The sequence below is a fragment of the Corynebacterium tuberculostearicum genome, from assembly GCF_013408445.1.
GTDB classification, from domain to species: domain Bacteria; phylum Actinomycetota; class Actinomycetes; order Mycobacteriales; family Mycobacteriaceae; genus Corynebacterium; species Corynebacterium tuberculostearicum.
On record NZ_JACBZL010000001.1, the window covers coordinates 687,060 to 801,224 of the forward strand.

The following is a 114,165-nucleotide window of genomic DNA, read 5'->3' on the forward strand; positions in this document are numbered from 1 at the left end:
CCATTTCGAGTGGCCTGACATGTAGTCCCTTTCTAATCGGGTGCTGAAACTGGTGGCAATTATACGTGTGCTGCACGAATGCGTGAAAGCCACCCCCTTATAAGCGGGACATTCTTATACGTTGTGCCAATTGCCATGGGCAGAGCCGCTGCCCAAAATTTCATCTAAGTAACGCGTAAGCCCCTCTTGGTTCACCAACGCCACCAATTCACCCTGCTCGGTAAAAATCTTGCCACGCGCAACCGCCGTAGCATTCGACGCCGAGGGTGATACCTGCTCGTACAGCAACCACTCATCCACGCGGAAGGGGCGCAGGAACCATATCGCATGGTCAAGGCTGGCCAATTGCACCTTTTCTCCCTGATGCGGAATAAGCGCGGAGCGAATCAGCGTCATATCAGACATATAGGTCAGCGCGGCACGGTGAAAGGCTGAATCCGCTGGGAGATGACCTGTGTTGCGGAACCAGATATGCCGATAGCCTGCACCGGTGCGCTCTGCAGCCACCGGATCGCGTCCTTCTTCTGGCACGAGGCGAATATCCCATTCCTCCCACTCCTTGAGGATAATCCTGGTGGAGTACGGGGCCCCGCCGCCAATCCGAGCTACTTCCTCCGGCCCTGGCACCTTCGGCGCGGCGTCCTGATGCTGCGGACCATAGTCGCCGTCGCGGTGAAAACTAGCCATGAGAGTAAAAAGGAGCACGTCACCCTGGTAGACACGCACCTGCCGGTTGGCGAATGATTTCCCCTCCCGAATGCGTTCGACCCGGATCTCAATTGGTTGGCTCGCATCGCCAGGGCCTACAAAGTAGCCATGCAGGGAGTGGATGTCTTTGCCGGACACAGTGCACTGGGCTGCGGCCACTGCTTGAGCAGCAATCTGTCCGCCGAAGGTACGCTCAATCCGCGACTCCACAGCAGGGCCTCTAAACACATCGGCCAAATTCGTTTCCTCGACGGCCAGAATCTCGCGAATGGATGCCATCTGCACGCTCCCTATGCTCTACGTCACTTCTCCCAGCGTTTGCTGTCCACACTACTCACTGGACGAGCCGACAGTTTGTTTTTCCAATTCGTCCCCCACTTCTGGGCGCAAAAGTAGAGGAATTTTCTAGAAGAAACTATGTCCGCTACCGAAGTAAGCGCGCATTGAATAAAGTCTTTCGAGTGAAACGCATCGCTTCTGTTCCAGCAGTATGGATTGGGTGGGTCATCGCCCGCCTTGTCCTTATTTACCTACTCAAGATTAACCACAATCCCAGGGGCGATGTCGCATATTATTTTGCTGGACGCTTTGGCGATGACCCGACAAAGATGACCGAATACCCTCACGCGGGCACGTGGCCCACGGTGCTTTTGGGGTGGCTCACCGGCGAGAATATCAACGCATTCTATATCGGCTTCACCATCATGACCCTGCTTGTTGACGCCGCCTTTTTAGCCCTCCTCCTGCGCCACCACCCGACTCAACCGCGCAGTTTCCAGGCCGCCTGGTTCTGGGTTCTTTTCGGCACCGCAGCTGGCCACACCTTTGTGTGGCGTCTCGATATATTTCCCGCCCTAGCCGTGGCCGGGGCAGCTGCCCTTTTAGCTACCCGCCCGCTCATCGCCTCGGCGGTACTGGGTTTTGCCACCACGATGAAGCTATGGCCAGGAGTCCTCGCTGCCGGCCTGGTGGGCCGCTTCAACAGATCCGCAACCTGGCAGCGCCTACTCGCGTTTTTCTGCACCATCGTAGCGGTCTGCACCGTCACGATTGCTGCCTCTGGTACCGAGCGCCTGCTTTCACCGCTGAACTATCAGGGCGTGCGCGGTCTCCAGTTGGAGTCCATCCCGGCGACGTTCCTGCTGCTGCAGGCACATCGCACTCCAGGGCGCTGGCACCTGGGCTACGCCCCGTCCAAGAGCTTTGAGATTTCCGGGCCTGGCGTAGATACCGCAATGACCTGGAGCACGATTGCCACCATTGCCATGCTCGTCTTCGCAGTGGGCTGGGCGCTGTACCGGCTGTGCGCCGGCGGATGGACCACCCGCACGACCATGGCGTTTTTTACCGTTATGGTCCTGCTTCTTATCGCGACGAATAAGGTTTTCTCCCCGCAATACATCGTCTGGCTGGGCCCCTTGCTTGCCGTGGTGATCCGCCAGCGCCTGCCGCAAGGATTCGCCTCCTTGCGGGTATGCCAAGCGTTGTTAGCAGGGTGTACCATCATCGCCGCTGTGCTGGGCACCTTGGTCTACCCGTTCAACTATGACTACATCTGGAACCACGTGGGCGAGAACATGTTCGCCGTCTACCTATTGGTAGCCCGCAATATCCTCATCGTTGTCATGGCCATCATCGGACTTGTCTGGTTTGCAGTCGAGGTGGCTCTGGCTTCGAAGATCGAGCAGGCGCAGATGCAGCAGCAAGCGCCTAACGCCCCGGAGGAAGACCCGGCCGCTAGCACCGAGGCGAAGCCGGTATTCCGCCGCCGACGCGGCCGGCACGCACTTGCGTCCTAAATCTTGAGGTAGATCTGCTGGCTACTCGGCCAACATATAGTCAAAATATTCCGGTAATTTTGCGGTGCCGCCCAGATGAAAGAGCCGTACCGCAGGGCGCAGGCGCAGCGCGCGAGTGTCACTGACCGCCTCGTTGTAGAAGCGGTGGGCAAGTTGGATGCGGCCCTCGGCGTCGGCAAGCGCGGCAGGGCGACGGTCCGCGGGAAACTCCCGCACGATGGCGGCAGATAGTTCCCGCTCGGCCATCGTGCGCGGTTCAAAGTGGCCTTGATAGAGCTCGGTAGATTCCGCCCGCTGAGCTAGCGCCGCAAGCGATGGTGCGACCGCCGCTGTTACCGCTGCCCTGCGGTCTAGTGCCGCCTGTAGCTGGGCCAGCGAGGCATCAGTGCGGATGTGCAGCGAGTTAAGCCGCTGGGCGGTAAAAAGTGCCCACAAACCTACGATGATAAGTAGGAAGAGGACTAGGGCGATTTCAATGGTCATCAACGCTTTACCCTCACCTTGGTGCCGTCTTGGACAGTCTCGTAGACCTGCATCACGGCCGCCGCCACATGGTCCCAGTCATAGGTGCTGGCGCGTTGGACGCCATTGCGCACCAACTGGGCCCGATACTCGGCGTCATCAAGCACCTCGTTGAGGACGCGTGCCAGATCCTCGCTGTCTTTATTGCGAAAGAGTGCGCCGGCAACCTCGTCGGAATCGGCATTGCACACCGCACGGAAAGCCTCGAGGTCAGAAGCAACAACAGCCGCGCCGGCCGCCATAGCCTCTACGAGCACGATTCCGAAGCTTTCGCCACCAGTATTTGGGGCCACGTAGACATCGGCACGGCCCAGGATTTCTGCCTTTTCGGCGTCACTGACCCGGCCGACAAAATCCACGCCCTCAACCTCGCGGGCGCGGCCGCCGCCCATGATGGTCACGCGGATATCGTGGTGTACTTGGCGCAGCGCGCTCAGCAGGATATCGAGGCCCTTGCGCGGTTCATCCAACCGTCCCAAGAAGACAACTTCCAAGGGATCGCCGGGGGCTTTGGCCGGGCTGCGGCGCCGAGCCTGCGCGTAGACCGATGTATCCACGCCGTTGGGAATGAGCACCGGGTCGCCGCCCAATTGCTCCACCTGCCACCGCCGCGCCATATCGGATACCGCGATGCCGCCGCGGATCTTTTCCAAGAAGGGAACGAGGAATGGTTTGGCCAGAGTCAGCACCAGGGAGCTCGATGCAGAGGCGTGATAGGTCGCCACCAGTGGGCCTTGGGCCACGGCCAGCGCGGTCATGGAAAAGCTCGGGGAGTTAGGCTCATGGATGTGCAAGACATCGAAGTCGCCCTCCTTGATGAATTGCTTTACCTTGCGTGTTACGTGGGGTCCCACGGACAGGCGCGCCACCGAACCGTTATACGCGATGGGGAAAGCCGGCCCTCCCTTGACTACGAAATCCGGCAGCTGGGTGGATTCCGCAGCGGGGCCAATGACCTGTACATCGTGCCCTTGTTCAATGAAGACAGTTGCTAGGTCAAGAATATGGACTTGAACTCCGCCTGGTTCATCGAAGGAGTAGGGGCATACGATTCCTATGCGCACTAGCTCCCCCCTTCCTGCGATGGCCCAGTGTGGCGGGCATTGCGGGCATTTTTGGCCGCCCGCGCTTGCCGACGCCTCTCTATGTCCACATTCCACTGCGGCTGCAGCATATGCCAATCCTCCGGGTGGCGGCGGATATTGGCGGCGAAGCCATCGGCCATGCGCTGAGTTGTCTCCTGCAGGTCCGTTACCTCGAGCTCAGGAGACACAGAGAGCCCCCAGCCCTCGCCCTCAAACCACGAGTGCACCACGTGCAGGGCGGCGCCGGTCTCTATAGCAAGCTGTGCGGGACCGGCGGCCATATTGGCCTTTTCCCCCATGAAATCCACGGTAACGCCGCTTCGGGTCAGGTCGCGCTCAGCCAGCAGGCAGACCACGCCACCGGCTTCCAGCACCTCTTTGAGGCGGGCAAAAGGCGAGGCTTCGCCGCCGGTGAGGGGAAGAACCTCAAAACCAAGGGTTTCGCGGTAATCCACAAAGGCGTCGAAAAGCACTGCGGGCTTAAGGCGCTCCGCAACGGTGGTGAACTGCCCATAATGGCCAACGAGGAAGACGCCCGCCATATCCCAATTCCCGGAATGCGGCAACGCCAAAATGGTGCCGCGCCCGGATTGAGCCGAAGCATCAAAATGCTCGAGGCCTTCCAAGCCACTGAGCAAGCGCTCATGCAGCCCGGCATCACCGTGGATGGCTGGCAGGCGGAAGGCCTCCATCCAATAGCGCATATAGGAGCGCACGGAATCGCGCACCAACGCGCGGGTAACGTTTTCTGGGCCTACCACGCGCGCCAGGTTGCGGCGCAAGCCCTCCATTCCGCGACCGTTGCCGCTTGCGTAGTCCGCACCCCAGCGAAAAAGCGTGCGCGCGATGGGCTCGGGCAGACGGCGCACCACCTTCCACCCCGCGAGGTAACCCGCCGCGGAGAGGTCTTCTTTGTCCCACATGGTGTTACAACCTCCTGGTTTTAGGTGGTGCAGTATGAGCTACTGCTGCTCCTGGCGGGCGGCGATAACCATACGTTGGCACACGGTAAAGACGGAGCCCACGGCCAAGATCCACAGCGCAACCTCAATGGCATGCGGTACTCCTAGGCCTTCGAGGCCGATGCCGCCCAGGGCCAAAATAAGCCGCTCGGGACGCTCGATAAGGCCGCCGACCATCTTGAATCCGGACGCTTCTCCCCTAGCCTTGATATAGGAAATGACCTGGGAACATACCAAGGTGACAAAGCAGGCAATGACCGTGATGCGGGAAGAATCCGCAGAATAAATCAGCCACCATGCAATAGCACTGAACAATGCGCCATCGGTGATGCGATCACAGGACGCATCCAAGGTCGCACCAAAGGCAGTAGCCTTGCCGCTCAGGCGCGCCATGGTGCCGTCGAGCATGTCGAAAGCGGCGAAGAGACCGGACAGGACCGCAGCGAAAAAGAGGTGGCCGGTAGGAATAAGGATCACCGAAATCGCAATGGTGACGATGGTGCCCACAACCGTGACCACATTCGGGGTCAGGCCCAGCTTCAAAAAGGCCTTCGCTATAGGTTCCACCACCACGGCGGCGGGCTTTCGCCCATGCACGCTAAGCACGCGAATCCTCCTCTTCCATCTCGCGCCATCCTTCTGCCAGCACGCGGCGCGTATCCTGCAGAAGCTGCGGTAATACCTTAGTCCCATCGAGGACAGTCATAAAGTTACTATCCCCGGGCCACCTTGGCACCACATGCAGGTGCAGGTGGTCTCCTACCGAGCCGCCCGAAGCGCGACCCAGGTTCAGGCCCACATTGATGGCTTCTGGGTGCGAAACCCGTTTGAGCACCCGGACGGCCTTTTGCGCGAAGGCCATCAACTCCTGAGATTCCTCTTGCGTGAGGTTCTCCAGCTGCGATTCCTTGCGATACGGCACAACCATGAGGTGCCCGGCGTTGTACGGAAACAGGTTTAGCAATGCATAGACGGACTTGCCTCGAGCAATGATGAGCCCGTCTTCGTCGCTCCCCTGTGGGGCTTCTACGAAGGGGTCTTTAGAACGCTTGGCAATATAGGCCATGCGATAAGGAGCCCATAACCGCTCTAGGCGGTCCGGCTCGCCAGCGCCTGAGTCAACGAAGGTCTCCTCCGCAGCTTGGTTTTCAGCGACGGCGGAGCTGTCGGTTTCGTGTGTCTCTTTAGCGTCGGGCACTGATGAGCTCTTCGGTCGGCTGCTCGTTGTTGCGCTCTGCTACCCATGCGGCGATGAGCTCCACAGCTTCCTTTACCGGCACACCATTGACCTGGGTGCCGTCGAGGAAGCGGAAGGACACGGCATCTGCTTCTACGTCGCGCGCGCCAGCCACCAGCATGAACGGAACCTTACCGGTGGTGTGGTTGCGAATCTTCTTCTGCATGCGGTCATCAGAGGTATCCACATCGGCGCGGATACCCTTCTGGCGCAGCTGGGCGGCAACCTCTTCGAGGTGCGGGGAGAATTCATCGGCCACCGGAATGCCCACCACTTGGTGCGGTGCCAGCCATGCTGGGAAGGCACCGGCGTAGTGCTCCAGCAGGACGCCAAAGAATCGCTCGATGGAGCCGAAGAGCGCACGGTGAATCATGATTGGGCGCTTCTTGGTGCCGTCCGACGCGGTGTATTCCAGCTCGAAGCGCTCCGGCAGGTTGAAGTCCAACTGCACGGTAGACATCTGCCAGGTACGGCCGATGGCGTCGCGAGCCTGCACAGAAATCTTTGGGCCGTAGAAGGCTGCACCTGCGGGATCCGGAACCAGCTCCAAGCCGGACTTTTCTGCGACCGACTGCAGGATAGACGTAGAGCGCTCCCAGATCTCATCGGAACCGACGAACTTATTCGGGTCCTTGGTAGAAAGTTCCAGGTAGAAGTCAGACAGTCCGTAATCCTTCAGCAAGGAAATGATGAAGTCGAGGACCTTGGTCAGCTCTTCTTCCAGCTGCTCTTCGGTGCAGTAGATGTGGGCATCGTCCTGGGTAAAGCCGCGGGCACGGGTCAGGCCGTGGACCACGCCAGACTTTTCGTAGCGGTAGACGGTACCGAACTCAAATAGACGCAGCGGGAGCTCGCGGTAGGAACGGCCACGGGATGCAAAAATTAGGTTGTGCATCGGGCAGTTCATGGGCTTGGCGTAGTAGTCCTGCGGCTCCTTGACGGTATTGCCCTCTTCGTCATACTCGCCATCGAGCTGCATCGGCGGGAACATGCCGTCGGCGTAGAAGTCCAGGTGGCCAGACTTCTTGAATAGGTCGCCCTTGGTGATATGCGGGGTATTAACAAAGGAGTACCCAGCCTGTACGTGGCGGTTGCGAGAGTGGTTTTCCATCTCCATGCGCACGGTCGCGCCATTCGGGTGGAATACCGGGAAGCCGGAGCCAATCTCATCCGGGAAGGAGAAGAGATCTAGTTCCTGACCCAGGCGGCGGTGGTCGCGCTTTTCAGCCTCTTCCACCATGGTCTGGTAGGCCTCCAACGCCTCCTTGGACTCAAAAGCGGTGCCGTAAATGCGCTGCAGGCCAGCCTTGGACTGGTCGCCGCGCCAATAGGCGGCAGAAGAACGGGTCAGCGTGAAGGCCGGGATGTACTTGGTGGTTGGCACGTGCGGGCCGCGGCAGAGGTCGAACCACTCTACCTCCCCGGTGCGCGGGTTGATGTTGTCATAGTGGGTGAGATCGCCGGACCCGACCTCTGCGGCCTCGTCGGAGTCAGGGTCAACATTGCCCTTGTCCTGGACCAGCTCGAGCTTGAAAGGCTCCTCGGCGAGGGCCTTTTCCGCTTCCTCAGCAGATTCGTAGACGTGGCGCTCAAAGCGCTGGCCGCCCTTAATGATCTTCTTCATGCGCTTTTCAATCGCCTTGAGATCTTCCGGCGTGAAAGGCTCGGCGGTCTGGAAATCGAAGTAGAAGCCATTCTCAATGGCCGGGCCGATGCCCAGCTTGGTGCCGGGGAATTCGGCCTGCACGGCCTGGGCCATAACGTGACCGCAGGAGTGGCGGATGACGGCGCGGCCGTCTTCCTCGCTGGCGGCAACCGGGGTGAAGGTGGACTCCGTGTCTGGGGTGTGCGACAAATCAAAGAGAGTGCCGTCCTCACCGCGAACGACTACGACAGCCTCAGGGCCCTTATTGGGAAGGTTGAGCTCTCGCATTGCTGCACCCACGGCCTGGCCGGCGGGCACGGTGAAGGAATCGTAATTGACCGGTACTGCGGGGATGAGTTCCGCCATAATCGCGCTCCTTTATGCGCTCGTGCGTCGGCGGCATACCTGGCCGCGTCCGCTATTTAAATTTACGGATAGCTATTCTACAACCCCGCATGCTCGCAGAGCGATTTTGCCCACCATGATTCACGCCCATCGGCAGCAAGGGTGCCCGGCGGACAGAAATACATAGCGGAGCCGATATGGGTTAGCCATTCATTCATTAGGTCGGATTCATCCAATCGGGCCTGGATAGGCTCAAATTGCTGGGTGGGATCCTGCTGGTAGCAGATAAAAACCTGCCCAATATTGGATAGCTGCCTGTCCTTGCCATCGGGAGCTAACTCATAGTTATACGGGCGGCGTAGGATGCGCTGCTCCGGGTGGTCAGCGGGCGGGGCGGCAACGGCCATGTGCGAGTTTTTATCGATAACCGGCAGTCCATAGTCATCTACCGCATCGAAATCCGCAGCGTTGAATTCGTCCTTGCCGGTAAGTGGGGCGCCGGTATCGAGCTTGCGGCCGATAGCGTTCTCGCGGGAAGAGCGATCCAGCTTTTCCCATGTATCAACGTTCATGCGGATGCGGCGTACCACCATCGCCGTTCCCCCATTGGCCCACTGCGGGCCCTTATCAATCCACACCTGGGCCGCGAAGTCCTCCTCGCTGCGTGGGTTAACAGTGCCGTCCTTTTGTCCGAACATATTGCGCGCGGTGGCGCCCTTTTCCTGGCTGCCGTAGGCGTTAATAAAGCCCTGCTGCAACCACTTCACGCTGGCATAGTGCTCGCCTGCGCGCACCATGTGCCGCAGGGCGTAGGTATTCATCAGTGGGTCATCGCAGCAGATCTGCAGGACGAGATCGCTTTGGCCCCACTTATCCTCCAGCTCATCGCGCTCAAAGGGTCGTACGTCTCCCAGCCACTGGGGCTTGTCCACTCCGAGCAGGTTAAAAACCTTCTCGCCTAGGCCGCAGGTGATAGTCAGGTTGGCAGGCTGTTGCACCATTTCCGGCTCTAGCGTGCCCAGCGGCGCCTCCCCCGTACACAGCGCGCGGGCGTCCTCGGTCCACAGCTTCATAAGGCTGGCGAACCCCCGCTTGTCGACGCCCCTTTTAAGGTCAAACCCCACCAAATTCAGGTGGGCCTGCGCTGCGGTAGCGATACCCGCTTGATGGTCGCCATCGAAGGCCACGAGGGCGTCGGCAAGCGCGGGCCTATCCTGCGCCTGAGCATCCGGGGAAGAGCCCTGATCAGCGCAGCCAGCCAACGCGAAGGCGCTGGTCGATGCCGCAGCGCCGGTGAGAAATCCCCTTCTGCTGAATCCAGACATAACTAGTGGTCGTGGCCTTCCTTATTGTGGGACATATCTCCGTGCTCCATGTGGGACATATCGTGGCCTTCCATATCGCCGTAGTCCTCATCCCCAGCAGGCATGCTACGCGTTTGGATCTCGCCCAGATCGAGCTCTTCGCCGCCCTCTAGTTCCACTTTGAGGTCAAGGGATTCGCCGGGAGCGATGTCGTTTTCCATCTCCATGAGCATGAAGTGGTCACCACCAGGTGCCAGCTCGTGGGACTCGCCGGCCTTGACTACCAATGGGCTCGACATTTCCTGCATCTTGCCATCGACAGTCTCATGCATCTGGTTCACCTTGGCATTGAGGCTGGTGGAAAATCCAGTGATGGTGATGTCCTTATCGGAATGGTTGACCAGGGTGCCAAAGATGGCGGTCATGTCCTTGTCCTCATTGGCGCGCACGACAGCATCCTCAAAGGTCAGTTCCTTAGATTCCGCAGCGGAGGTTGTTTCCCCTGTGCTAGTGGCAGCATCCGTCTTCGACTCGGTGGAATCATTTTGGTTTTGCGGTGAGCAACCCGCCAGGGCGAGGCCGGCCGCAGTCAAGCCCACAAGGGCGATGCTAGAAATCTTGGACATTATTTGTCACCTTTCGAATCAATGCGACGATACTTGGCAATAAATAGGGCAACTACTGCGGCAATTGCCAAGACGCCGCCCACACCCAGGATGATTTTCAGCGCGGTCGGTAGGCCCTCATCCCCATCCTCGGACGCAGAATCAGCTTCAGCCGCCTCGGTTCCCTCGGTCGCGTCACCCTTGACGGAGAATTCCACTCCCCCGCGGGTAGCGTGTCCATCCGAAGACGTGATCTGGAAACCCACCTGGTAATTACCCGGCCCAGGATGGATATCCGCTGGGGTTTCAATGGTGAGATCCCGCTCATGGAGCTTTGGTTCCTGGCTAAAGAGTTTCTCACCAGTATCCGCGTTGGTCACGGCAAAGGTATTGAAGTCTTCTTTGGGGATACCAGAAAACTCGAGGGTGATTTCCTTCGGAAACTCGTCGAGTTGGTCGCCGTCTTTGACCGAACCGCCAATAACGGAATCGTGCGCGAAGGCGGCCGGCATCGACCCGCCCAAAACCAGTGATGCAGTGCCGACTGCTGCCGCCGTGCGGCGCAGCCAAGGTACGCGGTAGCCCATAGATAGCTCCTTTTGTGTTGAAAATGCACAAGTTGAATTGTCAGACATACTAGCCGCGCGGTTTGCCGGAGCGGCAATCGCGATAAGCAGCGCGTCGAGTCATATGTCGGGCTGTAGTGCGCACAAGTTCCCTGCCTTGAATAAAAAGAGGCATTTATCACTATTTAAGGAATGTCAACTCAATGATTGGAGCTGGCTCCCTCAGCATTCCCCAGCCGCCTGCTTTCAAATGCAGGACCAGTCAGCATCAAGGCAGTGACTATCGAAACCGTACCTGCAACGATGAGAGCGCAGGGCCAAATCGCGTTACCGGAATTGCCACCGATATCCGCCTCCGATAGCCCCACAGCAAATAGTGCGCTTCCTACCAAGAGTGACAGGCAGCCTGAGGCACCCACCAGTAGCGGAACTAAAACATTGCGTGACATCGCTACCCCTTCCACTGTGGCTACTGCAACTAACAGCTGGTCACCCTGCGATCCTAGCTAGACATGCGAAAAGCCACCCTATTTCTAGGGCGGCTCACCTGAGCGGATGACGAGACTCGAACTCGCGACCCTCACCTTGGCAAGGTGATGCGCTACCAACTGCGCTACATCCGCATAACAAACCGGAGTTTGTTGCAGAGTCCCAAAGAGGACTCTCGTGCGCGATACTGGGATTGAACCAGTGACCTCTTCCGTGTCAGGGAAGCGCTCTCCCACTGAGCTAATCGCGCTTAATGCCCGAAGGCATTAAGAAGTTGAGGTGGAAACGGGAATCGAACCCGTGTGCACGGTTTTGCAGACCGTTGCCTCACCACTCGGCCATTCCACCGTGGCGATACCGCCTCACACAATACAGTGCTGGAGCGGATGACGAGACTCGAACTCGCGACCCTCACCTTGGCAAGGTGATGCGCTACCAACTGCGCTACATCCGCATGCGAAACCAGGCCCGGTTTCTAGGACAAAGTCCTTGTGCGCGATACTGGGATTGAACCAGTGACCTCTTCCGTGTCAGGGAAGCGCTCTCCCACTGAGCTAATCGCGCGCTATTCATTTAGAATCACTCTTCACAGGCGAACCCTTAGAAAAGCGTGGAGCGGATGACGAGACTCGAACTCGCGACCCTCACCTTGGCAAGGTGATGCGCTACCAACTGCGCTACATCCGCATTGCCCCGCGAACTTTGTACCGTTGCGGTGCGAGAAGAAACATTATCGTGCTCCGCGCCAGTTTCCAAATCCCCAGCCCAGCGGCATTCTTTCCGGCACCGATTTTTCACATTTGGGCCATCCCAAAACACACTGGTGTGATTCTCCCAAGACACTGGACCGCAGGCCGCCTCCCCTTGATGCGCACTCCTGCCCAGCCAATTAGGTGTTTGAATTTGGTGCGGTGTAGATTTAGCCACCGCAAGGTCCTATAGCTCAGTGGGAGAGCGTTCCGTTCACACCGGAAAGGTCACTGGTTCAATCCCAGTTAGGACCACAATTTCCCGCCCACCGCTCCACTCCAAAGGGGCTTGGGCGGGTTTCTTTATATGCCTGTAAAGTGTCCCGACGTGTTGTGGATTCTCTTAGGCATTTTCGCCGGACTCGTTCTACCCGTTCAGACCCTGGTTAATACGCGCCTTCGCGCATCTACTGGCACGCCGTTTTCCTCGTCGCTCATCTCGTTTGCCGTGGGCACGTTGACGTTGCTTGTCATTGCAACAGCCGTCACCGGCGGCGAGTTTGGCATTTCCCGTGCCTTTGGGGAACCGCTGTGGGTTTGGTTCGGTGGCCTGCTCGGCGTGGTTGCGCTTACTGGAAATATCCTGTTGTTTCCTCATCTGGGCGCGGTCCAGACCGTAGTCCTTCCCATCGCGGGCCAAATCATGATGGGCCTTGTCATCGATCACTTTGGGCTGTTTGACTCCCCCACTTCCCCACTGTCCCTGATTCGCACTCTAGGGGCACTAGTTGTTCTCGGTGGAGTGATTTCTATTGTCGCCAGCCCCGGCGCGCCAACGAAGCAAGAAGACAGCGCTATGGCGTTGTGGCTGTGGCGCCTCGCAGGCTTTGTCTTTGGTTGCTTTACCGCAAGCCAATCCGCCATTAACGGCCACCTGGGCCAGATTACCGGGTCGCCCGTTAGTGCGGCTTTGGTGTCTTTTAGCATTGGCGTTTCCGCGCTCGTAATGCTCAATATTGTTTTGCGCTGGCGCCCTCGCATTGAGCGTCCCGAGGGAAAGGCTAACCCGTGGTGGATGTGGGCAGGCGGCGCCTTGGGAGCCTTGTTTGTCTTTGGCAACGCGGCCTTAGTACCGCAGATTGGCACTGGGCTTACTGTGGTGGCAACCCTTCTTGGTTCCATGTTGGGCTCCGTGCTCATTGATCGGATGCGGGGTGCCCGCGTCGCCATGCGCCAGGTAGCCGGCATTGCAGTGATCTTGGTTGGCGTAATACTCATCCGCCTGGTGTAAGCCCCTCTCCTGTAGCTATGCCCGGTACTTTGCCGTGCTGGGTATCTGGTGCCTTGACTAGGCTGGGAAGGCATGGATATCTCTTCGCTATTGGGCCCCGATTCCGGTGATGTATTCACCGTCCGCACGAATATGGTCAGCACGCTAACAGGATCGGCAACCATGAACCATGTATCCGAAGACATGGGAAATGACACTGATGGGCAGCTTTTTGCTGCGCTACGTAATTGGGCAGACGTCGTGCTGGTGGGCGCGCAAACGGTGCGCGCGGAGGACTACTCCGGAGTAAAACCTAACGGGGATGGTTCGCGGCCGGCTCCTATTGCCGTGCCTTCCCGCAGCCTTGATTTCGATATCACCTCGGACTTCTTCACGGATTTTACTACACCGCCCATCATCCTGATCCCCCATAGCAGCCGGGACAATCAAGAGCTCGCAAAGCGCATCGCGACCATCGAATCCACAGGCGCGGAAGTCTGCGATGCTGGCGAAGGAACCGTGCAGGACTACATTTCCGTCTTAAAGGACCGCGGGTTTAAGCGCGTGCTCTGCGAGGGCGGGCCAGGAATGATTGGGCAGTTGGTAGATGTCGATGCCATCGACCAGATGTATCTGACCCTGGACCCACATCTATCCACCGGTGTGGAAACTCCCATGGCGACGTTTAAGGGCGAGCATTCCCATCGCCGCATGCAGTTAGAAAATGTCGCGGCCGATCACGATGGCACGGTGTTTCTGCGGTATTCCCGCGCCCGCTAGGCCGTAGACTAAGGGGCCGTGAATTCCCGAATCAATGCCGCTGCCTGGCCCGTGGCCATCCTGCTTGTTGTGCATCGCGTGTTCATCATCGCGCGCAATGGCACGCCGACGGATGATTTCACCACCGTGTATAACGCTGTGGCACGCATGTCCACTGGCCAGCCGGTCTATGAGCAGGCTTATAACCACGTGGACCCACTGTACCTGTATACCCCGGGGGCCACGCTGCTGCTCGCACCGCTAGCTCATATTGATTTTTCGTTGGCACGGGGACTATTCATCGTCGCCAACGCGGCTGCAATCGTGGCAGCGCTAGCGGTGCTCACCCTTACGGTGGGCCGCACACTTACTTCGGCAGTGTGGCCAGTATCCATCGCTTTGGCCTTTGTCACCGAATCGGTGACCAATACACTCGCATTTACCAATATCAACGGCATTCTCTTGCTATGCATGGCCGTGTTCTTGTGGGCTTTCGTGCGCGCCGAGCGCACCCCATGGCTGGGCTGGGTGGCAGGCGTGGTCATTGGCTTGGCCATCGTCATTAAGCCGCAATTTGCGCCATTGCTCTTCCTGCCCTTGGTCAAGCTGCAATGGCGCAGTCTTGCTACCGGCATTGGCGTACCGGTAGTTCTCAACCTCCTAGCGTGGCCGCTCGTGCCGGGCGCTAGCGGCTTTGTGGATAAGCTCCTGCCCTACCTCTCAGAAACCCGTGACTATGCCAATTCCTCCTGGGCAGGCTTCCACGCCTACGTTGACTTTGGTGCGGGACTGTATTGGACCGTGTGGTTGATATTTGCCGCGCTTTCGGCTGCAGCGATTCTCGGGCTTTTGCGCTGGCGCAACTCCGACACGACCTTGTGGGCACTGACGACCAGCGGGGCAATCATGGTGGGTATCTTCTTCCTGTCTTCCCTTGGCCAGCAGTATTACTCCATGTGGCTATTCCCATTGATGTTTACTGTGGTGCTCAAGCGTTCGGTTTTCCATTCCGCGGGCGCGTGGTTTGCGGCCTTCCTCTATTTGGCTCCCGTTTCCTGGGCGTCTACAGCGCACCCGGATGCTGGTCGGTGGATGAATTTTTTCACGGCCACAGCGGGATGGGCGCTGCTTATCGTCGCAATTTTCGCTACGGTCGCCGGCTGGTGGCGTGCCGCGCGCAGCACGGTTTAGACTCGGCCCATGACCGATTTCAAGCTCATTGCCGATACCGAATGGCGCCAGCGCTTAAGCCCCGAGGAATACTACGTCCTGCGCGAAGCCGGCACCGAGCCGCCCCACGTAGGCGAGTACACCAATACCACCACCGAGGGGGTCTATTCTTGCCGCGCGTGTGGAACGGAGCTTTTCCGCTCTACAGAGAAGTTTGAGTCCCACTGCGGCTGGCCTTCCTTTTTCTCCCCACTCGCAGGGGACAAAATCATTGAGCGCGAAGACAATTCGCTCGGCATGCGCCGCGTAGAGGTTCTGTGTGCCAACTGCGAATCTCACCTGGGGCACGTCTTTGAGGGTGAGGGCTACGATACCCCCACCGACTTGCGCTATTGCATCAACTCCATCTGCCTGGACTTGGAGGAAAAGCCGGTAGAAGATGGCACCGCCTAAGGAGGCATGCACAAGAAAGCGCGCCCCGTCAGCAGCCTAACGTGCAGGCTAGTGACGGGGCGCGGCTAAGTGGGGACGTCGCCAAGCAGGGCTACTGCTGGGCGGCGTTACTTTTAGGGCAGAACTGCGATGAGCTCTGCTACGTCCTTGACGCGGCGGCCGGTGTGGAAGGGAATCTCCTCGCGCACGTGGTGGCGGGCCTCGGTGTAGCGCATCAGGTACATCAGGTCGACGATGCGGTGGAGCTCATCCGCCTCGAAGGCCAAAATCCACTCATAGTCACCCAGGGCAAAGGCTGGGACGGTATTTGCACGCACATCGGGGTAGTCGCGCGCCTGCATACCGTGCTCCATGAGGATGCGGCGGCGCTTTTCATCATCCATGGTGTACCAGTCATAAGAGCGCACGAAGGGGTACACCGAGATCCACTCCTTGGGCTCCTCACCCATGATGAAGGAGGGCAGGTGGGACTTATTGAACTCTGCTGGACGGTGCAAGGCATTGCCCACCCAGGTCACTTCGCTTACCTGGCCCAGGGTGGTCTCGCGGCGGAAGTCCCCGAAGACCTTTTGTAGGTCAGAGAATTCCTCGGCGTGCCACCAGATCATGAAGTCGGCGGAATCGCGCATAGCCGTGAGGTCGTAAATGCCGCGCACGGTTACCTTTGCGGCTTTTTCCACGCCGGCAAAGAACTCCTGCGCTTGGGCGATGATCTCCGCTCGCTCGGTGCCGAGCGCGCCCAGAATCACCTTAAAAACTGCGTGCTGGGAATATTGCTGAACCGCGTTGAGTTCCTTGTAATCAAGCTTCGCCATTGCGTTCTCCTTTGCAGAAGCCTTTGGGTTAACGAACATATCCATCATAAGTTGGATATGAAACCTTGTCACTTCTCGACCATAAGGAGGACGACACGCCTCCGCATCGGCGCGCCTCCCCCAGCTAGAGGACGCGAAACTATAGCTTGAACGTCGTGAGCAATTCCGAATCGACCACCCCACGCAGCGCCGAGGCCTCCGCCCCCACCCCTTTGCACGGGCAGGCGGAAAGCCACGAGCCAGCTACCCCCGCCGCTTTCACCCAAGCAGTGGAGTCCATGCACGCGGCCGACCTGCGCCCTGAGATAACCCTAGGCTCCATTCGCCCACCGCAACGCCTTGCGCCGTTTAGCCACGCAATCGGCCTCGAGGTGGGAAACGAAGATAACCCAGATATCGTGCCCACCGATGCAGAGGGTGACGCCTTTGGTCGCCTCATCCTGCTCCACGATCCAGGCGCCGAGGAAGCTTGGGAGGGCGCCATGCGCCTTGTGGCCTATATCCAGGCGGATATGGATGATGCCGTAGCCGGCGATCCACTCTTGCCCGATGTGGCGTGGCAGTGGCTCAACGAGGGCTTAGAAAAGGAAGGGGCCGGCCACACGAATTTGGGCGGCACCGTCACTTCCACCGCGTCCGTGCGTTTTGGCGAGATTGGCGGGCCACCGCGCGCCTACCAGATCGAAATGCGCGCTTCGTGGACTGCCGAAGGCCTCGATCTCGCACCCCACGTGCAGGCCTTTGCCCAGGTATTGGCCAACGTTGCCGGACTACCCCCTGAGGGCGTCACCGAGCTCGGCCGCTAATATGCCAGAATTGCGCAGCCGGCCGCTCGAGGGCATCCCGCCGGTTCTTGCCACCCCGGAGGAATTCACCGCTGCCGCAGCCCGCCTCGCCGCGGGTACGGGCCCCTTTGCCATCGATACCGAGCGCGCCTCCGGCTATCGCTACGATGATCGCGCCTTCGTAGTGCAAATTCGCCGCCGCGGCGCGGGCACGATGCTTTTTGCCCCTGAGGGCCACCGCGAGGAGCTCACGACCGCCCTTGCCCCAGTGCTCAACGGCACGGAGTGGATTATTCACGCCGCCCATTCGGATTTGCCTTGCCTCGGGTGGCTCGGTCTATTTCCTGGCTCTATCTTTGACACGGAACTAGCGGCGCGGCTCGCGGGATTTGAACGGCCCAATCTGGGCACTATGGTCGCAAAGCTTTTTGACGTCGAATTGGAAAAGGGCTACGGCGACGCCGACTGGTCCACCCCGCAGCTCAGCGAGGAACTCAAGGCATACGCCGCGCTCGATGTGGAACTGCTCCTCGAGCTGGCCGAATCTCTGCGCGATATCTTGGCCGAACAAGACAAGATGGACTGGGCTTTAGAGGAATTTTCCACCATAGTCCAAGAACATTCCGGAGACTTCGCTCCCCAGCCGCACACGTGGCGCGATCTGAAGGGCATCTCCAGTTTGCGCAGCAGCCGTCAGCTCGCCGCTGCTCGGGCGCTGTGGCTCAAGCGTGACGCTATCGCTCGGCGCACAGATACTGCGCCCGGCCGGGTATTAGCGAATAAGACGCTGGTAGAAATTGCGCGCACCCTTCCCACCACCGCCGGCGAACTTACCCGCGTCAAGGGATTTCCTCGTCGGCGCAAGGGCGCGACTGCCCGGTGGATGGCTGTACTTAATCAAGCGCGCACCGTTCCCCCGCAGCAACGGCCTCGCGTCCATCGCGCCCCACAACCGGTTCCTTCCAAGACCGTCTGGACCAAGGACTACCCGGACCTATGGGAGATATACCAAACTATCCGCGCGGACATCGCCGATCTCGCGACCGAACTCGGGATGCCATCCGAACTTCTTATCCGCCCTGCCGCTGTGCGTGCAGCGGTATGGGCGAAGGTAGGTGTGCGCGCCAATAAGCGCCACCGCGGATCTGATTCTGTCGCCGGCGCCATTCGCCAGCCAGGCGACGTCGCTGCCTTCCTCCGCGCGGAGGGCGCGCGCGAATGGCAAATAGAAATGACCGCCCCGATTATCGTGGACGGTCTTTTCTAGGAATATTTAGCAGGCTAGATTTAGTTCTCTTCTCCTCGCGCGTTGGCATCAGCGGTGAGGTTTGCTAGCCACTCGCGTATCGACGCCGCCATAAGCTCAGGCGTCAACCCGAACTCTTCCAAAACCTCGCCGCGGGAGCCGTGCTTAGGGAAATACCCCGGAACGCCGAGTCGGCGCACAGGAGTATCGACCTCGGCTGCGCTGAGGGCCTCCGAAATCATGGAGCCAATACCGCCGCGTACAAGGCCGTCTTCTGCCGTTACCACCAAGTCGTGGTCAGCGGCGAGAGCCACCACAGAGCTTGCCACCGGCGCTACCCAACGCGGGTCAACAACGGTAACGTTCACGCCCTGTTCGCCCAGCTGCTTCGCAGCCTCGATGCTGCGGGCGGACATGGCACCGATGGAAACGATGAGCACCTCGGGGGTGTCCTCGCCGGCATCGGCTTCGCCATAGTGCAGGATGTCTACGCCATCGCCCAACGTATCCACCGCTTCCATATCCGGCAGCAGGTTGCCCTTAGGGAAGCGGACCACGGACGGGCCAGATTCAATCTCTAGCGACTCACGGAAGAGCTCCCGCAGGCGCGCGCCATCGCGCGGGGCGGCAATGTGCATTCCTGGCACGATGCTCATGAGCGCCATATCCCACACGCCATTGTGCGAAGCGCCATCGGAACCGGTAACTCCGGAACGGTCAAGCACGATGGTTACCGGCAGCTTTAGCAGCGCAATATCCATAATGACCTGATCTACGGCGCGGTTTAAGAAGGTGGAATATACCGCCACGACGGGGTGCATCCCGCCAAGCGCCAAACCAGAGGCAGAGGTCATTGCGTGCTGCTCGGCAATTCCCACATCAAAGAATCGCTCTGGGAAGCGCTCTTGGAAGGGAGCGAGCCCAGTAGGACCGGCCATGGCAGCGGTAATGGCCACGATGTCATCGCGCTTTTCGGCAGCGGCCACTAGCTCTTCGGAAAAGGCAGCCGTCCAACCAGGTTGCTTGGTGCCCTTAGCCACGCCGGTGACCGGATCGATAGCACCGGTGGAGTGCATCTGGTCCTTCGGCTCATTGACAGCCGGGGCAAAACCGTGGCCCTTTTCTGTTACCACGTGCACGATGATGGGCCCGTCATAATCGCGGGCATAAGTCAGGGCATGTACCAAGCTATCGATATCGTGGCCATTGATGGGGCCGATGTACTTCATGCCCAGTTCCGGGAACATCTCGGTAGGCAAGACGGTGGACTTGACGCCTTCCTTCATGGCGTGCAAGGCATCAAAGGCACGCTCGCCTACCCATCCCATTTGCTTCAAGCGGCGCTTGCCCTGTTCCATGAGCTCGTCATACCCATGCTGGGAGCGGATGCGGCCAAGGTTTTCGGAAATGCCACCGATGGTGGGCGAATAGCTACGGCCGTTGTCATTGACCACGATGACCGCATTGCGGCCCTTGTCCTCCGAGATATTATTTAACGCCTCCCAGCACATGCCGCCGGTCAGGGCGCCATCGCCGACAACACCGATGACATTGCGGTGACCGTCGCCGCGAATCTTGAAGGCCTTAGACAAGCCATCAACCGTAGACAGCGACGCCGAAGCGTGGGAGGACTCGGTCCAGTCATGCTCGGACTCGCCGCGGTCCGTATACCCCGAAAGGCCGTCCTTTTGCCGCAAGGTATCGAATTGATCCGTGCGCCCAGTCAGCATCTTATGCACATAGGACTGGTGCGAAGTGTCAAAAATAATGGGCTCACGCGGAGAGTCAAATACACGGTGCAACGCAATGGTCAATTCCACCACGCCCAAGTTAGGCCCCAGATGTCCGCCCGTGACGGAGACCTTGTCAATGAGGCGCTGCCTAATCTCTGCCGCCAGCTCCTCAAGCTTGTCTGCAGACAGCGCCTTGAGGTCCTGCGGCGAGTTAATGGTATCCAAGATAGTCATGGAGCGGCCTTCAACTCCTTCTGTGCTTAGTTCTTCTTTTCTACCGTACCCGCGGCGGGCGGTGAATATTATATCGGTCAATGTTCCGAGAACAGCGCGGCAACGTGCCGCACCCCGCCCCGGAGCCCTTTTAGCTCATTAGGCAGGGGTGATAAGCGCAATCGTTTCAAAGTGGTGTGTTCCGGGGAACGCGTTAATCAGCGCCATCTTTTCTATTCCGTATCCGTGCTGGTTCCAGTATCCCAAGTCGCGCGCGAAGGTGGCGGGGTCACATCCCACGTGAACGACCGTCTGGGGTGCAGCGGCCGCCACGGAACGAATCACATCCTCCCCTGCTCCGGTGCGCGGCGGATCAAGGACTACAGCGCCAGGCTTGGGAAGCTGTGCGGCGACTTGCTCGACCTTCGCGGACTTTACTTCCACATCGCAGTCCGCCAGGCCGGCCTGTTCCCCGGCCGTAGCCGCTGGTGAGTAATCCACGGAGATAACCTTGCCCTGCACGGCGTGGGCCAATACTGGAACGAAGAGGCCAACGCCACCGTAGAGATCCCAGGCGGTGTGCTCTTGGTACTCGCGGCCCCCGAGCCACTCCGCTATCAGATCGGTATACGCGGCCGGTGCGTGACTGTGGGCCTGCCAAAAGGCCGTAGCAGGAAAGCTAAACGTCCGCCCGTCGACATGCTCGTGCACCTTGCCGCTGCCTTCTACCACCTCACGGATGGTCTCCACGCGGCGCCCGCGCGGGGCCTTGCGGGTTTCTACCACGTGGCGGTTGCCATCGCCATCGAGAACGGCAATGACCTCGGCGCCTGGGGTAAACCGGCGCGCGCCCTCTCCAACGAGCCCCTCTGCCAATCCCGGAGCGAGCTGCGTACAAGCAGCGCCCGTAACAAGCTCATTGGACCGACGCTGACGGGTTCCGGCGCGCCCTTGCTTGTCGACGCCCCACCTCACCCGCGTGCGCCATCCCCGAACCGGCTCTAGGGTGTGCTGCTCAATGTTCAGTTCCTCGCCAGTGACAACGCCGGTGCGGCGCAGCTGCTCCGACAAGCTCTCTGCCTTGATTCCGGTTTCGGCCGCGGGATCCAGCTCGGCGAAATCACAGCAGCCAGCTCCTTGCGCGGCCGCAGGACAAGACGAGGGAACGCGCAACGCCCCAGGGCTTAGTACGCTTTCCAGCTCTGCCTTAATGAACGACTTCTTTACACGGCCGGCCGTAGCTTTTACAACGTCGCCGGGAAAAGCGCGAGGAACGAATACCACTCGCCCATCCGACGCCTGGCCAATTCCTTCCCCGCCGTGCGCCATGCGGTCAATGGTGACCTCAAGACTATCGCCACGGCTCATCGTTGATTCAGTCATTTTCTGCCTCAGACTTTTGTTCTCGTTCTGCGTTAGTGTGCTCACCTGTGCCCGCCGCTGCGTCAACGGCTGCATCCGCGCGGCGCACCATCCACACGGTCAGCGCCGTAACTAGAAGCGTCAATGGCCATCCCATCAGGATTCGGGTCACCCCTAAGGCAGTGGTTGCATCCGCATCATAAATGGCGCGCTGAACAACAAAGCGGGCCAGGAAGATGACCGCCCACCCACCGGTAGCGATGGCATAAGCCCGGCGCGCCTGAGCAATCTTTTGCCACTGCATTTCCTCGCCATTAATCCCCTTCCAGATGACACCCACAGCGGGCCACCGGAAAAGGATTGATAGAACCGCGGCAATGCACAGCGCCAACGACATCCAGATGCCGTACAAGAAATACCCTTTGGCATCACCGGTAAACCAGGCGATGGCTGCGCAAAGAGCCACTCCCAGCAGACCCGATATGGCTGGCTGCAGGGTCTCTTTCCGGATTACCCTCCAGAGTGCGATAACAACGGCCACGCCGAGCGCCGCAGCCAAGGCGGGCCCCAGCCCAAAGAAGTTATTGATGGGAATCAGCACAATGACTGGCAAGGTGGCCGACACGAGCCCTGATAAGCCACCCATCTGCTCCAGCAGGGTGGGTTCGGCAGCAGACTCCTCAGAGTCCAGGTTCTTAGCGTCCGGGGAAGGTTGCGGCGAGGAAGAATGTGTCACGTGGTTTACTGCTTTGCCTAGTTCTTGGAATTAGGTGCAGAGCCCTCATCGGGATTCTGCGGGGACGATCCATTCTCACCCTGGTGTGGGGTACCGCCCAAATCGCGCAGGTGTTGCTCCGCCTCTGTTTCTGCCGCAGGGTCAGGGCCGCCCACGCCGTTTTCAGGGTGGTGTTGAGCATTAGCGGCTGCCTGCTGTTCTTGCTGGCGCTGGTCCATGGCCTGCTTGACCTGCTCTACGAGCTGCTCGGGCATGATGACCGGCAAAGCATTTCCTGCCAAGATGGGGTCTTCCCCGCGGTAGACGAAGGTACGGGCGGCCACCTCGCGAGCCATGTCTGCGAGGTCTGCTTCCATGCCGGCCGGCGCGGCCAGGGTCATGCGCAGCATCCAGCGCGGACCGTCTGCACCGATGACGCGGACCTGACCGTTGTCGTTCTTGCCCACGACCTCAGCACCCCAAGGGCCTGGCTCGGTAGTAACGGTAAGTCCGTCGCGGCTCATGCCCTCCTTGATTTCCTCCACGGATTCTGCCCACTGGCCTGGCTTACGTGGGGCGGCAAAGGCTACGGGAGTAATTCGGCCTACCTTGGTCACGATGTGCAGCATTCGTGGGCCCTGTTCGCCCATTTCCACCTGTACCTGGGATTCCTTTGGCAGTGGAATGCGCAGGGACCCCAGATCTAATACGCCGATGGAAAAGTCACTGAAATCGAAGGTCTCGATATCGACGGAGTCGCCGTCAAAGGGGCCGGTCTGGCCATTGATGGCATCATGGGCGAATTCGCGGGGTTCATTGCCAGAAGCCGCCGCGGCATCTGCTGCGGTGTCGCCTACTGGAGCATAAGTTTCCTGCGCTTCTGTATCCGCGGACTTGGGGTCCGCCGGCTTTTCGCTTTGGGCTGCAGGCTTTTCCTGAGCCTTCTTTTCTTCGTCGTTCTTCTTGCCAAAGGGCCAGATTCCCATGGGTGCTATGTCCTTTCTAAAAGTTTCGTTGATTCTCTACTGCTTTAACTACACACCGGTAGAGCCATAGCCGCCGGCTCCGCGGACGGTGTCATCCAATTCTTCAACCTCAGCAAACCCCACCAGCTCTACGCGCTGGACCACGAGCTGAGCGATGCGCATGCCGCGTTCGATCTCAATAGGAGTGTGCCGGTCGTGGTTGATGAGGCAGACCTTGATCTCCCCGCGGTAATCGGCATCCACCGTGCCCGGGGTATTGACAATGGAAAGCCCTTGCTTGGCGGCTAGTCCGGAGCGCGGGTGAATTAAACCGACCGTTCCTAGTGGCAGCGCAATGGCAATCCCGGTGCCGACGAGGGCGCGCTCGCCGGGTTGCAGGGTAAGAGATTCAGCTGCATAGAGGTCCGCACCGGCGTCACCACGGTGTGCGCGGTGCGGCAGCGGAAGCTCCTTATCCAGGCGCTTGACCTTAACGTCCCCAAAGGGGCTTTCTGGTTGAGAATGCGGAATCGAGTCAGTCACTTGGCCAATCCTACCTGCCTTGGGAGGTTCATTCTGCGGCGCGTGTGGTCTAGACTGACTAGACGTGTCTGATACATCTGCTACTTCCGCAACTCCGGCACCGTCAAGCGCCGCTTCGGCACAGGGCACGGTGGCCCCTCAGGTGCTCTACCGCGAACGCCAATGGGTCCCTTGGTACTTTTGGCTTTTTGCAGCCGCCATCGTGGGGCTTACTTCCGCTACCGCTGGCCTTAACCGCTCCATGTGGTGGACCATTATTCCCGCGATCCTCCTTGGCGCTATCGCCGTGTGGGTACTTATTACTTGGTCCAATACAGTCATCAAGGTTGAGCGTGACCCGGATGGAACGCGTTGGCTCACGGTCAAAGATGCCCAATTGCCTAACGACGTCGTGTCGCGGTCTATCACCGTTCCTAAATCTGCGCGGCGCAATGCGCTGGGTCCGCAGTTCGATCCCGCAGCGTTTTTGGTTTCCCACGCTTGGGTGGATGAGCACGCCATGATGGTGCTCGATGATCCAGAAGATGATACTCCTTATTGGCTCATCGCCTCGAAGGATCCGGAGGCTTTGCTCCACGCTTTTGTTCCGGAACAGCACTAGTCCTTATTGACTTCGCACACCACAGAAAATGTGGTGGCTGCTACAACAAACCCCGCACTCGGCAGGTAAAAGTTGCCGAGTGCGGGGTTTCGTTTCTGCTGCGTATTCCTTTAGGCGCAATCCTTGCAGATTGGCTGGCCGTCCTCTTCGTGGGAGTAACGCTTATTTGACTGCACTAGGAAACACGAACCGCAGGTAAACTCATTTTCCTGACGTGGAACTACCTCAACATTAAGCTCCTCGCCCGTGAGGTCTACTGATGGCGGCTGGAAGGCTTCGACGATTTCTCCGTCATCGTCCATGCCGTTGTTATCGCTCTCAGCGGCTTTGAGTCCTTCTAGGGAGTCAGTTTCGAGTTCATCTTCCGCGCGCCGGCGCGGTGCGTCATAATCGGTGGCCATAATGCACGCCCCTAATGGTCAAGTTGCTTTAAGGAATGGGTATTTATCGATCGCGCATAGTAAAGCACAAATGGCTCGATGTCATCTCACCGCTCGCCGGCGTGGGAAACTATTACCCCCGCAGCGATTCCGTGGCCCTGTGCGCTGCTAAAAGCTTTTCGAATGCGGGGGCCAAATCTGCCCCCGCGGCCCAGGTAAGTTCACCGTCAGCGGAGCCTTTATCAAAGCCTGGATGGCGCACCACCGCACCTGCCTCGCGAGCAATGATTGCCCCGGCAGCGAAGTCCCACGCATTGATGCCGTGCTCAAAGTAGGCATCAACGGTTCCCTCTGCCACCCTGCATAGGTCGAGCGCAGCAGCGCCGATGCGGCGAATATCACGCACATTAGGCAGAAGCTTGGTAAGAAGCTCGGCTTGGGCTGCACGACGGTCAGCTCCGTAACCAAAGCCGGTGGCCACCAAGGCCAACGCAGGGTCTTGCGTCTGTCCACACCGCAGTGCGTGCTCAATTCCGTCTGGGCCGGTGACCGTGGCGCCCTGGCCGGCAGCGGCAGCATAGGTACGCCCACGCGCCACGTTGACCACCGCGCCAGCTACGAGGTGCCCTTGGTACTCTGCACCAATGGATACGGCGTAGTCCGGCACCCCGTAGAGGAAATTCACGGTGCCGTCAATCGGATCGACAATCCAGGTAACGCCACTGGTCGATTCCACATTGGCGCCTTCTTCGCCAAAAATTCCATCCCCGGGGCGTTGGGTGCGGATGGTGGTGGCAATGAACTCCTCTGTCGCGGTATCGACCTCCGTTACGGGATCTACGTCGCTGGACTTGGTGTGGGTATGCGCCGCGATGCCGTCACCTGCGACTAGTTCTGCGCGGCGCGCAGTAATTAATTCCGCAGCGCGCGTGGCGGTAGAAACGGCAAAATCCCGCAATTGGAGAAAATCGATCTGCTCAGTCATGCCAACTATTGTGCCTTCTTCTAGACTGTCGGGCATGACTACTCTTTCTGGCCATTCCTTTGGCATCGATATCGGAGGCTCCGGCATTAAAGGCGCTGAGGTGGACCTTGCCACCGGCGAATTCGTGGGCGAGCGTTTGAAGATCGCCACCCCACAGCCATCTACGCCGCATGAAGTTGCCAAGGTAGTAGCCCAAATCGTGCAGGAAAAGCAGTGGGACGGCCCCGTTGGCATCACCCTGCCTTCCGTGGTTCGCAACCAGGAAGTCGAGACTGCGGCAAATATTTCCAAGGATTGGATTGGGGTCAACGCCACAGAGCTCTTCGCGGACTACCTGGATGCGGATTTTGCCGTGCTTAACGACGCCGACGCGGCGGGACTAGCCGAGGTTGCCTACGGAGAGGACATCGCCAAGCAGGGCTCCGTAATCTTCCTAACCTTGGGCACCGGTATCGGTTCGGCCTTCTTCCTAGACGGCCAGCTATTCCCTAATACCGAACTGGGACACCTCACGGTGGGCGATGACGAGGCTGAGAAAATTGCGTCCTCGGCCGTAAAGGACCGCGAGGGACTCAAGTACAAGCAGTGGACTAAACGACTCAACAAGGTCCTCGCGGAATATGAAAAGCTCTTTAACCCGCAGGCCTTCCTCATTGGGGGTGGGATTTCCCGCAAGTTTGAAAAGTGGGGCCCACACCTTGATATTGAAACCCCCGTCATGCCTGCACAACTGCGCAATCGCGCGGGAATTGTCGGAGCTGCGATGGCGGCGGTAGACGGTTTGAAACCGTAGTATTTACGCACTGCAGGTGACCCTATCCACCGGCAGATTGGAAAGATCCTCTATACTGGGCGGTCGATCCTAAGTTAAATAGCTCTAGGGCGTGTCTGGCCTGCTTAAGGCCACAACGCGTTAACATCACACTGATGCACGAGCGCCCCACTAGGGCGCACTGAGCTGTTTCAATCAAGAAGTTAGTCGAAAGGGCGTACGTGGCAGCCACTGAATCTTCAGACCAGGCACTCGGCGAGGGCGAAAACGCCGCTGAGGCATCTACTCCTGCAAAGAAGACCGCCAAGAAGACGGCAAAGAAAACCGCGAAAAAGACGGCTAAGAAGACGGCCAAAAAGACCGCTAAGAAAACAGCCAAGAAGACTGCGAAGAAGACCGCCAAAAAGTCGGCCAAGAAGACCACTAAGAAGTCTGCCAAAAAGGCCACTAAGAAGACGGTCCCCAAATCCGCGGCAAAGAAGCAGGAATCCCCAGCCGAGTCCGAAAAGCAGGCACAGCCGGAAGCAGAAGAGGAGCTCGAGGAGGACGAGCACGACGAAGACGTCGACTTCGATCCCACCAATGCGGACATCGAAGACGATGATGACTTCGACGCTGGCGAAGACCTCGAGGACGATGACCTCGAAGAGGATTTGGACGACGACGATGAGGAAGAAGAGGAAGACTCCTCTTCCGTCTGGGACGAGGAAGAGTCCGCTGCGCTGCGTCAGGCACGCAAGGATGCGCAGCTGACCGCCTCTGCTGACTCCGTCCGCGCCTACCTCAAGCAGATTGGTAAGGTCGCCCTGCTCAACGCCGAGCAAGAGGTTTCCTTGGCCAAGCGCATCGAGGCCGGCCTGTACGCACAGCACCGCATGGACGAGATGGAAAAGGCCCGCGCCGAAGGCGATAAGGCCGCCAAGCTCTCTCCCATGGAAAAGCGCGACCTGCGCAGTATCGCCCGCGATGGCCGCAAGGCCAAGAACCACCTGCTGGAGGCAAACCTGCGCCTGGTGGTTTCCTTGGCCAAGCGCTACACCGGCCGTGGCATGGCTTTCTTGGATCTCATTCAGGAAGGCAACTTGGGCCTTATCCGTGCGGTAGAGAAGTTCGATTACACCAAGGGCTATAAGTTCTCCACTTACGCCACTTGGTGGATCCGCCAGGCCATTACCCGCGCCATGGCTGACCAGGCTCGCACCATCCGCATCCCAGTGCACATGGTGGAAGTCATCAACAAGCTGGGCCGCATCCAGCGCGAGCTGCTGCAGGACTTGGGCCGCGAGCCTACCCCGCAGGAGCTGGCGAAGGAGATGGACATCACCGAGGAAAAGGTGCTCGAAATCCAGCAGTATGCCCGCGAGCCCATTTCCTTGGACCAGACCATCGGTGACGAAGGCGATTCCCAGTTGGGTGACTTCATCGAGGACTCCGAGGCCGTCATTGCGGTCGACGCAGTTTCCTTCACCTTGCTGCAGGATCAGCTACAAGACGTGCTGACTACCCTGTCCGAGCGCGAAGCCGGCGTGGTTCGCCTCCGCTTTGGCTTGACCGACGGCATGCCGCGCACTTTAGACGAGATTGGCCAAGTCTACGGAGTTACCCGCGAGCGCATTCGCCAGATCGAGTCCAAGACGATGTCGAAGCTGCGCCACCCCTCTCGCTCGCAGGTTCTGCGCGACTACCTCGACTAATCGCTGCAGCTGCAGGAGCGCAGAAAGCCCGCACCAATTTCGGTGCGGGCTTTCTGCGTAACTACTCTCTAGCCACCGTGGGCCGTTCTACCACTTGCGCAGGTATTCGATGCGCTCGCGCAGCTGCTCGGCATTGCACAGCGCGGTGGGCGGGCCGCCACAGGCCTTGCGCACCTCAGTATGGATAGCACCGTGCGGGCGGCCTGAGCGCTGGGCAGCGATGGACACGACCGTATTGAGCTCCTTGCGCAGCTGGCCTAGCTCATCGACGACTCCGGCGGTGTCGCTGGACTCAGATTCCATAGACTTCTTCCGTGAGGCCGGTGCATAATCCATGCCGTAGAGCTTGCGGCGGTGAGCTTCCTCCGCCTCGGCGGCGCGCCGCGCCTTTTCCTCCGCTTCGCGGCGGTCCATTTCCTCGGATTGCTTCTTGCGCAGCAAATCTTTGACTTGGTCTGCATCAAGTAGCCCGGGAATGCCAAGGAAGTCCGCTTCCTCATCGGTGGTCATATCCCCGGTATTGAACTGGGAACCGTTGTAGAGCAGTCCCGAAAACTCTGCCTCGGCACCAAGCGACTCATAAGACTTCTCCAGCATGTCTGGTTCGGTCTTTTTCTGATTCGCCTGCTCTAGCAGATCGTCGTCCCAGCCTTCCTTGTCGGGCTTTTCTTCACCCAAGACGTGATCGCGGGACTTTTCCATATTTTCGGCCAAGCCCAGCAGGACAGGAACCGAAGGAAGGAAAACGGACGCCGTCTCACCCGGCATGCGCGAGCGCACAAAGCGGCCGATGGCCTGGGCGAAAAAGAGCGGGGTCGATGCCGAGGTAGCATAAACGCCCACCGCTAGGCGCGGGACGTCGACGCCCTCGGACACCATGCGGACTGCCACCATCCACTCATCGGTGGACTCAGAAAACTCCTGAATGCGGTCCGAGGAGCCGGGATCATCAGACAAAATCACCGACACTGGCGTATTAGAAAGCTGTTTGAGGATCTTGGCATACGCGCGTGCGGTCGTCGTATCCGAAGCCAGCACCAGGCCGCCGGCATCCGGCATATTGCGCCGCATTTGCATCAGGCGGGTATGCGCCGCCTGCAGCACAGCAGGGATCCACTCACCCTTGGGGTCCAAGGCGGTGCGCCACGCTCGGGCGGTTTGCTCCGCATTCATAATGTCGCCCAAACGGGCTGCATGTTCCTCGCCGGCCGAGTCGCGCCAGCGGGCTTCGCCAGAGTAAGAAAGAAAGACAACGGGGCGCACGACGCCGTCGGCAAGCGCATCGCCATAGCCATAGGTATGGTCCGAGCGGGATACCTTGTGCCCCTCCCCATCGTCCACGTATTGGACGAATGGAATGGGCGAGTCATCGGAGCGGAAAGGCGTACCGGTCAAAGCCAGGCGGTGGTTCACATCGTCATAGGCTTCCTTGACGCCATCGCCCCAGCTCTTGGCGTCGCCTGCATGGTGAATCTCATCCAGGATCACCAAAGTGCGCCGGGCAGAAGCCACCGCGCGGTGCTTAAAGGGGTGCATACCCACCTGCGCATAAGTCACCACGATGCCGTCCATCGAAGGATTAACGGCGGAGGAATTGCTAAACGCGGGATCTAGAGCCAGACCTACGCGCGCGGCAGCGCTAGACCACTGGGTCTTGAGGTGTTCGGTAGGCACCACCACGATTACGCGCTCGACCGTACGGTCTTCCATGAGCTCGGTGGCAATGCGCAGCGCGAAGGTAGTCTTTCCGGCGCCCGGGGTCGCCACCGCCATGAAGTCCTGCGGCTTAGTGGCGAGGAATTTATCGAGGGCGGATTGCTGCCAGGCGCGAAGGTTAGTCTTTTTAAAAGTCCTCACTTGCGGCGCAGACCCTTATACACACGCTCACAATCGGGGCACACCGGAGAACCCGGCTTTGCCTGCTTGGTCACCGGGAAAGTTTCGCCGCACAGCGCAACGACGTACTTGCCGTTCACTGCGGAATCGAGGATGTGATCCTTTTTGACGTAGTGGAAGAACTTCGGCGTGTCATTATCCGTCGTCGAAGTGTCTTCACGAATATCTGGCCGTTCAATTGTCTTCGTAGTCGTAGTCACGCACTCCATTTTGCCGCATCGGCATCGAACTTTGCGAGTCAGGCGGCTACCCTTGGAGAACATGTACACGTCATGCACGCCAGCCACTGCGCCCCTCTCCCCTTATCGAGGGAACGCCGACGCGCACGAGGGGAGCCGAGTCTAGGTTGTTTGGCAAAAAAGAGCGCTACCTCATCACAGATGCCAAGCTCTCGCCTGGCCAGGACCGCAAGCGCCGCGAAATTCGGTACGGAATCTTTCAGTTTTTGCGCGTTCCTTCCCTGCTCATCGCCGGCTTCTTCCTTTATATGCATTGGTGGCTTTTAGCCGCCATCATTGTCGGCGTGACATTTCCCCTCCCCTGGATAGCCGTGGTGATTGGCAACGGCCGGGGAGAAAAGAAGGATAAGCGCGAGAAAAACGTGTACAAGCCAGCCATGAACCGGCAGCTTTATAGCCAGACCCACGCCCCACAGGTATCCGGCGGCACCGCCCGGCCTATTGAGGCACACCACGACATCATTGATCACGAAGAAGAGTAAAGGATTCCTGCTTATATGACGACCGCTTTTGGCCCCGACTTTGATGCCTCCGCGCTAGCCACGCTGGCCGCAGAGCTTTCCGACGTCTTTACCGCCGCCGGTTTTACTACCGATGGCGTAGCCGGGCACCTAGGTCCGGAAGTTACCGAGGCCCTCTTCCGCGGCGAACCCGCACCAGTTGCGCTCGCCGCGCACAGCGAATCTCAATTGGATCTTTTGATCCGCTTCTTCCTCCTTCATGAGCACCTGCCGGCCACGCTTTTGGGCGAGGCGGTAGGCGCGCGCCTGGCTACCCAGTTGCTCGATGCCAATGTTGCGCTTGCTGACGCCCATGGCAAGGCCTACATCGCCCTCGATATCCGCCCGCACACCATCGTTGGCGCCAACCGTCTCATCTTCTCCGACGTCGACGCCTCCTTGGTCGACCACGTACCCGGCCCAGACCACGTGCTTGGCGTTGGCGCGGCAAGCCTCTCCCTGCTGCAATCCACGCCAGTAAGCCCAGTGGGCAGCGTTTTAGATCTAGGCACTGGCTCGGGCGTCCAATTGCTGGGGCAGCTCGATTGCGCTGAAAAGATTACCGCCACCGACGTGCATGAGCGTGCGTTGGAATTGGCCGAGGCTACCATTGCCGCTACTGGCGATAGCGAGAAAGTGGAATTGCTGCAAGGTTCGTGGTTCGACCCCGTAGCCGGCCGCCGCTTTGACCGCCTCGTAGCTAACCCACCTTTTGTCGTTGGCCTTCCCGAAGTTGGCCACGTCTACCGCGATTCCGGGTTAAATCTGGACGGTGCCAGCGAACTGGTTGTCTCTCGGGCTGCCGATCACCTAACCCCCGGCGGAACGGCTCACCTTCTGGCCGCTTGGGTACACACCAGCGGCGAGACCTGGCAGCAACGCGTTGCTTCCTGGCTGCCGGACAAAGGAATTGCTGCCTGGATCATCCAGCGCGACGTAGCCGATCCCGCACTCTATGTGTCCACCTGGCTCGAGGACGAATCCCTGGATGTACGCTCCCCTGAAGGCCAAGAGCGCTCTCGCGCCTGGCTGGAGCATTTCCAGCAGCATGAGGTCAATGGCATTGGCTTTGGCTTTGTCGCTATCCAACGCATCGGCGACGATGAACCTGCCGATATCTTGGCCGAAGAAATGCCGCAGGCCTTTAGCGACCCACTTGGCCCTGAAATAGAGGAATACTTTGCCCGCGTGGCGTGGCTGCGCGACCTAGTACCCGGCGAGCTACAGGGAAAGCACTTCCGCGTGCGCCCGGGGCTGGCACGCGAAGATATCAGCACCCCAGATGCGGAATTGGGCCAGGGCTTTACTCGGGCCGCTCTACGTCTTACTCGCACCGACGGTCCGCGCTGGAGCCACGAAGTAGATGAACACATCGCTGCCATTGTCGCCGGTCTCAGCCCACAGGGCTTGAACCTTGAAGAAACCATCGGCTTGTATGCGGCGGCACATGGATTCGACGAAGCAGAACTTACTGCTGCCGCCCTACCCGCCGTGATCGATATGGTCCGACATGGCCTGCTTATCCCCGCTGATCTCCTCTTGGAGACCGATTCGCTGGACCTCAGCTAGATCCACACTGTCCCCCACTCGTTATATAAGGAGAAGTAAACCATGCGCGCAGTTTTGACTCGGGTATCAGAGGCCACAGTGACCGTCGATGGAGAAACCGTAGGAGCCATCGATTGCCCCGAAACCGGTGGTCTTCTCGCTCTAGTTGGGGTCTCGCGCGAGGATATGGATGATTGGCAGCCCCGCGCTGAGAAAATGGCACGCAAGATTGCAGAACTGCGCATTCTTGATGGCGAAGTCTCAGTCATTGACGCCGGAGCGCCCGTACTTGTGGTGAGCCAATTTACTTTGTACGGCCGCACCGCCAAAGGACGGCGCCCTTCGTGGGCGGATGCCGCCCCAGGACCCGAGGCCGAACCGGTCATCGCGGCGATTATTGCGAACCTCAGGGAACGCGGCGTGTCAGTTGAAACAGGCCAATTCGGGGCTAAAATGCGCGTTTCTTCTGTGAACGAAGGACCTTTCACCGTCTTGGTAGAGACCTAGCTCGCACCCTCTATTTCCGGCTCACGAGATCTGAAAATCGTGTTAAGCAGGCCCTTTTACAAACGATTCCGTGACCCAAACCACTTTCCCGGATTTTGTGTAGAGCAAGCCATAAAGCACCGGGGAATGCAAATTCTCAGAGAGTGATAAATGCCCTACTCGCAGTGCAATAATTTATTATCACCCTGCAAGATTTTGTTCTATACTGAAGGCACAGCGAAGCAAAAGGGCTGGATATGCAGGATGCGAGATAATTTCTCAAAATCCTACAAACGCAAAATTGAGTGAGAAGAAATTTTCTCAATCATGGTTGCAGAAGCCCAAACGCTTCGGCCGACCAACTAGATGTAGGAAAGAAAATGTCCCACTCAATCACGCGGCGCAACAAAGCCCAGCACCCAGAGAACCAGGCTGAGATGCCCCAGGATCTCAAGACCGCCAAGGCAGCTCCCTCCTCCAAAGAATCCGCACCAGCTCCTGGCATTGACACCCCGTTCGATGGCCAGAAGGGTGCACCGAAGTGGAATAAGGAAGACACCGTATGGATGCTCTCCCTGTTCGGCACCGCAATCGGCGCCGGCGTCCTCTTCCTCCCCATCAACGCCGGTATCGGCGGCATCATCCCACTAATCATCATGACGGTGGTAGCACTGCCAATGACCTTCTGGGCCCACCGCGGAATGACCCGCTTGGTGCTTTCCAGCTCCAAGCCAGACGGTGACCTCACGGACGTCGTCGAGGAACACTTTGGCAAGAAGGCCGGTGTTCTGATGAACATCCTGTACTTCCTGTCGGTCTACCCCATCCTGCTGGTTTACTCGGTCACCATCACCAACACGGTCAACTCCTTCCTGGAGCACCAGCTCGGAATCACCCCGCCAGACCGCTGGCTTACCTCCCTCCTGCTGGTAGGCGGCCTCATCCTAGTCGTCCGCATGGGCAAGGACGTTGTAGTTCACGTCATGTCCTACCTGGTCTACCCATTCATCGGCATCCTGGTTCTGCTTTCCCTCTACCTCATCCCGAAGTGGAATACCGCGCTCTTTGATTCCTTCGACCTCAACGTTGCTCGCGAGGCTTCTGGCCACAGCATGGGCGTTACCCTGATGCTTCTGGTCCCAGTTATGGTCTTCTCCTTCAACCACTCGCCGATGATTTCCTCCTTCGCCGTTGACCGCCGCCAGACCTACGGCAAGTTCGCTGAGGCCAAGTCCCGCAAGACCCTGCTCCGCGCAGAAATCCTCATGGTCGTCGTGGTTATGTTCTTCGTCTTCTCTTGCGCCCTGAGCCTCTCCCCGGCTGACATGGCAGAAGCTAAGGCACAAAACATCACCATCCTGTCTTACCTGGCAAACCACTTCGATAACCCACTTATCCAGTGGATTGCACCAGTCATCGCCATGATTGCAGTTGCTAAGTCCTTCCTCGGCCACTACCTCGGCGCAGCCGAAGGCTTCGAAGGCCTCGTCATCAAGGGCAGCAAGAACGCAAGCAAGGACGACGCAGAGTCCGCCCACAAGCTCGATACCATCACCCTCATCTTCATGCTGGTCACCGCTTGGCTCGTCGCTTGGGCTGACCCATCCATCCTGGGCATGATTGAAACCCTGTGTGGCCCGACGATTGCCATCATGCTCTTCATCATCCCAATGGTCGCCATCCACAAGGTTCCTGCGCTGAAGCGCTACAAGGGCAAGGCTTCCAACTACTTCGTCTTCTTCATGGGCCTCGTCGCCCTCGCAACCATCATCTACTCCATCGTCCAGGCTTTCTAAGCACCGCCGCAGACGAGAAAATCGCAGAGGATTCAAGGAAAGAACAATGTTCATCAGCATCTTCGATATGTTCAAGATTGGCATCGGCCCCTCAAGCTCACACACTCTTGGGCCAATGAAAGCCGGCAAGGCTTTCGTGGACGAGCTCAAGGAAAAGGACCTCTTTGACAAGGTCACTCGAGTTCAGGCAAATGTCTACGGCTCCCTCTCCCTCACGGGAATCGGCCACTCCACCGACAAGGCCATCCTCCTCGGTCTCGCCGGTGAAGAGCCAGAGACGGTTGATATCGACGGCATCTCCGAATTCATGAAGAACGTCCGCAGCAGCGAGAAGCTCATGCTGGGCGGCTCCCACGAGGTAGAATTCCCCAAGGACGGCGGCTTCTTCTTCCATGACGAGTACCTCCCGATGCACGAAAATGGCATGTGTCTTATCGCCTTCGCTGGCGAGGAAGACATCCTGCACAAGACCTACTACTCAGTCGGCGGCGGTTTCATCGTCAAGCAGGAAGACTTTGCCAAGCGCACCGACGCCAAGGTTGATATCCCCTTCCCATACGCCAGCGCCGCAGAGATGCTCGAGCTGTGCGAGAAGAACAACATGACCCTCCCGGAGCTTGGACTTGCCAACGAGTTGGCACTGCGTTCCGAAGATGAGGTCAACGAGCACCTGCGCAAGGTTCGCGATGTCATGTTCACCGGCATCGAGCGCGGCTCCGCTACCGACGGCCCGCTCCCAGGTTCCCTGCTAGTTCCTCGCCGCGCCGCTGCCCTCAAGCGCCGCCTCGAGCAGTCCGAACCGCACGATGGTCTGAACATCCTCAGCTGGGTCAACATGTTCGCACTGGCCATCTCCGAGGAGAATGCATCCTGCGGCCGCGTTGTTACCGCTCCTACGAACGGCGCATGCGGCGTTGTCCCGGCAGTACTGGCCTACTACGACAAGTTCGTTGAGCCCGTTACCACCGAGATGTTTGCTGATTACATCTTCGCCTGCAACCAGATTGCTTCCCTGTACAAGATGAACGCTTCCATCTCTGGCGCTGAGGTCGGCTGCCAGGGTGAGGTTGGTGTAGCGTGCTCCATGGCTGCTGGCGGTCTCGCCCAGCTCATGGGCGCTACCCCAGAGCAGGTATGCATCGCAGCCGAGATTGGCATGGAGCACAAGCTTGGCCTGACCTGTGACCCGGTCCTCGGACAGGTTCAGGTACCCTGCATTGAGCGCAACGCTGTCGCTGCCGTTGATTCCATCACCAGCGCACGTATGGCGCTGGAGCGCGAAAGCAAGCCATGCGTTTCTTTGGACGAAGTTATCTGGACCATGTATAAGACTGGTAAGGATATGAACGCCAAGTACAGGGAAACCTCACAAGGTGGCCTGGCCCTAGCAGTTCACCCACCAGTTCCGGTGTGCGGATAGAGACCACCCAGTAAAGAAGCGATGAGCCGGGTGAGCACAGCGCTAAGCCGCTTGTGTTCATCCGGCTTTCTTGGCGCTACTCCCCCTTTCGCCTATTCGCTTCCGTGTGATATCTTCTCTATAACCTGACAGGAATTAAAGGACATGCTTCAGCTAATGAACTTCCCTAGCGGCAATGCCTCCGAAGAAAACTTCCTCGAGCAGTACATTCCCCTCGTCGAATTCCTCGGTAAGGCAATGGGCCCCAACACCGAAATCGTACTTCACGATCTCGACGTCCCCGATAAATCCATCATGGCCATCGCCAACGGCCACATCTCCGGCCGGCAGCTAGGCGGCCCGGTGACCGACTTCGCTTTGTGGTTTATGAAACAAGGCGATGCGGCAGCAATCCCCATGATGACCGGCTACCGCGCCGTCAATGCGGAAGGCAAAATTTGCCGCTCTTCAAGCTACTTCATCCGAGATGACTCCGGCCATATGCGCGGCATGCTGTGCATCAATGTCGATGTCTCCGAGTTGGTACACATTCGCGATGCTGCCGCCGCGCTTATCGGCAACGCAGACGATCCCGCGTTTGACAAGTCCAAGGCTTTCGGCGGCTACCCCGGCGCAGAGGAGCAACCCCAGCGCCCCGTAGCGGTACCTGACCCGGTTCCAGAAGAAGTAGCTGAAGAGACTGCAGAAGAGCCTGAAAGCGAAGCGGTAAGCGAGTCTCTGCGTTCTAACGTGGAGCACCTTCTCGATTCCATGCTGAACTCTGCGATTTCCAACCAGAGCACGCCAGTTCCTCGCATGCAGCGCGAAGAGCGTCTCGAGGTGGTTTCTGACCTTGAGGATGCAGGATTCTTCCTTCTTAAAGGCGGAATTGCCGCAGCTGCAGAGCGTCTCGGCGTATCTGAGCCCACCATCTACCGCTACCTCGTACAGGTGCGCGGATAGTAGTCCCACATTTCTAGCTACTCGCAGCTCGTAACCGTTCCCCGTGGTTCCTCTCCCCCGAAAAGGTGGATTTGCACCACGGGGAACAACTGTTTTTAAAAATTCTCTCCGCACCGGGAACTAAAACTCTCAAGACTCCGTTGTACTTTGTGAAACCGGCGACAAATTCAGGAGGCTTCACTATGACGAAGACATCTGCCACCACCGCCAAGGGCACTTCAAGTGCCACTACTGATGAAGAACAGGAAGTAGACCGCGGATCTCGCCGCAACCAAACCAACGATAATCCTTCTGCCGACCTCGTCCGCGTTTATCTCAACGGCATCGGCAAGACCGCACTGCTCAGCGCGGAAGATGAGGTAGAACTCGCTCAGGCCATCGAGGTTGGACTGTACGCGGAATACAAGCTCAATAACGCAGAAAAGCTCACCCGTGCAGAAAAGCGCGACCTTAAGATCCTCGCCCGCGAAGGCAAGAAGGCACGCTCCCACCTGCTCGAAGCTAACCTGCGCCTCGTTGTTTCGCTGGCAAAGCGCTACACCGGTCGCGGCATGCCGCTGCTGGATCTCATCCAAGAGGGCAACCTAGGCCTAATCCGCGCCATGGAGAAGTTTGATTACGCCAAGGGCTTCAAGTTCTCCACTTATGCCACGTGGTGGATCCGTCAGGCAATTACCCGCGGCATGGCTGACCAGTCCCGCACCATTCGCCTCCCAGTCCACTTGGTTGAGCAGGTTAACAAGCTTTCCCGCATTAAACGCGAGATGTATCAATCCTTGGGTCGCGAAGCTACCAACGAGGAGCTTTCGGAAGAATCCGGTATTGACGAGAACAAGATCGAGATGCTGCTGCGCCAGTCGCGCGATCCGGTCTCTCTCGATATGCCGGTAGGTACCGATGAAGAAGCTCCTTTGGGTGACTTCATCGAAGACGCGGAAGCTACCGATGCTGAAACTGCGGTGGTCGCTTCAATGCGCCACTCCGATATCCGCGGCGTGATTGACACCTTGGAAAAGCGCGAGCAGGATGTCATCCGCCTGCGCTACGGCCTCGATGATGGTGTTCCGCGCACCTTGGATCAGATTGGTCGCCGCTTCGGCCTTTCGCGCGAGCGTGTGCGCCAGATTGAGCGCGAAGTCATGGCAAAGCTGCGCGATGGCAACCGCGCCGATCGCCTGCGCGAGTACGCTTTGTAATCCACACCTACTGCATTCGGCAGCACATCCTCTCCCCGGGCCCATTTTGGCAACGTACCGCCATGGGCTCGGGGTTTGGCGTTGATATGGCATCGGCTTGGTTCCTAGCGGCGAGCCAAGCCTTGGGTAGGCTAATCTGGACTGCAGAGTCTAGAAAGCGCTTTCCCGTTCTTGGGCGGGACTACAGCCGCGTAACTGTATTCACACAGAAAGGTATGCCCACGTGAGGGACCTAGTTGATACAACGGAGATGTATCTGCGGACCATCTACGAGCTAGAAGAAGAAGGCATTACTCCCCTGCGCGCCCGCATTGCGGAGCGTTTGGAGCAGTCCGGGCCTACGGTTTCTCAGACTGTAGCTCGCATGGAGCGCGATGGCCTTTTGCACGTGCGCACCGACCGCAGTTTGGACCTCACGGACAAGGGCCGCGACCTAGCTACCGCAGTCATGCGCAAGCACCGGTTGGCAGAGCGTTTGCTTACCGACGTCCTGGGGCTCGACATTGCCAAGGTCCACGACGAGGCCTGCCGGTGGGAGCACGTCATGAGTGAAGAGGTGGAAAAGCGCATGGTCGCCGTTCTCGATGACCCGACGCGGTCCCCCTTTGGCAATCCTATTCCGGCGCTGTCTGCACTTGGCTTCGATGTTCCGCAGCCGGATCAGGGCACGCGCGCGGTCGACCTCCCCAATGGCGAGCAGGTCTCCGCGACCGTCATCCAGGTCAATGAAATCCTGCAGGTTGATGATGGAACCTTCCAGGAGCTCACCGATGCCGGCATTCGTGTGGGTGCCAAGGTATCTGTGGTCAATAACAGCGGCACGATTACGCTGTCGACACCGGAAGGTGGCAGCGTCGTGCTTTCCGACGATTTGGCGCACGCAGTGCGCGTGGAGGTACAACCATGAAGCTTCTTGTCACCGGTGGCGCCGGCTATGTGGGCAGTGTCTGCGCCGCAGTATTGGTCGAACAAGGCCATGACGTAACCATCATCGATAATTTCTCCACTGGCAACCATGAGGCCGTTCCGGAAGCCGCCCGCGTCATCGAGGGCGATGTCGCGGACAAGGCTGCCGAGGTCTTGGGCGAAGGTGGCTTCGAAGGCGTCATTCACTTCGCTGCGCGCTCCTTGGTGGGCGAATCCGTGGAAAAGCCTGATGAGTACTGGCAGCACAACGTCGTTACTACCCTGACGCTGCTTAATGCCATGCGGGATAACGACGTCAAAAACCTCGTCTTTTCCTCCACCGCTGCAACCTACGGTGAGCCCGACCAGGTCCCGATTACGGAAGACATGCCGACCCAGCCCACCAATCCGTATGGTGCGACCAAGCTGGCCATCGACTACATGATCACGTCCTTTGCCCACGCCTACGGCCTTGGCGCTACCTCGCTGCGCTATTTCAATGTGGCTGGCGCCTACGGAAATATCGGCGAAAACCGCGAGGTAGAAACCCACCTCATCCCCATCGTGTTGCAGGTTGCTTTGGGCCACCGGGATAAGATCTTCATGTTCGGTGATGACTGGGAGACCGCAGACGGCACCCCAGTGCGTGACTACATCCATATCCGCGATCTAGCCGACGCCCACGTGCTTGCCCTTGAGTCCAATGAATCTGGCAAGCACCGCATTTACAACCTGGGTTCTGGCGATGGGTACTCCGTCAAGCAGGTCATCGAGATGTGCCGCAAGGTCACCGGCCACGACATTCCGGCTGAGGTGGCCCCGCGCCGCGCGGGCGACCCAGCTACGCTCATCGCTTCCTCTGAGAAGATTCAGCGGGAACTCGGGTGGAATCCCACCCGTACGGACCTAGAAACCATCGTCACCGACGCGTGGAACTTCACCCGACAGCTTGGCGATAAGGCACATTCCGCAAAGCGGTCCTAGACGCCGCGCGTGTTAGGCGGGGCTGTCGACGTGGAGCCCCGCCGCTTCGCGGGCTAGCTCGCAGCCATGGCATAGGCTGGAGACCAACCGCTTTCCCATACCACTGCGATATCCCTGCGCTATGAGGCGCCCCAAATTGTGATGGGGCGCCTCTTCTACCACTACGGAAAGCGCCGGACCGGCATAAATTCCGAATTCGTGGGATACCTGGCTAGCAGCGTACAACGCTAGGGCGTTATAGCGAATCGGCCCCTGGAATGTACGCGCTACCGCCAATAACAGGTCTCCTGCTTCCTGCGGTGTGGAGACGAGCTCCGCAATGACCAGGTCGCGGGTCCAGGTGGTAGACATCCACATGGCTGCCACACACAATAGTTCTTCATTTTCTAGGGTCTCCTCCAGCGATTCGACCTCGCTGAGCACATGGCGCACATCGGCGATGAGGTGTTTGACCACCTGCACTGGATCTGAAGTGCCGTATCCGTGCCCGGCGCGCAATTGGCGGGCAATCTCTTCGGCGCATCGCTCCATGGCCCTAATCTCTTCATCCCCAAAGTATGGGTTCGGGTCCTTGAAGCGCTGCACCATGTCATGGCGGCTAAGTTCCGGAAGCATGCCGTTATTCACGCAAGCGCGCATCGTGTGGCTCGTTGAGATGGCGGGTATGGTTCCTTCCATCCAATTCTGCAGCGGGCCCTCGCCGCTTTCTGTGGCGTGGCCAAAGATGAGGTCGTAAGCGGTATCGGTGGATAGTTCTTCGGCCAGCCAGCAGGCATCGATGCCCATACCTGTCCGGTCTTGGAAATGGTAAAGAGACTGCAGAATGTCCCAGAGCTCTCCCTCCTCGCGTTGGGAGAGCACGAAGCAGAAGTTGATTTCGGGATTTCCGCAGTGAAACGCTTCCATCACTTCGTGCAGGGCACCAGGCACATCGTGCAGATCGAGGCGGGCTACTGGTCCGATGCTGTGTCCGCGTTGGCTGGGTTGGATGGAGATGAGGATGACTGATTCAGTGGGAAAGAATCCGAGGATTCCTGGGATATTGGCGAGGATATCGCCGGGTGTACGGATGGGCTGAGTTGGTGTTGTGATGTCCATGGCCCTAGCTTCAACCACGCGCGCAACTGTGCATAGGCCCAAAAGAGCTAGGTAGTGGGGATCTGTGGATAGGTGGGGTGAAAGGGGCGTCGGCAAGCGGCTTTCCACACCCCGCCCGGGATTGCGCTGGCAATGCGCAGCGGTTTGGGGCACAATTGTTTATTTAGCCTCGCAGTGCGCGCGGGAATAGTAGGCACGCGCGCGGCGTTGGGGTAGGTAAGAATGCAAGGAGGTAACACAACATGCACGAAGAAGATCGCCGCATGTATGAGCTGGAATATCCGGCTCCGGTGATTAGGGATGATTCCGGTGACGGACAAGGCCCCACCATGATTGTTGCCATGCACGGATATGCTGACGCTGGCCAAGCCATCGAGGCAAGTGCTGACCACCTGAAGGCCGCCTTGGAAGGCCGCCAGTTGGCCTCGTTTAACTCTGATGAGCTGATTGATTACCGCTCCCGCCGCCCGGCTGTCACGATTGATAAGGATCGGGCGCTGGAAATCGAGTCCATGGATCTTGGTATTAAGGTCCTGCGCGATAATTCCGGCAAGACTTTCCTTCTGCTGTCTGGCCCTGAACCAGACATGCGCTGGGAGGCGTTCACCACGGCCGTAGTGAAGCTGGTGGAAAAATTCAATATTGAAGACACCATCATGCTCTATGCCGCGCCGATGCCGGTGCCGCATACCCGCCCCACGGTGGTTACGGCCCATGGCACCTCCTCCCGCTTGACTGAGCACATGCTCTCGATGGATTCCACCATGATGGTGCCAGGCTCTGCCGCGCTGTACTTGGAAAAGGCTCTGGCGGATAAGCACCGCACGGTGGCTGGATATACCGTCCACGTGCCGCACTATTTGGCAGCTTCGCCCTATCCACAGGCCACGTTCCAGCTGCTGGATTCGGTGGCGCGGGCGGCGCGCCTCAACATTCCTTTGGGCAGCATCGAGGCCGATATATCCCGCGTGGAAAACCAACTGGAGGAGCAAGTTGGTGGCTCGGATGAGATTGAAGGCGTAGTCCAACAACTCGAGCAGCAGTATGACGCTTATATGGAGCGCTACCGCAAGGAGCATCCGCAGGCGATCATGCCTGGCGAGGAGCCCATGCCTACCGGTGAGGAAATCAGCGAGGAGTTCCAGGCATTCTTGGCTTCCTTGGATGAAGAAGAAAGCCAGCAGATCATCAATACCGAGATCGATGACCGCGAAGATTCCGCCGAAGAGGAAGACCCTCTGTCCGATGATGGGAAGGACGGCCCTGATTCTGCTTCGGGCGAGGGCGACTTAGGCGACGATATCTAACTAACCCGCCCCCATCGCCGCTAAGGTGGTGGGGGTGAACTTATCTCAGCTGCTGCCAGATTTAACGGAAGTACCCGAGTCCCTCGTAGACGAGGCAATTTGGGATACCTTTACCTCGTGGACTACCGGCCGGGGTATCAATTTGTACCCGGCGCAGGAAGAAGCCTCGCTCGGTATTCTGGCCGGTGATAATGTCATCCTCGCTACCCCTACGGGCTCGGGTAAGTCCATGGTGGCTAATGCTGCACACTTCATCGCCCTAGCTCGTGGCCAGCGCAGTTTCTATACCGCGCCGATTAAGGCCCTTGTGAGCGAGAAGTTCTTTGCCCTCTGCGATATCTTCGGCGCCGAGAATGTGGGCATGATGACTGGCGACGCCACCGTTAATGGCAATGCCCCCATCATCGCCGCCACCGCCGAGATTGTAGCCAATATTGCGCTGCGCGATGGCGCCGAGGCCAATATCGACCAGGTAGTAATGGACGAGTTCCACTACTACTCCGAGCCGGATCGCGGTTGGGCCTGGCAGGTGCCGCTGCTGGAGTTGTCCAAGGCGCAGTTCCTCCTCATGTCCGCCACTTTGGGCGATACTCACTGGCTAGAAGAGGATCTCACCCGCCGCACCGGCCGCGCCACCAACCTCGTCGCCGGCACCACGCGTCCCGTCCCGCTGGATTTCTCCTATGTCTTTAGCGCGGTACACGAGACCATCGAGGAGCTCTTGGCCGATAAGAAGGCGCCTATCTACGTGGTGCACTTCTCGCAGCGTGAAGCGGCCGAGCGCGCCCAGGCGCTCACCTCGCTTTCGGGGATCATCACTAAGGACGAAAAGGAAGCAATTGCCCAGGAAATCGGTGGTTTCCGCTTCACCACTGCCTTTGGCAAGGATCTATCCAAGCTCCTGCGCAAGGGCATCGGCATCCACCACGCGGGCATGCTCCCCAAATACCGCCGATTGGTAGAGCGCCTGGCACAAAAAGGCCTGCTTAAGGTCATTTGCGGCACCGATACCCTGGGGGTGGGCATTAACGTGCCCATCCGCACCGTGCTGATGACTGGGCTTGCCAAATTCGACGGCCAGCGCCAACGCATCCTCAAGTCGCGCGAATTCCACCAAATTGCCGGCCGCGCCGGCCGCGCCGGCTATGACACCGAGGGCACTGTGGTGGTCGAGGCCCCCGAGCACGAGATCGAAAATGCCAAGGAACGCCGCCGCATCGGCGATGACCCCAAGCGCTTGAAGAAGCTCAAGAAAAAGTCCGCCCGAGAAGGCGAGGTGTCCTGGTCCGAGAAGACCTTCGCGCGCCTTACTGAGGCTGAACCGGAGCAACTGACCTCTCAGTTCCGCGTATCTAATTCCATGCTGCTCAACGTCTTGGCACGCCATGGCAATGGCTATGACCACATGCGCCACCTGCTGCGGGACAATCACGATAACCGCAGCAAGCAGAATAAAGACATCCTCACCGCACTCGATCTCTTCCGCGGGCTAGTAGATTCCGGCGTGGTGCAAAAATCGACCAAGGGATTAGATATCTACGGTCGCCCCTACCATTTGGTGCGAGAGCTGCCGCGAGACTTTGCGCTCAATCAGCCGCTGGGCCCATTCGCGCTGGCGGCGCTCTCGCTGCTGGATCCGGAGGCAGAAACCTATAACCTGGACGTCATTTCCGTGTTCGAGGCCATCCTGGATGACCCGCGCCAGGTGCTCATTGCCCAGCAGAAGCAGCGCCGCGGCGAAGAGATCGCCGCGCTGAAGGCGGACGGGGTGGACTACACCGACCGCATGAATATCGTGGAGGATATCACTTGGCCGAAGCCGCTCGAGGAGCTATTGGAGCAGGCCTACGATACTTTCGCTGAGACCAATGCGTGGGTTAAGGAGTTTGAGCTGCGGCCTAAGTCCGTGGTGCGCGACATGCTCGAGAACGCCATGACCTTCTCGGATCTGGTCGCCACCTACGGCTTGGCCCGCTCCGAGGGGGTGATTTTGCGCTACCTGACCGACGCCTGGCGCACCCTTAAGCAATCCATTCCGGACGAATACAACACGCCAGAACTCGAAGACATCGTTGTCTGGCTAGGTGAGCTTATCCGCCAGGTGGATTCCTCGCTTGTCGACGAATGGGCGCAAATGGCCGGCGAAGACTCCCCCATCGACCAAGACACGGTGGACCGTGAGCTGGCCTTTGGCGTGGAGGACCCCACCGCGCTCACGGCCAATCGCCGCGCCTTTACCATCATGGTGCGCAATTACATGTTCCGCTTGGTGCAACTCTTTGCTTTGGAAAAGGAAGACCGCTTGGCGGAGCTGCTCGATTACTTGGACGAGGTGCCGGACTTCGGGGCTATCCTGGATGATTACTTCGATGAGTATGATGACATCGATTCCGGCCCCGAGGCCCGCGGCCCAGAGTACTTCCGCCTCGAAAATACTGACTCGCGAGCCTGGTCGGTGCGCCAGATCATCAAGGATCCAGACGGCGACCACGCCTACCAGTTCGTCGCTACAGTAGATCTAGACGCTTCCGATGAGGCCGGCGAAGTTCGCCTATCAGACCTGCGCGTGGAGTACTAGCCAGCGAAAACGACAAAGCCGCCCTGGCAGCCGCGCCCGGGGTAAGGGGGGCGTCGGCAAGCGCGAGGGCGGCTTTAGGCCGGCTACTTTAGCGTGCGGCCTCGATCTGGACAGCCTGTGCCACAGCCTGGACAACGGCCGCTACCTTGACGGCCTCCCAGACCTGATCCTTGCTCAGGCCGGCCTCATTGAGCTCGTGCGCGTGGGCACCCAGGCAGTGCTCGCAGCCATTGATAGCGGAGACTGCGGTATTCCACAGCTCGAAGTTGGCCTTGTCCACGCCCGGCTTGGAGATGATGTTCATGCGCAGGCCGAACTTAACCTGTGCATAGTCATCGCCCAACCAACCCTTGGCGCGGTAGGCAACATTGTTCATAGCCATAACGGTGGCTGCGCCGTAGGCTGCCTCGATGGCTTCCTCGGAGAGGTGCTCCTTTGCTTCCTCCGCAATCTCAGACAGCACGGTGTCATTGCGGGTTGCGGCGGCCGATGCCAGCAGGCAGCCCCAGAGCTGCTCCTCGTCCAGGTCCTTGGAACGGGTCAGGGTGCCCAAGTTGAGCTTCTGGTCCTTGGCGTACTCCGGCAGGGAAGACTTCAGATTATCAATAGACATAACTTTTCTCCTTTGATATTTTGATAGGAATTTGCTGCGCTGGATTCAAAAGGAAACCCCGCCACGAAAGCGGGGTAAACCTGCATCTCAGTGAGATTTAGAGTGCGGACTGAACGACGTCCATCTTGTTGATGTTGGACCTGACCCCTGTTTGGTGGACACCTGATATCCAGCCCAGTCGGGCTGGAAGAAAGGTAATCTACCACCATGTCCAGGTACTCCGAACAGTTCAAACGCGATGCCGTGGCCCTCTACGAAAACAATGAGGACCTCTCACTGAACTCAGCATCAGCAGAGCTCGGTATCAACCGTGCCTCGCTGCATTCTTGGATCAAGAAGTACGGCACCGGCAAACGTGCCCGCACAAAAAGCATGCGCGACAAGGTCCAAGCAGCGAATGATTCCGAACGGATCCGCCAGTTAGAAAAAGAGAACGCAAAGCTGCGCGAAGAACGTGACATCCTGCGCAAGGCCGCGAAATATTTTGCCGAAGAGACTCACTGGTGATCCGCTTCCAGTTTGTCTATGACCACCGAACCGAATTCTCGGTTAAGCGGATGTGCCAGGTGTTAAAGCTCAATCGCTCCTCGTTCTACAAATGGGTGCAAACCCGCGAAGAACGCAGGTTAAAGACGTGTTCGGATGCTCTTATTGGTGCAAGAATCAAGACCATCTTCGATGATGAATACGGGCTTTATGGTGCTAAACGCATCGCTGCAAGCCTTAAAGCCGATACGAGCTTTGGCCCGATAAATCACAAGAAAGTCGCACGAATCATGAAATCCATGGGACTTAAAGGCTTTACCAAACGCCGCCGATGCGTCACTACCAGGCGTAAGCCTGGTCACCGCGTCATGCCAGATCTAGTAGGCCGCAGATTCACAGCTGACAGGCCAAACCACGTCTATGTAGGCGACATTACGTACCTGCCGTGTAAGGGCGGCAAGAACATGTACCTGGCCACGGTCATCGACGTCTACTCGCGCAAACTTGTCGGACATGCACTCGCCGATCACATGCGGGTATCACTGGTTATCGAAGCTTTGTCCCATGCCAGGAAAGTCCGCGGAAGCCTTAAAGGGGCAATTTTCCATTCTGATCACGGCAGCGTGTACACCTCACAAGCCTTTAGGAACTATTGCTCGTCGTTGGGTGTGCGCCAGTCTATGGGAGCGGTAGGAACGAGTGCTGATAACGCCCTAGCAGAATCGTTTAACGCCACGCTCAAGCGGGAAATCTTGCGTGACAGGAAAGTCTTTGACAATCCGATCTCCTGCCGCCAAGAAGTCTTCCGGTGGTGCATGCGCTACAACACACGCCGACGGCACTCCTGGTGCAATCTTTCAGCTCCTGACGTCTTTGAAGCCGAGAATTCAGCTACACTGACTAGAGCAGCATAGCTAACCCCCGACGTGTCCACTTTCCGGGGGTCAGGCCCGTTCTTGGTTGGGTCGTTCTTCTCCCAGTTGCAAGCGCAGACCTCTTCGGACTGCAGGGCGTCGAGCACGCGCAGAACCTCGTCTACGTTACGGCCGACAGCATCCGGGGTAACGGAAACGAACTGGATAACACCATCCGGGTCGATGATGAAGGTAGCGCGGTCAGCAACACCATCAGCGTTTTCTACACCCAGTGCACGGATAAGGTCGTGGCGCACGTCAGAGAACATCGGGAAAGGAACTTCCTTCAGATCCGGGTGGGTTGCGCGCCAGTTGAAGTGAGCAAACTCATTATCGGTGGAGCCGCCCAGCACCTGGGTATCGCGGTCCTGGAATTCCTCGTCCAGCTTGCCAAAGGCAGCAATCTCGGTCGGGCAGACGAAGGTGAAGTCCTTCGGGTAGAAGAAGACGACCTTCCACTTGCCCTCGTACTTGTCCAGGGATACCTGCTCGAAGTAGTCCTCCGGCTGATTAGCGTTAACGTCGTGCAGGTCGCCACCGGTCAGGGCGGTGAGGTTGAACTCTGGGAACTTCTCGCCGACGGTCAAAATAGGCATAGTCTTCAACTCCTTTAGCAAAGGCTTTTCCTCTAAGTTTCCTGCCGCTTGGCGTACAAGCAGCGGGGCCGGACCGTGTCCGGCCCAACACGATCAGTTATACCATCTTTTCCGCTCGCGTCAATAGCAAATCCTATAGGTAAGTGTTAGAGTGATAGGCATGCATAATAAAGAGTATCGCCCTACACTTGCTCAGCTGCGTACCTTCGTCACCGTTGCGGAAAACAAGCACTTTGGTACCGCAGCCGCCAAACTCGAAATTTCCCAGCCCTCCCTCTCTCAGGGCCTCGTTGCCCTCGAGCAGGGCTTGGGCCTGCAGCTCATCGAGCGCTCCACCCGCAAGGTCATCGTCACCTCGGCCGGTGAGACCCTCCTCCCCTACGCCAAGGCCACTCTTGAAGCCGCCGATACCTTCCTGGCCCACGCTCGCGGCGCCAATGGCACCCTTGCCGGCCCGCTGACCATCGGCGTTATCCCCACCATCGCCCCCTACATCCTTCCCGATCTGCTCTCCATGCTGGCTGAGGCCTACCCGGACCTCGAGCCGCGCTTCGTCGAAGAGCAAACCCAGCACCTCATTACCCGCCTTCGCAACGGCAACTTGGATCTTGCCATCATGGCCCTTCCGTCCGAGGCCACCGGCATGGTCGATAGCCCGCTGTACACGGAGAAATTCTCCATTGTCTGCCCGCCCGATCACCCCATCGCCGGCCGCGAGGATGTGAAGCTTGCGGAGCTCAAGGACTTGGATTTGCTGCTGCTTGACGACGGCCACTGCTTGCGCGACCAAGTAGTCGACCTCTGCCGCCATGCCAATATCAACCCGGCCGAGGCCACCAATTCCGTCACCCGCGCCTCCTCCCTGACCACCATCATGCAGCTGGTCATGGGCGGACTGGGCTGCACCCTCGTCCCCGAGTCCGCCCTAGCCACCGAATGCCACGGCAAGGACGTCGCCATCGCCCACTTTGCCTCCGATGTCACCGCCGAACGCGAGGTGGGCCTCGTGTTCCGTTCCTCCGCCGCCCGCGCCGAGGAATTCCGCGAATTCGGCACGCTCATCACCGCCGCCTGTAACAAGGCGATTGAGCGCTCCCGGCAGTAGTCTCACCCGGCGGCCCCACACGGGGGCGTCGCCAAGCACACCAAAGGCCACCGCCCCTAACTGGAACGGTGGCCTTCAACTATGGTGCGCTACGCCTGTGGAAAGATGTTGCGGCCCGCGCACTGGCGGAACATATGCGCCTGTGCCAAGAGCGTCACCGGATACGCCACGATAAGGCCGATGCCCAAAAGCAAGAAGCCGGCCACAATGATGAAAAAGTTCAAAATTGCCAATAGCAACATTTGACCGTAGTTGTTCTTACCTGCCTGGAAGCCCTTCTTCACGGCATCACCAACGCTATCGCCGTCGGCCGCGAACCACTGCATCAGGGAGAACAGCGGCTGCACAAAGAAGCTAATCAGCGAAATCACGGCCAAGACACCGAGCATGCCCATGACGGCGGCAAACGCTTCTTCATCGGAAAGCTGCTCGGCATTGTCAGCTAGCCCAGCCGCAGAACCGCGCACAGCGACGAAGGAAATCAGTCCCCCCACAATGCCGATTACGACCATAATGACTAGTGGCTGCCACCAGCGCACATTCTTAAACAGGTAGCCCCACCCGGTGCGAGAATCATCAATCTGAAAAAGCGCCAGGCGCATAAGCATTAGAGTGAGCACGATGCCAATCACCCAGGAAATGATTTGCATGATCGTGGAACTAGCAGAGAGATCACCCTCGGCACTCGCCGTTGCAGCACCCACTCCGCCAGAAATGGCGAAAAAGACTACGCCGAGGAAGCCTGCAAGCAACGTTCCCAAAATCCACAGCTTCCAGTTGCCAAAGACAGTCCGAAAAGCCCAAGAAACGGCATCTATGGCCGAAACCTTTCCGGTGTGCTGTGGCTGACCCGCGTGGTAGCCGGCGTAGCCTTGGGCATTGTCCTCGTGGCTCCCACCATACGATGGAAGCTGGCCGTAGTCCGGCCGATCCTCAGGATGGTTGGTCGGCTCATAGCGAGGAAAATCGTCATTTCCACCCGAATACGGGTTCGTCATAGGCGGTGCTCCTCCTTCAGGAATGCACATAGAAAAATGGATAAGTATTTTCACTTTAACAACTTTTTCCTCATTTCAGGTGGACGGGTAAACTCGTTGCCTAGTCATGACTAAGAACGAATCCCTTTCTCGCGACGAGCTCTTCGCCGCACTCGAAAATGTCACTTTGGCCGAGGCCCGCTCCTTCCGCCGCCGCCTCAAGAAGGCCCGCGCCCCTAAAGCGCTGCAAGAAATCGGCGCTGAAATCCATGCCGCGGCTGAGCGCGTCGCGCTTACCGACGCCGCCGTTCCCACCATCACCTACCCCGACGCCCTCCCCGTCACTACCCGCAAGGACGATATCGCCGAGGCAATTCGGGACAACCAGGTCGTCATCATCGCTGGTGAGACCGGTTCTGGTAAGACCACCCAGATCCCGAAAATCTGTCTCGAGCTCGGCCGCGGCCGGCGCGGATTCATCGGCCATACCCAACCGCGCCGTATTGCAGCGCGCACCGTGGCCGAACGCATCGCCTCGGAGCTGGACCAGAAAATCGGCGAGTCCGTCGGCTACGCCATCCGCTTTGATGACCGCGTCTCTGAGACCACCGCCGTCAAGCTCATGACCGACGGCATCCTGCTCGCCGAGATGCAGCGCGACCGCTTCCTCAATAAGTACGACACCATCATCATCGATGAGGCCCACGAACGCTCGCTCAATATCGACTTCCTCTTGGGCTACTTGAAGCGCCTATTGCCCAAGCGCCCAGACCTCAAGGTGATCATCACCTCCGCAACCATCGAACCAGAAAGCTTTGCGGCCCACTTTGCCAACGCCGACGGCAACCCCGCCCCCATTATCGAGGTCTCCGGGCGCACCTACCCCGTAGAAATCCGCTACCGGCCACTCGAATTCGAGGCCGGCGGAAAAGTCGTGGACCAAGACCCGCTCGACGGCTTGACCGAGGCCATCGAAGAGCTCATGCGCGAAGGCGACGGCGATATTCTCTGCTTCTTCCCTGGCGAGCGCGATATCCGCGATGCCATGGAAGCCATCGAAGGCAAGAAATGGAAAAACGTCGAGGTCACTCCTCTCTTTGGCCGCCTATCTAACCAAGAGCAGCACCGCGTGTTTAGCGAGCACCGCGGCCGCCGCATCGTCTTGGCCACCAATATCGCCGAAACCTCGCTCACCGTGCCCGGCATCCGCTATGTCGTCGATACCGGCACCGCCCGCATCTCGCGGTACTCCACACGCACCAAGGTCCAGCGGCTGCCCATCGAGCCCATCTCGCAGGCTTCAGCCAACCAGCGCTCCGGCCGCTGCGGCCGCGTTGCCGACGGCATCGCCATCCGCCTCTACAGCGAACAGGATTTTGAAAGCCGTCCCGAGTTCACCGACCCGGAAATCCTGCGCACCAACCTCGCGAGTGTCATCCTGCAAATGGTTTCGCTCAAGCTCGGTGATATCGAACAGTTCCCCTTCATCCAACCGCCCGAGCACAAGGCCATCCGCGATGGCCTCACCCTCCTCCACGAGCTTGGCGCCCTCCACGACAAGCAAGACAAGCCCTCGCTTACCACCATCGGCCGCGATCTTTCCCGCATCCCACTGGATCCGCGCATGGCGCGCATGCTCATTGAAGCCAATACCAACGGATGCCTCGATGATGTCATGGTCATCGTTGCCGCCATGACCATCCAAGATGTGCGCGAGCGTCCCCTCGACTTCCAGGCCCAGGCCGACCAAGCCCACGCTCGCTTCAAGGACAAGACCTCAGATTTCTTGTCCATGCTCAAGCTATGGGATTACATCAAGCAAACCCGCAACGAGCAATCCGGCAATAAGTTCCGCAAGCGCATGAAGCAGGAATTCCTCCACTACATGCGCATCCGCGAGTGGTTTGACTTGGTGCGCCAGCTCAAGGACGTCGCCAAGCAGCTGGGCTGGACCTACCAGGAAGGCACCGAGCGCCGCTCCGATGACATCCACATGTCACTCCTTTCGGGCCTGCTATCCAATATCGGCGCCCGCGACGGCAATTCCAAGGAGTTCCAGGGCGCGCGCAACACCCGCTTCCTGGTATTCCCCGGCTCTGCCCTGGCTAAAAAGCCGCCGGAATTCCTCATGGCTGCCGAGCTAGTGGAAACTTCCCGCCTCTGGGCGCGCGATGTCGCCGCCATCGATCCCGCCTGGGTGGAAAACCTCGGTGGGGACCTGCTCAAGCACAACTACTCCGAGCCCACCTGGTCTCGCAAGCGCGCCGCCGCCATCGCGCACCAAAAATCCACGCTCTACGGCGTGCCCATCGTGGCCGACCGCACCGTTCCCTACCACCGCGTCGATCCCGCCGCTGCCCGCGATATGTTCATCCGCAACGCCCTTATCGCCGGCGACTGGAACACCCACCACGCCTTTTTCAAGGCCAACGCCCAAGCGCTTGACGACGCCGCCGCATACGAAGAAAAGGCCCGCCGCCGCGGCCTCATTGTGGACGAAGACACGCTCTTCGATTTCTATGACCAGCGCATTCCGGCAAAGGTAACCACCGGCCGCCACTTTGACTCGTGGTGGAAAAAGGAGCGCCGCCGCACCCCGGATCTGCTGGATTTCGATCCCGCTAAGCTCATCGATGACTCCCATGATGTCACCGAGGAATCCTTCCCCGACCACTGGCGCAAGGGCTCTATCGATTACGAACTGACCTATAAGTTCGAGCCCGGCGAGCCTCTCGACGGCGTCACCGTAATGGTTCCCATTCCTATGCTCGCCGGCTTGGATTCCGAAGGCTTCGATTGGCTCGTTCCGGGTCTGCGCCTCGAGCTCGTCACCGAGCTCATCCGCAGCCTGCCCAAGGCCCTGCGCCGCACTGTCGTACCCGCGCCCGAATTTGCCGAGCGCGCCATCGACCGCCTCATCCCTTATGAAGGCCCCATCACCCAGCAGCTTGCCGACATCCTCCGCGAACTCGGCGGCCAAGGAATCAACGCCACCGATTTCCAGCCCAACAAGCTACCCGCCCACCTGCGGATGAACTACGGCGCCATCGATAAGCGCGGCAAAATCGTCGACTCCGACCGCGACCTCGCGGCGCTCGTCCGGAGGCAGGCTGGCCACATCAAGTCCTCCGTATCCCGCGTCTCGCGCACCTCCGAGTCCACCGCCGTCAGCGAATGGACCGACGATACCCTTGGCACGATTGATGACACGGTAACGACCACCGTCGACGGCCACGAAGTCACCGCCTACCCCGCCCTAGTCGCCACAAAGGACGGCGTCGAGCTCAAGGTCCATCCCACCAAGGCCGCCGCAGATGCCGCCATGGTCACGACCACACTCACCCTCCTCATGCGTGAGATATCCGTTAATGCTCCACAAATGGTCAAGGGCTTGCCGTTGCAACAGCGCGTCGCTGTCGATTCCTATCCGCACGGCGGCGCCGACGGCTTGGTTAACGACGCCCGCGTAGCCGCCATCCGCGACTTGATGCTCGAAGCCGGCGGCCCGGTCCGCACCCCCTCGGCGTTCCAGCAGCTCAAGGACACCGTCAAACCCCAGGTCCCAGGACGCGTACGCCAGGCAGTGGTAGCTATTGCCCCCGGACTTGCCGAATACTCCAATCTGCGAGCCGAACTCGCGCATTGGGACGGTCCAGCAATCGATGACATGCGCGCACAATTGGATTTCCTCCTCCCCCGAAATGCCATCACTGTCCATGGAATGTCCCATCTGCGTCATCTCCCGCGATATATCCAAGCCATGCGCATTCGTCTAGAGGACATGAACCTTGACCCGGACCGCGATGCAGACCGCCAAGCCGAGGTAGATAACGCCAAGGCCTACCTATCCAACCGCCTTCGCAACCTCCCGGCCGGCCGCGAAAAGACCCGCGAGGTCAAGGACGTACGCTGGATGATTGAAGAACTTCGAGTATCTCTTTTCGCCCAGCGCCTTGGCACAGCCCACGCCGTTTCACTCCGCCGTATCCAAAAGGCGGTGGACAAACTGCGCTAAAAGTCCTCGCGATCGCGCCTTCGCATCAGCCGAATCTCGGATTCAAAGTCATCTGCGCTTTCAAAGGATTTATACACGGAGGCGAAGCGCAGATAAGCCACTTCATCAAGGTCACGCAGTGGCTCTAGGATGGCCAAACCAATCTCGTTCGCGTTGACCTGCGAGGAGCCATGACTACGCACCGTCTCCTCAACTTCTTGCGCAAGCTTCTTCAGGGCATCGTCGCTTACGTCTCGTCCCTGGCAGGCACGACGGACACCGCGGATCAATTTATCTCTACTGAAGGGCTCGGCCAGACCGTTTCTCTTCACGACAAGCAGCACGGCCTTTTCAACCGTGGTAAAGCGACCCTTGCACGAAGCGCACTCGCGCCGGCGACGAATCGACGCTCCAGCATCGACCACACGCGAGTCAATGACGCGGGATTGCTCATTGTGACAAAAGGGGCAATACACAGTGGTCCTTTCACTGACGTTGATACGCCAGTAGTTTACTCATCTCCAATTCCGTGCGGCCACTGGGCTTCACCCCGCTGTAGCCCCTAGTGCGCTACTGCAGCTTCAACTTGCTGCACACCAGAAGCCGGGGGTTGAGGAGCACTATTTCCTTCAGCGCCCGCAAGTCCCCCTAGCAATGTGCCCACAAAGACCGCGACACCAAACACTGCACCCAATGCGTAGTTACCTGTGTTCGACTCACCCACACTGTTTCGTCCCCTATTCGATCTGTTCCCAGAGCCTCCGGCCGACGTACGGTTCGAACGATAGGTCGTGCGATCTTCCACACGTAGGGTTCGAACATACCGAGAGCTTTCGGTGCCGCGGGCCGCAGAACCGTAGCCGCGCTCCACATCCCACACGGACGCAGAAGGCACCACTACAGGTTCGGAAGCTTTGCGAGTTACCAGGTTATTGCGAGAATTGATCAGCAGAGACATAACTTTCCTTTCGACGACTGAACCCACCGTAGGCGCCTCATGCGACACGTCATGACACCCAGTCGCCATATTGTTCGATTTAGTTGGTACGTTCGATTTATAGCATCGCTTCGAATACGTGTCCACCCCAACACGCAAATCTCGAACATCTGTACTTTTCGTGCTACAAATGACGTGTGGCAACTTTTCAGCGCCGCCAGCTAACAGACCACCGATAAATCCAGCCGATCCCCTCCGAGGAGCCAGCAATGGGCCGCAAGCCAAAGAAGACCACCGAGAAGACCGACTACGCTTCCCTGTCTGACCGCCAGCGACGAATTCTTAACGTCATTAGTGACGCCGTCATGCTGCGTGGTTACCCACCAAGCATCCGCGAAATTGGTGACGCAGCAGGCTTGCAGTCCACCTCCTCTGTTGCCTACCAGCTAAAGCAATTGGAAGAAAAGGGCTTCTTGCGCCGTGACCCAAATAAGCCGCGAGCCGTAGATGTTCGACACCTAAATACCGACGATGGCGCCAAGAAGCCGGGCCGCAAACCGGCTAAGCCCGAACAGCAGGTTCCCGCAGAGGCAGGTGCGGTTTCCTACATTCCTGTGGTTGGCCGAATCGCAGCGGGTGCGCCCATTACCGCGGAAGAAAACGTAGACACTTACTTTCCGATGCCCGATGAGGTAGTCGGTGGCGGCGACCTTTATATGCTGCAAGTGGTCGGCGACTCGATGCAGGATGCCGGCATTCTTGACGGCGACTGGGTAATCATTCGCTCCCAGTCAGTTGCAGAAGAGGGCGAGTTCGTTGCAGCGCTGCTCGATGGTGCTGAAGCTACCGTTAAGGAATTCCACCGCGATTCCTCTGGCGTGTGGTTGCTCCCCCACAACGATGCCTACGCTCCCATCAACGGCGATGATGCGGAGATCATGGGCAAGGTTGTATCCGTATTCCGTAAGCTTTAGTCACCAGCCTGACACAGATTCTATAGCCCCGCGAGGTCCTCGATTGGCCCTTGCGGGGTCTATCTATGTACACCCTTCGTTGAAGCGGCCCGTTTCCTGCCACCCCCATTTGGCTCCATTTCGGACCCGGACACCAAAAGAGACGAAAATCCCACTTTCCCACTTTTCCCTCTGACCAGGTACTTCAGCGCACCGGATATAGAATGCAGCCGTGCAAATTTTTGCTTTAGTCCGTTTATTCCCGATTTTTGAGACAATGGACTAAGCAAAACAACATCGCCGGATTTTCACTTCCGCATAAAGTGGCAACTTTTACCCCCACTACATGACGCGATGTCTCTAGATTCAAGGAGGAATCATGTACGCAGAAGAGCGGCGTCGCCAAATTGCTTCCCTCACCGCCGTTGAAGGCCGCGTCAACGTCACTGAGCTCTCGGAACGCTTCGAAGTTACGGCCGAGACCATCCGCCGCGACCTTGCGGTGCTCGACCGTGAGGGCGTCGTCCATCGCGTGCATGGCGGCGCAGTAGCCTCCCAATCTTTCCAGACCGCGGAGCTTACCCTGGATACCCGCCAGCGGTCCGCCTCCGGCGCAAAAGCGGCTATCGCCCGCGCGGCCCTAGATTTTCTTCCCCAGGGCGGCGGCAGCATTTTCTTGGACGCAGGCACCACCATTAACGCGTTCGCGGAGCTCATTGGACAGCAATACCCGCAGGCGCAGTTTAATATTGTCTCCAATAGCCTGCCTATTGCGCTGTCTCTTGCAGGCAATGGCGTGCCCGACGTCCAGCTACTTGGCGGTACGGTCCGCGCGATTACCCAAGCCGTCGTTGGCGATACCGCACTGCGCACCCTGGCTATGATGCGTGCCGACGTCGCCTTTATCGGTACCAATGCCCTTACCCTGGACCATGGCTTGTCGACGGCCGACTCCCAAGAGGCAGCCATCAAATCCGCCTTCGTCACCAATGCCCACAAAGTAGTGGTCATGTGTGACTCCAGCAAGCTGGGCAATGATTACTTGGTAAGTTTCGCCTCTGCCGCCGATATCGACGTCGTCATCACTGACGCCGCTGCCCCCGATTCCTTCGTGGAGGCGCTGCGCGAGCGCGAGATTGAGGTCGTGCTCGCCAGCGAATAGTCCCCCCGATCCTTCGCCAAATTTAGGCGAAGGACTCCATGCGCTCGACCACTGCGGTACGGGCAGCGTCAGGGCTTTCCGCATCCAGTGCCACCTCGGAAAGCTGCTGGCACTGTTCCAGGGTAACCTCTGCCAGCTGCGCACCGACGCCCGCAACTGCGGTCGACGCTGCGGATAGCGAATTCACACCCAAGCCGGTAAGTACGCAGGCCAGCATCGGGTCGGCTGCCGCCTCACCGCACACGCCTACCGCAACGTTATTGGCCTGGCCCACGATGCAGGTGTGCTGAATGAGCCGCAGCACAGCCGGCTGCCACGGGTCGGTCAGGTAGGCCAGCTGAGGCGACAGGCGGTCCGCGGCCATAGTGTACTGAGTCAGGTCATTAGTGCCGATGGACACGAAATCAAGGTGCGGCATGATTTTATCCGCCATGAGCGCTGCGGCCGGAACCTCAATCATGGCGCCGGCAGTCAGGCCGCGCTCGCGGCACAGGCTAGCAAACCACTGGGCCTCGGTAGAGGTGGCAACCATAGGAGCCATCACCCAGGTAGAGGCTTTGTCATCGCGAGCCGCAGCCGCCTGGGCAATCGCATCCAGCTGGCGGGTCAGCAAAGCCTCATTATCGCGTGCAATACGCAGACCACGAACGCCCAATGCCGGGTTTTCTTCGGAGCTCAGCGTGGCATAGGAAATGGGCTTATCGGAGCCAGCATCCAACGTATGCACGACAACCTTGGATTCAGGGAAGGCATTAAAGACCTTGCCGTAAATCTTTGCCTGCTCGTCAACGCTGGGCTCTTCACTGGCCGAGAGGAACGACAGCTCCGTGCGGTACAGACCAATGCCCTCTGCCTGAGAATCCGAAGCAATGCGGGCGGCGTTGCCATCAGCGACGTTGGCAAGCAGCTGCACGCGGTGGCCATCTTTGGTTTCCGCCGGGCCGCGCCACTGAGCAACGCGTGCCGCCCGCTCGCGATACTCGGCCACAGCCTTTCTGGAAGCCTCTTCGTCGGCCCCAAGGGTGACGGCGCCCACTGCGCCATCGACAAATACCAGCGTGCCGCTTTCAATATCGCTCAGCGCGGCACCTACAGCAACGATGCACGGAATATCCAACTGACGGGCGATGATGGCCGTATGGCTGGTAGGTCCACCAAGTTCGGTAACAAGGGCCTTGATGTGCTTGGTATCCAGCGTCGCGGTATCGGCCGGGGCCAAATCGTCCGCGAACAGCACGGCCTCGCCGTCTACGAGCGGCAGGCCCGGCTCGTCCTCGCCGCGCAGCTCTGCGATTACGCGGTCGCGCACGTCCTTCAAGTCAGTGGTGCGCTCGGCCATCACGCCGCCGGCGGCCTCGAACATGGTGACAAACTTATCGGTGGCACCGACAGTAGCGAATTCCGCGTCCCGGCCAGTGCGGATATTCTTGCGCACCGCCTTATGCCAACCACGGTCCTTAACCATGCCGGCCGTTGCCGTCAGAACTTCAGCTGCCTGGCCTTCCGCGGCAGCAGCCCGCTGCTCCAAGCGGCCAGCGACAGTATCCACGGCCGCAAGGAAGCGGTCATACTCAGAATCGCTCACTTGCTCTGGGTCAATGCTTCCCTCGGTAGGCAGGGCCGGGCGAGGGCGGACCCACACGGCTTCGGCGTAGGCGACTCCGGCAACGACACCGGTTCCTTTGATTGTGGACTCAGACGCGTTTTCCATGAGCGTACTTCCTTCGAAGATAGCGGTTTATTAACTTCCAGAACACCACAAATCGGATAGAAAAGCAATGTATACCACAGAAATTCTGTTGACTTTCGGACACAATCGGACAAGAATCAACATTAAGGGCGGGCCATGCCCGCGAGGTTCTCCCCAACGGCGTTCGGCCCCAATATACAACCTGCGAAAGGGACAACTTGATTCTCACGCTGACCCCCAATCCCAGTATCGACGCCACCCTTGTGCTCAGCGAGCCATTGACCTCCGGTGATGTCCACCGGGCCAGCGAGGTCACCCAGGTTGCTGGCGGCAAGGGTGTAAACGTCACCCATGCCGTGCACTTGGCCGGCGAGCAATCCTTGGCTCTTTTCCCGGCCCACGACTCCGATTCATTCCTAAATCTCATCCACTCGGCCGGGCTGCCTTCCTCTGCAATCCCCATGGACGGCGCAGTTCGCGTCAATACCACCATCACAGAGCCTGATGGCACTACCACCAAGGTCAACGGCCCAGGCCCTGCGCTTTCCGACGCCGACTCCCGCGCCATTACCTCCGAGCTCACCGCCCGCGCCCTTGCCTCCGACTGGGTGGTCCTAGCCGGCTCCCTGCCGCGTGGCGTTAACACCGATTGGTATTGCGACCTCATCTCCGCGGTCCGCGCGGCCGCACCACAGGCTCGCATTGCCGTCGATACGTCAGATGCCCCAATGCAGGCCATTGGCGAAAGCCTCAATTCTGCTGCGCCGGATCTCATTAAGCCGAACGGCCTAGAGCTCGGCCAGCTCACCGGAACCGACGGCCGCGAACTAGAAAACCAGGCCGCACGCGGCGAGTACTCGGGGGTTGTTCGGGCGGCCCGGGACGTCGTCAAGCAGGGCATCGCAGAAGTACTCGTCACCCTTGGCGGTGCCGGCGCGGTGCTGGTTACCGCGGATGGCGCTTGGGCTGCAACTCCACCGCCAGCAACGGTGAAATCCACCGTAGGCGCCGGTGACGCCGCGCTCGCCGGATACCTCCTCGGCCGCACCACCGGTAAGTCGCCGGCCGATAGCCTCGCGCAGTCGGTGGCCTACGGAACTGCGGCTGCATCCAAACAAGGCACCCAATTCCCTCGCCCAGAAGAACTCGATATCGCACATACCCTCGTAAACTCGCTAGCCTAAGGAGTGCCTAATCATGGCTTCCGACCTCATCACTACCGACCTAGTCGCGCTCGACGCTGACTTCGGCGACAGCGTTGACTCCGTCATCACTAACCTGGCCACGCTAGTCCATGACACCGGCCGAGCCACCGACATCGCCGGTTTGGCACAGCCCACCATCGACCGCGAGGCCAAGGCCGGTACCGGCGTCCCTGGCGGAGTCGCCATTCCGCACTGCCGCTCCGAGGCCGTGACCGAACCTACCCTCGCATTCGCCCGCCTGAGCCGCGGCGTGGATTTCTCCGGCCCCGACGGCGACGCTCAGCTCGTCTTCCTCATCGCGGCCCCGGCCGGCGGCGGCAAAGCCCACTTGAAGATTTTGTCCAAGTTGGCCCGCGCTCTAGTGCGCAAGGACTTCCTCGAGTCCCTGCGCAACGCCCCCACCAAGGAGGAAATCGTTCGGCTTGTGCTGGACGTTGTCAATGCCGAAAAGCCGAAGAAGAAGCCAGTCGAAGACCCAGCCGCCCAGGGCGCTGCTGCCGGCACTGCCGCAACCGGTGCCGGTGCCGCCGGCTCCTCCGCCGCCGCGCCCTCGGCCGCAACCCCTGCCAGCGCAGAGCCTTTGGCCGATGTCACCCGCATCGTGGCCATCACCGCCTGCCCCACCGGCATCGCCCACACCTACATGGCGGCCGACGCCCTCACCCAAACCGCGGCCGAGCGCGATGACGTATCTCTGACCGTTGAGACGCAGGGCTCGTCTAATAATGAGTCTGTCTCCCAATCCACGATCGACGCGGCCGATGCGGTCATCTTCGCCACGGACGTCGGCGTGCGCGACCGCGAACGCTTCGCCGGCAAGCCGGTAATCGAATCCGGCGTCAAACGCGCCATCAATGAGCCCGGCACCATGCTCGACGAGGCCGTCGCTGCCGCTCACAACCCGCACACCCACAAGGTCTCTGGCACCGCTACCCGCGCCGACGCGGAAGAAGAAGGTCAGTCTCTCGGTTGGGGCAAGCGCATCCAACAGGCAATTATGACCGGCGTGTCCTATATGGTCCCGTTCGTCGCGGCCGGCGGCCTGCTGCTCGCCCTGGGCTTCCTTTTCGGCGGCGCCGATATGGCCAACGGCTGGCAGGCACTATCGACGGACTTTTCGCTCGGCAACCTCCCCGGCCACGACGTGACCATTGACGGCGAACTCATGCACTTCGAGCGCTCCGGCCTGCTGCTCTACCTTGGCGCAGTTCTCTTCGCTATAGGCCAAGCAGCAATGGGCTTCATCGTCGCCGCGCTGTCGGGCTACATCGCCTTTGCGCTGGCCGGTCGTCCGGGCATTGCTCCGGGCTTCGCTGGCGGCGCCATCGCCGTTATCTTGGGCGCTGGATTCATCGGCGGCCTGGTTACTGGCCTGCTGGCAGGCTTCATCGCGATGTGGATTGGCAACTGGAAGGTACCGCGTTGGCTAGGCTCGCTCATGCCGGTTGTTATTATCCCGCTGCTGACCTCTCTAATCGTCGGCCTCGCAATGTACCTGCTGCTGGGTGCACCGTTGGCAGCCATCATGGAGGGCCTGCAAAATTGGCTATCGTCCATGTCCGGTTCTTCGGCTGTATTGCTGGGCATCATTCTCGGCCTGATGATGTGCTTCGACCTGGGCGGCCCAGTCAATAAGGCGGCCTACCTCTTCGCCACGGCCGGACTGTCTACCGGTGACGAATCCTCCATGCAGATCATGGCCGCCGTCATGGCGTCCGGCATGGTCGCACCAATTGCGCTGTCGCTGGCTACGTTTATCCGCAAGTCGCTGTTTACCCCGGCCGAGCAGGAGAACGGCAAGTCTGCCTGGCTGCTGGGTCTGTCCTTCGTCTCGGAGGGCGCCATCCCGTTTGCGGCGGCCGATCCGTTCCGCGTCATCCCTTCGATGATGGCCGGCGGCGCGGTGACGGGCGCGATTTCGATGGCCCTTTCGGTCGGTTCCCGCGCCCCACACGGCGGCGTGTTCGTCTTCTTCGCCATCGACCCGTTCTGGGGCTACCTCGTGGCCATTGCGGCCGGCGTGGTTGTCTCGACTGCGGCAGTACTGGCGATGAAGCAGTTCTGGCCTAACAAGGCCGCCGAAGAAGCCGCCCAGAACGTGGCAGCATAAACCAAACACTCGTACACTAGATTGTAAAAATCCCCGTAAGAAAGGATATTTTCCATGGCTTCCAAGACTGTAAAGGTTGGCTCCTCTGTAGGCCTGCACGCACGTCCTGCATCTATTATCGCGGACGCTGCCGGCGAGTTCGATGAGGATATCTTCCTCAACCTGGTCGGCGACGATGATGAGGATGAGACCGATGCGGCCTCTTCCCTGATGATCATGGCTCTTGGCGCAGAACAGGGCGATGAGGTTACCGTCACCTCCGAAAACGAAGAAGCAGTGGAAAAGATTGCTGCTCTTATCGAGAAGGACCTGGACGCTTCCTAAGTCCTAAAACGGTTCCACTTTAGGCTCCCCACCCTTGCGGTAGGGAGCTTTTCGCTTGCCGACGCCACCTATCCCCACGGTGGCACCCACCTCACCTGCCCGCGCACCCGGGCTAGCCGGCCACGGCGCGGCGGGGCGTTGGGGTCATCGTCATTGACGCCATTGTGATACGGACAGCAGGTCGCAAGGTTCGCAGCGTTGGTCTCGCCGCCATGCTTCCAGGCTTTGAGGTGGTGAATCTGGCACTTGTCGGCGGGGTAGTTACAGCTCTCCCACGGGCATACCGGGTTGACCGCAGCCGCCATGAGCCGCTGCTTGTCGTTGGCCACGCGCGAGGTCCGGTAGAGGTTGACCGGCCCCTCGTGGGGATGGACGAGCGTGACATAGCCGTGATCGCTCAGTGTCCGCGCGACAAGCTCCGCTCCGGTGATTCGAGCGCCATTGGTGAGTTGGAGGGTGATTTCCTCCCCGCCGCCGTCGACTATTCGGTCGAGTTCATCAAGGGTGAGAACCACCTGCGTCGTCACCGTCGCTCGCGTCGCATCCGCCTTGCCAAAGAAGAGTTCTTTGGCAGATTCCAGGGGCTTATTGGCATCCAATGCAGCGTGCATATCCGCCACATCGGCCGAATCCCCGGTAATGGTCAGTGACCAAGGGCCGCCGGAGCGGCGGGTGATGCGCACTCCCTTTTCGGGCGTACGGCGCGGTCGCAGTTCGCGTACCAAGGCGCGGGCGCGCTTTTCTAGGGCGGTGGCGCTGCCGCGAAAGGCACACAGTTCGGTGCGTAGTGTCCAGGCATCGCGCTGCGTCGGCAAGCGCAAGGCGTATTTTTCAATCAGCAGTAGCACGTCGAGGGAATGCCTAGTCTGCCGCGCCGCTCGCTGTTTGGCAGCAAAGCCGCACCGGCCGAAATAGGTATCGCATAGACGCAGCAGGTCGCGCGCGGCGATGTCGGAGGCGCCCCGCGCGATCAGCTCACGATCGCTGAGCCCCTGAACGGCGGCGACAATGTCCATGCCGGCGTTCACTGCGTTTAAGTATGCGTCCAATGCGGTCATGCCGCTAAGTAAAATAGCCCCCGCACGCCTTCGCGAGCCGCATATCGGCCCGCTGTGGATAACCCGCGTTGGCCCGTCAACAACACTGCCCGCCGCGGGCGCGCGACGGGCAGTTATCCACAGGTGGAAATTTAGTACTTGGCGCCGTGACCCTCGCCGACGGAATCGTAGAGCTTCTTCATAATCGGATAGGCCACGATGATGCCTACCGAGCCCCACGCAATGCCCTCGAGGGAGACCCCGCCCACGGTGAGGGTCAGGTTGCCGATGCCCGCGATAAGCGCCACCGCGGCCGCAGTCAGGTTGACCGGGTTATTGAAATTAACCTTATTATCCATCCAGATGCGCACACCTAGCATGCCGATGAGTCCATACAGCACGATGCAGGCACCGCCCAGGACGCCGGTCGGGATGGTGAAAATCAGCGCACCAAACTTCGGCACGAAGGCCAAAAGGATGGCGGTAAAGGCTGCTACCCAGTAGGCGGCGGTGGAATACACGCGCGTTGCGGCCATCACGCCGATATTTTCGGCGTAGGTCGTGGTACCGGAGCCGCCAAAGCCGCCGGCAAGGGTAGACGCGAGGCCATCGGCGATCAGAGCGTCACCGGCCAGGTCATCGAGATCGCGCTTTGTCATCTCGGAGACGGCCTTGACGTGGCCGACGTTTTCCGCGATGAGAACTACCAGTACAGGAAGTGCCACGGCAATGGCGGAGACGTTGAAGGAAGGCGCGTGGAATTCCGGCAGGCCCACCCACGGGGCGGCATCGATCGCCGCCACGGCGTCATCGCCGAGGTTGCCGGTCAGCGCAGCGAAGACCCAGCCGACGACCACGCCGAGCAAGATGGACAGGCGCGAGACCATGCCGCGGCCGGCGACGGTGGCCAGCAGGATGACGAGTAGCGTCACGGCGGCCACGAGCGGCTGGGAGGCGAAGTTCTCGGCCGCATTCGGCGCCAGGTTGAGCCCGATGAGGGCCACGATCGCACCGGTCACGGCCGGCGGCATGACGGCGTCCAGGACGCGGCGGCCGGCGATTTTGACTGCCACACCCACCGCGGCCAAGACGAGGCCGGTGACCAAAATGGAGCCCGCTTGCGCGGCGATGCCATACTGCTGCGACGCCGAAAGAGGTGCAATGAACGCGAACGAGGAGCCGAGGTAGGACGGCAGCCGGTTGCGCGTAATAAGCAGGAACAAAATTGTGCCAAGGCCGGAAAAGAGCAGCGTCGTATTGACGGGGAATCCGGTCAAGGTGGGAACCAAAAGCGTAGCGCCGAACATGGCCACCACGTGCTGCATTCCGATGCCGATGGTTCGGCCCCAGCTGAGTCGTTCTTCCGGCGCCACGACCGCGCCCGGTGCAATCCTTTTACCGTCTCCGTGGACGGTCCAACCTTTTAAGCTCACGAGCCTTAATTATGGATCACCCGGGGTGGTTTTAGGAAACTTCCTCCACGATGAATTCGGCGAGTTCGCGGGCGGTGGGTGCGGGAAGGCGGACGTCGACAAGCGTGCCATCAGCCGTGTACTCCTCGTGGCGCACCGTGCCCTCGGCATGTACGCGGGCCACCACATCGCCGCGGGTGAAGGGAACCTGCAGCTTGACGTGGCTGTCGCGGGAGTTGAGGAAAAGCTCCACGCGCGCGGTAAGTTCGTCGATTCCCTCGCCCGTGCGCGCGGATACGTAGACTACGTCCTCGTGGTCGAGTACGTGACGCAGCTCGGCGAGCACCAGCGGGTCGGCCTGGTCGATCTTATTGATCACGATGATCTCGGGCGGGGCCTGCTCGCCGGTTTCGGACACAATGTCATAAATGACCTGGTTGACGGCCTCAATCTGCTTGAGCGGGAAGGGGTCAGAGCCATCGACCACGTGCAACATAATATCGGCGGCCAGCACCTCTTCCAGGGTGGATTTGAACGCCTCGACCAGCTGCGTGGGCAGGTGGCGGACAAAGCCGACGGTGTCGGTGAAGACGACCTGGCGGCCGTCGGCAAGCGTGGCACGGCGAGTGGTGGGGTCCAACGTGGCAAAAAGTGCGTCTTCCACCAGCACGCCGGCGCCGGTCATGGCGTTGATGAGCGAGGATTTTCCAGCATTGGTGTAGCCGGCAATAGCTATCTGCGCGATGGTTGAGCGCTGGCGCTTGGAACGCTTGACCTCACGGGCGGTCTTCATAGCGCGCAGCTCCTTGCGCAACCGGGCCATCTCCGTGCGGATGCGGCGACGATCCGTCTCGATCTTGGTCTCACCGGGACCACGCAGGCCCACGCCGCCGTTGGAGCCGGCGCGGCCGCCCGCCTGGCGCGAAAGGTTGCCGCCCCAACCACGGGTATGCGTATACAGGTATTCCAACTGCGCCAAGGAGACTTGGGCCTTACCCTCTTTTGATTTCGCATGCTGGGCAAAGATGTCAAGGATGAGCATGGTGCGGTCAATGACCTTGGTGTTGAGCGCACGCTCGAGTGCGGTGAGCTGGCCGGGGTTGAGCTCGCCATCGCACACCACGGTATCGGCGCCGGTGGCCTCGACGATATCGCGCAATTCCTTGACCTTGCCGGAGCCAATGAAGGTGCCGGAATCCGGCTTATCGCGCTTTTGGTAGATCATCTCTACTACTTCGGCGCCGGCGGTCTCGGTCAGCGCTGCAAGCTCGTCCATGGTGGCTTCGACTTCGGCCACGGTCCCTTCGGTCCACACGCCAACCAGAATGACGCGCTCGAGGCGCAGCTTTCGGTACTCCACCTCGTAGCCATCGGTGGTGTCCTCAGCGCGGATGGTGGTCTCACGGGTAACGCGACGGAAGGCGTTACGCTCTGCCAGGTCAAGGTCACCGGTGGTGGGCGTCGCCTCTGGTGCGGCCGGGGCGTCGTTATCGCGGAACGCGCGGGCGAGGAGATCGTCGTTATTGTGCTGGGAAAATTCGGTCATACTACCTCTCATTTTGGCACGTTGCGGCCGAAAGCGGGAATTGCGGATTCTTAGCTGGCTGCACAAGGCGATACAATGGCGGGCATGAACGTTAAGGACACTGGGGTGAAGCAGAATACCGAGATGCAGGCCATTGGCCTCAATTTCGAACGCTGGCAGGACGCCGTCGAGGCCGCCATCGCTAGCGATCGCTTGGCCGTTACCGGTGAGGTACGCGGTGGTCAGCTGATTCAGTTCACCGATCCATCGGGCGCGCAGCTCAATATTCTCGCGGTGGAACCTTTTGCTACCTACATTGGCTTCAATGCGGTTACGCAAGGGTTCGCCCACGTAGAGATGGTCAACGATGTTCTCGCCCTGCTGGAAATCATCGATCCTTTCGGCACCACCATCGCCCAGGCCACCGCGAACCTGGCGCAGGGGCCTTTGCTTGCCGACGAACCCTTGCAGCAATGGCAGCAAATCTCCCTCACCGCCATGGGCCTTGATGTCCGCACCTACGAGTCGGCAGATGCCTACGAGGCGGCCGAGGGCGAATTCCCGGCGCTCTTCGAGTCCGCAGGAGCAAAGGTTATTTCCTCCGGCTCTGGCGCGGAGGTTCCTACCCCAGCCGCTACTTTTGCGGCCCGCGTCATGGAATCCGAGTGGCGTACCAATGAGCTAACCGGCGAGAAATTCGCCCACCTCGTCATGGATGGCCTCTTCCCCTTCGATCTCTGCCTGCCTGCAGGGGGCGACGAGCTACCGGCCAAGGACTCTATCGTGGCCGGCACCGCCCTGCTGACGGCTTCTATTGAAATGCCCAGCGGTGGCTGCGGCGACGGCGCTGGCTGCGGTTGTGGCTCTGGTGGCTGCGGCTGCGGCGGCCATTAAGAACTGACGCAAAGGTCTGGTGGAATAGCTGTGTGGATGCCTTTCCCGGAAAATGCGAGAAACCGGCGGGTGCTGGTTCTCGCGCTGATCCTGGTGGGATCAGTGGCGGTTGTGGCAACCCTAAAACTTCCCGGGGTTTTCATCGCGGCACTACTTATCGCGGCGGCGCTGCTTATGCTCCACACCCGGCCGGACGCCTCGGAGCAGGCGGCGCTGCGCAGCTCTATTCGGCTCTCGGCCGAAGATATTGAGGACGTCTTGGCGGAGTACGAAGACTTCCGGTCCTCCGAGGCGGCCGAGAAGATCGCGGACCGCACGCTCTACCGGCCGGCGCTTTTAGATCTGGATTGCTCCGACCCCACCATCGAAGCCTTCCACTATGAGATTTCGGGCGCGCGACGGTTCCTGCGCCGATTGAACCTGCGCGTCAACGCAGAAGAGGTCAGCACCAACGAGCTGGAATCCTTGCTCAAGGTGACAGATGAACGAGCCCGCGAGCTCAAGGAAACCTGGCTATCGGCCCGCCGCGCCGCCTTTGCGCTCGGGCCGAAGTATGAAAAGAACGAAGTAAAAAATCGCGCCCTGCGCCGCCAAGCCCTAGAAGAGCAAGCGTTCGAGGAAGAGGAAAACGAAGGGCGCAGCGCCTAAGCACTCACCGCGCGCGCCGGGCCCGACGCGGTCTAAAGGGAGGTCTCGCCGGTGGCGACGATCGCCGACGGGCCGGTCAGGCGCGAGCCACCCTCGTAGATGTCCACCGTCACTTCCCCGCCGGGAACGTGTACGTGCACGGTGCCGTGAGGGGTGGTGGTGTGGTCAACGGCGGCGTCGGCAAGCGCGGCGGTCGCGGCCGCCACGGTGCCGGTGCCGCAAGAGCGGGTCTCTCCTACCCCGCGCTCAAAGACGCGCATGTGCACGTGGCCATCGCGCAGAGGGGTCACGACCTCAACATTCACGCCGGCTGGGAAGAAGGCTTCATCGATGACTGGCTGCTCGAAAGTCTTGGCCGCAAGGCCCTCGGCGTCCAGCCCCGGCACCACGGCCGCGAGGTGGGGGTTGCCCATGTCAACGCCTAGACCGGCGTAGCTCTCCCCGGCCATGGACGCAGTGGATACACCCGTTACTTCGGCCGGTCCCATCTCCACGGTGACCTCGGCCGCGTGCTCATCGCACGAGTGCACCGTCACGCGCTTGGCGCCGGCGCGGGTACCGATGGTGAACTCGTCTTCTTCCACGAGGCCGCGCGAGCGCAGCCAGTGGGCGAAAACGCGGGTGCCGTTGCCGCACATTTCGGCCACGGAGCCGTCGGCGTTGCGATAGTCCATGAACCAGTCAGTGGGCGCGATGCCCTCGGCCAGCGCCTCGACTTCCCCGGCCGCGAGCAACGCCTCAGCGCGCACGACGCGCAGCAATCCGTCGCCGCCAATACCGGCGCGGCGACCGCACAGCGCCGCTACGCGCTCGGGGGCAAGCGGCGTGGCGGCCGCGTGGTCTTCGACGATGACAAAGTCGTTCTCAGTTCCATGACCCTTGGCAAATTTCATGCTCCCTACCCTAGCGCGCGCAGCGCCTGGGCGGTCGTATCGCCCGCGGCATCCAACCACGTGATGCGCTTGTCCCGGTTGAACCAGGAACGTTGGCGGCGCACGTAGCGCCGTGTCCCGGTAATTGTGCGCTCGACGGCCTCATCCCACGTAAGTTCGCCGCGCTGGGCTTGGAATACCTGCGCATAGCCTATGGCACGCCCGGCCGTGGAATCGGCCACCAAGCCCTGAGCTTGGAGGCGCTCGACTTCCTCGATGAGCCCGCGCTCAAACATCTGGCGCGTGCGCAGCTCGATGCGCGGATTGAGCCAGTCTGCGGTGGTGCGCAGGCCGAGCAGACGGGTACCCCACCGCGGCGGGGCGTCCTTCGGCGGTTGGCTGGCTTTATAGGGCTTGCCGGTTAACTCGATGACTTCCAGGGCGCGCACGGTGCGCCGCGGGTCCTTATCTTCAATGATTTTGGCCGCGGCCGGATCCACCTGCGCCAGCTCCTCGTGCAGGGCATCGGTACCGATTTCTACGCGCCGGGCTTCATACTTGGCGCGGACAGCGGGGTCGGTGGGTGGGAACTGCCAGTCGTCGACAAGCGCTTGGGCATAAAGCATGGAGCCGCCGACCAAGATTGGTGTCTTGCCGCGGGCCATGATGCCTTCCACGTCCGCGATGGCATCGCGCTGGTAGCGCGCCACAGAAGCGGTTTTGGTAACATCCCACACGTCAAGCTGGTGGTGCGGGATTCCTTCGCGCTCGGCCGGGGTGAGCTTGGCGGTGCCAATGTCCATACCGCGGTAGAGCTGCATGGAATCGACGTTGACCACCTCGCCGTCCAGCTCCTGCGCCAGCGCCAACCCCAGCGCAGATTTGCCGGAAGCGGTGGGTCCAAACACTGCAATCGGGCGCATTAGACCTCCCATCCTGCAACGTAGCGGCCGACGCCCAGGGTGGCGTCGGTAGCCAGCAACTGCGCCTTCTTTGGTTGTAGTCCTGCTAGCTCCTCCCATAGTGCAGGCTCTACCACACCGCGCTGGGAGAGCCACTCGCCTGCCTTGCTTGCCGACGCCCCCATCAGCACCTCCTCGCACCACTCGTGCGCTTCCTGGGCACCGGGAACGAGCGCCAAGGGGGCTCGCTCGGTCAGGCCCGCGCTGCCATCTGCCACGACGATGGTGAGCGCTCCTGGGTCAGGTTTGCCGATGCGCTCCCGGCTAGCGCGGGCGTTAAGCTGCGGCACGCTGTGCAGCACGTACCGGGCCATAATCTCGGGCAGATAATTGCCGCCGCCTAGGTTCGTGGCCGCACCCCACGCCTTTAAGCTGCCGGTGTGGGCGGTGTACCAGCGCTTGTCCTGGCTGCCGACGATATCTACCTGCGTTATGCCGGCGGCCGCAGCTTCCACCGCAAGGGTGCGGGCAGCGGCAAGCAGTGCGCGGGAGGCGGCGTCATTGGAGGAAAGCTCCACGGCCAGCGCCGGTGAGGCTGGCATTACCATGAGATTGAACATTATTCCTCCATACTATCTACCCAAGTGGAGGTAATTAAATAGAATCTGGGCACGCGCGGGATATTCGCGGTAATGTATCCAGTGATTTTATTCGGCAGCCGTGACGCGCGGCGATATATGCATAGGAGGGCTTGTCATGTCTCCCATCCCTACCCCAGGTTCCATGCCCAAGAAGGGCCCTCGTCCCACCGCAAAACCTGTTCCCGTGCAGGCACCAAGCAAGAATGACCCGGCCAAATGGGGCCGCGTCGACGCGGATGGTTCCGTCTTCGTTTCCGCTCCGGAGGGCGAACGCAAGATTGGCGAATGGCAGGCCGGCACCCCCGAGGAGGGTCTACAGCACTACGGCGCGCGCTACGACGATCTCTCCACCGAAATTGAACTGCTCGAGGCTCGCCTGCGCGCCAACCCCAGTGAGGCCGCTGGCATCAAGAAGACCGCAGCGCAATTACGCGAAACCCTGCCTACCGCTGCGGTTATCGGTGATATCGCAGCACTTGACCGCCGCCTTGTTGCCGTCATTGAGCACTCGGTAGAAGCCGGCGAGCAGGCGCAGGCCGATAAGGAGCGTCGCCGCGAGGAAGCTATTGCTGCCAAGGAGAAGCTGGCGGCGGAAGCAGAAGAGATTGCCGAAAACTCCACCGAATGGAAGGCCGCCGGTGACCGCATCCGCGCCATCTTAGAAGAGTGGAAGCAGATTAAGGGCATTGATCGCAAGACCGACGATGCCCTGTGGAAGCGCTACTCCCGCGCCCGCGACTCCTTCAACCGCCGTCGGGGCTCCCACTTTGCCGAGCTGGACCGCGCCCGTGCGGTTGCCCGCAAGAAGAAGGAAGAACTCGTCGAGCGTGCCGAGGCCATCCAGGATTCCACCGAGTGGGGACCCACCGCCCGCGCCTACCGAGATTTGATGACCGAGTGGAAGGCCGCCGGCCGCGCCCCGCGCGACGTAGACGATAAGCTGTGGGCCCGCTTCCGCGCCGCCCAGGACAAGTTCTTCAATGCCCGCAATGCCGTCAACGACGAGCGCGACCGCGAGTTTGCAGAAAATGCCAAGGCCAAGGACGCCTTGATTGCGGAGTACGACGACCAGATCGACCCGTCCAAGAGCATCGAGGGTGCAAAGGCCAAGCTGCGCGAGCTGCAGGAAAAGTGGGAAGAGGTAGGCTTCGTTCCCCGCAAGCAGGTGCGCGAGTACGAGTCCAAGATTGAGGCGCTGGAGCAGCGCGTCACCGAGGCAGAAAAGTCTGAGTGGCGCCGCACCGACCCAGAAGCGCAAGCACGCGTGGCGCAGTTCCAAGCTAAGGTCGATGAGTTTAACTCTCAGGCCGAGGCAGCTGAGGCCAAGGGCAATGCGAAAAAGGCCGCTGATCTGCGCGCACAGGCCGAGCAGTGGCAGGCTTTTGCCGACGCCGCCGCTAACGCCGTCAACGATAAGTAGTGCACCTCGTCCACATTGCGCGGCCACCGCGGCCGCACTCGCCTACCGCTCACGTTCGGCCCAGCGAACCTGCGGACTGCATTCGCAGCTTCGTCTTTTGGGCCAACTTGGCGGCCCAAGAAGCAAGCGGCGATGCCGCGGCATCGACGTCGCCGGGCCGCGTGGTTCAACGTCTGCAAGGTTCTAGCGAATCACAGACCCATCTTTTTGCCGTAGTGGACGGCGACTCCACCCTTGGTGAGGTTTCTGAGCTGGGACTGCCACAGATTCCCGCAATAGAACCCAGCCCGGAACTGGATTACCTCGGGTTCATCCACATTAGCCTGCCGCTTTTAGAAGAGCGCGAGGCAGCAGAGATTGAGTGCGTGCTGTGCGATTTGCCCCTCCCTGGCGAACAGCTCGATGAGGAGGAGCGAAAAGTAGCCGAGTGGATGGGGACAAAGGCGCTGGAGCTGGCCCAGGAACTCGGCCGCACCGTAGCGCACGTGGGACTATTGCACCCGCCGGGCGCGGACCCAGACTACGACGCTATGGGCAGCATTTACCGCCAGCTGGGATTTACGCAAAGGCACGCGGAGCACCAGCTGGTAATGGACATCCCCGAAAGCCCTGTCGCAGCACTGCTCCCCGCAGGGATCACCGCCCGAGTCTGGCCAGATTACGACATCCCTGAAGGCTACCTCAACGAGGTCATGCGGCTGCTTAGCCTAGCGTCTACAGATGCGGAAACTGGTGATCTGACGGTGGAGCCCATCGTGTGGACGCGTGCTCGATTGCGCGAAGCGCACAGCCGCCTGCGCTCTCGTCGCGGGCACACGCTTCTTATCGCACTCACCGCCGAGGACGGGAGCATACTCGCGCTGACCGAGATGGCGCGGCACGAGGACGCGAATCTTGAGGTATGTGAGTGGACTCTGACTGTGACCGATCGCCCGCACCGCCGCCGCGGACTTGCGCAGCTAGCCAAGCTCACAGCGCTGCATGAGGTGGCAGGCTATTGGCCGCGAGTGCGGCGCTGCTATTGTTCCGTTGCCGCCAAGGACGCGGCCATGAATGCCATTTACCGCAGCCTGGGTGCCCGGGAACTTTCCCGATCTTCCGCGTGGGAGTTGCGGCTGCAGGACTAGTGGCGGCAGGCCTACTGCTCGCCGCGCTGGGCGCGGTGGCGTTCGGCGGCTTGCTTGCGGCGATTGTCCACCAGTGGCTCCCGCTGCGGTGCCGCGTCAATCCTGGATTGGAATTCGCCTACCTCATCGAGCTGTCCGGCGGTGGCGCGCACGCGGGCTTCGGCGGCCTTCTGTTCTGGGCTGCGGCGCAGCGCCACCGTGCTATAGGCCAGAAATGCTAGGAAGGTAGCTATCATTCCTACCCACATTCCCAGCGACGCCCCGTCGGCGGTAGAACCACGGAACCAAAAGCCCCATAGGTTGGCAAAGAAGGACACCGTCACCAACATCCATGCAATCAGCCCAGGCGTGGCGCGACGGGTGAACAGCGTCACCGGAGTAAGAATGCCCAAACCAATGAGCGCGAGCCACGCAGAGACGGTTTCCATGATGGAAATCCTCACGCCACTAGATGTGGTGCCGAACGTCAATGCCTCCCAACCATGAGCCGGACCGGCGTAGGGCAAAATCAGGTAGAGGATATAGACCACCACTGCAATGCACAGCGTGACCTTGTGACCGCCGAGGTCCATTGTTTGTGCTGCTCTACGCTCAGCGTTAGCTGCATTGTGGGCTGCGGTGGTCGAACGTTCCTCAGTCATGGCTCCCTAGCCTACTCCCCTGCTAGCAACCGCAGGAATCGCCGGAATCGGCGGCCGCGGGCTTGCCAATCGACGGCAATCCCAGACCGACGCCGATGGGTGCGGTGGTAGGCGTTTCGCCGGCAGCGGACATATCGCCGGCCTTGGTGCGGGTGTGGGAGGTAACGGCGGCGTCGGCAAGCAAGAAGAAGGAGCCCGCACCGGTTACCTGGGTATGCACCACATCGCCCGGGCGAATCTCCGCCGAAATATCCGTGCCGTCAGAGTCAACCGGGGTGAAATGCACTAGGCGGCCATCGCGTGCACGGCCGGTCATGCGGTGGGTTTCATCGTTTTTGCGGCCGCCTTCGGCCTGCACCAAAAGCTCTACATCCGTGCCGATGAGCATCTTGTTTGCCTCGGCCTGGATGCTATCTTGCAGGGCAACGAGACGCTCGAAACGATCCTGGACGACCTCCTTGGGAATCTGGTCCTCCATTTCCGCAGCCGGGGTTCCCGGACGCGGCGAATACTGGAAGGTAAAGGCCGAGGCGAAACGAGCGCGGCGCACTAGCTCCATGGTGTCTTGGAAGTCTTCCTCGGTCTCGCCTGGGAAGCCCACGATGATATCGGTCGTGATTGCGGCGTGCGGAATCTTGTCCCGTACCTCGTCCAAAATCCGCAGGAACTTCTTGGTGCGGTAGGAACGGCGCATGTCCTTGAGGACCTTGTCGGAGCCAGACTGCAACGGCATATGCAACTGCGGGCACACGGCCGGGGTCTCGGCCATGGCGTCGATGACGTCGGAAGTAAACTCCGCCGGGTGCGGGGAGGTAAAGCGCAGGCGCTCGAGGCCTTCGATCTTGCCCACCTCGCGCAGCAGCTTAGAAAAGGCGAAACGGTCGCGTGGCATGTTGGGATCGGCGAAATTGACGCCATAGGCATTGACGTTTTGCCCCAACAAAGTCACCTCGGATACGCCCTGGTCCACCAAGGCTTTAACCTCGGCCAAGATATCGCCGGGCCGGCGATCCTCTTCCTTGCCGCGCAAGGAAGGAACAATGCAGAAGGTGCAGGTGTTATTGCAGCCTACAGAAACAGAAACCCAGCCGGCATAGGCAGACTCACGCTTGGCTGGCAAGACAGACGGAAAAGCCTCGAGGGAATCAACGATTTCTACCTGGGCTTCATCGTTGTGTCGGGCGCGCTCCAGCAGCGTCGGCAGGGCCGCCATATTGTGAGTGCCGAAGACAGCATCAACCCACGGGGCATTATCTAGGACGGTGTCCTTGTCTTTCTGCGCCAAGCAACCGCCCACGGCAATTTGCATGCCGGGATGATTTTCCTTTGTCTTCTTCAAGGCACCCAAGGTGCCGTAGAGCCGTTTATCGGCATTTTCGCGCACGGCGCAGGTATTGAAGACGATGAGATCTGGCTCCACGCCTTCGCCGGCGGCCGCGTAGCCGGCCTCCTCCAGAAGGCCAGAGATGCGCTCTGAATCGTGCACATTCATCTGGCAGCCGAAAGTTCGGACTTCATAAGTACGGTTATCTGCGATTGTCTGCTCCACGTCGGCATAGTTTAGCCATGAAGCTAGGCATCTCATAACTGCCGGACTTAGCCATTCCGGCGCTACCCTGCCTTGGCCGTATCAGTCCTCTGCGCGCAGCTCCACGCACCGCGCGTCAAGGGCTGCGATTGCGATCTGCAGCGACATTCCTTCATTGAAGCCGCGGCGTGCCAACACCCCCACAATGCGACGTAGGGCCTTGTCGCGCTCCTTGCGATCCTCCGGTACGGATTTAATGGAGCGAGCCTTCTTTTCCGCAAGGGCCTGTGCCATGGCTTCTTCATCGGCAGGGTCAATCTGCTCGAGCGCCTCAGCACGATCGGCCTCGCTCACGCCCTTTTCCCGCAATTCCCTGTTGAGAACCGAGCTGGACTTGCCGCGCCGCTTATGTCGTTGGCGCACCCACTCGTGTGCAAAAGCAGCGTCGTTCACCAGCCCCGCGTGGGCCAAATCATCCAGCACGTCCTCCACGACATCTGGCTCGAACTCGGCGTTTACTAGACGATCATAAAGCTCTTTCCGGGACCTAGAACGCTGATCCAAAAGACCCAGCGCCCGAGAGCGGACCTTGGCCTTGGCTTCTTCTGCCTCTCGATCAAAAAGCCCACCCCCAGCTGCTCCATTCTCATAGGCCTCGAGGGCCTGACGGAGTTGGGCGAGCTTTTCGGGGGCGGGCTGATTCATGATGCAGATTCAAATAGTACGCGGACTGTGTGGGGACGGGTTAGACGTTTCTAGTCGTCGTCAAAATCGACGTTTGGAACGAGATCCACGGACTCATCGGTCAATGGGTCATCGGCGCCAGGAACGTCCATCGCAGCACCTTCCTCGCCTTCGGCCGCGGCCTCGCCGATACCGAGCTTCTGGAAAATCTTCTGCTCGATTTCATTGGCCAGATCCGGGTTATCCTTCAGGAAATTACGCGCCTTCTCCTTGCCCTGGCCCAACTGGTCGCCTTCGTAGGTAAACCAAGAGCCGGACTTGCGGATGAAGCCGTTTTCGACGCCAAGGTCAATGATGGAGGACTCGCGAGAGATGCCTTCGCCATACATGATGTCGAACTCGGCAATCTTAAATGGTGGCGAGACCTTGTTCTTTACTACCTTGAGCTTGGTGCGGTTACCGATGGCATCTTGACCATCTTTTAAGGTCTGGATGCGGCGGATATCGCAGCGCACGGAAGAGTAGAACTTGAGCGCCTTACCACCGGTGGTGGTCTCTGGCGAGCCGAACATCACGCCAATCTTTTCGCGCAGCTGGTTAATGAAGATAGCGGTGGTACCGGAGTTGTACAGGGCACCGGTCATCTTGCGCAGCGCCTGGGACATCAGGCGAGCCTGGAGGCCGACGTGACTATCGCCCATCTCACCTTCAATTTCCGCCTTCGGGGTAAGGGCAGCTACGGAGTCAACGACGATGATGTCAATTGCGCCGGAGCGCACCAGCATATCGGCAATCTCCAAGGCCTGCTCACCGGTATCTGGCTGGGAAACCAAGAGGTTATCGGTATCCACGCCAAGCAGGCGTGCATACTGTGGGTCGAGCGCGTGCTCGGCGTCAATAAACGCGGCAATGCCGCCGTCCTTTTGCGCGGATGCAATAGCGTGCAGCGCAACAGTGGTCTTACCAGAAGACTCCGGGCCATAAATCTCTACGATGCGCCCGCGCGGGAAACCGCCAATACCAAGAGCGACATCGATTGCGGTATTACCGGAAGAAATGGCCTTAATCGGTGGGCGGTTGTCATCGCCCAGGCGCATCACAGCGCCTTTGCCGTAATCCTTCTCAATCATGGCCATTGCGGCATCGAGGGCCTTTTGGCGGTCATCTCCCTTAGAGGCAGCAGAAGAAGACTTCTTTTTGGTTGCCATTAACTTTCATCCTTATCTTTAACGACGATGTACTAACGCATTATTAGACTGCCGTGGAACTCAAACGGTTCCCTCCGTCAACGCCATCCCACTGTAGACGACTGCATCGACACTTCCGCCATCTTACATACATCTGTTCGAATTTTGAAAGTGAACACGCCAGTCCGTCAAATCCGACCGCTCTATAAAGTTGGGTAATCGACTCCCAACCTGCGCTCCTTCGGTACATCAAAGTCATCGCACAGGCTCAGCCAGACGCGACGCGGATCGACGCCGCGTTCGATAAGCTCATCGGGCGTTGCCCCGAGGTCAGGCAAGACATGGGAGTGGCTAATCCACTTTCCCTTAGACTCGCCAAATTCGTCCACAATGAGCTGGTGATACTCGGTCAATCGCATGCGCGCTATCCTACTCAGCACTTAAGCACGGGCGCCAGCGGTCCAGAAAGCGTCGATTGGGAGCCCGCCGCAATGGCCCTGCCTCACAATTATCAGCCGCGGGTGAACACCGTTCAAAACCCTCAATTGTCTGCAGTTTTCATGCAGTGCTAACCTCTTGAACATGAAAAAGAACTCTCTGGCAACCACCATTGCCTATGTTGCCGTGTTTACCGCTCTCGTCATCGTCCTTGCCTTCGTGTCCATCCCTATCGGTTCGGCCGGCGTGCCCATCGTGCTGCAAAACGCAGCGCTGATCCTCGCCGGCCTTATTTTGGGTAGCAAGCGCGGCGGTTACGTGGGACTCCTCTTTTTGTTCCTGGGCCTTGCCCTCCCAGTTCTGGCAGGTGGCGGTACCACGCTGCGCGCGCTGGCAGGCCCAACCGCGGGCTACATCATCGGCTATGTTCTCTCGCCAGCAGTCGCAGGCGCAATTGCCTACCGCTCCCCTAAGAGCAAGGGCGGCATGGCGGTCATGCTTGCCATCGCTGCCGTTGCCGGCCTTGCCGTCCAATACATCTGCGGCGCCTTTGGTCTCATGATCCGCTCTGGATTGGACATTGGTCCAGCCTTCGCCGCCCAATTGCCCTTCATTCCTGTCGATGCCGGAAAGCTTGTCGTTGCCGTCATCATCGCTCTGGGTGTTCACGCGGCCTTCCCCGATCTGATGGGACGAAAGGCCGCCTAGTGCCCACGATCGAATTTTCCTCAGTCTCGGTGGCCTTTGATGACACCGTGGTGCTCGAGGACATCAACCTCACCCTCACCGAACAACGCATTGGCATCATCGGCCAGAATGGTGGCGGGAAATCCACCTTGACCAGGCTCATTAATGGGTTGGGCGAGCCTAGTGAAGGTACGGTGACGGTGGACCAGATGGACGTCGCCAAGCAGGGCAAAAAGGTGCGCGAAAAGGTGGGGTTTGTCTTTTCGGATGCCGAAAACCAGATTGTCATGCCCAATGTGCGCGATGACGTCGCCTTTTCGCTCCGCCGCTTTAAGCTGCCCAAACACGAGCGCCTCGCCCGCGTGGATGCTACCCTCGAGCGCTTCGGTCTCGCCGAATTTGCGGAGCGCTCGCCGCACACGCTGTCTGGCGGACAAAAGCAACTACTCGCGCTGGCAGCGGTCATGGTCATCGACCCGATTCTCATCATCGCTGATGAGCCCACTACCCTGCTGGATCTGCGCAACCGCGATCGAATCAAAAGAGAATTCGCGCGATTGGAACAGCAACTAATTGTGGTGACGCACGATCTGGACTTTCTGCGTGATTTTGATCGGGTCATTTGCATCGATGACCATCGCATCGCCGCGGATGGCCGGCCTGCGGAGGTCATAGCTTTTTACCAAGACCTCATGGCCCAGCGGCCGCTGTAGGGAGAATTGTCATGCAACGACGCACGAATCTCCCACTTTCCGTTTATGTTGATGGCACCAGTTTTGTTCATCGCATCAAACCTAGTTGGAAGATCGCATTCCTCTTAGTCTTTATCCTGGTCACCAGCATCTTTTTCGAGTCCATTCCGTGGGCAGCAGGCGGGGTCATCTTCGTTGTCATCCTCTATGCTTGTGCACGGATCCCACTGGGCATTGCGTGGAGTCAAATCTGGCCGCCTCTCTTTTTCCTAGTCCCCTTGGCAGGCTTTCAATGGTGGGCAAAGGACTTCGACTATGCGGCGGTGATGTTCCTCAATGTCTTCGCCGCTATGATGGCTGCCTTCTTGCTCACGCTGACCTCCACGGTAGATGAAATCATGGAGTCGCTGGAAGAATCGCTCCAGCCCCTAAAGCGACTAGGAATACCGGTAGAAAACATCAGTTTGGCTATGTCACTGACTATTCGGCTCATCCCGCTGATGTTTGAAACCGTCTATGAAGTCCTCGATGCCCGCAAAGCGCGCGGTGCCGGGATGTCCCCGCTGGCGTTTGGCACCCCCGTTATTATTCGCTCCATCCGGCGAGCGCGCGCGATGGGGGAAGCGTTGCAGGCCCGCGGCGTCGGCGACTAGCGGCATAAGTTATCGCCTCCCTTGCACCACCAAATGATGGCCAAGAGAGGCGATAACTTTTTAAAAGACAGTCGAGGGTTTTACTCCCCACGCAACTCACGCAGACGGGCCTGTACAGCATCGTTGTTGGCACTGCCTGGCTGGGCAGCGCTGTCGGCAGCAGAGCCAGAAGCTTTATTGCCCTCAATGGCCTGAGCCTTATTGCCTTCCACGGACTTAGAAGAGTTCATTTCACTGCGAATCTGCTCCAAGCGGGAATGACCGGCCATCTGTATGCCCGCCTGCTGAACCTCGGCCATGCGGTTCTCCACGGAGTTCTCAGCAAGCTCGGCCTGGCCTAGCGCCTTGGAGTAACGGCGCTCAATCTTATCGCGCACAGCATCCAGAGACGGCGTATTGCCATTGGCAGTCAGCTCGTTCATGGAGTTCAAAGACTCAGAGACCTTTTCCTGCATCTTTGCCTGCTCCAGCTGGGAAAGCAGCTTGGAGCGCTCATTGACCTTTTCGCGCAGCGCGGCGTTATTACGCTGAACCGCATTCTTGGCCTTTTCTGCCTGCTGTAGTGCCTGGTCGTGCAGCTTCTTGGTATCCTCCACGGACTCCTCAGCCGTAACCAGCTGGGCGGCGAAGGCCTCTGCCGCGTTCTCGTACTCCACGGCCTTATTTTCATCGCCCTTAGTACGGGCCTGATCAGCCAATTCCAGAGCCTGGCGAGCATTGCCCTGTAGCTTTTCTACCTCTGCCAAACGGCGGTTAAGCTGCATTTCCAGCTGACGCTGGTTACCAATCACGGCGGCCGCCTGCTGAGACAGCTCCTGGTGCTGGCGCTGAGCATCCTCAATAGCCTGCTCGATCTGCACCTTCGGATCGGCATTTTCCTCGATCTTATTATCGAAGAGTGCCATCAGGTACTTCCAGCCCTTAACAAATGGGTTCGCCATGGTGTGCTTCAACCTTTCTAGGTTAAAAGATGTGCGTAATGTTCTGCTGTTTATACTAGCGAAGCGCTGTTTCTACCGCTTGCATTCCCCGCGGTCGCAGGCGCTTGCCGACGCCCCCTTAACCACCACAGCCGACCCTCCTCGCGAGGGAATAGGCCGGCTGTTGACATAGACCGCTGTGTGCTAAAGCTCTGATGCGGCAGGTGCCGTATGGGCTAGCTCCTCATCCATGGAGGGCAGGGCCATGTAACCGGCTGCTTCAATCAATACGTCAGAGACCGAGCAATCTAGCGCGTGGCACACAGACGCAAGGAGCTCAGAGGAGACCTCCTTGCGACCGCGTTCGAGCTCTGAAAGGTAACCCGGCGACACGCGGGCCACCCCGGCTAATTCGCGCAGGGTCACTCCCTTGTCCGCGCGGAAGGCGCGCAGCGTCAACCCAAGAGCCTCCCGCAAAAGCGGCTCAGGGGTACGAGCAGTGGCGGGCGCCGCTGGTGCAGTAGCGCCGTTTACCGAGTGTTCGAGGACTGCAGTAGAAGTGTTCATCACTATGGTCAACGCTCCTTGTCTCGCTATTGTTCCCGCAGTGCCGGATTTTCTTCCACAGTTGCGCACAGTAGACGCAAGGCGGCTGCGACCGTGGCCTCTCTAATTTCGTTGCGCTCCTTGCCCAATCCGGATAGCAGCTGGGAGAAAGCGACTCTACCAGGAGAATAGATGCCGAGATATACGGTGCCCGCCGGCTTGCCTTCTTGTAGGTCTGGTCCTGCCACTCCGGTAAGGCCTATCCCCCAGTCCGCAGCGGTTTCTGCCACTGCCGCGCGGGCCATTGCAAGGGCGGTCTCCCCAGAAACCACTCCGGCTGCTTCGATATCGGCTACCGGTTGGTGCAAAAAATGGGATTTCACCTCGGTGGCATACGTTATAAGCCCTCCGCGCAATACAGCCGAAGCTCCAGGGACAGAAGCCACCGTGGCGCTGGCCAACCCAGCAGTAAGTGACTCACAAAAGGACAAGGTCTCGCCGCGCTCGGTGAGCTCGGATACGAGGCGGGCCGCCATGGTGCTCATGAACTACCTAGCTATTCTGCTTCTTGCCATCGATGAGGTACTGGACGCCGGTAACTACGGTCACCACTGCAGCCAAGAGCATCACTAGGAAGGTAGGAACGTTCATCCACTCCGGCAACGGCCACAGATACAGCCCGACTGCCAAGGATTGCAATACAGTCTTTAGTTTGCCGCCCTTCGAAGCAGGTACCACCTTGCCGCGGCGCAACAACACCATACGCCAGATGGTGATACCAAACTCTCGGATGAGAATGACCACGGTAATCCACACTGGCAGCACCCCAATGATGTTGAGGCATACCAGTGCGGTAGTCATAAGCGCTTTATCCGCGATGGGATCAGCGATCTTGCCAAAATTGGTGATAAGGCCACGGGCACGTGCGATGTCCCCGTCGAGCTTATCTGTGAGCATTAAGGCCGTGAATAGGCCAAAAGCCCACCATTCATGGCCGGCAATGACCAGCCATGCGAAAACCGGAATGAAAAGAATGCGCAGGCTGGTGAGAACATTTGGCAGGTTCCAATTGGATACCTGTGGATTCACATCCGAGGATTGCGCTGACTGTGTTCCGGGTTGATTCACGTTATACATACTACCTGTTAGCACCAAGGGCCTGCGCTTGGATGCCCCTGCATTTTAAAATGCGAAGCATGAAGTATTTTGCTGTTAGCTACGACTACAACCCCAAGAATCCTGAGATTGCTAAGGCCCGCCCCGCGCACCGCGAGTTTACCGCGCAGCTTTTTGAGGAGGGCACCATCATTGCCACTGGCCCGTTGACGGATTCCAAGGGCGGCGCGCTCATCATCGTGGGGCTTGCCGACGACGCCGTGGTCGCCGACGCCATCGCCCTCATGGACCAAGACCCCTTCTACCAGGCCGGCTGCATTACCGGCCGCAGCTTCCGCGAATGGAATCCCGTTAACGCCTGCTTCTAGTGCGGTAGCTCTTCCTTGGGCAGGTCTTCGGCCTTGCCCAAGAATTCGCCCTTCTTGTTGCGGACGATCTTATTGCCTTCCTCGTCCCAGTCGAAGTGATTGTGCGATACCGGCACTCCGCCTTGGTTCTCATCGCGCTTGTTTTTAATAATCGAGGCGATAACCGTAATAACCAGTACGCCCACAATCACGATAAGTGAGGTAATAGTGGAAAATTCTGGGATAGACTCCACGTTCTCGCCGCCGTTTACAAACGGCAAGTTATTCTCATGCAGCGCATGGAACATGAGCTTCACACCGATGAAGCCCAAGATGATGCCCAAACCATAGGGCAGGTACACCAGGCGATCCAGCAGACCATCCAGCAGGAAGTACATCTGGCGCAAGCCCATGAGGGAGAAGGCATTCGTGGTAAAGACCAAGAACGCTTCCGAGGTAATGCCGTAAATGGCCGGAATGGAGTCGAAGGCAAACATCACGTCGATAAGGCCAATGGACACCAACGCAATAAATAGCGGGGTGAACGCGAATTTCCGCTTGCCCGAGGAATCTTCCAGGCGGTGCGTGAGCTTATCGCCGTGGTAGCGCGGGGTGACGTGGACTACCTTGCGGATCAGCTTGATGATGCCCATGTCATTGGGATCGGTTTCGGGGGCGTCGCGGATCTCATCGACGATGAGCTTGATAGCTGTGTAGATGAGGAATATCGCGAACAGGTAGAAGATATCGGACCATGCCGCGATGACCGCAGCACCCAAAAGGATAAACACCAGGCGGCATGCCAAGGCAATGACGATACCGATGAGCAATACCTTTTGTTGGTACTTCCGCGGGATCTTGAAGGCGCCCATGATAAGCGCGAAAACAAAGAGGTTATCTACGGATAGCGCCTTCTCTGTCACGTAACCCGTGAGGAATTGGATGCCGTGCTCGTGATCCCAAATGGCCCACACACCGGCACCAAAAAGTAAAGCGATACCGACATAGAATAGGGTCCAGAACCCGGATTCCTTCAGCGTCGGCTCGTGCGGGGTGCGCACGTGGGAGTAGAAATCAAAAACAAAGAATCCAAGAATGACGACGATGGAAATCGCCCAGATCCACAATGGCACATGCATTGGTACATCCCTCCGGTCGAAGATACAACAAATTGACCGGAGGTCTCCCCCGCCCGGCGAACTAAATTCCGCTGGGCCGGCACGACCGGGAGCGTAATGCTACCGTGCTGACGATCGATGCCGAAGGATGGGGTACTCCCCTCCAAGACCCGTCCAACCTTACACGATCTTAGAAGGCGCCTGCCGAAGGGTTATACGTCGCCTGAACGGTACGGGTGTCGCCGGCATCGCCCTGCGGGGAGGAATCGGCGCCTGCGGAAGAATCGGCGTCGGAAGTAGCGGCAGCTTCCTCCTGCTCTTGCTGCTGCATCTCCTCCTGAATCTCCTTCGGGGCTTCGGCAGGATCGGCGCCCTTAATCATCCAGATGATGGTATCGAGCTCTTCCGGCTTCACTAGGACCTCGCGGGCCTTGGAGCCCTCGGACGGTCCGACGACGCCACGAGATTCCATCAGGTCCATGAGACGACCGGCCTTGGCAAAACCGATGCGCAGCTTACGCTGCAACATAGAAGTCGAGCCCAACTGGGCGGTGACCACCAGCTCGACGGCCTCGAGGAGGTCGTCCATGTCCTTGCCAATTTCCTCATCGATTTCCTGCTTGGCCTCGGATTGCTTCTCTTCAGTCACGCCCTCGGTGTAGTTCGGCGCAGCCTGCGACTTGGCGGCATCGACAACCGCCATGACTTCATCATCCGAGACGAATGCGCCCTGCATACGCACAGGACGCTTGCCCTGCGGAATGAAGAGGCCATCGCCCATACCAATGAGCTTTTCCGCGCCACCCTGGTCCAAGATAACGCGAGAGTCGGTCAACGAGGACGTCGCGAACGCCAGACGCGATGGCACGTTGGTCTTAATCAGGCCGGTCACCACGTCCACGGACGGGCGCTGGGTTGCCAACACCAGGTGAATACCGGCGGCACGCGCCTTCTGGGTGATGCGGACGATGGAGTCCTCAATCTCCTTTGGCGCGGTCATCATCAGGTCGGCCAACTCGTCAACAACACAGACGATGTACGGGTACGGGCGTACCTCGCGCTCGGATCCTGCCGGTGCCTGGTATTCGCCGGAGACCACCTTGCGGTTATAGTCCTCAATCTTGCGCACACGAGCGGCCTTCATATCCATGTAGCGCTGCTCCATCTCCTCCACTAGCCACTGCAAAGCTGCTGCGGCCTTCTTCGGCTGGGTAATGATGGGCGTGATCAAGTGCGGAATGCCCTCGTACGGGGTAAGTTCCACCATCTTCGGGTCCACCAAGATGAGGCGAACCTGCTCAGGGGTGGCTCGGGTGAGCAGCGAGACCAACATGGAGTTGACGAAAGCGGACTTACCGGAACCGGTAGCACCGGCGACCAGCAAATGCGGCATCTTTTGCACCGAGAACGAGGTGTATTCGCCTTCGATGTCCTTGCCCAAACCGATGAGCATGGGATCCGGTGAGCTGGTCATGCTTGGCGCATCAAGCACCTCGCGCAGGTGCACCATTTCGCGGTCTGGGTTTGGAACCTCAATGCCGACGGCCGACTTGCCGGGGATGGGCGTGAGCAAACGTAGATTATCCGTGGCCACGGCGTAGGCCAGATTGGACTGCAGGTTCGTAATCTTCGATACCTTGACGCCTGGTCCCAGCTCGATTTCATAACGGGTCACTGTCGGGCCACGGCTAAAGCCGGTTACCTGGGCATCGACCTTGAACTCTTCGAAGACATCGGTGATGGCCTCAATGATGCGGTCATTAATCTCAGTGCGCTCCTTGGCTGGAGTGCCCGGGGTCAGCAGGTCCGTGGTGGGAACCGCGTAATTCTCGTTGCCAAACTGTGCGGCCGGTGTAGGAGCAGCAGAGGTACCCGTTTCCCCTGCGGCCTCGGCCGCAGGCTCGGTGGCGTCCACCTGTGCGCCGGTCGTAGCGTCGCGTCCGGAGCGCTCGCGGAAGAGTTGGCGGGCCTTCTCATGCGCGGACGAGACCGCATCAGCGCCTCCTTCCACCGCAGATCCAGCAGCGCCTGCAGCTGCACCGGCTGCTGCAGCGCCAGCGGCACCGGCAGCACCCGCAGCAGCAGTCTTTGCCGCGCCACTTGCTGCTCCCGCAGCACCCGCGGCGCCCGCGGTCGCACCAGCGGCCGAGCCAATTGCGTTACCGGCGGCGGTGCCAGCATCAGAGCCCGCCGTGGCCGAGCGAGAAGAACGCGAAGCAGGGCGCTGGCGGGCGGAGCCTAGAACGCGGGTTGGTTCTGGTTCCGCTGAGTCCGGTTGTGCTGGCGACGACGCAGCGGCGTCGTCTACCACCGGAATCTCATCGGTATCGCCAATGTCACGAGAGACCGGCTTCTCAGCCGCGTTAGACACCGACTGGAAGCCGCCACGCGTCGGTGCGCTAAAGGCGCGGGTGGCATGCTCTTCCTCTGCTGTAGCAGGCGAATCTACCGGATAAGAAGAACCACGCGGTGCGGGGTCTTCAGTGGGGCGTCGGAAAGCGCGCAGGCTTCCACCACGCTCAGAGGAACGGCGCTTAGCTGCAGGTCGTGCCGGGCGCTCGCTGCGCTCGCGTCCTTCCGCGATGTCATCAATATCGCCAGTCACGTGGCCGTAGAGGTCATCGCCCTCTTCGTCGTAAAAGTCTTCGTCCGCGCCGCCAAAGCGGGAGAACGCCGCAGCAATGGCATCAGCCACCAACTCATAGGCCTCGCGGATAGTAATGCCGGTGACCAACAAGGCTCCGTAAATAATGACGAGGAACAGCAACGGCACGGCGACGAAGGAGGTGAAGGCCGTCTCCAGAAGGCCGCCGATGGCGTAGCCGATTACACCACCGGCACCACCGGCGCTGTCCGGGGTAAAGCCAAGCTCAGGGGTGCCAGCAAAGATGTGGATCAAGCTGAGCATGGCGAGGACGATGATGCTGATACCGCCCACAATGCGCGGCTTAAAGTGCCCCGCTGGGCCGGAGATATCCATCATCAAGGCAATGGCCAAGGCCACCAGTGCCACCGGCAGCACCCAGGCGCCTGCACCAATGACGTAGCGGACGATATTGCCCACCCAGGCGCCTACCTGGCCGGCAACGCCAAACCAGACGGTAGCCGCAAGCACGATGGCAATACCAATAAGAACGAGCGCCACCGCATCAGGATTTTTCACCTGAATACCGCGTGATTCTTCCTCGCTTACTTCCATGGTAGAAAACTCTTCTTCCGCAGCTACATCGCGCGCCCGCGTAACCTTGCTCTTCTTCTTTTTCTCCCCGCGTGCAGAAATTTCTTCCGGCTCCCTCGTCGTCTCGTACTCCTCGGTCTCATATACGTCTTCGCTGGGCTTGAGCCCGGCGACGCCATGGCTTACACCCCGCGCCATATTTCCCATGCCGCGGGCCGTGGCACCAAAGGCAACGCCCAAGCCCTTGCCGACGGCCCGGAACGCACTGCCCGTACGCTCCTGCGAGGTCGCCGCCGCGCGCCGATGCGAAGACGTCATAGCCAGGTTTTCCGGCATGCCAGCACCGGACCGGCTGCGGCCCGACGGCCGTGAACGATTCGACTTTCGGCGCGTTCCGCGCGAAGAGGCATTTTTGACAGACATGCCTCTACCTTAACCGCGCCACCCCATAAATCACATTAGCCACACGCGTTTCCCTAACTCCTGGACCCACAATCTCACGGCGAACGCTTCCCACGCACCCCACAGCTAAGAAACCGCGATTAAATCAAGATTAGAGAATTGACTTTACGATGGCTTCGGAGTCACCTTCAATCTTGACTTCAGCAGCATCACGCCCGAAGGACCAGAGGATGAGCTCGCCTACCTCGCCTGAAACGCGAACCACGGCATCGCCCTTCTCCACCACGCCATGCGTATCTGCGGCAACGATTCGCGGCAATCCTTCCGGCTGCAGAATGACCGGACGTTCAGATTTGCGCAGGGCCACCTTTGCCAAGGGCTTTAGGTAGCTATGCATCTGTTGTTTGATGCGTGCCGAAAAGTCGCGTGGGCCCATGCCATTAGCCCGGCGAATATCCTCGTGGTGGACAAAGTGCTCCACAAAGTTTTGCTGTGCATCCACGAACCGGACGGGGTTATAGGCAGCAGGTCCCCTCCCCCAGTCATCAACTAACTCATCAAAGTCGCGTTCGGCCACCTTGCGTGATTCCTTTTCCAGACGGCCGGAAAGTGCGTTGACGAAGATGCCGGCGGCTGCATCGGGGCGGTTTTCCCGCACCCACAAATGCACGGCTAGGTCGCGGGTTGTCCAGCCCTCGCACAAGGTAGGGGCATCGGGACCAAGCTTATGAAATAGCGCTACCATTTTGGCGCGCTCAGCAGAAGAAAACGACATAAGCCCCAGCATACCGAGCTAACTGGCATGCTGGGGCTTTGTCTCACTTAGCGCGAGGAACCCGTATTACTTACAGGGACTCACGTGAAGCGTCGACGTCTTCTTCATCGGTAACCAAAGGGCCGGAGTTGGTCGGCACGATGGTCGGAAGGATAACCGGCTCGCGCTTGTACTTGGAATCCATGAGCTTGGATACCTTACGGCGCAGCTTCTGCACCATGCGGTAGGTATCGTTCTCGCCCTCTGCGGCAAGATCGTTCATGGTGTTTTCCACCATCTCCGCAACCTCCGGCACGATGCCGCGGTCGTCATCGGAGAAACCTGTGGTAGATACCGTTGGGTGCTCCAGCAGACGCGAGGTGCGGTTATCAATCACACAGGTGATAGAAACCACGCCGCCGGTACCCAGGTTGGTGCGATCAGCCAAGGTATCGGCATCCACATCGCCCATGGATACGCCGTCGACGTACAGGTTACCCACCTGCATCTGGCCTACGACCTCGGCGCGGCCCTTACGCAGATCCACGACGACGCCGTTTTGTGCCAGCACCGTACGGTCGCGGTCCACACCGGTGGAGATAGCCAGTTCCTTATTGGCGCGCAAGTGGCGCCACTCGCCGTGCACCGGCATCGCGTTGCGCGGGCGCGCTGCGTTGTACAGGAAAAGCAGCTCGCCAGCGTAACCGTGACCGGAAGCGTGCACCTTTACGTCCTGGTTGGTAATGACGTTGGCACCGATCTGGGACAGCATGTTGATGACGCCGTACACGGCCTCTTCATTGCCTGGGATGAGCGAGGAGGAGAAGATGATGGTATCGCCATCGCGGACGGTAATCTGGCGGTGCTCACGGCGGGCCATACGCGACAAAGCAGCCATTGGCTCACCCTGCGTACCGGTGGTAATCAGCATGGTCTTATGCGGAGCCATCTTGGCAGCCTCATCGATGGGGATGATGGTGCCGCGTGGAACCTTCAAGAAGCCCATCTTCTCCGCGATTTCCATGTTGCGCATCATCGAACGGCCGTTGAAGGCCACCTTGCGGCCGTTTGCCACGGCAGCGTCGATAGCGGCCTGGACGCGGTAAACGTTGGAGGCGAAGGAAGCCAAGATAACGCGCTGCTTAGCGCCAGCAACGAGGCGCTTGAAGTTGGCAGGAATATCACCCTCAGATGCCGAAACACCGGGGACGGTGGCATTGGTGGAATCACACAGCATGAGGTCAACGCCCTCATCGCCATAGCGGGACAGGGCTGGGAGGTCCGTTGGACGGTTATCCAGCGGGGTTTGGTCCAGCTTGATGTCACCGGTGTGGATGATATTGCCGGCTGGGGTTCCCAGCATGATGCCCAAGGCATCCGGTACGGAGTGGTTGACTGCCCAGAAGCGTACGCGGAACGGACCGTAGGTTACGTCGGACTTTTCATTAACCTCGACGAACTTCGGCTTCTGGCGGTGCTCCTTACACTTTGCAGCAATAAGCGCGATGGTGAAGCGGGAAGCAACGATGGGGATATCCGGACGGAGCTTAAGCAGCCACGGGATAGCACCGATGTGGTCCTCGTGCGCGTGGGTAACGACGAGGGCCTTGACCTTGTGGATCTTCTTCTCAATCGGGCCGAAGTCAGGCAGGATGAGGTCCACGCCTGGCTCACCAGAGGATGGGAAGAGCACACCACAGTCGATGATGATGAGGTCATCACCGTACTCGAAGACGGTCATGTTGCGGCCGATCTCCGAGATACCACCCAGAGCGTAGATGCGCAGAGCATCCTTCGGCTGCTTCGGCGGCTCCGGCAGGCGCTTGGTCAGATCCGCGCCCTGCATAGACTTGGGCACGTTGCGGCGGCCACGGTTATTGCGGCCGCGGCCTTTACCATTGCCGTTCTTTCCGTTGCCATTGCCGTTCTTGCCGCCGTGGTTATTGTTTCCACCGTGGTTATTGCCATTGCCGTTGCCGTTTCCACCACGGCCACGTCCGCGGCTGCCACGGGAACGGGAGCGACGGTTGTTGCCGCCACCTTCGTTGTGGTTGTCGGAAGAATTCTTCTTGCCAGAATTATCCTTGTCGCCCTTAGCGGAATTATCCTGCGCGGAATTGCCCGCGTCAGTTGCTGGGGCTTGGAAAACTGGCGAAGCCGCCTCGTTGGAGGCGGTTTCGTTTTCCGCCGGTGGGCCCGCCTTGCGGGTCACCTTGCGGGAACGGTTACGGGGTTCATTCATTCTTAGAGGACTCCAGATTGTTCCAGATCACGGCGAAGTTCCTCGCGTTCCTCCCCGCTCGCAGCGGTGATAGGAAGACGGGTATCGCCAACTTCGATGCCCTGCAGGCGCAGGGCTTCCTTTGCAAACGTCGCTCCACCCAACCGAGCTTGTGCATGGGTTAGCGGAAGGAGCGTAGTGACATTAATTTCTCGGGCGCGGGCCATATCGCCCGCGTCGAAAGCTTCATAAAGTTCTACCAAGGCACGCGGTGCAACATGGCCGATAACGGAGATGAAACCAGATGCGCCGAGGGAAAGCCACGGCAGGTTAATCGGATCATCACCGGAATACCAAGCCAAACCGGTTTCCTGGATGAGTTCTGCGGCCGCAGGAAGGTCGCCCTTGGCGTCCTTTACGGCTTGGATGGTCGGCAAATCCGCAAGGCGGCGGAGGGTATCCGGCGCCACTGGGATGCCCGAGCGGCCAGGGATGTCATAGACACAGATCGGTAGATCCGTGGCTTGCGCGACTGCGGCAAAGTGCTCGTAAACGCCCTTTTGAGAAGGCTTGGAGTAGTACGGAGTTACCACTAGCAGGCTATCGGCCCCCGCATCTGCGGTGGCCTGCGCCAACTTGATGGAGGTTGCGGTGTCATTCGTTCCGGCACCGGCGCAAAGCTTTGCGCGGTCTCCTACTTCTTGCTTTACGGCTTTGAGCAGCTCCAGCTTCTCTTCAACCGAAGTGGTCGGTGATTCGCCGGTGGTTCCACCTAGGATGAGCGAATCAACGCCATTGTCAACGAGATGAGCTGCTAGGCGACGACCTGCTGCAACGTCCAGCGCACCGTCACGGTCAAACGGGGTGACCATGGCGATGCCGATGCGTCCAAAGATGTCGACGCCAGTCTTTGCTGTCATACCTGTGCTCATAGCCGTCAAGATTACCCTTTTGGCTTGCAATTAGCCGCATCGGGGTCATGCGCGTGTTAGGCGTAGGGGCTCGCCGCCATCTGGGTCCCATCAGCCAGAGTGGTGATATTGAAATCATCAAAGAGCACTGGCGCCTTGCTTTGCAGCAGTTTCAGGCACTCCACCGCAACGTGGCGAAGCTCCTCGTCGGCCTGCTCGGCGGCCCGTGCACCAATAAAATGCCGCCACGCACGATAGTTGCCAGTGACTACAATGCGAGTTTCTGTGGCGTTTGGTAGCACGGCACGCGCCGCCTGACGGGCCTGCTTCTTGCGCAGGAGAGCGTTGGGCTCATCCAGCTTCTCTTCCAGTGCGCTAAGCAGTTCATCGTAGACAAAGCGAGTCTCATCTACCGCTTGCATTACCAATCGGCTTAGTTGCTCGTCTTCGGCCACCAGTTTTGGTAGAACTACTTCGGTCTCTTCTGGGTGGACAAAGCGCTGGGAGAGCTGCGAGAAGGAAAAGTGCCGATGGCGGACGAGCTCATGGCTTGCCGAACGCGACAGCCCTGTGATGTACATGGTGGCCGTGGCATGCTCGAGCAACGCAGTATGGCCTACCTCCATGATGTGGTGCAGGTAGGCTTCATTGGTTGCTGTCCGGGGGTTTGGCTTATCAAAAGACTCGTAGCAGGCCCGTCCAGCGAACTCGACAAGTGCTTCCCCATCAGAGGCCGAGTCATCCGCGTGCCACTCCACGCCCCGCGGGGCGTGGAACTGTGTTGCGGCAATGAGCTGAATGTCTAGCTCACTTGCTTTAGCCATGGCTTAAAGCCCCAGGTACTTATCGAGGCCTACGACTAGGCCCGGGTGATCTGCAATCTGGCGCACGCCCACCAGCACGCCCGGAGTAAACGACGCGCGGTCATAGGAATCCTGGCGGATGGTCAGCGACTGACCTTGAGCACCAAAGATGACCTCCTCGTGTGCCACCATGCCACGGGTGCGTACTGCGTGAACCGGAATACCGTCGACGGTGGCACCGCGGGCACCATCGAGTTGCTTTTCCGTAGCATCCGGCATGTCGCCCAGACCAGCCTCCTTGCGGGCGGCGGCAATTCCCTCAGCGGTATGGATCGCAGTACCGGACGGCGCATCCAACTTGGTTGGGTGGTGGAATTCGATAACCTCTGCAGTCTCAAAGAACTTGGCAGCCTGCTTAGCTAGCACCATGGTGAGAACTGCAGAAATGGCAAAGTTCGGCGCAATGAGGACATTGCCGGCACCGTCCTGCTTGGTCCATTCCTCCACCTGAGCCAAGCGCTCCTTATCAAAGCCGGTGGTTCCCACCACGCAGTGGATTCCGTGGGCAATGCAGAACTCCAGGTTGCCCATTACCGAATCTGGCTGGGTAAAGTCCACGATGACCTCTGCGTGGGCGTCGATAAGCTGCTGCAGATCATCACCGCGGTCAATTTCCGCTACCAGTTCGAGGTCGTCTTCCGCGTTGACACCTGCAACGATTGCCTGGCCTACGCGTCCGTGCGCGCCTAGTACGCCAACCTTGATAGCCATGGTGTGTTCTCCTTCTTCAGCCACATCGGTAGTACTTTTCTCCCCATCCTAACGCGCATGGGGGTTGCGCAATTCCTCGCCTTCCTTGGAACGGACTTGCGCTCTCCGACGATGCCCCTCACTCTCACTAGGATGGCGGGCATGCAGATCTATATCGCTCCGTTCCTGTAGACGACGTTGCCCGCGCTCACGATTTTTACGTCAATACCCTTGGCTTCCGAGTTAAGGATGACGTAACCAACGGCGATTTCCGCTGGCTCACCGTCACCAATGCTGAAGGTGAGGGAGATACCGAGCTACTTTTGGAGCCGAAGGGCCATCCCGCCGCCAAAGACTATGCCGCAGCACTCAAGGCTGACGGTATTCCGGTCACGCAGTTCCTGTCCGCCGATGTGGAGAACGAATACAAAGAGCTCAGTGACAAGGGCGTGAAGTTCACCATGGAGCCGACCGATGTTGGACCGTCTATCATCGCTGTTTTTGATGACACCGTGGGCAACCTTATTCAGCTGGTGGAACTAAAGAAGTAGTCGCCCCCTCCCCTCATCACACGGATTAACAATTGCATCACTTCCTAATGTTTGTCCCATCTGCCCCAGTAGAATGGGCGTAATAACACGGTAAGCACCAAGGAAGTGATGAATATGTCTCCCTCATTTTTCTCTCGCACTATCGCCGTGGCCATCAGCGCAGGATGCGCATTAGCACTTGCCGCTTGTTCCGATAAAGACACTACGAAGGCAGGCGCGCTGACTTTCAGTGAGGTTCAGTCAGCTACCGACACCGCTGAAGTTCAGACCTCCTCCGCTACCCCTGCTACTTCTTCTGCCCCGCGCAGTACCTCGGCAGCGGATGCAGAAAAGCAGAAGCTCCCCCAAAACTCAGCCCCAATGGCGTTCGCCGGTATGGGCACGGCCTCGCTCGAGGACCAACAGCACATGCCGGAGGGACTCGGAAACCTCATTCCCACGGGTGTGCGAGTGGGAGCACACGATGGCTTCACCCGCGTCGTCATCGACCTGGAGGGCGAAGGTGAACCGGGGTGGTTTACTTCCTATACCGATAGCCCGGCCCAGCAGGCATCCGGAAAGCCAGTCGAGGTCCAAGGAAATACTTTCCTTAACCTCGGCATTGAGGGAACGCCGTGGCCTGCTACCCCAGAGCTGAAAGCAAAGTACATGCAGCCAGGCACTACCCCTGGCGCCGGGGTGGTTAGCGCAGTCAACTACACCACCACCTTTGAGGCGCAAACCCAGCTCATTATCGGTCTAGAGAAGAAAACTGCATACTCCGTGACGTATCTGAAGGACCCGTCGCGCGTGGTCATTGACTTCCAGAACTAAGGTTTAGCGGCGCCTCTAAACGGTGCACACCTACGAAGAAAGGCTCTGTCTTCCAGCGAATAAACTGGAAGGCAGAGCCTTCTTTGGGTTTAGGGATTAGTCCTCAACCGGAACCAGGGAAATCTTGCCGCGGTTATCGATATCCGCGATTTCTACCTGAACCTTATCGCCAACGTTGATGACGTCTTCTACCTTCTCGATGCGCTCGTCGCCACCCAGGTTGGAAATGTGGATCAAGCCATCGCGACCCGGCGTCAAGGAAACGAATGCGCCGAACGGCACGGTCTTTACCACGGTGCCCAGGAAGCGCTCTCCTACCTTCGGCAGCTGTGGGTTGGCAATGGAGTTGACCTTATCGATGGCAGCATCCGCAGCCTCACCGGTGGCAGCGGAAACGTAGACGGTTCCGTCATCCTCGATGGAGACATCGGCGCCAGTTTCCTCGGTGATCTGGTTGATGGTCTTGCCCTTTGGTCCGATAAGCTCGCCGATCTTATTGACCGGGATCTTGACGGAGGTGATCTTCGGAGCAAGGCCGGACATCTCATCTGGGGTATCGATGACCTCAGCCATGGTTTCCAGGATGGTGGAACGGGCATCGCGAGCCTGCTCCAGGGCCTGGGCCAGGACCTTAGACGGGATGCCATCCAACTTGGTGTCCAACTGCAGAGCAGTGATGTACTCGGAAGTACCGGCGACCTTGAAGTCCATATCGCCGAAGGCATCCTCGGCGCCGAGGATATCCGTCAGGGCGACGAACTTTTCCTTGCCATTTACCTCGCCAGAGACCAAGCCCATAGCGATGCCAGCTACCGGAGCCTTCAGCGGAACACCGGCATTGTAGAGGGACAAGGTGGAGGCACATACAGAGCCCATGGAGGTAGAGCCATTGGAGCCCAAGGCTTCAGAGACCTGGCGGATGGCATATGGGAAGTCCTCACGGGATGGGATGACCGGAAGCAGAGCGCGCTCGGCCAAAGCACCGTGGCCGATCTCGCGGCGCTTCGGAGAGCCCACGCGGCCGGTCTCGCCAGTGGAGAATGGCGGGAAGTTGTAGTGGTGCATGTAGCGCTTGGATTCCACCGGGGTCAGGGAATCAATCTGCTGCTCCATCTTGAGCATGTCCAGAGTGGTAACACCCAGAATCTGGGTCTCACCGCGCTCGAACAGGGAGGAACCGTGAGCACGCGGAACCAAGTCCACCTCAACGGAGAGGTCACGGATATCGGTAACGCCGCGGCCATCGATACGGAAGCCCTCGGAGAGGATCTTCTGGCGCACGATCTGCTTCATCAAAGCGTTATAAGCGCCGCGGATCTGCTTAGACGCATCGGCCTCTTCCAAGTCCTCGAACTGGTCCAAGAGCTTTTCTTCGACCTGCTCCATGTATTCATTGGTGGCGTCGTCGCGTTCCTGCTTGCCCGGAATGGTCAGCAGCTTCTCTAGCTTCTTTGCAGCGGCCTTTTCAACTGCCGCGAAGACATCATCGCCGTATGCCGGGAAGAGCGGGAACTCCTGGGTTTCCTTGGCGGCACGCTCCGCCAGACCGTTCTGGGCCTCACACAGGGTCTTAATGAAAGGCTTTGCTGCCTCCAAGCCTTCAGCGACGGCTGCTTCCTGCGGTGCAGGAGCGCCGTCGGCAATGCGCTCAGCAACGTTGGTGCCAGCACCGGCCTCAACCATCATGATGGCTACGTCGTCCTTGCGGCCCTTTTTAACAATGCGTCCGGCAACGACCATCTCAAAGAGTGCGCGCTCGTGCTGCTCGTGGTTCGGGAACGCTACCCACTGGCCTTCTGGGTGCTTATCGTCAGCAATCAGTGCCATGCGGACACCACCGACTGCACCGGAAACGGGCAAGCCGGACAGCTGGGTGGCGGCGGAAGCGCCGTTGATAGCAACGACGTCGTAGTACTCCTCCGGATCCTGTGACATCACGGTGACAACGACCTGGACCTCATTGCGCAGGCCCTTGACAAAGGTTGGGCGCAGCGGGCGGTCAATAAGGCGGCATGCCAGGATGGCCTCAGAAGAAGGACGGCCCTCACGGCGGAAGAAAGAGCCCGGAATCTTGCCGGCGGCGTACATACGCTCTTCTACGTCCACGGTCAGCGGGAAGAAGTCGAATCCCTCGCGCGGCTGGTTGGACGCAGTAGTCGTGGCCAGCAACATGGTGTCATCGTCCAAGTAGGTGGTCACGGAGCCGTCTGCCTGGCGAGCCAACTGGCCGGTTTCAAAGCGCAGGGTACGGGTGCCAAAGTCACCATTGTCTAGCGTGGCAATGGCCTCGGTAATGCCAAAGTCCTCGTCAATATTGAACTCGACGGAGTTCTGAACGCTCATTAAAAAATGTCTCCTTGAGTGGTTTAGGCGATCGTCGATGCCGCCTGGTCGAATTTTGTCTATGACAACGGTGTCAAATTCTAACAGAAAAACCACAAAAGCCCCGCCAAAGGGCGGGGCGAGGTGGCCGAGGCTGGGCCGAAATTAACGGCGCAGACCCAGGCGAGAGATCAGATCACGGTAGCGATCAACGTTGTTCTCAGCCAGGTACTTCAGCAGGCCACGACGGCGACCAACCATCAACAGCAGACCACGACGGGAGTGGTGATCGTGCTTGTGGAACTTCAGGTGCTCGGTCAAAGTATTGATGCGGGAGGTCAGCAGGGCAACCTGTGCCTCAGGGGAACCGGTATCGGTTTCGTGCAGGCCGTACTCCTTGAGGATTTCGGCCTTCTTCTCAGTGGTCAATGCCATGAGTATTTCTCCTTTATTTCAGTCCACATTATCGTGACGCATAAGCCAGCGCGATGCGCATTGCTTGTGCGTGCCGCAACTGCTGTGAACCGCAGTCGCTAAGCCAAAGAAATACCTTACAGCGCTCAGGCAGAGAAAATCAAAACCACACGGCTTCTAGGCTGTGCTTTTAGAGCTCGCTGAAGAGCGTCGAAAGGCGTTCGACAAACTCACGCACAAAGCGCTCACTATCCACACCCACAGCCACCCGGGCGGTGGGTGGCGCATCCAATCGCTTTTCATCCGCGATTGTCCGTCCACGGGTAGGGCCGGTGGTGTCAGTCTTGAGGTTTAGCAAAAGGACGTCGACAAGCGAGGCATCTGCTGCCACCGCAACGGCCAATGGATCGTGCAGGCCGCACCCGCCCAAGTGCGGCGATGTAGTGGCGTAAGCGCGGATATAATAGTCCACCATGTCCGCAAAGATGCGGCCGGCGTGGGTGCCGGTAGCGCGCCAACGAGCGGACTCCGCCGTGGTCAAAAGGGTGCGCAAGGTGACATCCAAACCGACCATGGTGGTATCGCTCGTGTGGCGGAACAGGTAATCGGTAGCTTCCGGATCCTGGGAGATATTGGCCTCAGACCACGGCGTGACGTTGCCAGGAACGGTAAGAGCCCCACCCATCATCACTAGGTGTGCGGCTGTGGTAAAGGAGGGGTCCTGCTGCATGGCGGCAGCAATCGTGGTGGACGGGCCGGTCGGAATGATTACTACATCATCGCCGTGCTCGTGCACAGCCTCGATGAGGAAATCGGCCGCTGGTTGGGACTGCGCCTGGGTGGTTGCCGGCGGAAGCAGGACCTCCCCCACACCGTTGTGGCCGTGGATGAAAGAAGAAATCTCGCTTGGCCGAAACCCATCCGGGCTAGGCCCGGCAAAGACTGGAATATCGTCGTGGCCCAGCAGCTCTAGAAGGGCCAGGGTGTTGCGCACGGCCAAGGGCACGGTCACGTTGCCGTACGTGCAGGTCACGCCGATTAAGTCCAGGTCCGGATGGGCGATGGCATACGCCAGCGCTAGGGCATCATCAATGCCGGTATCAAGATCGAGAATCGCCTTCATTTATTTCTCCCGCAGGAAGTAGTCTTTCGCGGTCCAGCCCTGCGCCTTAGCATCGGCGGCTAGCACCTGGCGGGCCTTGGCTACGTCATTGGCCATCGCTTCTAGCAGCTCGTCTACGGAATTAAACTTCACCATATCGCGGAGGTGGCCCACAAAGTGCACCGTAGCCTCGTAGCCGTACAGGTCAGCGTCGCGGTCGAGCACGAAGGACTCGATAGAGCGCTCCTCGTCGCCGAAGGTGGGGTTAGTGCCCACGGAAATTGCGGCCGCATAGGCCACGCCAGGGCGCATATCCCCCTCGATAGAGGAGTCAGAGTGGACGATGAACCAGCCCGCGTACACACCATCGGCCGGGATGGCCACTGTATCCGGGAAATACTGATTGGCTGTGGGGAATCCGAGCTCCTTGCCACCACGTCCTGCGCCGCGCACTACGGGCCCGGTCACGGTGAAATGGCGACCGAGAGCCCAGTTTGCGGATTCGATGTCCCCCTGCGCAAGGCACTCACGAATGTAGGTGGAGCAAATGCGCACGCCTTCATCATCCAGCAGTGGGACGATGTCCACGCTAAAGCCGAACTCGGCACCAAAGTCCTGCATAGCCTGGGCGGTTCCGGTCGCGCCGGCACCAAAGGTGAAGTTCTCGCCTACCACGATGTGCTGTGCGGCGAGCTTTCCTACCAATAAATCTTCTACGTAGGGCCGTGGCTCCACCCCAGCAAGGTCGCGGGTGAAGTCAATAACGAGCACGGCTGCAATGCCCATCTCTTCGGCCAATTCCAGTCGGCGTTCAAAACTCAGCACCGCCAGGGGCGCACGCTCCGGGAGGAATACCGATACCGGGTGCGGGTCAAAGGTCACCATGACAGGGCGCTCACCATGAGCGCGTGCATGCTCCACGCAGGCGGAGATGAGCTGCTGATGGCCGCGGTGCAGACCGTCAAAGACGCCGATGGTTACTGACGTTGGGCCCATTTCCGCGGGGATGTCATCGATTCCGTACCAAATATCCACGCAGACCATCGTAGAGCATAGACTTAGAGGCTATGACTGATGCGCTCGCAAACTCCGGACTCGTCATCGTAGACAAACCCGCCGGCATGACCTCCCACGATGTTGTCGGCCGCCTACGCAGGTACTTTCACACCAAAAAGGTAGGCCACGCCGGCACCCTCGACCCCATGGCCACCGGCGTGCTGGTCCTTGGCGTGGAGCGTGGCACCAAGTTCTTGGCACACATGGTTTCCTCCACTAAGTCCTATGACGCCACCATTCGCCTCGGCGCCGCCACCACAACCGATGACGCCGAGGGAGAATACTCTTGGGGCGATAGCGCTACGGCCATTGACCGCGCCGCAATCGATGCAGAGATTGCCAAGCTCACCGGCGATATTATGCAAAAGCCCGCGGCCGTTTCCGCTATCAAGATTAACGGCCGGCGCGCCCATGAGCTGGTGCGGGAGGGCCAGGAGGTAGACATTCCCGCCCGCCCAGTAACGGTAGATAAGTTTGTCGTTCTGGCAGAGCGCCGCGAGGGCGACTACATCGATCTAGACGTCACGGTGGATTGCTCTTCCGGCACCTATATTCGCTCCCTGGCCCGCGATTTGGGCGAGGCGCTGCAGGTGGGCGGGCACCTAACCGCCTTGCGCCGCACTAAGGTGGGCCCTTTTGCGCTTGCCGACGCCCTCTCGCTCGACGCCCTTGCCGAATCCCCTCGCCTTTCCCTCAGCTTGGATGAGGCCTTGGCTCGCTGCTTCCCCGTCCTTTCCGTTTCGGAGGAGGAGGCAGCCGCCCTCGCCATGGGCAAATGGCTAGAGCCTCGCGGGCTCAAGGGCGTCCACGCTGCTGTGGCCCCTAATGGCCAAGCGGTGGCGCTCATTAAAGAAAAAGGCAAGCGCCTGGCCACCGTATTTGTGGCACGGCCCTCTACCCTTTAGTGGCTAAAGTCTAAAGCCGGAACCGAGGTGGAGACGATAACGTAGCCGTCTCGAATTACCCAGCGCCCAGTGATAAAAGGCACCGGTGTGGGCCTAGCTAAAATATAGGAGATAAGCGTGCCATCCTCGCGCAGGTCAATTTCTGCTTGGTCAAAGTCCAGCCAGCGAAAGGTCATGGGAAACCACGACTTATATGTGGCCTCCTTGGCACAAAAAAGCAATCGGTCCGGGCAGGTAATCCCCGCCTCACGAAGCCGCAAAAGCTGCGGCATCTCCCCCGCTCGGGCGATCATGGTGAGCACATGATCCGGCAGCGGTTCGGCGGGTTCTGCATCCAGGCCTACGGATTTTAAGGCTGAGGTAGGGGCAACCACCGCAGCCCGCATGCCCTCGGTATGCGTCATCGAGCCTACAAAACCCTCGGGCCACAGCGGCATACCGCGCTCGCCGCGCAGAATCGGCGTCGCCGGGCTGGCCCCCAATTCCTGCAAGGCTCGGTGCGCGCACCACCGAGCATCTCCGAACTCGGCCTTGCGTACATCAACTGCCTGGGAAACCAGAGACTTTTCTTCGGCCGCGAGTTCATCAAAATTGGCCAAATCCGTATAGCTCGAGTCCGTGCGCACGTAGCAATAGCGCGCACTTTCTGGAAATAGCTCTGGATACATCATCGTGTCCCCTCCTCTATAAAGGAACGCAGTACCGGATAGGGCCACGCCTGGGCGCTTTCACGCCCCTGCCATTCACGCGGATACCCCAATGACGTTTCGATGTGGTCAACGCCGTCCACATTCATGCGGGACGGCATATGCAGGTGCCCATAGATGACGGACTGCGCGTTATAGCGCCGCGGCCACGACCGCGTATGCCTGGTTCCGCACCACAAGGCGATTTCAGGAAAGCGCAATAACATTGTCGGCTCTTGGACCAACGGCCAATGGTTAACCAACACGGTAGGACCATGTACTCGGGAAAGGCGCTTGATGGAATAGGCCAACCTGTCCCAACACCACGCCCGCACGTCTACGAAGGGGGCGATGGCGAACTCATCGGTCATCATCAGTTGTTTTGCGCGCGCCGCGTCAATAGCTTCATCCACGGTAAGGCCATGCGGACGGAAACTGTAATCATACAAAGTAAATAACGGAACGATGGTGGTCCCGTGGAATACCGGATACGGTCTTCAGGAGTAATAACTCCAATTTCCCTGCACCTTTCCACCAGGTGCGCATACTTTTCTCGGCCTTGATACCGGTCCAGGGAGCGGGAGAATAGCTCATGGTTACCCGGCACCCAGATGACCCTGGCATAGCGATCATTGAGCTGGCGCAAAATACGAATAATGAGATCGGTGCGTTCTGCAACGTCCCCGGCCACGATGAGCCAATCTGCGGGATCGGGCGGGGTGAGCTGATCAATGCGCTCGCTATTGGTTTTGACCGCTCCATGCAGGTCAGAAACCGCCCACACTGTTGGCATAGGTTTCTCACCCGCCTTCCTAGGATCTGCGCGCTGCACGGAGCCGAGCACCGCGCGAGAGTATGAACACGCCCACTTTAGCGCAGCTAGCGCTCCTGTACTACGGCCCATTTCATCGAACGGAACCGGTAGACCACACCCACCATGCGGAAAGCAATGAAGGCGGCAAGTCCACACCACACGCCGGTTAAGCCTGTGCCCATAAAGTGGGCCAAGATAACGCCCGGCAAAAATCCCACCAGGACCGAAGAAATGGTCAGCGTGCGCAGGAACGCAGCATCGCCGGCGCCGAGCAAGACACCATCGAAGGCGAAGACCACGCCACCGCCGATAACCATGGCTACCAGGATCCACCACGGCTGGGAGATGGCATCGAGCACTTCCGGAGAGGAGGTGAAGATACGCGGAATAATCCCTGCACCAGCAGCAAATACGACAGCCAAGAGGCCAGAGAAAATCGTAGAGTACAACGCCACCTTGCTGCCCACACTGCGTGCGTGCCGCGCAGAGCCAGCACCTAGTGCAGCACCAGTCAATGATTGCGCGGCAATGGCCAACGAATCCAAGATGAGGGACATGAAGTTCCACAGCTGCATCATGATCTGGTGACCGGCCAAAGAAGCGGTACCAACGCGGGAAACCACAGCCGTGGCGGTAAGAAAGGCCACCTGGAAGCTGGCTGAACGCAAAATAAGATCGCGGCCTAAGATGAGCTGTTCGCGTACCACATGCCACTGAAATTGCCAGGAGCCGGTATGTTCCTTATGCAATTCGCGGACGAATAGCGCAGCAATAATGCTCATGCCTAATACCGTGGCAATGGCCGAGCCTGCCAGCCCCCAGAAATGGACGAAAATGGGCACCGCAATAGCGCCGGGAATCATGCCAGACAAAGTAAAGTACAGTGGCTTCTTCGTATCTTGGACACCGCGCATCCAGCCGTTTCCGGCCATTTCCACCAAAGTAACGGGAATAGCCAGAGCTGCGATGCGCAGCCACAAGGCCGTCCCGGCGGCCGTGGTGGGATCACCGATTAAGGCGCGTGCAAATACTCCGCCGAAAATCCACATGATTACCGCGAGCAACCCGCCTACTCCTAGAGCCACATAGGTAGCTTGCACGCCTTCAGCAACCGCAGCTTCGCGTTTGCCGGAGCCAAAGAGCCGAGCAGAACGAGCGGTCGTGCCGTAGGACAAGAAAGTCAACTGCGTCGTCACCACGGAGTGAATTGTGGTGGCTGCAGCAAGTGAGGCGAGCTCTTGGGCACCTAGACGACCAACAACCGCGGTATCTAGCAAAAGGTAGAGCGGCATGGCCGCAAGTACGCCAAGCGCGGGAAACGCGAGGCCAAAGACCTCGCGTGCGGTTACCGTGCCAGCGGTGGAGCGATCCTGAGCGTTCATTCCATCCGTCTGCCTATTTCTCATTGGATAGCGGCCACCAATTCCTTAATAATTTTTTCCGGAGCCCCGTGAGCGGTATAGCCCGCGGCCGGTACATGTCCGCCACCGCCGAAGGTTAGCGCCACCGAAGAACAATCGATGCGAGAAGAACGCAAGGAAACTGCCCACACCTCCGGAGCTTGTTCCTTAAACACCACGCCGACGGTGGTTCCTTCTAGCGCGCGAACGAACTCCACTAGTGATTCGACAGCCGAATCGGAGTGTCCCTGGATATCTTCCAGACGCGCGACGAGAATGCCTAGGGTGTGCTCCCCTGCCTCTTCGAGGCGCAAACCGGCCAGTACCCTACCGATCATCTGAAGATCGTCCGGTGTGGTGGAATCTAAAAGGTCAGCTGCGATCTGCTTGGTATCGAGATCGTAGTGCATGAGGCGGGTGGCAATATCGTGCATAGCCGGCCTACCCCAGCGGAAGCTGCCAGTATCGGTCATCAAACCGGCATATAAGCAGTGTGCAATATGACAGTCAATTTGAATCTCCAATGAATCCAAGATGCTCAGCAACACCACGGTGGTGGATTCACATTCAGTGTCTACCACATTGATGGCACCAAACCCTGGATTAGAAGAATGATGGTCAATGCACAGAACCCGGCCCTGCTGGGCTAGCTGCTCAATCCGATCTGCAAAAAAGCCCGTCCGGTCTAAAGAACCACAATCAACGGTGACGTAGAGGTCATAGCCTTCCGGCAGCTCACGACTAGTGGTGACGTCGTCGGCGGCAGGAATGGTGTAAAGGTTACGGGAAATTTCCCGCTCCTGGCCCACAACGGCACACACATCTTTGCCCCGTTGGCGCAGCGCGAGCAGCAACGCCGCAGCAGAGCCGATGGCATCGGCATCCGGCCGCAGGTGCGTCACAATGCAGATGCTATGAGCATCATGCAAGGCGGCAACTGCCGGCTGGTATTGCTTCTTAGTCACTTAAGCCTCGTCTTCATCGGAGGTCTTATACGGGTTCGCATCCCCTGCCGGCTGGGCGATTTCCTTCAGCTTTGCTAGTTCTTCATCGCGGGCGCGAGCACGGGCCAAAAGCTCTTCCATATGAGCAGAAGCCTCGGGAACAGTATCGACCTCGAAGGTTAGCGTCGGGGTAAACCGCACCGAGAGTTGATCGCCCACAATCTTGCGCAGCTGACCTTTAGCGCGCTTGAGGGCTTCTTCTGCTTGTGCGAAGTCTGGCTCGGAGTCAATGTCTTTTCCGCGCACGGTATAAAAAACGGTGGCATCGTGCAGGTCGCCCGTCACTCGAGTATCTGTGATGGTCACCAACTCGAGGCGGCGATCCTTGATCTCGCGTTCTATGGCACTCGCCACGATTTCCTTAATACGCTTGGCCATTCGTGCAGCACGCGCGTGGTCAACCATGGTGCAACTCCCTCTCCGTCGAACTATCGATCTCTACCAAGATCTATAAAATTGTGTCCATCTTACATTACTCCGCATGCATGTCCTGTGGCAGAAAATTAACTGCACATGAAGGCAATTCTGAGGATCTCGAACATGCAATAAAACCATATATATATCTTATGGACCCCTTGAATTAAAACGTTTCCGAAACTATGGTCTAAAGTGTTTCACCCCACCACGAGCCTGAATGGAGAAACGTGAAACCTTATAAAATAGCCGCATCGATCACTACCGCCGCTTGTATCCTCGGCGGCTTTGCAGTCCCTCCAGCCTCTGCCACAAATGAAACGCTTAACGATCCCCTCAATTCGTCATTCTCAATGTAGATTCTGACGGCGCCCCAAGCCTGCAACCATATTCCACAGGGGAAAGAAGCCCGGGAGATCCTGTTCCTGCTTGCATTCATTCTGAGAAGGAAAAAGGGCGCAATTCAAGTCTATAACGATTGCGATTTTGATATGAACGTCAAAGTAATCGTTGCATTTGATTTCGACACACAATGCCTGTTGGTAAAAGCACATTCGCGGAGGAACTTTGAATGGTCTCCGACAAAGCGAATGGACGGTATTCAAGAATGCTAGATACACGCAGCAGAATGAGGACCCTAATCATCGCGATTGTATCAGCATTTTCCCTCCTTCTTTCCTCAAATATTGCCACCGCCGACATCGGAAACTTCCTTTATGACACAAAAGATCAGTGTGAAAGATCGCTGAAGGAGTTACGTAAAGACCCAGCGACAGCTAATTGGGCGAGAAGAGCAAGTTGCAATTACGAAAGCAACTGGGGAAACGGAGTATGGCATCTAAGGACCTAGGATTTGCAAGACCAAAACCAATCTAAGCCAGAAACAGCGAGCGTCACGCCCCAGCCTTTAAATGAGTTTCACGCCGATGCTCCGAACAAAGCAGCAAGCTGCCTCGAAAGGGCTAAACTCACGCAAGAGTGGCTAAACGATCAAGAACAGATTAGTGAAGTGGTACTGCACAGGTTGCTCACTTCCAGCACAAAAGCCGAAGAAGGAAGAATAGGAATCACCTACGTTTTGGGCCAATGGCTACTTTCGAAACGCACTGGAACGTGGTCGGACTTGGCCCACGGCGAGGCTACGGAAAATAGTATCGGCCTTCGGTTCAACGATGGCAACAAGGAAATGCTCCCACTTGAGGACTGGGTATTCGACCTGCTTGGTGAGCCCCAAATCAAGGCCGAAAAATTTCTTGCATTCCTCAACTTCTCTGCTAAACAAGGCACGCATTAGCAAACCCAACTTGTCGTAAACCTGTCTAGATAGTTTAAATACTAAAGTTCAGCAGAAGCTGCAAATAAAATCGCCAGGGCTTCCCCAATCGGGGAAACACCTGGCGATTTTATTTACGCCGCTTGCGGACTAGGTACGCGGAACCTCGACCTCTTCGTAGGCCTGGATGATGTCGCCTACCTGGATATCCGGGTAAGAGAGCACCATACCGCACTCGTAGCCGGCCTTGATCTCGGTTGCATCGTCCTTTTCGTGACGCAGAGACTCAATCTTGGCATCGGCAGTGATGACGTTGTTATCGCGCAGCAGGCGAACCTTGCCGTTGCGGACAACCTTGCCCTCGGTAACCATGCAGCCGGCGATGGTACCCACCGCGGAGGACTTGAACAGGGCGCGAATTTCGGCCGCACCGGTGTCGCGTTCCTCGTAAATCGGCTTGAGCATGCCCTTGAGCGCAGCCTCGACCTCTTCGATGGCCTTGTAGATGATCGTGTAGTAGCGAATATCCACGCCCTCTTGGGTGGCCATCTCCGTCGCCTTGCCTTCCGCACGGGTGTTGAAGGCAATGATGACGGCGTCGGAAGCCGCTGCAAGAGAAACGTTGGTCTCGGTCACGGCACCGACACCACGGTCGATGATGTTGAGCTCGACTTCGTCCTCGGTCTTGATATCCAGCAGGGCATCTTCCAGTGCCTCGACGGAACCGGCGTTGTCGCCCTTGAGGATGAGGTTGAGGGTCGAAGTCTCCTGCAATACCTTGTCCAGATCCTCCAGGGAGACGCGCTTGCGCTGCTTGGCCTGCAGGGCAGAGCGCTTGCGGGCGTCACGCTGGTTGGCAATCTGGCGGGCAACGCGGTCGTCTTCCACCACGAGCAGGTTATCGCCAGCGCCAGGCACACCGGACAGGCCTTGGACCTGAACCGGGCGGGATGGACCGGCCTCTTCGACGTCGCCGCCGAATTCATCGAGCATGCGGCGCACACGGCCGTGTGCATCGCCCACGACGATGGAATCGCCCACGTGCAAGGTACCGCGCTGGACAATGACGGTAGCAACCGGACCACGGCCGCGGTCCAAGTGAGCCTCGATGGCCACGCCCTGTGCGTCCATGTCTGGGTTAGCGGTCAGCTCCAAGGCGGCATCCGCGGTCAGGATGACCGACTCAAGCAGCTGGTCAATGTTCTTGCCTTGCTTCGCGGAGATATCCACGAACATGGTGTCGCCACCGTATTCCTCCGGAACCAAGCCGTATTCGGTGAGCTGGCCACGGATCTTATCCGGCTGAGCTTCCGGCTTATCCACCTTGTTCACGGCCACGACGACCGGAATATCGGCAGCCTTGGCGTGGTTGATGGCCTCCACGGTCTGTGGCATGACGCCGTCATCGGCAGCAACCACGAGGATAGCCAAGTCGGTGGACTTAGCACCACGGGCACGCATGGCGGTAAAGGCCTCGTGACCCGGGGTATCCAGGAAGGTAATGGTGCGTTCGCCGTCCACGTCTACCGTGGTCTGGTATGCACCAATGCCCTGGGTGATGCCGCCTTCCTCGCGGGCGCCCTCGTTGGTCTTGCGGATGGCGTCCAGCAGGCGGGTCTTACCGTGGTCAACGTGACCCATGACGGAGACGACTGGAGGACGATTCTCCAGCGCTTCCTCGCCGCCTTCGTCCTCACCGAACTGCAGGTCGAAGGACTCGAGCAGCTCGCGGTCCTCGTCCTCAGGGGAGACGACCTCGACGTTGTAATTGATCTCGGAGCCGAGCAGCTGCAGCGTATCTTCCGATACGGAAGCGGTTGCCGTCACCATTTCACCGAGGTTGAACAGTGCCTGTACCAGTGCTGCTGGATCCGCGCCGATCTTCTCGGCGAAGTCAGACAGGGATGCACCGCGACGCAGGCGGACGGTCTGGCCCTTGCCGTCTGGCAAGCGCACGCCGCCTACGACGTGCTTCTGCTGCTCCTCGTACTCATGGCGCTTCTGACGCTTGGACTTCTTGCCCTTGCGTGGAGCGCCACCTGGGCGGCCGAATGCACCTGCGGTGCCACCGCGACGTCCGCCGCGTCCGCCTCCGCGGAAACCGCCTGGACGACCGCCACCTGGGCCACCGTGACCCGGTCCGCCGTGACCGCCGCGACCGCGGCCGCCGCGTCCACCGCCGCTCGGTGCCTTAGACGGCATCGACGCAGGGTTCGGGTGGGACGGCATCATGGCCGGGGATGGACGGCGACCGCCGCCACCCTGGTTATTGCCGCCCTGACGGTTATTTCCGCCCTCGTTCTGGCCACCGCGCTTGCCGCGGTTATCGCCGGGCTTATTGCCGCCACGCTGGCCCTTGGAGCCGCCTGGGCGAGGGCCCGGACGGTTGTCGCCGCCACCCGTGGAGAACGGGTTATTAGCTACACGACGGGAGCCGCCTGGCTTCGGCATAGGACGAGGCATGGAATTGCCTGGGGTCGGACGCTCGCCCGACTTCTTGCCGCCAGCCTGACCTGGCTTCGGTGCGCCCTGGCCGGGCTTCGGTGCGGCAGCCTTAGCACCAGGCTTCGGGGCCTGTGCGCCCGGCTTCGGGGCAGCTGGCTTTGCGCCGGGCTTAGCAGCACCCTGACCTGGCTTCGGTGCGCCCTGGCCTGGCTTCGGGGCGGCGGCCTTCGCGCCTGGCTTTGGCGCCTCTGCGCCCGGCTTCGGGGCAGCAGACTTCGCGCCCGGCTTAGGGGCGCTCGCCTTTGCGGTGCTCTTAGCGGCACCCTTGGCAGGCTTATTGTCTTGCTTTTTCTCGGCGGCGTCATCGCCGCCGGACTGTGCTTCATAATGTGCTCGCATCTTCTTAACCACCGGCGGTTCGATGGTGGAAGAAGCAGTCTTTACAAACTCACCCTGTTCCTTCAGGGTGGCGAGCAGTTCCTTGCTGGTTACTCCGAGCTGCTTTGCGAGCTCGTGAACACGTAGCTTTCCGGGCACTTGTCTCCTCTTGGTATCGGCTAGGAGTCAAGGCCGCGGAAACTGGCCTGACCCCTAGTTAGGTGTGTAGGACTTTCATCGCTGATGCTTCATCGTTGTGCGCTCATCAGTGTTCGGTCTTCCTTTGTAACTCTGGTTCGTACGAATCTAACGCGGCATTTCCCGCGCTAGGTACCTGTCCGCTATGCGCTTCCAAGTACTGCCGTACCTGACCTGTGTCCACGGGTGCGGACGTGCGAAGCGCGCGCTTGAAGGCGCGTTTGCGCTCCGCTAGCTCGAGTGCAGAAAGTGTGGGGCTAATCCACGCCCCGCGGCCGGGAAGCCGGCGGTGTGGATCTGCTACCAGACGGCGGCCGTGCGGATCATCGTGGTCGATGACCACCCGTAGCAAGTCCGTATCTGGCAGGCGGCGGCGAGTAGCGATGCAGGTCCGGAGTCGTTGCCTCTCAGACATTCATCTCCTTACTTTTCGCGTCGCTAATATGCCCCAATCTGCAACTGGGCCGTTTACTAGCCTACGCTACAAAAGCGCAGATCCTTAATTAGCGTCAGCGTCCGAGTGAATATCGATCTTCCAACCGGTCAAACGGGCAGCAAGACGGGCATTCTGGCCCTCTTTACCAATAGCCAGGGACAGCTGGTAATCCGGCACCACCACGCGCGCGATCTGCGCCTCGTTGTCCACAACGGTGACCTTAACCACCTTCGAGGGGGCCAAGGCATTGCCTACGTAGACCGTGGGATCCTCGCTGAAGTCGATGATGTCAATCTTTTCACCGCCGAGCTGGCGCATGATGTTGTTGACGCGCTGACCGCGCGGGCCAATGCAGGCTCCCTTTGCGTTCAGACCCTTGGCATGGCCCACAACGGCCACCTTGGAACGGTGGCCTGCCTCGCGGGCAATGGCAATCATTTCTACGCTGCCATCGGCAACTTCTGGAACTTCAAGCTCAAAAAGGCCACGCACCAGCTCCGGGTGAGTGCGAGAGAGATTGATCTGTACCTGGGCGCCATTGCGATTAACGCCTACGACATAGGCCTTGATGCGGTCACCGTGCTCGAGCTTTTCACCCGGAATCTGCTCGGCCGGCAGCAAGATGCCGTCTTGGGACTCCAGCTCAGAGCCCAGCTGGACCACAACGATTCCGCGGGCGTTAGCGCGCGCATCGCGCTGGACGATGCCGCTGACAACGCGGCCGGTAAGCTCCGAGTAGGAATCGTAGGTGCGCTCTGCCTCGGCCTCGCGCAGCTTGCGCAGGATGGCCTCACGCACGGCCTGCGCGCCCACACGTCCAAAGTTCTCCGGGGTGTCATCATATTCGGTGGTTACTTCCCCAGTTTCTGGGTCCCGCTCCGAGACAATGACGCTGACCGCGCCGGTGGTGGCGTCGATATCGACGCGGGACTTGGCGCCTTCTACCTTGCCGCCAGCATTAGACTCGCGGTAATCCAGGTAGGAATACAACAAGGCACCCGCAATCGCTTCCAGCAAGTCCTTCACGGGGACGTTGCGCTCGGACTCGATGGTACGAAGTGCCTGTAGATCAATATTCACTTGTCATTCCTCTCGGTTGCCGGTTAGTTCTCGGCTTCTTCAAACGTCTTTCGCACTGCCTCTAGCTCCTGTTCGGACGGCTGTGCAAACTCAATTTCTACCACTGCCCGGGCAATGTTTTCCAATCGTTCGGCGCGCGCCTGCACGTCCTTTTTGCTTGCCGTGATGAGGATTACGGCATCGGCGGCGTCGTTAAGCGCGCCAATGCGCGCCGATTGAGTCTTGCCATCGCCAAGGTCAAAGGAGACCTTGCGCCCCCGGTTGCGGCGCCAGTGGCGCGGGGCGGTAAGCGGCAAGTCCACGCCGGGGGTGGAGACCTCCAGGGTATAGCCGGCGCCGAAGTTCAGCTCTCCTTGCGCTTCCTTGTCGTCAAAGAAGGCTGAAATCTCGTTGGATACTTCCTCCAACACATCGGAGCTAGGGCGCTTATCGCCGTCAATACGGATAATGACCTGGGATTTCTTTCCCGCCTTGGTGGTTTTAATATCTTCTACGTCCAATCCCCGCTCAGCCAGTTTGGGTTGTAGGAGATCGGTCAATTGTTGTGCATCTGGGAAAGCCATGCCCACTAGCCTACGTGCTACGGGGTACAGTCTTTTGCGTGAACCGCCGACGTATAGCTTTAACCCTCGTAGCCACAACCGCCACCCTGCCCGCCTTGGCTGGGTGCCAAGCGGTTGATTCCGTCGTCGACTATTTTGGCCCGCGGCCAGAAAGCAGGCTGCTGGCGCTTGCCGACGCCGCCGCCACCGATGCCTTGTCCCTTAGCGGCGTCGATGACCATGCCGCAGGGCTGCGCAGCTCCCAGGCGGACGCCCTGTATGCCGAAATTACACGGCTATGCGGCACGGATGATGCCGGCAATCCCCCACGCTCCTGTGAGGTGGAGCGCCCTACCGAAGCCAATCACGCCGCAGACTCTGGCGAAATTATGGAAAATGCCGCTTCTGCGACGACAGAGGCGGCCGATGAAGTCACCGTTGAATCGCGCGTCCTAGTTACCGAGCAGGCCATCGCGCTCAATGCCTGGCTGCCTGGCGATGCCCCGGATATCCCCGAGCTTTCCCAACCAGAGCAAAAAAGCGCTGCTGATCTCCTGAGCTGGGAGTATGAGCAGGTATTCGGTCTAGATTTCGCCCGCGCCTACGTTGGCCCCGAGCACGAGGACAAGGTGGATCATCGCCTAGCTGTTCATCATCGCCGCATCGACGCCCTCCAGGATGCACTAGCCCGCTACGGCAACATTCCGCAGCCAGAGTCGGCCTATACTTCCGGAGAGCAAGAACTGCCCCACGATTCTGCTTCCGCGCTGGCCTTTATCGATGGCCTTGCCGAACACGACGGCCGCAAGTGGTCCGCCGCCGCCACAGGTGCAGCGCAAGAAGAATCCCCGGATCAGGAATGGGTTACGTGGCTCATTGGCATCGCGGCGGAGTCCCACGGCATGCACTAGGCCACTGCCGCCCCGGCCAGCCCCCACCTGTCTATCCCCTGACAACGGGCCAGCGAAATGGCAGCAACCTCTACGGCCCTATGCATTGCTTCGGCTCCTCTAGCGTGCGTAGGTTGGTTCACCATGAGCTTGCAGGAGATTCCGCAAGCTAAACAGACACAAAGAGAAGGAGTTTCCTCTCAATGCGTTCTAAGAAGACCATGTTGACCGTATCCGCCGCGGCACTCGGCCTTGCTGGCTTGGCCGCGCCTGCTGCTACCGCCGCACCGGCTAGCGCTTGGGATCAGGTAGCTGCTTGCGAGTCCGGCGGTGACTGGCACATCAATACCGGAAACGGCTACCAGGGCGGCCTGCAGTTCAACCCGCAGACCTGGGCTGCCAATGGCGGCACTCAGTACGCCCCGACCGCTGACCAGGCAACCCGCGAGCAGCAGATTGCCGTGGCCGAAAACGTCCTGGCCACCCAGGGTGCTGGCGCTTGGCCTAACTGCGGCGGCCCCGTCGCCGGCTAGTTTTAGCTTCGGCATTTAACACGAAACCGGCCTCCTCCCCTTCCCGCTAAACCCCGCGGAGTAAGGGAGGAGGCCGGTTTTGTGCTTGACCTAGCTGGCTAGCATGCAGCCAAGGCGGCTTTAGGCCTCATGCTTGGCGATATTCCAGGCATACATCATCAACAACACCTGCAGCGGCTGGCGGATGATGTGGTAGAGCTTCTTTGGCCACCCTGCCTTGCGCTCGATCCAGGCGTGGTACATATTGGCCGGCCACACCGCTGCAAAGAGCGCGAGTGCGGAGGCACCGCCGAAGCCGCGGGTGGCGCGGCGGCGAAGCAAGGCACCGGTGGCAATCTCCCACAGGCCCGAAGCAAAGTTATAGAACCGCGCAGGACCTGGCAGTTGCGGCGGGACAATGGATTCGAAAGTCTTCGGCTTCACAAAATGCAATACGCCCATTGCTGAAAGCACCGTGGAAAGCCCATTCTTTTGAAAGTTCATGCCTTCCACGGTACCCCGCCGCGCAGAGTTGGGTCTTATTTAGCCATGCACGAGCTCGAGGATCTTGTCCACGATGTCCTCGGCTGGAACCTCGAGGGTCTCTCCCCCGCGGATGCGCAGCTCAATCTTGCCTTCCTTGAAGGCACGGCCCAGAATTGCCACGAAGGGCATGCCAAGGAGCTCTGCATCCTTGAACTTCACGCCTGGGGAGACCTTTGGGCGGTCATCGAAGAGCACCTCGAGCCCCTTGGCAGATAGCTCTTCTACCAGCTTGTCGCCGGCCTCCATGGCTGCTGCATCCTTGTTGGCAACGGCTACGTGTACCTGGTAAGGAGCGACGGCAACCGGCCAGTTGAGGCCCTTGTCATCGTGGCGCTGCTCAGCCAGGACGGCCAGCATGCGGGTAATGCCAATGCCATAGGACCCCATGGTAGGAACGGCGCGCTTGCCGTTTTCGTCCAAAATCTGGACATCGAAGGCCTCGGTGTACTTGCGGCCCAGCTGGAAGATATGACCGAGCTCAATGCCGCGCTCCAAGGTCAAGGTGCCGTGGTTTTCAGGAGCCAGGTCGCCTTCTTTAACCTCTGCGGCCTCAATGAACTCATCCACGGTGAAATCGCGGCCGGCCACGCAGCCAACCACGTGGCGCTCGCTCGCATCGGCACCGGTAATCCACGCCGTGCCCTTGACCACGCGCGGATCGGCCAGGACCTTGATGCCATTGGCGTTTAAAGCGCGCGGGCCCACATAGCCCTTGACCAAGAAGTCATTGTCTGCGAAGTCCTTGTCCCCGGCCAGCTCAAACTCCACCGGCTCGAGTGCGGCCTCAAGGCGCTTTTCATCCAGCTCGCGGTCGCCAGGGATGAGAACGGCCGCCAACTCGGACTCGCGCTCTTCGCTCTCAACGGCCGGGTGGAAGAGCTTGACCATCATGCACTTGAGGGTGTCTGCCGCGGTGGCCTCGCGGCCGTCGACAGTAATGCCTGCGCCCTGGGCCCATTCGACCAGCTTCTCAATGGTCTCTGCTCCCGGGGTGTCATGCTCCTGTGCCTCTGGCTGGCCCTCAATATCCTTCTCCGCCGGTGCTGGGGTCACCACGGCCTCGACGTTGGCTGCGTAGTCGCCCTCGGTGGAGCGCACAAAGGTATCCTCGCCTACCTCAGATACGGCGAGGAATTCCTCGGAGGCGGAGCCGCCCATGGCACCAGAGGTGGCCTTACAGATGGCGTAATCGATCTCTAGGCGGTTGAAGATATTCTGATACGCCTTGCGGTGGCGGCCGTAGGACTCGTCCAAGCCCTCATCGGTCATGTCGAAGGAGTAAGAATCCTTCATCGTGAATTCGCGGCCACGCAGCACACCAGCGCGGGGGCGCTCCTCATCGCGGTACTTGGTCTGAATCTGATACAGCGTGACCGGGAAATCCTTATAGGAGGAGTACATATCCTTGACCGCGCTGGCAAACATTTCCTCGTGGGTAGGGCCAAGCAGCATATCTGCGTTCTTGCGGTCCTTGAGGCGGAAGAGGTTATCGCCATATTCCACCCAGCGGTTGGTCTTTTCATAAGGCTCGCGCGGCAGCAGGGCAGGAAATAGCATTTCCTGGCCGCCAATGGCGTCCATTTCCTGACGGACTACATCTTCAATCTTGCGCAGGGTGCGCAGACCCAACGGCAGCCAGGTATACACGCCCGGCGCGACGCGGCGTACATAACCGGCGCGTACGAGCAGCTTATGGCTAGGGACCTCGGCATCGGCGGGGTCCTCACGAAGGGTACGGAGAAATAGTTCAGAAAGGCGGGTAATCATGCACAAAAATATACCCCGCTACCCTGTATATATGCTCATTATCCTCCCTCCTTCAGAAACTAAGGCTCATGGCGGTACGGGACAGCCCCTTGACTTTGAGCGGCTATCCTTCCCAGAACTGCACGATACCCGGCGCGAAATTGCCGCTGAGCTGCAGTCTCTTCCGGTAGACGAGGCCATGGAA

The 114,165-nt window shown here is 59.2% G+C and carries 106 protein-coding genes, 7 tRNA genes and 3 pseudogenes (2 of these 116 running past the window's edge); 46 read left to right on the forward strand and 70 right to left on the reverse strand.

Translation table 11 applies throughout. The features are described from left to right. Both BJ985_RS03225 and BJ985_RS03230 read right to left on the reverse strand, forming a co-directional pair. On the reverse strand, positions 1-21 hold the 5' end (the start) of the coding sequence (locus BJ985_RS03225) for a YebC/PmpR family DNA-binding transcriptional regulator (protein WP_150851185.1). The gene continues 735 nt to the left of window position 1, outside the view; 21 of the gene's 756 nt are visible here — the first part of the coding sequence; its start codon is at positions 19-21; the stop codon falls past the left edge of the window. A gap of 93 nt (positions 22-114) precedes the next feature. Then, entirely contained in the window at positions 115-987 is an 873-nt protein-coding gene (locus BJ985_RS03230; RefSeq protein ID WP_179386581.1) for an acyl-CoA thioesterase, read from the reverse strand. Between the two features lie 182 nt (positions 988-1,169). Between BJ985_RS03230 and BJ985_RS03235 the strand changes: the two genes are divergently transcribed. Further along, positions 1,170-2,507 (forward strand): glycosyltransferase family protein, encoded by a 1,338-nt coding sequence (locus BJ985_RS03235; protein ID WP_179386582.1) that lies wholly within the window; start codon positions 1,170-1,172, stop codon positions 2,505-2,507. A 21-nt stretch (positions 2,508-2,528) separates the two neighbouring features. Here the strand turns inward: BJ985_RS03235 and BJ985_RS03240 are convergent, their stop codons facing one another. From BJ985_RS03240 to BJ985_RS03310, 15 genes are all read right to left on the reverse strand, one after another. Next, positions 2,529-2,990: a hypothetical protein gene (locus BJ985_RS03240; protein ID WP_179386583.1), complete on the reverse strand. Its 462-nt coding sequence runs from the start codon at positions 2,988-2,990 to the stop codon at positions 2,529-2,531. Further along, positions 2,990-4,093, reverse strand: a complete 1,104-nt coding sequence (locus tag BJ985_RS03245) for a glycosyltransferase family 4 protein (protein ID WP_179386584.1) — start codon at positions 4,091-4,093, stop codon at positions 2,990-2,992. Before BJ985_RS03245 ends, BJ985_RS03240 begins: the two co-directional genes overlap by 1 nt. Next, positions 4,093-5,037, reverse strand: a complete 945-nt coding sequence (locus BJ985_RS03250) for a phosphatidylinositol mannoside acyltransferase (protein WP_179386585.1) — start codon at positions 5,035-5,037, stop codon at positions 4,093-4,095. Before BJ985_RS03250 ends, BJ985_RS03245 begins: the two co-directional genes overlap by 1 nt. 39 nt (positions 5,038-5,076) lie before the next feature. After that, entirely contained in the window at positions 5,077-5,682 is a 606-nt protein-coding gene (gene pgsA, locus BJ985_RS03255; RefSeq protein WP_005325002.1) for a phosphatidylinositol phosphate synthase, read from the reverse strand. Then, positions 5,675-6,274, reverse strand: a complete 600-nt coding sequence (locus BJ985_RS03260) for an HIT family protein (protein ID WP_034668426.1) — start codon at positions 6,272-6,274, stop codon at positions 5,675-5,677. Before BJ985_RS03260 ends, pgsA (BJ985_RS03255) begins: the two co-directional genes overlap by 8 nt. Then, positions 6,261-8,324 carry a threonine--tRNA ligase gene (gene thrS, locus BJ985_RS03265; protein WP_005325005.1) on the reverse strand — a complete coding sequence of 688 codons (2,064 nt, stop codon included), beginning with the start codon at positions 8,322-8,324 and terminating at the stop codon, positions 6,261-6,263. The genes BJ985_RS03260 and thrS overlap by 14 nt, the downstream gene beginning before the upstream one ends. Positions 8,325-8,401: 77 nt before the next feature. Further along, a complete protein-coding gene (locus BJ985_RS03270) occupies positions 8,402-9,628 on the reverse strand; it encodes a Dyp-type peroxidase (protein WP_179386586.1) in 1,227 nt (408 codons plus the stop codon). Between the two features lie 2 nt (positions 9,629-9,630). Further along, a complete protein-coding gene (locus BJ985_RS03275; protein WP_179386587.1) occupies positions 9,631-10,233 on the reverse strand; it encodes a copper chaperone PCu(A)C in 603 nt (200 codons plus the stop codon). After that, positions 10,233-10,799 (reverse strand): copper resistance CopC family protein, encoded by a 567-nt coding sequence (locus BJ985_RS03280; RefSeq protein WP_179386588.1) that lies wholly within the window; start codon positions 10,797-10,799, stop codon positions 10,233-10,235. The genes BJ985_RS03275 and BJ985_RS03280 overlap by 1 nt, the downstream gene beginning before the upstream one ends. A 529-nt stretch (positions 10,800-11,328) precedes the next feature. Then, positions 11,329-11,401 (reverse strand) — tRNA-Gly (locus BJ985_RS03285). Positions 11,402-11,445: 44 nt separating this feature from the next. Next, positions 11,446-11,517 (reverse strand) — tRNA-Val (locus BJ985_RS03290). Between the two features lie 27 nt (positions 11,518-11,544). Next, positions 11,545-11,615: transfer RNA gene (locus BJ985_RS03295), tRNA-Cys, on the reverse strand. A 30-nt stretch (positions 11,616-11,645) separates the two neighbouring features. Beyond that, positions 11,646-11,721, reverse strand: a tRNA-Gly gene (locus BJ985_RS03300). A 38-nt stretch (positions 11,722-11,759) separates the two neighbouring features. Beyond that, positions 11,760-11,831: transfer RNA gene (locus BJ985_RS03305), tRNA-Val, on the reverse strand. Between the two features lie 47 nt (positions 11,832-11,878). After that, positions 11,879-11,954, reverse strand: a tRNA-Gly gene (locus BJ985_RS03310). A 245-nt stretch (positions 11,955-12,199) separates the two neighbouring features. Here BJ985_RS03310 and BJ985_RS03315 point away from each other — a divergent pair. The 5 genes from BJ985_RS03315 to msrB all read left to right on the forward strand — a co-directional run bounded on the left by BJ985_RS03315 (position 12,200) and on the right by msrB (position 15,608). Continuing rightward, positions 12,200-12,271: transfer RNA gene (locus tag BJ985_RS03315), tRNA-Val, on the forward strand. Positions 12,272-12,344: 73 nt separating this feature from the next. Then, the gene (locus BJ985_RS03320) at positions 12,345-13,247 is read left to right on the forward strand and encodes a DMT family transporter (RefSeq protein ID WP_005328543.1); all 903 of its coding nucleotides are present in this window, start codon (positions 12,345-12,347) and stop codon (positions 13,245-13,247) included. 72 nt (positions 13,248-13,319) lie between these two features. Then, on the forward strand, positions 13,320-14,006 hold the full coding sequence (locus BJ985_RS03325) for a pyrimidine reductase family protein (RefSeq protein WP_179386589.1): 687 nt from the start codon (positions 13,320-13,322) through the stop codon (positions 14,004-14,006). Between the two features lie 18 nt (positions 14,007-14,024). Further along, a complete protein-coding gene (locus BJ985_RS03330; protein WP_179386590.1) occupies positions 14,025-15,176 on the forward strand; it encodes a glycosyltransferase family 87 protein in 1,152 nt (383 codons plus the stop codon). A gap of 9 nt (positions 15,177-15,185) precedes the next feature. Beyond that, complete coding sequence (gene msrB / locus BJ985_RS03335; RefSeq protein ID WP_005325013.1) at positions 15,186-15,608, forward strand: peptide-methionine (R)-S-oxide reductase MsrB; 423 nt, start codon at positions 15,186-15,188, stop codon at positions 15,606-15,608. Positions 15,609-15,721: 113 nt separating this feature from the next. On the opposite strand, the gene hemQ is transcribed toward msrB, so the two are convergent. Further along, a complete protein-coding gene (gene hemQ / locus BJ985_RS03340) occupies positions 15,722-16,423 on the reverse strand; it encodes a hydrogen peroxide-dependent heme synthase (protein WP_179386591.1) in 702 nt (233 codons plus the stop codon). Between the two features lie 146 nt (positions 16,424-16,569). On the opposite strand from hemQ, the gene BJ985_RS03345 reads away from it, so the two are divergent. Next, the gene (locus tag BJ985_RS03345) at positions 16,570-17,229 is read left to right on the forward strand and encodes a DUF3000 domain-containing protein (RefSeq protein ID WP_005325015.1); all 660 of its coding nucleotides are present in this window, start codon (positions 16,570-16,572) and stop codon (positions 17,227-17,229) included. A 1-nt stretch (position 17,230) separates the two neighbouring features. Beyond that, the gene (locus tag BJ985_RS03350; protein WP_179386592.1) at positions 17,231-18,475 is read left to right on the forward strand and encodes an HRDC domain-containing protein; all 1,245 of its coding nucleotides are present in this window, start codon (positions 17,231-17,233) and stop codon (positions 18,473-18,475) included. A 20-nt stretch (positions 18,476-18,495) separates the two neighbouring features. Here the strand turns inward: BJ985_RS03350 and dxs are convergent, their stop codons facing one another. The 5 genes from dxs to dut form a co-directional block, all read right to left on the reverse strand. After that, positions 18,496-20,421, reverse strand: a complete 1,926-nt coding sequence (gene dxs / locus BJ985_RS03355; RefSeq protein ID WP_179386593.1) for a 1-deoxy-D-xylulose-5-phosphate synthase — start codon at positions 20,419-20,421, stop codon at positions 18,496-18,498. Between the two features lie 138 nt (positions 20,422-20,559). Then, the gene (locus tag BJ985_RS03360) at positions 20,560-21,783 is read right to left on the reverse strand and encodes a class I SAM-dependent RNA methyltransferase (protein WP_179386594.1); all 1,224 of its coding nucleotides are present in this window, start codon (positions 21,781-21,783) and stop codon (positions 20,560-20,562) included. Beyond that, positions 21,776-22,498: a DUF3159 domain-containing protein gene (locus BJ985_RS03365; RefSeq protein WP_179386595.1), complete on the reverse strand. Its 723-nt coding sequence runs from the start codon at positions 22,496-22,498 to the stop codon at positions 21,776-21,778. The genes BJ985_RS03360 and BJ985_RS03365 overlap by 8 nt, the downstream gene beginning before the upstream one ends. Before the next feature lie 17 nt (positions 22,499-22,515). Then, on the reverse strand, positions 22,516-23,463 hold the full coding sequence (locus BJ985_RS03370; protein WP_005325020.1) for a DUF3710 domain-containing protein: 948 nt from the start codon (positions 23,461-23,463) through the stop codon (positions 22,516-22,518). A 48-nt stretch (positions 23,464-23,511) separates the two neighbouring features. Next, the gene (dut, locus tag BJ985_RS03375; RefSeq protein WP_179386596.1) at positions 23,512-23,985 is read right to left on the reverse strand and encodes a dUTP diphosphatase; all 474 of its coding nucleotides are present in this window, start codon (positions 23,983-23,985) and stop codon (positions 23,512-23,514) included. Between the two features lie 64 nt (positions 23,986-24,049). On the opposite strand from dut, the gene BJ985_RS03380 reads away from it, so the two are divergent. Then, positions 24,050-24,586 carry a DUF3093 domain-containing protein gene (locus tag BJ985_RS03380; RefSeq protein ID WP_049377388.1) on the forward strand — a complete coding sequence of 179 codons (537 nt, stop codon included), beginning with the start codon at positions 24,050-24,052 and terminating at the stop codon, positions 24,584-24,586. A 110-nt stretch (positions 24,587-24,696) separates the two neighbouring features. On the opposite strand, the gene BJ985_RS03385 is transcribed toward BJ985_RS03380, so the two are convergent. Next, the gene (locus BJ985_RS03385) at positions 24,697-24,987 is read right to left on the reverse strand and encodes a DUF4193 domain-containing protein (protein WP_005325023.1); all 291 of its coding nucleotides are present in this window, start codon (positions 24,985-24,987) and stop codon (positions 24,697-24,699) included. A 112-nt stretch (positions 24,988-25,099) separates the two neighbouring features. Further along, positions 25,100-25,987: an inositol monophosphatase family protein gene (locus tag BJ985_RS03390; RefSeq protein ID WP_179386597.1), complete on the reverse strand. Its 888-nt coding sequence runs from the start codon at positions 25,985-25,987 to the stop codon at positions 25,100-25,102. On the opposite strand from BJ985_RS03390, the gene ppgK reads away from it, so the two are divergent. Both ppgK and BJ985_RS03400 read left to right on the forward strand, forming a co-directional pair. Then, positions 25,986-26,744 carry a polyphosphate--glucose phosphotransferase gene (ppgK, locus tag BJ985_RS03395; protein ID WP_179386598.1) on the forward strand — a complete coding sequence of 253 codons (759 nt, stop codon included), beginning with the start codon at positions 25,986-25,988 and terminating at the stop codon, positions 26,742-26,744. The genes BJ985_RS03390 and ppgK overlap by 2 nt on opposite strands. 200 nt (positions 26,745-26,944) lie before the next feature. Next, on the forward strand, positions 26,945-28,417 hold the full coding sequence (locus BJ985_RS03400) for an RNA polymerase sigma factor (RefSeq protein ID WP_179386599.1): 1,473 nt from the start codon (positions 26,945-26,947) through the stop codon (positions 28,415-28,417). A gap of 87 nt (positions 28,418-28,504) precedes the next feature. On the opposite strand, the gene BJ985_RS03405 is transcribed toward BJ985_RS03400, so the two are convergent. Continuing rightward, positions 28,505-30,274, reverse strand: coding sequence for a DEAD/DEAH box helicase (locus tag BJ985_RS03405; protein ID WP_179386600.1), 1,770 nt, complete (start codon positions 30,272-30,274; stop codon positions 28,505-28,507). Further along, positions 30,271-30,522 carry a DUF3039 domain-containing protein gene (locus tag BJ985_RS03410; RefSeq protein WP_005325062.1) on the reverse strand — a complete coding sequence of 84 codons (252 nt, stop codon included), beginning with the start codon at positions 30,520-30,522 and terminating at the stop codon, positions 30,271-30,273. Before BJ985_RS03410 ends, BJ985_RS03405 begins: the two co-directional genes overlap by 4 nt. Positions 30,523-30,659: 137 nt before the next feature. Between BJ985_RS03410 and BJ985_RS03415 the strand changes: the two genes are divergently transcribed. The 9 genes from BJ985_RS03415 (at position 30,660) to galE (ending at position 40,330) form a co-directional block, all read left to right on the forward strand. Then, entirely contained in the window at positions 30,660-31,034 is a 375-nt protein-coding gene (locus BJ985_RS03415) for a DUF3099 domain-containing protein (protein WP_086587548.1), read from the forward strand. Positions 31,035-31,049: 15 nt separating this feature from the next. Next, positions 31,050-32,621 carry a DUF7782 domain-containing protein gene (locus BJ985_RS03420; protein WP_179386601.1) on the forward strand — a complete coding sequence of 524 codons (1,572 nt, stop codon included), beginning with the start codon at positions 31,050-31,052 and terminating at the stop codon, positions 32,619-32,621. Positions 32,622-32,663: 42 nt separating this feature from the next. Then, positions 32,664-33,107: a D-aminoacyl-tRNA deacylase gene (dtd, locus tag BJ985_RS03425; RefSeq protein WP_005325066.1), complete on the forward strand. Its 444-nt coding sequence runs from the start codon at positions 32,664-32,666 to the stop codon at positions 33,105-33,107. Positions 33,108-33,466: 359 nt separating this feature from the next. Further along, on the forward strand, positions 33,467-34,882 hold the full coding sequence (locus tag BJ985_RS03430) for an SLC5/6 family protein (RefSeq protein WP_179386602.1): 1,416 nt from the start codon (positions 33,467-33,469) through the stop codon (positions 34,880-34,882). Between the two features lie 46 nt (positions 34,883-34,928). Beyond that, the gene (locus tag BJ985_RS03435) at positions 34,929-36,302 is read left to right on the forward strand and encodes an L-serine ammonia-lyase (RefSeq protein WP_179386603.1); all 1,374 of its coding nucleotides are present in this window, start codon (positions 34,929-34,931) and stop codon (positions 36,300-36,302) included. A 156-nt stretch (positions 36,303-36,458) separates the two neighbouring features. Beyond that, complete coding sequence (locus BJ985_RS03440; protein WP_236587092.1) at positions 36,459-37,244, forward strand: helix-turn-helix transcriptional regulator; 786 nt, start codon at positions 36,459-36,461, stop codon at positions 37,242-37,244. Between the two features lie 182 nt (positions 37,245-37,426). Continuing rightward, the gene (locus BJ985_RS03445; protein WP_005325073.1) at positions 37,427-38,440 is read left to right on the forward strand and encodes a sigma-70 family RNA polymerase sigma factor; all 1,014 of its coding nucleotides are present in this window, start codon (positions 37,427-37,429) and stop codon (positions 38,438-38,440) included. Between the two features lie 223 nt (positions 38,441-38,663). Further along, positions 38,664-39,347, forward strand: a complete 684-nt coding sequence (locus tag BJ985_RS03450) for a metal-dependent transcriptional regulator (protein WP_150850347.1) — start codon at positions 38,664-38,666, stop codon at positions 39,345-39,347. After that, positions 39,344-40,330, forward strand: a complete 987-nt coding sequence (gene galE, locus BJ985_RS03455) for a UDP-glucose 4-epimerase GalE (RefSeq protein ID WP_179386604.1) — start codon at positions 39,344-39,346, stop codon at positions 40,328-40,330. The genes BJ985_RS03450 and galE overlap by 4 nt, the downstream gene beginning before the upstream one ends. Before the next feature lie 12 nt (positions 40,331-40,342). On the opposite strand, the gene BJ985_RS03460 is transcribed toward galE, so the two are convergent. Continuing rightward, positions 40,343-41,428 (reverse strand): DUF4192 domain-containing protein, encoded by a 1,086-nt coding sequence (locus BJ985_RS03460; RefSeq protein WP_179386605.1) that lies wholly within the window; start codon positions 41,426-41,428, stop codon positions 40,343-40,345. A 242-nt stretch (positions 41,429-41,670) separates the two neighbouring features. On the opposite strand from BJ985_RS03460, the gene BJ985_RS03465 reads away from it, so the two are divergent. Together BJ985_RS03465 and BJ985_RS03470 are read left to right on the forward strand one after the other, a co-directional pair. Continuing rightward, entirely contained in the window at positions 41,671-42,735 is a 1,065-nt protein-coding gene (locus tag BJ985_RS03465; protein WP_179386606.1) for a PAC2 family protein, read from the forward strand. A gap of 34 nt (positions 42,736-42,769) precedes the next feature. After that, a complete protein-coding gene (locus BJ985_RS03470) occupies positions 42,770-45,313 on the forward strand; it encodes a DEAD/DEAH box helicase (protein ID WP_179386607.1) in 2,544 nt (847 codons plus the stop codon). Between the two features lie 88 nt (positions 45,314-45,401). Here the strand turns inward: BJ985_RS03470 and ahpD are convergent, their stop codons facing one another. Beyond that, positions 45,402-45,926: an alkylhydroperoxidase, AhpD family gene (gene ahpD, locus BJ985_RS03475; protein WP_179386608.1), complete on the reverse strand. Its 525-nt coding sequence runs from the start codon at positions 45,924-45,926 to the stop codon at positions 45,402-45,404. 207 nt (positions 45,927-46,133) lie between these two features. Here ahpD and BJ985_RS03480 point away from each other — a divergent pair. Further along, a protein-coding gene (locus BJ985_RS03480; RefSeq protein ID WP_100067808.1) for an IS3 family transposase occupies positions 46,134-47,326 on the forward strand; the annotation gives its coding sequence in 2 pieces (ribosomal slippage) (positions 46,134-46,413 and positions 46,413-47,326; 1,194 coding nt in all). Positions 47,327-47,364: 38 nt separating this feature from the next. Here BJ985_RS03480 and BJ985_RS03485 read toward each other — a convergent pair. Further along, positions 47,365-47,922, reverse strand: a pseudogene (locus BJ985_RS03485) (peroxiredoxin); the annotation flags it as partial. Between the two features lie 160 nt (positions 47,923-48,082). Here BJ985_RS03485 and BJ985_RS03490 point away from each other — a divergent pair. Continuing rightward, positions 48,083-49,027 (forward strand): hydrogen peroxide-inducible genes activator, encoded by a 945-nt coding sequence (locus BJ985_RS03490; RefSeq protein WP_179386609.1) that lies wholly within the window; start codon positions 48,083-48,085, stop codon positions 49,025-49,027. An 89-nt stretch (positions 49,028-49,116) separates the two neighbouring features. Here BJ985_RS03490 and BJ985_RS03495 read toward each other — a convergent pair whose 3' ends face one another. Further along, positions 49,117-50,025, reverse strand: coding sequence for a hypothetical protein (locus BJ985_RS03495; RefSeq protein ID WP_179386610.1), 909 nt, complete (start codon positions 50,023-50,025; stop codon positions 49,117-49,119). A 106-nt stretch (positions 50,026-50,131) separates the two neighbouring features. On the opposite strand from BJ985_RS03495, the gene hrpA reads away from it, so the two are divergent. After that, positions 50,132-54,019, forward strand: a complete 3,888-nt coding sequence (gene hrpA / locus BJ985_RS03500; RefSeq protein ID WP_179386611.1) for an ATP-dependent RNA helicase HrpA — start codon at positions 50,132-50,134, stop codon at positions 54,017-54,019. Here hrpA and nrdR read toward each other — a convergent pair. Then, a complete protein-coding gene (gene nrdR, locus BJ985_RS03505; RefSeq protein ID WP_005328590.1) occupies positions 54,016-54,474 on the reverse strand; it encodes a transcriptional regulator NrdR in 459 nt (152 codons plus the stop codon). The two genes, hrpA and nrdR, sit on opposite strands and share 4 nt — an antisense overlap. A gap of 730 nt (positions 54,475-55,204) precedes the next feature. On the opposite strand from nrdR, the gene lexA reads away from it, so the two are divergent. Next, entirely contained in the window at positions 55,205-55,909 is a 705-nt protein-coding gene (lexA, locus tag BJ985_RS03510; RefSeq protein WP_005328592.1) for a transcriptional repressor LexA, read from the forward strand. A 358-nt stretch (positions 55,910-56,267) separates the two neighbouring features. Then, the gene (sugR, locus tag BJ985_RS03515; RefSeq protein ID WP_005325096.1) at positions 56,268-57,050 is read left to right on the forward strand and encodes a transcriptional regulator SugR; all 783 of its coding nucleotides are present in this window, start codon (positions 56,268-56,270) and stop codon (positions 57,048-57,050) included. A gap of 22 nt (positions 57,051-57,072) precedes the next feature. Here sugR and ptsP read toward each other — a convergent pair whose 3' ends face one another. Beyond that, positions 57,073-58,761: a phosphoenolpyruvate--protein phosphotransferase gene (gene ptsP / locus BJ985_RS03520; RefSeq protein WP_179386612.1), complete on the reverse strand. Its 1,689-nt coding sequence runs from the start codon at positions 58,759-58,761 to the stop codon at positions 57,073-57,075. A gap of 197 nt (positions 58,762-58,958) precedes the next feature. Between ptsP and BJ985_RS03525 the strand changes: the two genes are divergently transcribed. Genes BJ985_RS03525 through BJ985_RS03535 form a run of 3 tightly spaced genes read left to right on the forward strand, consistent with a single transcriptional unit; the run spans position 58,959 to position 62,379 of the window. Continuing rightward, the gene (locus tag BJ985_RS03525) at positions 58,959-59,924 is read left to right on the forward strand and encodes a 1-phosphofructokinase family hexose kinase (protein ID WP_005325099.1); all 966 of its coding nucleotides are present in this window, start codon (positions 58,959-58,961) and stop codon (positions 59,922-59,924) included. A gap of 13 nt (positions 59,925-59,937) precedes the next feature. After that, positions 59,938-62,055, forward strand: coding sequence for a PTS fructose transporter subunit IIABC (locus BJ985_RS03530; protein WP_179386613.1), 2,118 nt, complete (start codon positions 59,938-59,940; stop codon positions 62,053-62,055). Between the two features lie 54 nt (positions 62,056-62,109). Further along, positions 62,110-62,379 (forward strand): HPr family phosphocarrier protein, encoded by a 270-nt coding sequence (locus BJ985_RS03535; RefSeq protein ID WP_005325102.1) that lies wholly within the window; start codon positions 62,110-62,112, stop codon positions 62,377-62,379. Positions 62,380-62,447: 68 nt separating this feature from the next. On the opposite strand, the gene BJ985_RS03540 is transcribed toward BJ985_RS03535, so the two are convergent. The 3 genes from BJ985_RS03540 to hflX form a co-directional block, all read right to left on the reverse strand. Then, positions 62,448-63,437, reverse strand: a complete 990-nt coding sequence (locus tag BJ985_RS03540) for an HNH endonuclease signature motif containing protein (protein WP_005325103.1) — start codon at positions 63,435-63,437, stop codon at positions 62,448-62,450. Positions 63,438-63,568: 131 nt separating this feature from the next. Then, positions 63,569-64,849, reverse strand: a complete 1,281-nt coding sequence (locus BJ985_RS03545) for a uracil-xanthine permease family protein (RefSeq protein WP_040425259.1) — start codon at positions 64,847-64,849, stop codon at positions 63,569-63,571. Between the two features lie 31 nt (positions 64,850-64,880). Beyond that, entirely contained in the window at positions 64,881-66,374 is a 1,494-nt protein-coding gene (gene hflX, locus BJ985_RS03550; protein WP_005325105.1) for a GTPase HflX, read from the reverse strand. 75 nt (positions 66,375-66,449) lie between these two features. On the opposite strand from hflX, the gene BJ985_RS03555 reads away from it, so the two are divergent. Continuing rightward, on the forward strand, positions 66,450-67,247 hold the full coding sequence (locus tag BJ985_RS03555; protein WP_005325106.1) for a hypothetical protein: 798 nt from the start codon (positions 66,450-66,452) through the stop codon (positions 67,245-67,247). 36 nt (positions 67,248-67,283) lie between these two features. Continuing rightward, a complete protein-coding gene (locus BJ985_RS03560; protein WP_005325107.1) occupies positions 67,284-67,895 on the forward strand; it encodes a hypothetical protein in 612 nt (203 codons plus the stop codon). A 32-nt stretch (positions 67,896-67,927) separates the two neighbouring features. On the opposite strand, the gene dapF is transcribed toward BJ985_RS03560, so the two are convergent. The 3 genes from dapF to BJ985_RS03575 are packed head-to-tail and all read right to left on the reverse strand — an operon-like array spanning position 67,928 to position 70,289. Continuing rightward, entirely contained in the window at positions 67,928-68,788 is an 861-nt protein-coding gene (dapF, locus tag BJ985_RS03565; protein ID WP_179386614.1) for a diaminopimelate epimerase, read from the reverse strand. Positions 68,789-68,793: 5 nt separating this feature from the next. Then, positions 68,794-69,702 (reverse strand): tRNA (adenosine(37)-N6)-dimethylallyltransferase MiaA, encoded by a 909-nt coding sequence (gene miaA, locus BJ985_RS03570; RefSeq protein ID WP_179386615.1) that lies wholly within the window; start codon positions 69,700-69,702, stop codon positions 68,794-68,796. Beyond that, entirely contained in the window at positions 69,690-70,289 is a 600-nt protein-coding gene (locus BJ985_RS03575) for a hypothetical protein (protein WP_179386616.1), read from the reverse strand. The genes miaA and BJ985_RS03575 overlap by 13 nt, the downstream gene beginning before the upstream one ends. A gap of 136 nt (positions 70,290-70,425) precedes the next feature. Here BJ985_RS03575 and BJ985_RS03580 point away from each other — a divergent pair, with 136 nt between their 5' ends. Together BJ985_RS03580 and BJ985_RS03585 are read left to right on the forward strand one after the other, a co-directional pair. Beyond that, a complete protein-coding gene (locus tag BJ985_RS03580) occupies positions 70,426-71,730 on the forward strand; it encodes a DUF349 domain-containing protein (protein ID WP_179386617.1) in 1,305 nt (434 codons plus the stop codon). Continuing rightward, on the forward strand, positions 71,730-72,857 hold the full coding sequence (locus BJ985_RS03585) for a GNAT family N-acetyltransferase (protein WP_179386618.1): 1,128 nt from the start codon (positions 71,730-71,732) through the stop codon (positions 72,855-72,857). The genes BJ985_RS03580 and BJ985_RS03585 overlap by 1 nt, the downstream gene beginning before the upstream one ends. Before the next feature lie 11 nt (positions 72,858-72,868). Here BJ985_RS03585 and BJ985_RS03590 read toward each other — a convergent pair whose 3' ends face one another. The 5 genes from BJ985_RS03590 to BJ985_RS03610 all read right to left on the reverse strand — a co-directional run bounded on the left by BJ985_RS03590 (position 72,869) and on the right by BJ985_RS03610 (position 77,316). Then, on the reverse strand, positions 72,869-73,498 hold the full coding sequence (locus BJ985_RS03590) for an Rv2732c family membrane protein (protein WP_236587094.1): 630 nt from the start codon (positions 73,496-73,498) through the stop codon (positions 72,869-72,871). Between the two features lie 22 nt (positions 73,499-73,520). Continuing rightward, positions 73,521-75,083 (reverse strand): tRNA (N6-isopentenyl adenosine(37)-C2)-methylthiotransferase MiaB, encoded by a 1,563-nt coding sequence (miaB, locus tag BJ985_RS03595; RefSeq protein WP_005325114.1) that lies wholly within the window; start codon positions 75,081-75,083, stop codon positions 73,521-73,523. Between the two features lie 45 nt (positions 75,084-75,128). Next, positions 75,129-75,731: a recombination regulator RecX gene (gene recX / locus BJ985_RS03600; protein ID WP_005325115.1), complete on the reverse strand. Its 603-nt coding sequence runs from the start codon at positions 75,729-75,731 to the stop codon at positions 75,129-75,131. Positions 75,732-75,781: 50 nt separating this feature from the next. Beyond that, a complete protein-coding gene (gene recA, locus BJ985_RS03605) occupies positions 75,782-76,918 on the reverse strand; it encodes a recombinase RecA (protein WP_005328639.1) in 1,137 nt (378 codons plus the stop codon). Between the two features lie 182 nt (positions 76,919-77,100). After that, positions 77,101-77,316 carry a DUF3046 domain-containing protein gene (locus BJ985_RS03610; RefSeq protein WP_005325117.1) on the reverse strand — a complete coding sequence of 72 codons (216 nt, stop codon included), beginning with the start codon at positions 77,314-77,316 and terminating at the stop codon, positions 77,101-77,103. A 163-nt stretch (positions 77,317-77,479) separates the two neighbouring features. On the opposite strand from BJ985_RS03610, the gene BJ985_RS03615 reads away from it, so the two are divergent. Genes BJ985_RS03615 through BJ985_RS03625 form a run of 3 tightly spaced genes read left to right on the forward strand, consistent with a single transcriptional unit; the run spans position 77,480 to position 79,367 of the window. After that, the gene (locus BJ985_RS03615) at positions 77,480-78,043 is read left to right on the forward strand and encodes a biotin transporter BioY (RefSeq protein ID WP_179386619.1); all 564 of its coding nucleotides are present in this window, start codon (positions 77,480-77,482) and stop codon (positions 78,041-78,043) included. Next, positions 78,043-78,735 carry an energy-coupling factor ABC transporter ATP-binding protein gene (locus BJ985_RS03620; RefSeq protein WP_179386620.1) on the forward strand — a complete coding sequence of 231 codons (693 nt, stop codon included), beginning with the start codon at positions 78,043-78,045 and terminating at the stop codon, positions 78,733-78,735. Before BJ985_RS03615 ends, BJ985_RS03620 begins: the two co-directional genes overlap by 1 nt. 11 nt (positions 78,736-78,746) lie before the next feature. Further along, positions 78,747-79,367 (forward strand): energy-coupling factor transporter transmembrane component T family protein, encoded by a 621-nt coding sequence (locus BJ985_RS03625; protein WP_179386621.1) that lies wholly within the window; start codon positions 78,747-78,749, stop codon positions 79,365-79,367. A gap of 80 nt (positions 79,368-79,447) precedes the next feature. Here the strand turns inward: BJ985_RS03625 and BJ985_RS03630 are convergent, their stop codons facing one another. From BJ985_RS03630 to pgsA (BJ985_RS03645), 4 genes are all read right to left on the reverse strand, one after another. Further along, positions 79,448-80,308 (reverse strand): PspA/IM30 family protein, encoded by an 861-nt coding sequence (locus BJ985_RS03630; protein ID WP_179386622.1) that lies wholly within the window; start codon positions 80,306-80,308, stop codon positions 79,448-79,450. 183 nt (positions 80,309-80,491) lie between these two features. Continuing rightward, the gene (locus tag BJ985_RS03635) at positions 80,492-80,854 is read right to left on the reverse strand and encodes a helix-turn-helix domain-containing protein (protein ID WP_023021356.1); all 363 of its coding nucleotides are present in this window, start codon (positions 80,852-80,854) and stop codon (positions 80,492-80,494) included. A gap of 26 nt (positions 80,855-80,880) precedes the next feature. Then, positions 80,881-81,378, reverse strand: coding sequence for a CinA family protein (locus BJ985_RS03640; protein WP_179386623.1), 498 nt, complete (start codon positions 81,376-81,378; stop codon positions 80,881-80,883). Positions 81,379-81,385: 7 nt separating this feature from the next. After that, positions 81,386-81,970, reverse strand: coding sequence for a CDP-diacylglycerol--glycerol-3-phosphate 3-phosphatidyltransferase (gene pgsA, locus BJ985_RS03645; RefSeq protein ID WP_179386624.1), 585 nt, complete (start codon positions 81,968-81,970; stop codon positions 81,386-81,388). Between the two features lie 59 nt (positions 81,971-82,029). On the opposite strand from pgsA (BJ985_RS03645), the gene BJ985_RS03650 reads away from it, so the two are divergent. Next, positions 82,030-82,317 (forward strand): YciI family protein, encoded by a 288-nt coding sequence (locus BJ985_RS03650; protein ID WP_150851272.1) that lies wholly within the window; start codon positions 82,030-82,032, stop codon positions 82,315-82,317. On the opposite strand, the gene BJ985_RS03655 is transcribed toward BJ985_RS03650, so the two are convergent. From BJ985_RS03655 to dapB, 7 genes are all read right to left on the reverse strand, one after another. Further along, positions 82,314-83,435 carry a TerC family protein gene (locus tag BJ985_RS03655; RefSeq protein ID WP_005325135.1) on the reverse strand — a complete coding sequence of 374 codons (1,122 nt, stop codon included), beginning with the start codon at positions 83,433-83,435 and terminating at the stop codon, positions 82,314-82,316. The two genes, BJ985_RS03650 and BJ985_RS03655, sit on opposite strands and share 4 nt — an antisense overlap. A 169-nt stretch (positions 83,436-83,604) precedes the next feature. Continuing rightward, positions 83,605-86,928 (reverse strand): FtsK/SpoIIIE family DNA translocase, encoded by a 3,324-nt coding sequence (locus tag BJ985_RS03660; protein ID WP_179387574.1) that lies wholly within the window; start codon positions 86,926-86,928, stop codon positions 83,605-83,607. Positions 86,929-87,145: 217 nt separating this feature from the next. Then, positions 87,146-87,781, reverse strand: coding sequence for a TIGR03085 family metal-binding protein (locus BJ985_RS03665; protein WP_150851657.1), 636 nt, complete (start codon positions 87,779-87,781; stop codon positions 87,146-87,148). Between the two features lie 58 nt (positions 87,782-87,839). Continuing rightward, on the reverse strand, positions 87,840-89,990 hold the full coding sequence (locus BJ985_RS03670; protein WP_179386625.1) for a ribonuclease J: 2,151 nt from the start codon (positions 89,988-89,990) through the stop codon (positions 87,840-87,842). 2 nt (positions 89,991-89,992) lie between these two features. Further along, positions 89,993-90,901, reverse strand: a complete 909-nt coding sequence (gene dapA / locus BJ985_RS03675; RefSeq protein ID WP_179386626.1) for a 4-hydroxy-tetrahydrodipicolinate synthase — start codon at positions 90,899-90,901, stop codon at positions 89,993-89,995. Positions 90,902-90,957: 56 nt separating this feature from the next. Next, entirely contained in the window at positions 90,958-91,704 is a 747-nt protein-coding gene (gene thyX / locus BJ985_RS03680; protein ID WP_005325145.1) for an FAD-dependent thymidylate synthase, read from the reverse strand. A 3-nt stretch (positions 91,705-91,707) separates the two neighbouring features. Beyond that, positions 91,708-92,454, reverse strand: coding sequence for a 4-hydroxy-tetrahydrodipicolinate reductase (gene dapB / locus BJ985_RS03685; protein WP_005325148.1), 747 nt, complete (start codon positions 92,452-92,454; stop codon positions 91,708-91,710). A 141-nt stretch (positions 92,455-92,595) separates the two neighbouring features. On the opposite strand from dapB, the pseudogene BJ985_RS03690 reads away from it, so the two are divergent. Together BJ985_RS03690 and BJ985_RS03695 are read left to right on the forward strand one after the other, a co-directional pair. Beyond that, positions 92,596-92,984, forward strand: a pseudogene (locus BJ985_RS03690) (VOC family protein). 114 nt (positions 92,985-93,098) lie between these two features. Beyond that, on the forward strand, positions 93,099-93,797 hold the full coding sequence (locus BJ985_RS03695) for an AMIN-like domain-containing (lipo)protein (RefSeq protein WP_179386627.1): 699 nt from the start codon (positions 93,099-93,101) through the stop codon (positions 93,795-93,797). Between the two features lie 96 nt (positions 93,798-93,893). Here the strand turns inward: BJ985_RS03695 and BJ985_RS03700 are convergent, their stop codons facing one another. The 4 genes from BJ985_RS03700 to BJ985_RS03715 form a co-directional block, all read right to left on the reverse strand. Continuing rightward, positions 93,894-96,140 (reverse strand): polyribonucleotide nucleotidyltransferase, encoded by a 2,247-nt coding sequence (locus BJ985_RS03700; RefSeq protein WP_179386628.1) that lies wholly within the window; start codon positions 96,138-96,140, stop codon positions 93,894-93,896. 144 nt (positions 96,141-96,284) lie between these two features. Beyond that, entirely contained in the window at positions 96,285-96,554 is a 270-nt protein-coding gene (gene rpsO / locus BJ985_RS03705; RefSeq protein ID WP_005278802.1) for a 30S ribosomal protein S15, read from the reverse strand. Between the two features lie 169 nt (positions 96,555-96,723). Continuing rightward, positions 96,724-97,656, reverse strand: a complete 933-nt coding sequence (locus tag BJ985_RS03710) for a nucleoside hydrolase (protein ID WP_179386629.1) — start codon at positions 97,654-97,656, stop codon at positions 96,724-96,726. Then, positions 97,657-98,679, reverse strand: coding sequence for a bifunctional riboflavin kinase/FAD synthetase (locus tag BJ985_RS03715; protein WP_179386630.1), 1,023 nt, complete (start codon positions 98,677-98,679; stop codon positions 97,657-97,659). A 23-nt stretch (positions 98,680-98,702) separates the two neighbouring features. On the opposite strand from BJ985_RS03715, the gene truB reads away from it, so the two are divergent. Beyond that, a complete protein-coding gene (gene truB, locus BJ985_RS03720) occupies positions 98,703-99,596 on the forward strand; it encodes a tRNA pseudouridine(55) synthase TruB (protein WP_179386631.1) in 894 nt (297 codons plus the stop codon). Here the strand turns inward: truB and BJ985_RS03725 are convergent. From BJ985_RS03725 to rbfA, 5 genes and pseudogenes are all read right to left on the reverse strand, one after another. Beyond that, positions 99,593-100,267, reverse strand: a complete 675-nt coding sequence (locus BJ985_RS03725; RefSeq protein WP_179386632.1) for a 4'-phosphopantetheinyl transferase family protein — start codon at positions 100,265-100,267, stop codon at positions 99,593-99,595. The genes truB and BJ985_RS03725 overlap by 4 nt on opposite strands. Further along, positions 100,264-101,075: pseudogene (locus BJ985_RS03730) on the reverse strand (metallophosphoesterase family protein). Before BJ985_RS03730 ends, BJ985_RS03725 begins: the two are co-directional and overlap by 4 nt. Positions 101,076-101,161: 86 nt before the next feature. Continuing rightward, positions 101,162-102,478 carry an MATE family efflux transporter gene (locus tag BJ985_RS03735; RefSeq protein WP_179386633.1) on the reverse strand — a complete coding sequence of 439 codons (1,317 nt, stop codon included), beginning with the start codon at positions 102,476-102,478 and terminating at the stop codon, positions 101,162-101,164. 20 nt (positions 102,479-102,498) lie between these two features. Next, positions 102,499-103,461: a DHH family phosphoesterase gene (locus BJ985_RS03740; RefSeq protein ID WP_005325169.1), complete on the reverse strand. Its 963-nt coding sequence runs from the start codon at positions 103,459-103,461 to the stop codon at positions 102,499-102,501. Then, the gene (gene rbfA / locus BJ985_RS03745) at positions 103,462-103,905 is read right to left on the reverse strand and encodes a 30S ribosome-binding factor RbfA (RefSeq protein WP_005325171.1); all 444 of its coding nucleotides are present in this window, start codon (positions 103,903-103,905) and stop codon (positions 103,462-103,464) included. A gap of 470 nt (positions 103,906-104,375) precedes the next feature. On the opposite strand from rbfA, the gene BJ985_RS11900 reads away from it, so the two are divergent. Together BJ985_RS11900 and BJ985_RS03750 are read left to right on the forward strand one after the other, a co-directional pair. Continuing rightward, positions 104,376-104,528 (forward strand): alpha-amylase inhibitor, encoded by a 153-nt coding sequence (locus tag BJ985_RS11900; RefSeq protein WP_506256203.1) that lies wholly within the window; start codon positions 104,376-104,378, stop codon positions 104,526-104,528. Positions 104,529-104,767: 239 nt separating this feature from the next. Beyond that, positions 104,768-105,208 carry a hypothetical protein gene (locus tag BJ985_RS03750; RefSeq protein ID WP_005325175.1) on the forward strand — a complete coding sequence of 147 codons (441 nt, stop codon included), beginning with the start codon at positions 104,768-104,770 and terminating at the stop codon, positions 105,206-105,208. Between the two features lie 129 nt (positions 105,209-105,337). Here the strand turns inward: BJ985_RS03750 and infB are convergent, their stop codons facing one another. The 4 genes from infB to rimP form a co-directional block, all read right to left on the reverse strand. Then, the gene (gene infB, locus BJ985_RS03755; protein ID WP_179386634.1) at positions 105,338-108,169 is read right to left on the reverse strand and encodes a translation initiation factor IF-2; all 2,832 of its coding nucleotides are present in this window, start codon (positions 108,167-108,169) and stop codon (positions 105,338-105,340) included. A gap of 106 nt (positions 108,170-108,275) precedes the next feature. Beyond that, positions 108,276-108,623: a YlxR family protein gene (locus BJ985_RS03760; protein WP_179386635.1), complete on the reverse strand. Its 348-nt coding sequence runs from the start codon at positions 108,621-108,623 to the stop codon at positions 108,276-108,278. An 84-nt stretch (positions 108,624-108,707) separates the two neighbouring features. Beyond that, a complete protein-coding gene (gene nusA, locus BJ985_RS03765; protein ID WP_005328685.1) occupies positions 108,708-109,724 on the reverse strand; it encodes a transcription termination factor NusA in 1,017 nt (338 codons plus the stop codon). Between the two features lie 23 nt (positions 109,725-109,747). Continuing rightward, the gene (gene rimP, locus BJ985_RS03770) at positions 109,748-110,287 is read right to left on the reverse strand and encodes a ribosome maturation factor RimP (protein ID WP_005325182.1); all 540 of its coding nucleotides are present in this window, start codon (positions 110,285-110,287) and stop codon (positions 109,748-109,750) included. Positions 110,288-110,325: 38 nt separating this feature from the next. On the opposite strand from rimP, the gene BJ985_RS03775 reads away from it, so the two are divergent. Together BJ985_RS03775 and BJ985_RS03780 are read left to right on the forward strand one after the other, a co-directional pair. Then, positions 110,326-111,177 carry a DUF4439 domain-containing protein gene (locus tag BJ985_RS03775; RefSeq protein ID WP_179386636.1) on the forward strand — a complete coding sequence of 284 codons (852 nt, stop codon included), beginning with the start codon at positions 110,326-110,328 and terminating at the stop codon, positions 111,175-111,177. Positions 111,178-111,359: 182 nt separating this feature from the next. Beyond that, complete coding sequence (locus tag BJ985_RS03780) at positions 111,360-111,689, forward strand: transglycosylase family protein (protein WP_005325184.1); 330 nt, start codon at positions 111,360-111,362, stop codon at positions 111,687-111,689. Positions 111,690-111,809: 120 nt separating this feature from the next. Here BJ985_RS03780 and BJ985_RS03785 read toward each other — a convergent pair whose 3' ends face one another. Together BJ985_RS03785 and BJ985_RS03790 are read right to left on the reverse strand one after the other, a co-directional pair. Beyond that, entirely contained in the window at positions 111,810-112,172 is a 363-nt protein-coding gene (locus BJ985_RS03785) for a DoxX family protein (protein WP_034668463.1), read from the reverse strand. 39 nt (positions 112,173-112,211) lie between these two features. After that, complete coding sequence (locus BJ985_RS03790; RefSeq protein ID WP_150851112.1) at positions 112,212-113,981, reverse strand: proline--tRNA ligase; 1,770 nt, start codon at positions 113,979-113,981, stop codon at positions 112,212-112,214. Between the two features lie 31 nt (positions 113,982-114,012). Between BJ985_RS03790 and yaaA the strand changes: the two genes are divergently transcribed. Continuing rightward, positions 114,013-114,165, forward strand: the 5' end (the start) of a protein-coding gene (gene yaaA, locus BJ985_RS03795; RefSeq protein ID WP_179386637.1) for a peroxide stress protein YaaA. It continues 570 nt past the right edge of the window; 153 of the gene's 723 nt are visible here — the first part of the coding sequence; the start codon lies at positions 114,013-114,015; its stop codon lies beyond the right edge, outside the window.

Excerpts from the sequence above, each read along its gene's own strand:
- BJ985_RS03230 (WP_179386581.1), bottom strand. The coding sequence starts at position 987 with ATGGCATCCATTCGCGAGATTCTGGCCGTCGAGGAAACGAATTTGGCC.
- BJ985_RS03240 (WP_179386583.1), bottom strand. The coding sequence starts at position 2,990 with ATGACCATTGAAATCGCCCTAGTCCTCTTCCTACTTATCATCGTAGGT.
- BJ985_RS03250 (WP_179386585.1), bottom strand. The coding sequence starts at position 5,037 with ATGTGGGACAAAGAAGACCTCTCCGCGGCGGGTTACCTCGCGGGGTGG.
- thrS (WP_005325005.1), bottom strand. The coding sequence starts at position 8,324 with ATGGCGGAACTCATCCCCGCAGTACCGGTCAATTACGATTCCTTCACC.
- BJ985_RS03270 (WP_179386586.1), bottom strand. The coding sequence starts at position 9,628 with ATGTCTGGATTCAGCAGAAGGGGATTTCTCACCGGCGCTGCGGCATCG.
- BJ985_RS03275 (WP_179386587.1), bottom strand. The coding sequence starts at position 10,233 with ATGTCCAAGATTTCTAGCATCGCCCTTGTGGGCTTGACTGCGGCCGGC.
- BJ985_RS03280 (WP_179386588.1), bottom strand. The coding sequence starts at position 10,799 with ATGGGCTACCGCGTACCTTGGCTGCGCCGCACGGCGGCAGCAGTCGGC.
- BJ985_RS03325 (WP_179386589.1), top strand. The coding sequence starts at position 13,320 with ATGGATATCTCTTCGCTATTGGGCCCCGATTCCGGTGATGTATTCACC.
- msrB (WP_005325013.1), top strand. The coding sequence starts at position 15,186 with ATGACCGATTTCAAGCTCATTGCCGATACCGAATGGCGCCAGCGCTTA.
- hemQ (WP_179386591.1), bottom strand. The coding sequence starts at position 16,423 with ATGGCGAAGCTTGATTACAAGGAACTCAACGCGGTTCAGCAATATTCC.
- BJ985_RS03350 (WP_179386592.1), top strand. The coding sequence starts at position 17,231 with ATGCCAGAATTGCGCAGCCGGCCGCTCGAGGGCATCCCGCCGGTTCTT.
- dxs (WP_179386593.1), bottom strand. The coding sequence starts at position 20,421 with ATGACTATCTTGGATACCATTAACTCGCCGCAGGACCTCAAGGCGCTG.
- BJ985_RS03360 (WP_179386594.1), bottom strand. The coding sequence starts at position 21,783 with ATGACTGAATCAACGATGAGCCGTGGCGATAGTCTTGAGGTCACCATT.
- BJ985_RS03370 (WP_005325020.1), bottom strand. The coding sequence starts at position 23,463 with ATGGGAATCTGGCCCTTTGGCAAGAAGAACGACGAAGAAAAGAAGGCT.
- BJ985_RS03385 (WP_005325023.1), bottom strand. The coding sequence starts at position 24,987 with ATGGCCACCGATTATGACGCACCGCGCCGGCGCGCGGAAGATGAACTC.
- ppgK (WP_179386598.1), top strand. The coding sequence starts at position 25,986 with ATGACTACTCTTTCTGGCCATTCCTTTGGCATCGATATCGGAGGCTCC.
- BJ985_RS03390 (WP_179386597.1), bottom strand. The coding sequence starts at position 25,987 with ATGCCCGACAGTCTAGAAGAAGGCACAATAGTTGGCATGACTGAGCAG.
- BJ985_RS03410 (WP_005325062.1), bottom strand. The coding sequence starts at position 30,522 with ATGGAGTGCGTGACTACGACTACGAAGACAATTGAACGGCCAGATATT.
- BJ985_RS03420 (WP_179386601.1), top strand. The coding sequence starts at position 31,050 with ATGACGACCGCTTTTGGCCCCGACTTTGATGCCTCCGCGCTAGCCACG.
- dtd (WP_005325066.1), top strand. The coding sequence starts at position 32,664 with ATGCGCGCAGTTTTGACTCGGGTATCAGAGGCCACAGTGACCGTCGAT.
- BJ985_RS03430 (WP_179386602.1), top strand. The coding sequence starts at position 33,467 with ATGTCCCACTCAATCACGCGGCGCAACAAAGCCCAGCACCCAGAGAAC.
- BJ985_RS03435 (WP_179386603.1), top strand. The coding sequence starts at position 34,929 with ATGTTCATCAGCATCTTCGATATGTTCAAGATTGGCATCGGCCCCTCA.
- BJ985_RS03440 (WP_236587092.1), top strand. The coding sequence starts at position 36,459 with ATGAACTTCCCTAGCGGCAATGCCTCCGAAGAAAACTTCCTCGAGCAG.
- BJ985_RS03445 (WP_005325073.1), top strand. The coding sequence starts at position 37,427 with ATGACGAAGACATCTGCCACCACCGCCAAGGGCACTTCAAGTGCCACT.
- galE (WP_179386604.1), top strand. The coding sequence starts at position 39,344 with ATGAAGCTTCTTGTCACCGGTGGCGCCGGCTATGTGGGCAGTGTCTGC.
- BJ985_RS03460 (WP_179386605.1), bottom strand. The coding sequence starts at position 41,428 with ATGGACATCACAACACCAACTCAGCCCATCCGTACACCCGGCGATATC.
- BJ985_RS03465 (WP_179386606.1), top strand. The coding sequence starts at position 41,671 with ATGCACGAAGAAGATCGCCGCATGTATGAGCTGGAATATCCGGCTCCG.
- ahpD (WP_179386608.1), bottom strand. The coding sequence starts at position 45,926 with ATGTCTATTGATAATCTGAAGTCTTCCCTGCCGGAGTACGCCAAGGAC.
- BJ985_RS03490 (WP_179386609.1), top strand. The coding sequence starts at position 48,083 with ATGCATAATAAAGAGTATCGCCCTACACTTGCTCAGCTGCGTACCTTC.
- BJ985_RS03495 (WP_179386610.1), bottom strand. The coding sequence starts at position 50,025 with ATGACGAACCCGTATTCGGGTGGAAATGACGATTTTCCTCGCTATGAG.
- hrpA (WP_179386611.1), top strand. The coding sequence starts at position 50,132 with ATGACTAAGAACGAATCCCTTTCTCGCGACGAGCTCTTCGCCGCACTC.
- lexA (WP_005328592.1), top strand. The coding sequence starts at position 55,205 with ATGGGCCGCAAGCCAAAGAAGACCACCGAGAAGACCGACTACGCTTCC.
- sugR (WP_005325096.1), top strand. The coding sequence starts at position 56,268 with ATGTACGCAGAAGAGCGGCGTCGCCAAATTGCTTCCCTCACCGCCGTT.
- ptsP (WP_179386612.1), bottom strand. The coding sequence starts at position 58,761 with ATGGAAAACGCGTCTGAGTCCACAATCAAAGGAACCGGTGTCGTTGCC.
- BJ985_RS03530 (WP_179386613.1), top strand. The coding sequence starts at position 59,938 with ATGGCTTCCGACCTCATCACTACCGACCTAGTCGCGCTCGACGCTGAC.
- BJ985_RS03535 (WP_005325102.1), top strand. The coding sequence starts at position 62,110 with ATGGCTTCCAAGACTGTAAAGGTTGGCTCCTCTGTAGGCCTGCACGCA.
- BJ985_RS03540 (WP_005325103.1), bottom strand. The coding sequence starts at position 63,437 with ATGACCGCATTGGACGCATACTTAAACGCAGTGAACGCCGGCATGGAC.
- hflX (WP_005325105.1), bottom strand. The coding sequence starts at position 66,374 with ATGACCGAATTTTCCCAGCACAATAACGACGATCTCCTCGCCCGCGCG.
- BJ985_RS03555 (WP_005325106.1), top strand. The coding sequence starts at position 66,450 with ATGGCGGGCATGAACGTTAAGGACACTGGGGTGAAGCAGAATACCGAG.
- BJ985_RS03560 (WP_005325107.1), top strand. The coding sequence starts at position 67,284 with ATGCCTTTCCCGGAAAATGCGAGAAACCGGCGGGTGCTGGTTCTCGCG.
- dapF (WP_179386614.1), bottom strand. The coding sequence starts at position 68,788 with ATGAAATTTGCCAAGGGTCATGGAACTGAGAACGACTTTGTCATCGTC.
- miaA (WP_179386615.1), bottom strand. The coding sequence starts at position 69,702 with ATGGGAGGTCTAATGCGCCCGATTGCAGTGTTTGGACCCACCGCTTCC.
- BJ985_RS03575 (WP_179386616.1), bottom strand. The coding sequence starts at position 70,289 with ATGTTCAATCTCATGGTAATGCCAGCCTCACCGGCGCTGGCCGTGGAG.
- BJ985_RS03580 (WP_179386617.1), top strand. The coding sequence starts at position 70,426 with ATGTCTCCCATCCCTACCCCAGGTTCCATGCCCAAGAAGGGCCCTCGT.
- BJ985_RS03590 (WP_236587094.1), bottom strand. The coding sequence starts at position 73,498 with ATGACTGAGGAACGTTCGACCACCGCAGCCCACAATGCAGCTAACGCT.
- miaB (WP_005325114.1), bottom strand. The coding sequence starts at position 75,083 with ATGAGATGCCTAGCTTCATGGCTAAACTATGCCGACGTGGAGCAGACA.
- recX (WP_005325115.1), bottom strand. The coding sequence starts at position 75,731 with ATGAATCAGCCCGCCCCCGAAAAGCTCGCCCAACTCCGTCAGGCCCTC.
- recA (WP_005328639.1), bottom strand. The coding sequence starts at position 76,918 with ATGGCAACCAAAAAGAAGTCTTCTTCTGCTGCCTCTAAGGGAGATGAC.
- BJ985_RS03610 (WP_005325117.1), bottom strand. The coding sequence starts at position 77,316 with ATGCGATTGACCGAGTATCACCAGCTCATTGTGGACGAATTTGGCGAG.
- BJ985_RS03615 (WP_179386619.1), top strand. The coding sequence starts at position 77,480 with ATGAAAAAGAACTCTCTGGCAACCACCATTGCCTATGTTGCCGTGTTT.
- BJ985_RS03625 (WP_179386621.1), top strand. The coding sequence starts at position 78,747 with ATGCAACGACGCACGAATCTCCCACTTTCCGTTTATGTTGATGGCACC.
- BJ985_RS03630 (WP_179386622.1), bottom strand. The coding sequence starts at position 80,308 with ATGGCGAACCCATTTGTTAAGGGCTGGAAGTACCTGATGGCACTCTTC.
- BJ985_RS03635 (WP_023021356.1), bottom strand. The coding sequence starts at position 80,854 with ATGAACACTTCTACTGCAGTCCTCGAACACTCGGTAAACGGCGCTACT.
- BJ985_RS03640 (WP_179386623.1), bottom strand. The coding sequence starts at position 81,378 with ATGAGCACCATGGCGGCCCGCCTCGTATCCGAGCTCACCGAGCGCGGC.
- pgsA (WP_179386624.1), bottom strand. The coding sequence starts at position 81,970 with ATGTATAACGTGAATCAACCCGGAACACAGTCAGCGCAATCCTCGGAT.
- BJ985_RS03650 (WP_150851272.1), top strand. The coding sequence starts at position 82,030 with ATGAAGTATTTTGCTGTTAGCTACGACTACAACCCCAAGAATCCTGAG.
- BJ985_RS03655 (WP_005325135.1), bottom strand. The coding sequence starts at position 83,435 with ATGCATGTGCCATTGTGGATCTGGGCGATTTCCATCGTCGTCATTCTT.
- BJ985_RS03660 (WP_179387574.1), bottom strand. The coding sequence starts at position 86,928 with ATGCCGGAAAACCTGGCTATGACGTCTTCGCATCGGCGCGCGGCGGCG.
- BJ985_RS03665 (WP_150851657.1), bottom strand. The coding sequence starts at position 87,781 with ATGCTGGGGCTTATGTCGTTTTCTTCTGCTGAGCGCGCCAAAATGGTA.
- BJ985_RS03670 (WP_179386625.1), bottom strand. The coding sequence starts at position 89,990 with ATGAATGAACCCCGTAACCGTTCCCGCAAGGTGACCCGCAAGGCGGGC.
- dapA (WP_179386626.1), bottom strand. The coding sequence starts at position 90,901 with ATGAGCACAGGTATGACAGCAAAGACTGGCGTCGACATCTTTGGACGC.
- thyX (WP_005325145.1), bottom strand. The coding sequence starts at position 91,704 with ATGGCTAAAGCAAGTGAGCTAGACATTCAGCTCATTGCCGCAACACAG.
- dapB (WP_005325148.1), bottom strand. The coding sequence starts at position 92,454 with ATGGCTATCAAGGTTGGCGTACTAGGCGCGCACGGACGCGTAGGCCAG.
- BJ985_RS03695 (WP_179386627.1), top strand. The coding sequence starts at position 93,099 with ATGTCTCCCTCATTTTTCTCTCGCACTATCGCCGTGGCCATCAGCGCA.
- BJ985_RS03700 (WP_179386628.1), bottom strand. The coding sequence starts at position 96,140 with ATGAGCGTTCAGAACTCCGTCGAGTTCAATATTGACGAGGACTTTGGC.
- rpsO (WP_005278802.1), bottom strand. The coding sequence starts at position 96,554 with ATGGCATTGACCACTGAGAAGAAGGCCGAAATCCTCAAGGAGTACGGC.
- BJ985_RS03710 (WP_179386629.1), bottom strand. The coding sequence starts at position 97,656 with ATGAAGGCGATTCTCGATCTTGATACCGGCATTGATGATGCCCTAGCG.
- BJ985_RS03715 (WP_179386630.1), bottom strand. The coding sequence starts at position 98,679 with ATGGTCTGCGTGGATATTTGGTACGGAATCGATGACATCCCCGCGGAA.
- truB (WP_179386631.1), top strand. The coding sequence starts at position 98,703 with ATGACTGATGCGCTCGCAAACTCCGGACTCGTCATCGTAGACAAACCC.
- BJ985_RS03725 (WP_179386632.1), bottom strand. The coding sequence starts at position 100,267 with ATGATGTATCCAGAGCTATTTCCAGAAAGTGCGCGCTATTGCTACGTG.
- BJ985_RS03735 (WP_179386633.1), bottom strand. The coding sequence starts at position 102,478 with ATGAACGCTCAGGATCGCTCCACCGCTGGCACGGTAACCGCACGCGAG.
- rbfA (WP_005325171.1), bottom strand. The coding sequence starts at position 103,905 with ATGGTTGACCACGCGCGTGCTGCACGAATGGCCAAGCGTATTAAGGAA.
- BJ985_RS03760 (WP_179386635.1), bottom strand. The coding sequence starts at position 108,623 with ATGTCTGAGAGGCAACGACTCCGGACCTGCATCGCTACTCGCCGCCGC.
- rimP (WP_005325182.1), bottom strand. The coding sequence starts at position 110,287 with ATGGCTTTCCCAGATGCACAACAATTGACCGATCTCCTACAACCCAAA.
- BJ985_RS03780 (WP_005325184.1), top strand. The coding sequence starts at position 111,360 with ATGCGTTCTAAGAAGACCATGTTGACCGTATCCGCCGCGGCACTCGGC.
- BJ985_RS03785 (WP_034668463.1), bottom strand. The coding sequence starts at position 112,172 with ATGAACTTTCAAAAGAATGGGCTTTCCACGGTGCTTTCAGCAATGGGC.
- BJ985_RS03790 (WP_150851112.1), bottom strand. The coding sequence starts at position 113,981 with ATGATTACCCGCCTTTCTGAACTATTTCTCCGTACCCTTCGTGAGGAC.